Here is a 110,780-nt window from a genome sequence, read left to right as displayed (position 1 = left end):
ACTCCGACGGCCAGGTCATCACGTTCCTCGACGAGCTGCACACCGTGGTCGGCGCCGGCAAGGGCGAGGGCTCGATGGACGCCGGCAACATGCTCAAGCCGATGCTGGCGCGCGGTGAGCTGCGGATGGTCGGCGCGACGACGCTCGACGAGTACCGCGAGCACATCGAGAAGGACCCGGCGCTGGAGCGCCGCTTCCAGCCGGTGCTGGTCGGCGAGCCGACCATCGAGGACACCATCGGCATCCTGCGCGGGCTCAAGGAGCGCTACGAGGTGCACCACGGCGTACGCATCACCGACGCCGCGCTGGTCGCCGCCGCCGCGCTCTCCGACCGCTACATCACCGACCGGTTCCTGCCGGACAAGGCGATCGACCTGGTGGACGAGTCCGCGTCCCGGCTGCGCATGGAGATCGACTCGCGCCCGGTCGAGGTGGACGAGATCGAGCGGGCGGTACGCCGCCTGGAGATCGAGGAGATGGCGCTGGCCAAGGAGCCGGACGCCGCGTCCGCCGAGCGCCTGGAGCGACTGCGCAAGGAGCTGGCCGACAAGCGCGAGCAGCTCACCGCGCTGTCCGAGCGCTGGCAGACCGAGAAGAGCCACATCACCAAGCTCTCCACCGCCAAGGAGGAGCTGGAGCGCCTCGGCGGCGAGGCCGAGCGGGCCGAGCGCGACGGCGAGCTGGAACGCGCCGCCGAGCTGCGGTACGGCCGGATCCCGGCGCTGCGGACCGAGCTGAAGCAGGCCGAGGAGGAACTGGCCCGGCTCCAGGCCGACGGCGCGATGCTCAAGGAGGAGGTCGGCGCGGACGACATCGCCGCGGTGGTCGCCTCCTGGACCGGCATCCCCGCCGGCCGGCTGCTCGAAGGCGAGACCGCCAAGCTGCTCCGGATGGAGGAGTCGCTGCGGGCCCGCGTCGTCGGCCAGGCCGAGGCGGTGGGCGCGGTCTCCGACGCGGTACGCCGCGCCCGGGCCGGCGTCGCCGACCCGGACCGCCCGACCGGCAGCTTCCTGTTCCTCGGACCGACCGGCGTCGGCAAGACCGAGCTGGCAAAGGCGCTCGCCGAGTTCCTCTTCGACGACGAGCGGGCCATGGTCCGCATCGACATGAGCGAGTACGGCGAGAAGCACTCAGTGGCCCGCCTGGTCGGTGCCCCGCCCGGATACGTCGGCTACGAGGAGGGCGGCCAGCTCACCGAGGCGGTACGCCGCAGGCCGTACTCGGTGATCCTGCTGGACGAGGTGGAGAAGGCCCACCCGGACGTCTTCGACGTACTGCTGCAGGTGCTCGACGACGGCCGGCTCACCGACGGTCAGGGCCGTACCGTGGACTTCCGCAACGCGATCCTGATCCTCACCTCGAATCTGGGCTCGTCGGTGATCAGCGACCTGACGCTCACCGAGAACGAGCGCCGGGAGGGCGTGCTCGCGGTGGTCCGGTCGCACTTCAAGCCGGAGTTCCTCAACCGGCTCGACGACATCGTGGTGTTCGCCGCGCTCCAGGGCGAGGACCTGCGTTCGATCGTGGACATCCAGCTCGACCGGATGCGCCGCCGACTGGCCGACCGCCGGCTGGGCCTGGAGATCACCGAAGCGGCCCGGACCTGGCTGGCCGAGCATGGGTACGACCCGATCTACGGCGCCCGCCCGCTGCGCCGGCTGGTGCAGTCGGCGATCGGCGACCAGCTCGCGAAGGCGCTGCTGGCCGGCGACATCCGCGACGGCGACACGGTCCGCGTCGACCTGTCCGACACGAAGGAGTCCCTGGCGGTCACCGCCGCCTGACCCGCTCCTGCGAAGGCCCGGCCGTCCTGGCCGGGCCTTCGCCGTTCCCGGCCGCGCCCTGCTCGTGGAGGTTGTTAACAAGGGGCCCTTCCTCTACCGGAGGCGTTAAAAGGGGGCCCTTCCTTGCGGTTGGAGGGGGCGGCGGGGTGGGCACATAGTGGGGCATGAGTGTGTGGGAGCGGGAACTGGACGAGGCGGCGCGGGAACTCGACGGCGCGGACACCCTCGCCTTCGGCGGGGTGGGACTGGCGGGGCAGGTGCTGCCCGCGACCGAGGCGTACCGACGGCTGGAACAGGGGTTGCGGGAGCACCCGGAGGCGGCCCGCAAGCGGGTCGACAAGCTGCTCCGCAAGGGTTCCCCGGCCGGCCGGGCGTACGCGGCCACGTTGCTGGAGGCGGTCGACCCGGCCGCCGGGCGGGACGCCTGGGCGCGGCTGCGCGACGACGACGGCGAGTTCACCACGTTCTCCGGCTGCCTCATGGGCCGCGCCACGCTGGGTGAATACGCCGCCGACCGGCTCGCCGGCGGCGAGCAGTAGCTGACCGCACACTCAGCGAACGGGACTTCAGAAGGCGTGCATGCGGTTGTTACCGTTCCCGCCTAGCAGGTTGGGGGAGGCGGTCGTGAACGGTTCGTTGGCGTACGTGGTGACCACGCTGGGGTGCCTCGTCGGGGTCGCCGGTGTGGTGATCGCCGTGATCGCGGTACGGAAATCCCGGTCGGAGTCCCGCCCGAAGACGAAGGCGGCGCCGGGTGACCCGTTCCGGGACCGGGACGCGGACGCGCTGCGCGGCGACCCGCGCGCGCTCAAGCCCGGCGACATCGTCGAGATCCGTACGGTGCCGTACACCGTGCGAGGCTCGGTGCACCTGGTCGAGGGTGGCTGGAGCTGGGCGGAGCACCTGCTCGACGACGCGGGCGGGGTGAAGCGCTGGCTCTCCGTCGAGTCCGACCCGGACCTGGAGCTGGTGCTCTGGACCAGCGAGCCGGGGGCCACCGTCACGCCGGGCGCCCCGACGCTGGAGATCGCCGGCCGCCGCTACAACTGGGACGAGTCGGGCCAGGCCCGGTACACCGCGACCGAGGGCACCGGCCTCGATCCGCACGGCACCATGCGCTACTACGACTACCAGGCGCCCGGCGGCGCGCGGCTGTCGTTCGAGGCGTACGGGGAGGCCGGCTGGGAGGTCAACCTCGGTGAGGAGCTGCGCCGCGCCGAGGTGATGATCTACCCGCAGGGCGGCCCGGAAACGGTGCGCTGACGTGTTCGTCTGCCTGGACACGCCGTACGTCGACACCAGCGCCGCCGATCTGAGCCTGGCCCTGGGCGGCCCGGAGCTGCCGGCGCTCGCCGTACGCGACATCGACCTGCCCGGGCTGCCCCGGCTGCGGCTGCGCCTGCTCGGCGCCTCCCACCAGGTGGTGCTCGGCGGGCTCACCGAGACGGTCGCCTGCCTGCCCGGCCGCCCGCCGCACCTGCCGGACGCGCTGCACGACGAGACGACCGGCTACCGGTTCATGGCCACCGTGCTGCGGCCGGACGGCGACGGCCTGCGTACCCGGGTCGCGGCGCTGCGCGCCGAGCTGGCCGAGGACCCGTACGCGCTGATCGGGGTCTTCCCCGGCGACGAGGACGCGGTCACCGCGCTCTCCGTCCGGCCCCGGCCGCCGGACGGCGTGCTCGCCTGGCGTACCTGGCACGTCTACCCCCAGACGAACGAGCTGGTCCTGACCGAGACCGTGGTGGAGGAGCTGTGACGTACCGACGGTGGTTCGTGGTGGGCGTGGCGGTCGCCGTCATCGGCGCGCTCATCGCCACCTTCACGATCTTCTACGGCAACTTCTCGCCCCGGGGCTACGTGGAGGACAACTTCTCCCGCGCCTCCGGGCGGGACATCGGCTCGAACGCGATCGCGTACACCTCCCGGAAGACGCCGAGCGAGGTGTCCAAGCAGATCACCGACGCCTGGAAGCCGGCCGACCAGTACGTCGACGGCAGCGGGGTCTACCTGCGCTACGACGACGACTCGGTGGTGATCCTCCCGCTCGCCGTCGGCTCGGTGATCCTGCTGGAGAAGATGACCACCGCCTACCCCCGCTACCACACCGTCGTCGGCAACAGCTGGGGCTGGGGCCGAGGCAGCACGGTCCGGGGCGGCGGCCCCGGTTCCGGTAAGTAGCCCCCTTCGCCCCCTCACCCTGGAGTCTTCTGTGCAGCATCTCGTCACCGATCTGCTGGTCACCCTCGCGTACGGCGTGGTCGGCGTCGTACTGATGGCCATCGGTTACGTCCTGGTCGACGTGGCCACCCCGGGCAAGCTTCACGAGCTGATCTGGGTCGAGCGCAACCGCAACGCGGCGCTGTTGCTCTCGTCGAACCTGGTCGGGGTGGGCACCATCGTGGTGGCCGCGATCGTGGCCAGCGACAACGACTTCCGGCTGGGGCTGATCGGCGCGGGCGCGTACGGCATCCTCGGCCTGGTGATCATGGCGGTGGCGTTCATGCTGCTCGACGCCGCCACTCCGGGCAAGCTCGGTGAGCTGCTGGTCGACCCGGAGCCGCACCCGGCGGTGTGGGTCTCGGCCACCGTGCACCTCGCCACCGGCGCGATCATCGCAGCCGCAATCATCTGATGAGCGGAAAGCCCGCACAGCATTCGGCGGGGAAGGACAAACGCAGCCAGACGGTGATCTGGTCCGTGGTCGTGGGGGTCGTGGTCGTCGTCTGCGCCGTCGGCGCGTTCAGCGGCGACTCGGACACCTCCGTCCCCGCGCCGGCCGCCGATGAACGCTCCGGCACCGTGCCGATCCTCCGGGCCGCCGCCGACAGCCAAGGCATCTGCTACGGCTGGGAACTGCTCGACGTGTACGACGAGGTGAGCGTCGGCTCCAACCTCGGCGACGGCACCACAGTCGTCGACGCGCCCGGCTGCGCGCGCTGGATCGCGGTCTCCGCGAACGTCAGGTACACCTCGTCCAGCAGCGAGTCGGAGGACTCCGCCACGATCCGGATCAAGGGGTCGGACGACATCGAGTTCGCCGACCTCGCCGCGATCGAGACCCGGCTGGGTCGCTTCGGGCTGGACGAGGACGCGTTCCTCGACGACCCGGGCTGGGCCGTCACCCGGGCCGCCACGATCCTGCCGCTGCTCGCCGCCGAACGCGGGCTGGCCGGACCGGCCACGCCGCCCACCGCCGCGCCGTCCACCGCTGCCGCGCCGCTGCCGGACGCCGGCAACGACTTCTGGCGGGACCGCTGGATCTACCTCCTCAGCTCGGTCGGACTGTTCCTGCTCGCCGCGCTGCTCATCGCCGTGGGCGTGCGGCAGCGCCGCAGCCACCGGGGACGGGTGCCCGCGCAGCGCGCCGGGGCGGGAGCCGCCGGACGTACCCGGAGCAGACGGTGACCGCCGACGTGGCCGCACGGCCGCGGTGGCGCCTGGCCCGCGCGGCGGTCCTGCTCGCGGTCTTCGTCTGCGCGGCCTGCGGCCTGGTGTACGAGCTGGCGCTGGTCGCGCTCGGCAGCTACCTGATCGGCGACACGGTCGGTCAGGCGTCGATCGTGCTCGGCGTGATGGTCTTCGCGATGGGCGTCGGCGCGCTGGTGGCGAAGCCGTTGCAGTCCCGGGCGGTGGTCTCGTTCGCGGTGATCGAGCTGACGCTGGCGCTGCTCGGCGGCCTGTCCGTGCTCGGCCTCTACGCCGCGTTCGCCTGGCTCGACCTGTACGGCCCGGCGCTCGTCGGCACCGCGTTCGTGCTCGGCCTGCTGATCGGCGCGGAGATCCCGCTGCTCATGGTGATGCTGCAACGCATCCGGGAGCAGTCCGCGGGCAGCGCGGTGGCCGACCTGTTCGCCGCCGACTACGTGGGCGCGCTGCTCGGCGGGCTGGCCTTCCCGTTCCTGCTGATCCCGGTCTTCGGCCAGCTCAAGGGCGCGCTCGTGGTGGGCGCGGTGAACGCGGTCGCCGGGGTCGCGCTCGTCTTCACCGTGTTCCGCGCCGACCTCAGCCGCCGGGCGCGGGCCGCGCTGGGCGTGGCCACCGCCGTGGTCGGCCTGCTCCTCGGGTACGCCTGGGTGACCGCCCACGACTTCGAGGTGACCACCCGCCAGCAGCTCTACCGCGACCCGGTGGTGCACGCCGAGCGCAGCCGCTACCAGGAGATCGTGCTGACCCGCTCGGTGCCCGAGCCCGGCCGCTCCGACACCGACCTGCGGCTGTTCCTCAACGGCGACCTGCAGTTCAGCTCGATCGACGAGTACCGCTACCACGAGGCGCTCGTGCACCCGGCGATGCGCGGGGCGCACGGCGACGTGCTGGTGCTCGGCGCCGGGGACGGGCTGGCCGCGCGGGAGATCCTCAAGTACCCGGACGTGCGTTCGGTGACGCTCGTCGACCTCGACCCGGCAGTGGTCGAGCTGGCCCGCCGCGAGCCGCAACTGCGCGAGCTGAACGGCGGCTCGCTCACCGACCCCCGGGTACGGGTGCTCAACCTTGACGCGTTCGCCTGGCTGCGTACCGCCACGGACCGCTTCGACGTGGTGATCGCCGACCTGCCCGACCCGGACGAGACGGCCACCGCGAAGCTCTACACGATCGAGTTCTACACGCTGATCCGGCCGGTGCTGGCCCCCGGCGGGCGGCTCGTCGTGCAGTCCGGGTCGCCCTACTTCGCCCCCCGGTCGTACTGGTCGATCGAGCGGTCGATCCGCGAGGCCGGCTTCGCCACCGTGCCGTACCATGTCGACGTGCCGAGCTTCGGCGACTGGGGATTCGTGCTCGCCGCGCCGGGTGACGTGGCGCCGGAACTGGCGCTGCCGGACGACCGGCCGCCGCTGCGTTTCCTCACCCCGGAGGTGGTGGCCGCCGCCGCCACGTTCCCCGCCGACCGGGCCCGGCTGGACATGCCGGCCAACACGTTGTTGCGACCGAGGGTGCTGGACTACGCCCGCGAGGAGTGGCGCGGCTACTAGGTTTCGGGGCATGCCACCCGAATCGCCGCGCTACCGGCCGGGGATCGGCTGGCTGGTCCGCCGGCTGCCGACCCGGGCGATCCAGGCTGCGTCCTACCTCCAGGCGTTCGTGCTCTCCGGCGTGGTCACCGTGCTGGCCGTACGCGCGTACCTGAAGGCCGCCGACTATCCACAGCTCGGCGGCGGCGGGCTGCACATCGCGCACGTGCTCTGGGGCGGCCTGCTGCTCGCCGTGGGTCTGGGCATCCCGCTGGTCTTTCTCGGCGGTGGCGCCCGCAGCGGCGGAGCGGTGATCGGCGGCATCGGGTTCGGCCTGTTCATCGACGAGGTGGGCAAGTTCGTCACCACCGGCACCGACTACTTCTACGCCCCCGCCGCCGCCATCATCTACGTCGCGTTCGCGCTGCTGGTCCTGCTCACCCAGGCGGTACGCGGGCGCACCGGCCGCTCCCGGCTCACCCCCGCCGAACGCACCGCCAACGCGCTGGACGTGGTGCTCAGCGGCCTGCCCGGCGGATTGACCGACAGGCGTCGGATCGCCGTGCTGCGTCTCGTGCAGGGCACCGGACCGGCCACCGAGACGGCGGTGGCGCAACTGCTGGACGCCGTACCCCGCCGGGAGCCGCCGCCGGTGCGGTTCTGGCAGCGAGCGGCGGACCGGGCCCGGCGTCTCGCCGTCTGGGCGGCCGGACGCCGCTGGCTCATCTGGCCGGTGGTGGTCTATCTGGTGGTGGAGCCGGTGCTCACCGTGCTGGCCGTGTTCCTCGACGGCGTGACCGGGCACCTGGGCGAGGAACGGGAGTGGGGTGCGATCCTCGGTGTCAGCGCCAGCGCGCTGATCACGGCCGTGCTCGGCCTGTGCGCCGCCTGGCTGCTGCGCCGCGACCGGGCCGAGGCGTTCCGGCTGTTCAAGCTGGCGCTCCTGGTCGACCTGCTGTTCGGGCAGGTCTTCAACTTCACCGTCAACCAGTTCGGCGCGGTCTCCGCGGTCGCGCTCGACCTGGCGCTGCTCGGTGTGGTCACCGCCGAGCACCGCCGGCTGCGCCGCGCCGCGGACCGGTGAGCCGTTCCGACATGCTGACCTGGTGCGAGATCGCTACGGTGGTCACCTGATCCAGGAAAGGGAGAATCATGGCCGATGCTCCGGGCACCGCGCCCCGCGCGCGTCCCAGTGTGGTGACGCTTTCCAGCTGGCTGCTCATTCTCGTCGCCGCGATCCAGGTGGTGAACCTGATCGTGGCGCTGACCGTCGCGGGCACCGTCCGCGACGTCCTCACCGACGCGTACGCGGGCTCCTCGGCCGAGGGGGCCGCCGACATCGCGTACGTGTTCAGCATCGTCACGGCGATCGTGTCGCTGCTGATCGCGGCCGGGCTCGTCGTGCTCGCGCTGCTGAACAACAGGGGCAAGAACGCCTCCCGGATCACCACCTGGGTGCTGGGCGGCATCCTGCTCTGCTGCACCGGCGGCGGGCTGCTCACCGGCCTCACCGGTGGCATGACCGGCGGCACCGCCACGGGTGACATGCCCAGCCCGGACGAGATCCAGCGCCGGCTCGACGACGCTCTGCCGTCCTGGTACACCCCGGTCAACCTGCTGCTGGGCCTGGTGGCGCTGCTCGCCCTGCTGGCCGCGCTGATCCTGCTGGCGCTGCCGAAGGCGAACGAGTTCTTCCGCAAGCCCAAGGCCGGCTGGGAGCCGCCGGTACCGGGCGGCGCGTACCCGGCGGCCCCGGGGCACGCGGGTGACCCGTCGTACCCGTCGTACCCGTCGTACCCGGGCCCGACCGGCGACCCGGCGTACCCGCCGGCTCCCGGCACCCCGCCGCCGTCCACGCCGGGCGGTCCGCCGCCGGCGGCCGGTCAGCCGCCGGCCGGGCCGGCCGGTCAGCCGGGCGAGCGCCGCGACCCGGAGCCGCCACCCGGAAGTTGACGTCCGGATTGAGGCGACGCCGACGATCCCTCCGAGTAGGTTGCATCCGACGCCTACCGGAGGGATCAGTCGTGTCGTACCCCGATCGGGCCGCCCCCCGCCGGCCGGGCGCCGTCCTCGCCGCGGTGGCGGTGCTGCTGGCGATGGCGGTCGGCGCCGTGGCGTACGCGGTGGCGAACCTCGCCGTCACCGGCGGCACGGTGGACCGGTTCCGGGCCGCCGCGGCGGACGAGACCGGCGCGAGCGGCGGCGACATCGACCAGGTGGCCGGGCTGCTGCGCGCCTCGACCTACCTCGCCGCCGTGCTCGGCGTGCTGGCCGCGCTGCTGCTGGTCGGGCTGGCGCTCGGCCTGCTCGCCGGCCGGTCCGGGGCCCGCGTGGGAACCTGGGTCGTCGCCGGCACCGGCCTGCTCTGCGGCTGTTGCGGGCTGGCGTTGCTGGTCGGCCAGCGGGCCGCCCCGTTGCAACTCGGCCCCGAGGACCGGATCACCGCCGACCTGCTCTGGCTGGTCGGGGACGCCTACCCGGGGTGGTGGATCCCGGTGAACGCGGTGGTGTCGGTGGCGCAGATCCTCGGCTATCTGGTGGTCGCCGCGCTGCTCACGTTGCCGTCGGCCGGCGCGTTCCTGCGCAGCGGCACCGGACCGGCGCGGCCGTCCGGGTACGGCGCCACCGTGTCCGGCGCGCCCGTCTCCGGGCCGACGCCCTGGGGACCGCCGCCCGGCCTGCACCAGCCGTCCGCCCCGCCCTCGTCCGCCCCGCCCTCGTCCGCCCCGCCCGCGTCGCCGTGGGCCGCACCGCCGCCTCCCGAGGACCGCCCATGACCGGTGACACCCACCCCTCCCGGCGCCGTGCCCTGGTCACCGGCGCCAGCCTCGGCATCGGCGAGGCGTTCGCCCGGCGGCTCGCCGCCGGCGGCTGGGACCTCGTCCTGGTGGCCCGGGACGCCACCCGGCTCGACGCGCTCGCGACCGAGCTGACCGGCCGGCACGGCGGCGACGCGGAGACGATCGCGGCCGATCTGTCCACCGAGGACGGTTGTGCGGCGGTCGAGCGCCGGCTTGCCGACGGCCCACCGGTCGACCTGCTGGTGAACAACGCGGGGATCAGCTTGAACACCTCGTTCGTCCGGTCGCCGGTGGCCGACGAGGCGCGGCTGGTACGGCTCAACGTGCTCGCGGTGCTGCGTCTGACCCACGCCGCGCTCGGCCCGATGATCGAACGAGGGCAAGGGGCAGTGATAAATGTCTCTTCCGTTGCGGGCTTCGGTGTCCCCATGCCGGGATCCACGTACTCGGCCAGCAAGGCGTGGGTGACGAATTTCAGCGAGTCGATCGGCCAGTCCGTCGCGCCGCTCGGCGTACGGGTGATGGCGCTCTGCCCCGGCTACACCCGCACCGGCATCCACGAGCGGGTCGGCATCGACATGTCGCGCCTGCCCGCCTGGGCCTGGCTGCGTGCCGACGATGTGGTCGCCGAAGGGCTCCGTGACCTGCATAAAGGCAAGTTCGTGAGTGTCCCGGACTGGAAGTACAAGGTGGCGGTCGCCGGGCTGCGGTACGCCCCGAAGCGCCTGCTGCGGGGCTTCCGCCGGGACACCCGGGGCGCGGTCGACCGGCGACGCGGCTGAGCGGCGGCGGGGCCGGTCGGCGGCCGACCTCGATGGACGGTCGCGCAGCGTAGCCGCTCATCGCCACCCATCGGTCGCCCACTGGGTTGACCAGGGCGGACCCCGAGCACGGCTCTCAGACTTGCGAAGTACTCTCTTGGGCCATGGGCGACCGCGACGACCTGCGCAAATTCATCAGTGACCTGGCTGTGGTCCACGGCCGGGTGGTGCTCTCGTCGGGCCGCGAGGCGGACTGGTACGTGGATCTGCGCCGGGTCACGCTCCATCACGAAGCGGCTCCGTTGATCGGTCGGGTCATGCTCGATCTGACCGCCGACTGGGCGTACGACGCGGTTGGTGGGCTGACCCTGGGCGCCGATCCGGTGGCCGCCGCCATGTTGCACGCCTCGGCCGGCACCGACGGCGCGGTGGACGCGTTCGTGGTCCGTAAGGAGGGCAAGGCGCACGGCCTCCAGCGCCGGATCGAAGGTCCGGACGTGGCCGGTCGCCGGGTCCTGGCGGTTGAGGACACCTCCACCACTGGCGGAAGTGTTTTGACGGCGGTCGAGGCATTACGCGAGGCGGGGGCCGAAGTGGTGGGTGTGGCGGTTATTGTTGATCGAGGCGCCGGCGACGCGGTGCGAGCCGCCGGATTGCCCTATCGGGCGGCCTATACGTTGGCTGACCTCGGCCTTGTGGCGTAAAAGTCTGCCGATTCGGATCTGCTGATATGCAGGCGGATCGATGCTGCTGGTGGAAGGATGGAATACGTGGGAACTGCGTTGGCTGAAATGACCATGCCTCAGATCTCGCCGCTTGCCGGCGAGCCGATCGAACGCGCCGACGCCGAGCGGCTTGCGGGGGTCCTCAAGGCCCTCGCGGACCCCGCACGGCTGCGGCTGCTCAGCCTGATCCAGTCGGCTCCCGAGGGGGAGGCGTGCGTGTGTGACCTCACCGCGCCGCTCGGCCTCTCGCAGCCGACGGTCAGCCACCACCTGCGAATCCTCACCGAGGCCGGCTTGCTGGAGCGGGAGAAGCGCGGGGTCTGGGCGTACTACCGGCTGGTGCCGTCCGCGATCGCCACGATCGCGGATCTGCTCACCCCGCCGCGGAAGCGGGCCACCAAGAAGGCTCGCTGAAACCTTTCGGGCCGGCCCGTAGAGGGTCGTCCCGGCCGGGTGCCCGGTGGCGTGCGAGGGGTGGCGCCATCAGCGCACGATGACGGCTGCGGCCGTTCGTGTGACCCGGTTCGATCAGTCATGCCGAAGGCCGGTCCTCGCCCGAGGGCCGGCCTTCGGTGTCTGAACCGTGCTCAGCGGCGGTGCTGCCCGCCGTCTCCGTGGCCCGGCCGGTGCTCCTCGATGCCCTCGCGAGCCGCCTCCACGGTGCCGGCCACGGTCGCCGCGGTGATCACCGCGACCGCCTCGCCGCGCTTGCGCGCACGCCGGTCCCGCAGGAACTCGAAGAAGATCGGCAGCACCGAGATCACGATGATCAGCGCGACCACCGGCAGGATGTACCTGTCGATCTTGTCGCCGATGGCGTCGTAGATCTGCCGGGCCAGCAGGTAGCCGATCAGCAGGATGCCGTCGACCCAGAGGACCGCGCCCACCACGTTCCACACGAAGAACTGGCGGGCCGACATGCCGAGCACGCCGGCCACCGGGTTGAGGAACGTCCGCACGATCGGGATGAACCGGGCCAGCACCACCGCCTTCGCCGGCCCGAACTTCTGGAAGTAGTACTCGGCCTTCTCCACGTACTCCCGCTTGAACAGGCGGGAGTTGGGCTTGTCGAACATGCGGCGGCCGTACCGGGCGCCGAGCCAGTGCCCGAGCTGCGCGCCGACGATGGCGCAGAGCGGCCCGCCGATCATCAGCCCGGCCAGGGACAGGCGGGTGCCGTCGCCGAAGATGGCGTCGGCCACCGGGGAGGCGGCCACCCCGGCGAGGAACAGCAGCGAGTCGCCCGGGAAGAAGAAGCCGACCAGCAGCCCGGTCTCGGCGAAGAGGATGACCCAGACGCCGATCATGCCGAAGGTGTGGATGAGGTCCTTCGGATCGAGCGGGTTCAGCGCCACGCTCTCGGAGAACATCCGTGTCTTCTCTGCTGTGTCCACGGCCACACAGGGTACCCCGGCCCGGTCCGGCATTTCGGCCGGACCGGGCGTCCTCGTCAGAGGCGGGGATCGACGGGCTCGGACTCGCAGGCGAGGATCGCGAACACCAGCTCGTGGCGGCGCCAGAGCGGCGCGTCCTCGGACAGCGCGTCCAGCGCGGCCAGGCCCAGGCCGTGCTCGCGCAGCGCGAGCCCGCGCTTGCGACCCAGCGAGCGCCGGCGCAACGCGGCGAGCTGACGTGCGTCCGTGTAACCGGGACCGTAGATGATCCGCAGGTACTCGCGGCCCCGGCACTTGATCCCCGGCTGCAGCAGCGGGCCCTTCGGACCACGGGCGGCCAGGCCCGCGTACGGCTTGACCACCATGCCCTCGCCGCCGGCCGCGGTGAGCGCCAGCCACCACTGCGTCGCGTCCGCCACCGCCGACTCGTCGGACAGGTCCACCACCCGCCGCCGGGTCGGGGTGAAGAACTCCGGGTCGGCGGCGCAGAGCCGGTCGGCCAGCGCCAGGTGCCAGCCGTGGTCGCGGTCGGCGTAGCTCACCCCGGCCCCGGCCAGCACCGCGAACGGCGCCAGCGTCACCCCGCGCAACCCGTCGGTCGGCCGGACGTACGCCCGGTAGGCCGCCGAGTAGGCGGTCACCTCGGCGGCCCGCTCGGCCATCCGGTCACGCAGCCCGTCCACCGGCAGCCCGCGCGCGGCGGCCGAGTCCAGCGCGGCGAGCACCGGCGGCAGCGCCGCCCGCCCGGCCGCGCCCACCCCGGCGTACTGCTCGCGGATCAGCCCGCTCGCCTTCGCCGACCAGGGCAGCAGCTCGGCGTCGAGCAGCAGCCAGTCGGTGCCCAGCTCGGCCCAGAGACCGGCGGTGGTGACCGCGGCGCGCACGCGGGCCAGCAGCTCGCCGTCGAGCGGCGGGCCGAAGAACGGCCTACCGGTACGGGTGTGCACCACCCCACCGCCGAACCGGCCCGGCTCCCGCTCCACGAGCACCACCGCCCGCGAGCCCATGTGCTTCTCCTCGCAGACCACCCGGTCGACACCGGCCGCCCGGTAGTCGGCGAACGCCTCGGCCGGGTGCTCCAGGAACCCCTCGACAGCCGACGTGGAGCAGGGCGCCATGGTCGGCGGCAGCCACACCAGCCGGCCCGGGTCGACAGCGAAGCGGCTCATCACCTCCAGCGCGGCGGCGGCGTTCTCGGCCGGCACTGTGAGCGACCCGTACGCGTGGGTGACGTGGCGTCGCCCGGTCACGTCGGCCAGGTCCAGCACGGTGTCCGGCCGCACGGGCGCGACCGGGACCAGCGGCCGGGCCGGGGCGTACCACTCCTTCACCGCCGGTACGGCGACCAGCTCCTTCTCCGGGTAGCGCAGCGCGGTGAGCTGCCCGCCGAACACGCAACCGGTGTCCAGGCAGATGGTGTTGTTCACCCACTCCGGCTCGGGCGTCGGCGTGTGCCCGTACACGACCATCGCCGAGCCCCGGTAGTCGCGCGCCCACGGGTAGCGCACCGGCAGGCCGTACTCGTCGGTCTCGCCGGTGGTCTCGCCGTAGAGCGCGAACGACCGCACCCGGCCGGACGCCCGCCCGTGGTACGCCTCCTTCAGCCCGGCGTGCGCCACCACCAGCCGGCCGCCGTCGAGCACGAAGTGGCTCACCAGGCCGTCGATGAACGTCTCCACCTCGGCGACGAACTCCGGCGGCTCCGCAGCGAGCTGCTCCATCGTCTCGGCCAGACCGTGGGTCAGCCGGACGTCCCGGCCGCGCAGCTTGCGCTGCAGCTTCTGCTCGTGGTTGCCCGGCACGCAGATCGCGTGGCCGGCCGCCACCATGCCCATCACCAGGCGGAGCACGCCGGGCGAGTCCGGGCCGCGGTCCACCAGGTCACCGACGAACACCGCGGTACGCCCCGACGGGTGCTCCGCGTCCACCGGCCGGCCCGCGTCGTCGCGTCGCAGCACGTAGCCGAGCCGGGACAGCAGCGCCTCCAGCTCGGTACGGCAGCCGTGCACGTCCCCGATCACGTCGAACGGGCCGGTCAGCTCGCGCCGGTCGTTGAACAGCTTCTCGTAGCGGATCTCCGCGGCGTCGATCTCCTCCACGCCGCGCAGCACGTGCACCTTGCGGAAGCCCTCGCGGGCCAGCCGCCCGTACGACTGCCGCAGGTCGCGGCGCATCCGGTTGAGCACCTGCCGGCCGTGCGTGCGGTCGGCGCGCGCCTCGGTACGCTCCCAGGCCACCGCCTCCGGCACGTCCAGCACGATCGCCACCGGCAGCACGTCGTGCTCCCGGGCGACCCGGATCAGCCCGGCGCGGGCGTGCGGCTGGAGGTTCGTCGCGTCGACCACTGTCAGCAGGCCGCGCCGCAGCCGGATGGCGGCGACGTGGTGCAGCGCGTCGAACGCGTCGGCGGACGCGGACTGGTCGTTCTCGTCGTCGGCGACCAGGCCGCGGAACGTGTCCGAGGAGAGCACCTGGCTGGGCGCGAAGTGCCGCCGTGCGAACGTGGACTTGCCGGAGCCGGAGACGCCGACGAGCGCCACCAGTGCCAGCTCGGGGATGTCCAGGACGGTCATCGGTTCGTCGCCTCCTTCCGGTCGTCGCTGGTGTTCTCGTTGCGGTCGGCGCGGGTGAGCACCGCCATCTGGGTCGGCGCGCCCACCTCCGGGTCGTCGTCGCCGACACCGCCGACGACAGCCGTGTAGCCGTGCGCCGCCGCCACCTGATCCACCCAGGCCGCGAACTCGGCCCGGGTCCACTCGAACCGGTGGTCCGCGTGCCGGAACCGGCCCGGCCCGAGCCCCTCGTAGCGGACGTTGTACTCGACGTTCGGGGTGGTCACCACCACCGTGCCCGGCCGGGCGTGACCGAACACCGCGTCCTCCAGCGCGGGCAGGCGCGGCGGATCGAGGTGCTCCACGACCTCCATCAGCACCGCCGCGTCGTACCCCCGGAGCCGGTCGTCGCGGTAGGTCAGCGCCGACTGCCACAGCCGGATCCGGTCCCGCTGCCGCTCCGGCAGCCGGTCCAGGCGCAGCCGCCGGGCCGCCAGGCCGAGCGACCGGTCGGACACGTCGACGCCCACCACCTCGGTGAAGCGCCGGTCGGCGACGAGCGCGGTCAGCAGCGCGCCGCCACCGCAGCCCAGATCCAGCACCCGGCTCGCACCGCTGTCCCGCAGCGCGGCGAGCACCGCCTCGCGCCGCCGTACCGCCAGCGAGGCGCGGCGGACGTCCTCCACCACCGGCGCTTCTCCGGGCGCGGGGTCGATGCTGTCGTCGGCGGGCGGCTCGTCGGCCAGGCGCAGCTCGGTCAGGCGGGCCATCGCCACGCCCGCGAGCGCCCGGCGGTGCGCCAGGTAGCGCCGCGTGATCAGGGCCCGCTCCAGATGACCGGCCAGCCAGCCGGCGCCCGCGCGCAGCAGCTTGTCCACCTCGTCCGGCGCCACCCAGTAGTGCTTCGCGTCGTCGAGCACCGGCAGCAGCACGTACAGGTGGTTGAGCGCGTCCGCGAGCCGCAGCGTGCCGGTCAGCGTCAGGTCGACGTAGCGGCTGTCACCCCACTCCGGGTACGTCTCGTCGAGCGGGATCGGGGTGGCCGTCACGGTCCAGCCCAGCGGGGCGAAGATCCGTACCGCCAGCTCCGCGCCGCCCCGGCAGCGCAGCACCGGCACCCGTACGGTCAGCGGGATCGCGGTCGCGGCCAGTTCGGGACGGTCACGCGACTCGCCCCGCAGCGCGGAGCGGAACACCTTCGACAGCGCCGACGAGAGCAGGCTGGAGGCCGCGTACGGGCGGTCGTTGACGTACTGCCCGAGCGCGAAGCCCTCCGGCGCGCGGTTCTTCCGGCCCCCGCCCAGCTTGAGTGGATCGACCTCGACCAGCAGCGCCGCCGTGCAGCGCGCCTCGTCCGCCTCCGGGTAGAACACATGCGCGGCGCCGGCGGGCAGATCGAAGGTCTGCACGCGGTCCGGATGCTTCACCAGGAGGTGGCCGAGGTCGGTCGCGGGGCGGTGGGTCGTGGTCAGGGTCAGTAGCACTTGTCGATGATCTCTTGGGTTTGTGTCTTCTGTCGTGGGGGTTTCCGGGGGAGCCCGACCCGCTCCGGGCGGTCAGGCTTGATCCCTGCGCGGGTCGGGCTCCCCCGGAAACCTGACGTGGTACCCGTCGCGTCGACCTGTGCTGCTTGGTGGTTCTGCTTCTATGTGGAGGTGCCCCGCCGACCGTTGGGTCGGCGGGGCACCTTTGTGCTTCTCGTCAGGCTACGAAGCGGGTCTTGCGGCGGCGGGTCAGCACGTAGCCGACCGCGCCGGCGGCGAGCAGCAGCGCGCCGAGGCCGGCGATCAGGCCGGTGGAGGAACCGGTGATCGGCAGCGTGCCGCCGTCACCGCCGCCCTGGCCACCGTCGCCGCCACCCGGCGCCGCGTTGACGACGACCTTGGCGGTGTCGTTGGCCGGCTTCAGGTCACGGTAGAAGCCGCCGTCGCACTCGCACGGCACGTTGATCTTCACGAGGCCGGTGTCGTTGGCGATCACCTTGTCGATCTTCAGGCCGAACTCCAGCTTCACGGTGTCCCCGGCCTTCAGGAACGAGTCGAAGTAGCAGCGGTAGTGACGCGCGCCCGGCTTGCCCGGCTCACCCCACTCGTCGCCCTTCACCGGGAAGCAGTTCTCCGGCACGGCGGTCGTGGTGGTGCCCTTCGGCACGTCGAAGGTCAGGTACGTGACCGAGCTGCCGGAGCGGCTGTAGTCGAGCGTGGCCGGGCCGTTGTTGCGCAGCCCCACCGTCGCCTTGACGGTCGCGCCCGCCTTGCCGGTGACCGACGCGCCGAGCGCCTCCAGGTCGGTGCTGTTGTTGCCGGTGACCTTCACCTGCAGGTACGAGGCGTTGTTCTCCGGCCGCGGGTCGGCCTGGAAACCCCGCGCGGCGGCGCGGCCGGCGGCCTCGGCCAGCGTCAGCTTGCCGTCGGTGCCCGGCTTGCCGATGGTCACGTCGTAGTTGCCGAGGTAGTTCTCGAAGTCCTCGAACTCGTCCGGCGTCATCCAGATGATCTCGCCGTACCGGTTGCCGGGCGCCATGGTGTCCGCGCCGAGCGCGTACGGCAGCGTCGCGCCGAACGTGCTGCCGCCGGGGAGCTCCTCGTCGAACCGGCAGGTGCGCAGCTCGTCACCGACGTACGTGCAGTTGCTGTAGTGCTTGGCGGCGTTCATGCCGTAGTCGTTGTAGAAGACGACGGCGGCGCCCTTGGCGGTGGTCTCGCCGACGTTCGTCACCTTCAGCGGCGCGGTGAAGCCCTTGCCCGGAGCGGCCGACACCGTGGTCTCCGGGCCGGCGGCCAGGTCGACGCCCTCACCGACGCGCACCTTGGCCTCGTGCGAGACGCTGTCGACGCCGTTCGCCGACAGCGTCACCTTGAGCGTGCCGGTGTCGCCGTCCTGGGCCTTGCCGGTGGGCTTGATCTGCACCGGGAAGACGCCGGACAGACCCCACTCGTCGAGCTCCACCTCCCAGGGCGTCGTGCACACGAGCACGTTCGCCGACGGCGAGGTGCAGTCCGTACCGGTGTTCTCCTCCTCGCCGACGGTCACCTTGCCGGCGAGGCCGGTGAGGTCGTAGCGGACGGTGAGGTCGTGCAGCACGACCGAGGTCGAACTGCGGATGATGCTGTAGTCGATCTTGCCGTCCGAGTCGGCGGCGATCGTCGTGTCGCTGAAGTAGACGCCGAGCTTGACCTTGGGGTCAGCCGCGAAGCCGGGTGTGGCGGAGGCGGCGACGAACGCGCCTGCGACGCCCAACCCGGCGAGCAGACGCCGGCTGGAGTTGCTGAGCATGTGGAGGGTCCTCCCGTGGGGGTGATCAGGTGGAGCCCACGGAGCTTAAAGATTCCTTAAGGGATCGCGTTGTCCCAGATGATGAATATTGACCGAACGGATGATCGTCGCCGCCGCAATGTTCCAGCCGCCCGGGACCGTCCTTCAAACGGACACCGGGAGGTGCAGTGACGTACGAGGAGTTCGCCGACGCGCGGTTGGGCGCCCTGCTGCGGTACGCGGTCATGCTGACCGGAGACCCGCACCAGGCCCAGGACCTGGTGCAGGACACCATGGTCCGGGTGCAGCTGCACTGGCGGCGGGTGGCTCGCAGCGACGCCCCGGAGCGATACGTGCGACGCATGCTCACCAACCAGTTCATCGACTGGCGGCGCGGCTCGTGGGCCCGGCGCGTGCTGCTGCGCGGCGACGTCGACGACTCGGTGCCCGCGTCCGCCGACCACGCCCAGTCCGCAGTCGACCGGGACCAGGTCCGCTCCTGGCTGTCCCGACTGCCCCGGCGGCAGCGCGCCGCGCTGGTGCTGCGCTACTACGAGGACCTGCCGGACGGGGAGATAGCCGAGATCCTCGGCTGCGCCGTGGGCACCGTCCGGTCCAGCATCTCGCGCGCGCTGGCCACCCTCCGAGCCGAACTCGTGGAGGTCTCCTGATGATCGAGGACGAGCTGCGGGCCGCGTTCGCCCGCCTCGAGGAGTCGACCCCGCCCGTCGGCCCGGTCCGGGCCGCAGTCGACCGGGCGGTGATCACCCGCCGTCGGCGCCGTCGGCGCGTACGCCTGGCCGGCACGGCGCTGGCGGTCGCCGCCGTCGCGTTGGTCGGCTTCACCGCCATGGCGCCCCGGCCACCGGCGCCCACGGCGGCGCCCCTGCTCGCCACGCCGGAGCCGGAACCCGGCGGCGCGCTGAACCTGCTGCTGCTCGGCGTCGACCAGTCGGCCGGCAGCCGCCGTGCCGACTCGGTGCTCCTGGTGCACGTGCCGGCCGACCGGAGCCGGCTCTACCTGGTGTCGCTCCCGCGTGACCTGCTGGTGCCGGCGCCGGGCGGAACGGAGAAACTCAACGCGACCTTCTCCCGCGCCACCGGTTCGGGCACCGACCTGGCGGCCGGCTACCGGGCGACCCGCCAGGCGGTCGCCCGGCTGACCGGGGTACGCGTCGACGCGGGCGCGGTGCTCACGTACCCGGGGGCCCGTGACCTGACCGACGCGGTCGGCGGCGTGCCGGTCTGCCTGCCGGAGCCGGTTCGCTCGGTGCACACCGAGCGGCGCTTTCCCGCCGGATGCCAGCGGCTCGACGGCGCGGCGGCGGTGGACCTGCTGCGGCAGCGGTACGGCCTGCGCGACGGAGGACTGGACCGCGACCGCAACGCGGCGCGCTACGCCGCCGGCCTGCTCCGCCAGATGCGTGAGCGGGGAACGGCGACCGATCCGGCGCAACTCAACCGGCTGCTCATCCGGATCGGCCCGGCCGTCACTGTCGACGCCGGTGACCTGTCGTTGCCGGCGCTGGTGGGCGCGACCGCCCGGGCCGGCGCCGCCGAGCCGGTCGCGGTCGCCTTCCCGGTGCTCGCCGAGTGGAACGGTCGCGGGTACGAGGCGGACCCCGAACTCACCCCGGGGTTCCTGGACGCGCTGCGGGCCGACCGGCTGGGGGAATGGGCCGCCGCCCATCCGGCCCGGGTCACCGGCCTGCGGTGACCCGGGCGCCGGATCAGCGGTAGTCGTCCTCGTCGGCGGTGACGACGCGGGCCTGCTCCATGGCGTCCCAGTCGTCGACCTCCAGGCCGCGGTGCGGCTCGCCGTCGCTGTCGTCGGTCACCGTGGTGGCCTGCTCGACCGCGTCGGCCGGCTCGGCCTCCAGATCCCGCTCCTCCGGGGCGAGGTGGTCACTGGGCGCGAAGTCCTCGTCGGGCTGACCCATCGTCCCTCCCTGATCTCCGTGCGGGCATCGTCCCCACCACCGTACGGGCTGGTCCGGGTCGCCGCCCGGCGGCGGGCGGAACGCGGAGTCGGCGATTGTCCCGCTCCCGGCGCGCGGCCGGTGCCAGGATGGTTGCCATGGGCTTTCTGATCCGACTGGCGATCACGGCGGTCGCGTTGTGGATCGCGACGCTGATCGTGCCCGGGGTGGAGGTGAGCGGCCGTAACACCGGCAACAACGTGCTCACCCTGATCGTGGTGGCGCTGGTCTTCGGTGTCGTGAACGCGGTGCTCAAGCCGCTCATCAAGGTGTTCGGCTGTGTGTTATACCTGCTCACGCTCGGCCTGTTCGCGCTGGTGGTGAACGCGCTGCTGTTCATGCTGACCGACTGGATCGCCGGTCTGCTGAAGCTCCCGTTCCACGTGGACGGGTTCTGGGCCGCCTTCTGGGGCGCCATCGTGGTGGCGGTGGTGAGCTGGCTGATCAGCGTCGTCGTGCCGGACCGGCTGGAGAATCGGTGAGCAGCGCCCGGGCCGGTTGTGCCCCGTGCGCGCTCCTACGGGATACTGCCCGCGGTGGACAGCGCGGTCCGGCGCACCCGTGGACGTGAGCGACCGGAACGGTCGCGCCCATGGAAGACAGCGGCCTGCACGGCCGAGAGCGGTAAGTAAGGAGCGTTCGACATGCCCATCGCTTCCCCTGAGGCTTACGCGGAGATGCTGGACAGGGCCAAGGCCGGCCGGTACGCGTACCCCGCGATCAACGTGACCTCCTCGCAGACGCTGAACGCGGCGCTCAAGGGCTTCGCCGACGCGGAGAGCGACGGCATCATCCAGGTCTCCACCGGCGGCGCGGAGTACCTGTCCGGCCCGTCCGTGAAGGACATGGTGACCGGCGCGGTGGCGTTCGCCGCGTACGCCCACGAGGTCGCCAAGAAGTACCCGGTGAACATCGCGCTGCACACCGACCACTGCCCGAAGGACAAGCTGGACAAGTTCGTCCGGCCGCTGATGGCCATCTCGCAGGAGCGCGTCAAGGCCGGCCAGGAGCCGCTGTTCCAGTCGCACATGTGGGACGGCTCGGCCGTGCCGGTGGCGGAGAACCTGGAGATCGCCGAGCAGCTCCTCACCGAGGCCGCCAAGGGCAAGATCGTCCTGGAGATCGAGGTCGGCGTCGTCGGCGGCGAGGAGGACGGCGTCGAGAACGCCATCAACGACAAGCTCTACACCACCGTCGAGGACGGCCTGGCCATGGTCGACGCGCTCGGCCTGGGCGAGAAGGGCCGTTACATGGCGGCGCTGACCTTCGGTAACGTGCACGGCGTCTACAAGCCGGGCAACGTCAAGCTGCGCCCCGAGGTGCTCAAGCAGATCCAGGACGCGGTCGGCGCCAAGTACGGCAAGGACAAGCCGCTCAGCCTGGTCTTCCACGGCGGCTCCGGCTCGCTGCTCTCGGAGATCCGGGAGGCGCTGGACTACGGCGTGGTGAAGATGAACATCGACACCGACACCCAGTACACCTTCACCCGCCCGGTCGCGGACCACATGTTCCGCAACTACGACGGCGTGCTGAAGGTCGACGGCGAGGTCGGCAACAAGAAGATGTACGACCCGCGCGTCTGGGGCAAGGCCGCCGAGGCCGGCATGGCCGCCCGCGTGGTCGAGGCCTGCGAGCACCTGCGCTCCACCGGCACCACCATGAAGTGACCCTCCGCGTGTAAGGAAGGGCCCCTTGTTAACGCCGTGCGTTAACAAGGGGCCCTTCCTCTACCGGAGGCGTTAAAAAGGGGCCCTTCCTTTCACTGCACCAGCAGGCGGACGGCGTCGCGTACGTCGTCGGTCAGGTGGATCGTGTGCGACAGGTCGCCGAACGGGGACGCGGCGAACAGCGGCCGCAGCAGCGACTCCACCGGCAGCTCCGTGGTCCAGTACGCGCGGTCCAGGAACACGTACGCCCCGCTCGCCCCGTCGGTGCCGTAGAACGTCTTCGTGGCCGCCTGGAACACCTCCTGCACGGTGCCGGCCTTGCCTGGTGCGAACACGATCCCGCCCCGGGCCAGCCGCAGGATCGTGTCCTCCCGGATGGCGTTGGAGAAGTACTTCGCGATCCGGCCCGCGAACAGGTTCGCCGGCTCGTGGCCGTACAGCCAGGTGGGGATGGCCAGCCCGCCGGACCGGGCCCACTCGGTGCCGGGCGCCGACGGACGGGGCGACGGCAGCGACGGGCCGTCCGCGTACCGCTTGCGCACCGCCAGCGCCGCCGCCGTGTACCGCTCGTGGTCGGTGAAGTCCGGCGCGACGGCGAGCGTGTCGATCGCGGCGGACAGCTCCTCGGCCGGCCACGCAGCGAGGAACGCGCCGAGGTTCGCCGCCTCCATCACGCCCGGACCGCCGCCGGTCACCACCAGGCGGTCGGCCCGCGCCAGTTCCCAGCCCAGCACCGCCGCCATCCGGTACGCGACGCTGCCGCGCGGCACCGCGTGCCCGCCCATCACGCCCACCACGGACTGCGGGCCGTGCGCGGCCAGCCACGACCGGGTGGCGTCGGCCAGCGCGTTGTCCACACCGTGGTCGTGCAGTCGCTGCCCGAGCGCCTCGCGTACGTCCGGCAGCGCGCCGCCGTGCGCCCGGAAGTGCGCGTACACCCGGGTGTCGTACATCCCGGCGAACCCGCTCTCGGCGAACCCGGCGGCCAGCTCGTCGGCCCTGTAGAGGTGCGACGGCTGGGTCGGGTAGGGCAGCCCGGAGAACGGCGGGACCACGTTGGCGCCCCGCCGGACCAGGTCCGCGCCCACCTCGCGGCCGGCGAACCGGCAGCCCACGAAGAGCGTGCCGGTGACGTCGACGTGGCGCAGGTCGGGGACCGGGTCGAGGTCGAGGCGCAGGCCCTGCACGGTCAGCCCGGCCAGGGTCCCCCCGGCCAGCCGCTGCTCGAACGCGGTGCGGGTCTCGATCTCGTTGACGTGGGGCGCGTGCGGCTCGATGACGTCCGCGGGTGGTGGGGTCGGCACCCCGTCATCCTGCCTCCGCACGGCAAGTGCCGAAACCGGGGGCGGGAACGACAGGAGCCCGGCGGGCACGCCGCCGGGCTCCTGCGTAACCGGGTCCTGGGGAGGCTCCGGATCTGTATTTGTAGTGCAAGAACGACGTCGGCGGCATGGGCCGCGGGTACGTGTGCTCCCGCCGCAGGCGTGACGAAACCCTCAGCCGTTCAGCCAACCGTACGGGCGAGGCCCCTCGCGTACCCGATGGCGAAGCGGGTTGAATGGGGCGATGCAGAACCTGTTGCCTGAGCCACCGGCCACCCTGCTCCCGGCCCACGAGGAGGCCGACGCCGCGCTGGCGGCGGCGGCCGAGCAGGGCACCGACGAGGCGTACGCCGAGGTCGCGGCCCGCTTCCCGACCTACAGTGCGGCCTGGGCCGCGCTGGCCGGCCGCGCGCTCGCCGCGGGCCAGGTCGTCACGGCGTACGCGTACGCCCGCACCGGCTACCACCGGGGCCTCGACCAGCTGCGCCGCAGCGGCTGGAAGGGCCACGGCCCGGTGCCCTGGTCGCACGCGCCCAACCAGGGCTTCCTGCGCTGCCTCTACGTGCTGTCCCGCGCGGCGGGCGAGATCGGCGAGGCGGACGAGGCGGCCCGGTGCGCCCAGTTCCTCCGTGACTGCGACCCGGCCGCCGGAGACGCGCTCTCCGGCGACTGACCACTGCCGCGACGGCCGGTCCCCACCCGGGTACCGGCCGTCGCGCCCGTCCTACAGCCCTTCCGCCACCGACGCGGCGATCTTCAGCCAGGCGTCCCGGGTGGCGGAGGAGAGCTGCCCGTACCGCAGCGGCTCGCCGGTGTCGATGAGCCGCTCGTACGGCGCCAGCAGCACCGCCCGGGTCCGCGCCGCGAAGTGGGCCTGGATCGCGGGCAGGTCGATCTCCTTGCGCGACGGCGGCATCGACACCACTGTCACCGCCTGCCGGACCAGCCGCTGCCGGCCGCTCTGCTCCAGGTGGTCGAGCATCCGGGCGGCGGTCTCGGCCGAGTCGTTCCGGGCCGACATGGTCACCACGAGCTGGTCGGTGGCGTCCATCGCGGCCTGCCAGTTCTGCGCCCGGACGTTGTTCCCGGTGTCCACGAAGATCAGCTTGTAGAAGCGGCTGACCACCTCGCGGATCTCCGCGAACGCGGCGGCGGTGAGCATCTCGCCGCCGGTCGCCGACTCGTCCGAGGCGAGCACGTCGAACATGCCCTCGCCCTGCGAGCGGACGTACTGCGAGAGGTCACCCACCCGGCCGTGCGGCCCCTGGAACTGCGCCAAGTCACGCAGCATGTCGCGCACCGTACGGGCGTGGAAGTCCTGCTGCGCCCGCATGCCGAGGGTGCCCTGGGTCTCGTTGTTGTCCCAGGCCAGCACGTATCCGCCGCGCTTCTGGCCGAACGTCATGGCGAGCAGCAGGATCGCCACCGTCTTGCCGGCGCCGCCCTTCGGGTTGACCACAGTCACCTGGCGCAGCCCGCCGAAGTTGCGGCGGACCATCTCGATGTCGCGCTTCACCTCCTGCTCGTGCCGCCCGGGCGCGAGCCGGACCAGCCCGATCTTGTTGACCACCGCGCGTACGCCCATGGTGGCCACCGGGTCGACCGGCCGGGCCTGGCGGCGGCGGGCGAAGTCCTCGGCGGTCGGGGGTACCGCCTGCTGCGGCGTCCAGCCCTGCTCCGGGTACGCCGGCTGCTGTGGTGGCTGGGGCGCGGCCGGGCCGGACACCGGCGGCGCGGGCACGTGCGGTGGCACCGGGGCGCCGGTCTGCGCCGGCCCGGTCTGCGCTGGGCCGTTGTGCGCCGGTCCGTTGGGCGCCGCGACTGCCTGCGTCGGACCGGCCTGCGTCGGACCGGCCTGCGCCGGACTGGCTTGCGCCGGACTGGCCTGCGCCGGGCCGGTCTGGGCCGGGCCGGGCTGTGGCGTCCAGCCGGGCGGCGGGTACCAGCCGGGCTGGCCGGGTTGCGGCTGGTAGCCGGCCTGTGGGTAGCCGGCCTGGGGATAGCCGGCCTGCGGGTAGCCGTTGCCGTAGGGCGACGGCGGCGCCGGCACGCCCGGCGACGGTGGGAACGGCCCGAGACGCGGCGGCTCCGGCGCCGGCTCACCCGTGCCCGGCGACGACGCTCCGGTGACCTGCGCCCGGCCGGTCACCGGGGCGGTGTCGGGCGGCGGGAGCGCAGTGCCGGCGACCGAGGCCCGGCCGGAGACGGCGCCGTCGGCGTGGACGGCCCGCGCCGGGTCGGTGCCGGACCCCGGCGTGTCGCCGTCAGCGGGAACGAGGTCCGGTGCGGAGTCGGCAGTGGCCCGCTGCGGCGGCTGGGCCCACGGAGACACGGCCCGGCCGTTCCCGGCGGCCTCGCCGTCCGCGTCGGCCGATGCCCGCGCGTCGGCCGAGCGCGCCGTTGTCCGCGTGTCCTCCGGGTCGGCTGCCGTCTGCGTGTCAGCCGGGTCCGGCAGTGTCCGCGTGGCGGCCGGGTCGGGAGCGGGCGCGCCCTGCAACGAGGGATATGCGGCGGCCGGATCCGGGCCGGGCGCTGCCTGCGACGCGGGAGGCGTGGCGGCCGTGACCGGTGAGCCCGGCTGGGCCGGCGTCGCGCCGGGAGGCGGCTGGTCGAGCGTGAACGGCAGGTCCAGGTCGACCGCGGGCGCCGGTGGCCCCGGGACGTCCGACGCCGACGGCGTGGGGGCGTCGGCCGGCGGAAGCGGCCAGGGCACGGCCGCCCAGGGCGGGGCGGTGACCACGCCGTCGGTCTCCTCCGGCGGCCAGAGCGGCTCGACGTCCCGCTCCGGCACCTGCCCTCGACCCGGCACGTGGGCCCGGTCGTCGTTGTCGTGCACCACGGTTCCTCCCCATTCCTTCCGCCGAGGATAGGCGGTACGGCCAGCGGCGCGAGCCGGACGGGGATCGACCGAGGTCAGCCCGTCCAGACCGCCCAGGCGCCCGGCTCGGTCCACCAGGAGCGCTTGCGGCTCAGCTCGCCCTCGACGCCGTCGTCGAGGAAGGGCACCTTCTCGTCGCGGGGCACCACCGCCACCGCACGTCCCCGCGCCCGCCGTACCTCCAGGCGGACCTTCTTCCGGCCCAACGCCGACCGGGTCACCACTGGTACGGCGACGCCGACCGTCACCCGTCCGTCGGCCGGGTCCGGCCCGCCCAGCAGGTCCACCTCGCCGAGGCGCGCGTACCCGCCCGCGTTGCCGATCGCGCACGCGGTGATCGGCTCGGCGCCGTCGCTGAGCACCGTGCCGTCGACCTCGACCCGGGCCCGCCAGTGCAGCGGCCGGCCGGCGTCGTCGGCGGCGCCGAGCAGCGCGCCGTCGAGCGTCACCGAGCCGCCGTCGTTGCGCAGCAGGTCCAGCCGCCGGGCCGTGCCGTCCAGCACCGCCGCGGCCACCCCGGCCGGATCCCGGGGCAGCCCGAGCTGCGCGGCCAGGTCACGCGCCGTCCCGGACCGGGCCGGATCGAGCGGGAGTACGCCGACCGGGGGCAGGTCGGGCACCGTCCGGTTGTCGGCCAGGTCCGCGGGGCGGCGGCTCGGCGGCGGAGCGTACCGGCGCACCAGCCGGCGCAGGACGGCGCGCAACTGACCGTCACTGGCCGTGGCGACGATCAGCCGGGTCTTGCCGTCGGGGTCCGGCCAGGTGAGGCCGTCGGGGCGCGGTGGGCCGTCGAGCCGGGCCAGCACCTCGTCGATCTCGGCGTCCGACCGGGCGGTCACCGTGGTCACCCGGGCACCTCGGGCGGTCAGCTCGTCCGCGCAGGCCAGCACCGGTACGCGCGGCGTCTCGCAGCGCTCCTCGCCGCTCTCGGCGGCGGTGTCGCCCGCGCCGCCGCAGCAGGCGCCGCCGCTGCCGCAGCCACCACCGGGAGCGTCCCGCTCCGAGCCGAGGGTGAGCAGCACCACGTCGTACACGAAGGAGCCTCCTGCTTCTCGACCAACCCCTGCTGGTCCCGCCGTCACTACTTGTTAGCCTGACACCCCGGGCTCGCAGACCGGTCGCCACCTGGCACCCGAGCCTTCTGGAGGCGGAAGAGATGCCAGCGATCGTGCTGCTCGGCGCCCAGTGGGGCGACGAGGGCAAGGGCAAGGTTACCGACCTGCTGGGTGAGCGGGTCGACTACGTCGTGCGCTACTCCGGCGGCAACAACGCAGGCCACACGGTGATCACGCCGGACGGCCAGAAGTACGCGCTGCACCTGATGCCGTCCGGTGCGCTGTCACCGAGCGCGATGATCGTGATCGGCAACGGCGTGGTGGTCGACCCGAAGGTGCTGCTGCAGGAGATCGACGGGCTCGCCGAGCGCGGCGTGGACGTGTCCCGCCTGCGCATCTCCGGCGACGCGCACCTGATCATGCCGCATCACCGGGCGCTGGACCGGGTGGTCGAGCGCTACCTCGGCAGCGCCCGCATCGGCACCACCGGCCGGGGCATCGGCCCCGCGTACGGCGACAAGGTCGCCCGGATGGGCATCCGCCTGCAGGACCTGCTCGACCCGGGCATCCTGCGCAAGAAGCTGGAGCTGGCGCTCCGCGAGAAGAACCAGCTGCTGTTCAAGGTCTACAACCGCAAGGCGATCGACGTCGAGGAGACGGTCGAGGAGTACCTCCAGTACGCCGAGCGGCTGCGCCCGTACATCGCCGAGACCCGGGTGATGCTCTGGGACGCGCTCGACCGCGGCGAGACCGTGCTGCTGGAGGGCGCCCAGGCCACCATGCTCGACATGGACCACGGCACCTACCCGTTCGTCACCTCGTCGAACCCGACGGCCGGCGGGGCGTGCGTGGGCGCGGGCATCCCGCCGACCGCGATCACCAAGGTCATCGCGGTGAGCAAGGCGTACACGACGCGGGTGGGCTCCGGCCCGTTCCCGACCGAGCTGTTCGACGACAACGGGCAGCACCTGCGCAAGGTCGGCCACGAGTACGGCACCACCACCGGCCGGGAGCGCCGCTGCGGCTGGTTCGACGCGGTGGTGGCCCGGTACGCGTGCCGCCTCAACGGCGTCACCGACCTCGTGGTCACGAAGCTGGACGTGCTGACCGGCCTGGCAAAGGTGCCGATCTGCGTCGGGTACGAGATCAACGGCGAGCGCTTCGACGACATGCCGATGACGCAGACCGACTTCCACCACGCCACGCCGATCTACGAAGAGCACGACGGCTGGTGGGAGGACATCACCAAGGCGCGCACCGAGGACGAGCTCCCGGAGAACGCGAGGCGCTACATCGACCGCATCGAGGAGCTGACCGGCACCCGCGTGAGCGTGGTGGGTGTGGGCCCGGGCCGAGAGGAAAACGTCCTCCGCCACCCCCTCCTCCCCTAAACCCGCCCTTTGTCGTTGATCAAGGAGTTTGTGTCCAGTCCGGCGTCGGATCCGTACACAAACTCCTTGATCAACGGGGCGGTCGTGGAGTGGCCACCGGGAGAGTAGGTCTGTTTATCCACAGGGTTGTCCACAGGGGTTTCGGCTGTGGAGTGGCGCGGGGGAGCCTGCGCGTGTGGGTGAATTCGACGAGCTGACGCGGCTGGCTGCCGGGCAGGGCGGGTTCGTGACGGCGGGGCAGGCGTTGCGCCTGGGCCTCGGCCGGGAGCAGATCCGGTACCTCGTCCGGGCCGGACGATGGACGCGCGTCTCGCGCGGCTGCTACCTCCCGTCCGCAGGGCCGACGGCGGTGGCGCTGCGACGTGTCCGCATCCGCGCCGCGATCGCGAGCCTGGGGCCGGGCGCGGTCGCCGTACTCGACACCGCCGCCGAACTGCACGGCATCGCCGGCCTTCCGCCGGCGGCGGCGATCCACGCCTCGGTGCCGCCGGACCGGCCGCACGTGCAACGCCGGGCGGAGCCGGGACTGACGGTGCACCAGTTGACGCTCGCCGACGCGGACGTGTGCCAGGTCGAGGGCGTGCCGGTCACCACACCGGCGCGGACCGTTGCCGACGTGTTGCTGCGGGCTCGGCGCTACCCGGCGGTGTGCGTTCTCGACTCCGCGCTCAACCAGGGGATCCTGGCCGAGGACGACCTGTCCCTGGTGCTCGCGCATTTCGCCGGACGCCGCGGGGCGGTCGCCGCCCGGGGGTACCTGGCCGAGGCGGACGGCCGGGCACAGTCACCCCTGGAGACCCGCACCCGGCTCCGCTGCGTCGACGGCGGCGTGCCGCCGGACACCCTCCAACTGCCGGTCCGGGACGAGGACGGTTACCTGCTCGGCATCGGGGATCTGGCATGGCGGGGCGCGCGCCTGATTGCGGAGGCGGACGGCCGGGCCCCGCACCTGACCCCGGAGGCCGTCTACGCCGACCGCTTCCGGCAGAACCGCCTGGTCAACGCCGGCTGGCGGATCCTCCGCTTCACCTGGTCCGACACCCTCCGCCCCGACTACATCCCCCAGACGGTCAGACGAGCCCTGCGCCAGAGCCGTCACCCACCCCGTTGATCAAGGAGTTTGCGGCCGGAAAACCCCAAATCTGGGACGCGAACTCCTTGATCAACGGGGTGGGGTGGGGTGGTCAGTAGGATGCGGGGTCGTGCGCGTACTTCTTGTGGGTGGTGGTGGGCGGGAGCACGCTCTCGCGCTCGGACTCGCCGGGGATCCGGCTGTCGAGGCGCTCGTCGCAGCGCCGGGGAATCCGGGGATCGGCGAGGTCGCCTCGCTTCGGGAGGTGACACCCACCGACCCGGCGGCCGTGGCGGCACTCGCCGTCGAGGTCGCGGCCGACCTGGTGGTCATCGGCCCGGAGGCGCCGCTGGTGGCGGGCGTCGCCGACGCGGTACGCGCCAAGGGCATCGCGGTGTTCGGCCCGAGCGCCGAGGCGGCCCGGCTGGAGGGCTCGAAGACGTTCGCGAAGGACGTGATGACGGCGGCCGGTGTGCCGACCGCCCGCGCGTACAGCTGCGAGGACGCGGCTGCGGTGGCGCGGGCGCTGGACGAGTTCGGCGCGCCGTACGTGGTGAAGGACGACGGGCTGGCCGCCGGCAAGGGCGTCGTGGTCACCGACGACCGGGCCGCCGCCGAGCGGCACGCCGCGGAGTGCGGACGGGTGGTGATCGAGGAGTACCTGTCCGGTCCCGAGGTCTCCCTGTTCGTGGTGACCGACGGTGAAGCGGCGGTGCCGCTGCTGCCCGCGCAGGACTTCAAGCGCGTCGGCGACGGCGACACCGGCCCGAACACGGGCGGGATGGGCGCGTACGCGCCGCTGCCCTGGGCCCCGCCGAACCTGGTGGACGACGTGATGCGCGACGTGGTGCACCCGACGCTCGCGGAGCTGCGCGCCCGGGGCACCCCGTTCGCCGGCCTGCTCTACGTGGGCCTGGCGATCACCCCGTCCGGCCCGCGTGTGATCGAGTTCAACGCGCGCTTCGGCGACCCGGAGACCCAGGTGGTGCTCGCCCTGCTGGAGACGCCGCTGGGTGGGCTGCTGCACGCCGCCGCCACCGGCACGCTCGGCGCGCACCCGCCGCTTCGCTGGCGCGACGGCGCGGCGGTGACAGTCGTGGTGGCGGCCGAGGGCTACCCGGCGGGCCCGCGTACCGGTGACGTGATCACCGGCGCGGACCGCGCCGGGATCATCCACGCCGGGACCCGCCGCGACGCCGACGGCACGTTGCGCTCCGCGGGCGGCCGGGTCCTCTGCGGTACGGCGACCGGCCCGGACCTGGCCGCCGCGCGCGACGCCGCCTACGAGTTGGTACGCGAGGTCGAGCTGGCCGGCTCCCACCACCGCACCGACATCGCGGCGGGTGCGGTGGAGGGCCGGATCACGATTCCCGACTGACGGGCGACGCCCCCGCGGCGGGACCGGTTCGCGGGGCGCCGTCCGTCAGTCGAAGTAGCGGCGCAACTCCCGGCTCAGCACCTTGCCGGTGGCGTTGCGCGGCAGGTACTTGACGAACACCACGTCGCGGGGCACGGAGAAGCGGGCCAGGTAGCGCCGGACGTACTCGCGGACCGCGTCCGGGTCGAGCGTCTCGCCCGGCCGCAGCGCCAGGAACGCGGCCAGCCGCTGGCCGTAGTCGGGGTCCGGTACGCCGATCACCGCGACCTCGCGGACCTGCGGCAGCCGGGCGATCAGGTCCTCCACCTCGGACGGGAACACGTTCTCGCCGCCGGAGACGATCATGTCGTCCGCCCGGCCGTCCACGAAGAGCAGGCCGTCGGTGTCGAGCCGGCCGAGGTCGCCGGTGTCCAGCAGGCCGTCGCGGCTCTCCCGCCCGACGCCCGAGGTGTAGCCCTCGAAGAGCATCTCGTTGCCCACGAAGATCCGCCCGACCTCGCCGTCCCGGACGGGGCGGCCGTTCTCGTCCAGGATCGCCAGCCGGGTGCCGTGCGGCGGCCGGCCCGCGGTGGTGGGCGCGGCGCGCAGTTCGCGTGGGCCGGCGATGGAGGCCCAGGAGACCTCGGTCGAGCCGTAGAGGTTGTACAGCACGTCGCCGTAGCGGTCCATGAAGGCGGTGGCCAGGTTGCCGGGCAGGGCGGATCCGCTGACCGCGACCACCTTGAGCGGGGGCCGGGGCAGCGGCGGCTCGACCTCCATGAGTCGTTGCAGCATCACCGGTACGGCGAACATCGCGTCGCACCGCTGGGCGACGAGCGCGGTCAGCGTGGCGGCGGGGTCGAATCGGCGGTGCAGCACGACTGTGGCGCGCAGCGCGAACGAGACCTGGAGGGCGGCGTACCCCCAGGTGTGGAAGATCGGCGCGGCGATCATGGTGGTGTTCCGCGCGTGCAGCGGGATGCGGTCGATGATGGACACCAGCGGGCCGAAGCCGTGCGGGGTGGGGCGGCGGGCGCCCTTGGGCGCGCCGGTGGTGCCGGAGGTCAGCACTATGGTGCGGCCGTCCCGCTCGGGCGGCTGGAGTTGTTCGCCGGGGACCGCGGCGGCGATCAGCTCCTCGTGCCGCCGCTCGTCGACCCGGTGCACCTCGGCGGGGAGGCCGAGGACGCGCTCGGTGAACTCGCCGTCGTGGACCAGGACGCGCAGGCCCTGTTCCTCGGCCACGGTGCCCAGCTGAGCCGCGGACAGTCCGGTGTTTACCAGGACGGCGTCCGCGCCGAGCAGCATCGCGGCGACTATCGCCTCGATCAGGCCGTGGTGGTTGCGGCAGAGCACGCCGACCCGGTCACCGGCCTGGACGCCGAGGTGGGACCGGAGGGAGCGGGCCAGCCGTTCGGAGCGCTCCAGCAGTTCCTGGTACGTCATGGTGGCGCCGCGCTCGTCGACCACCGCGACGCGGCCGGGGTCGCGGGCGGCGGCCTGGCGCAGCTCCCCGGCGAGGCTCCAGCCCCACCGGCGCAGCGCGTTGAGCTGCGAGACGACCCGGATCGGACGGCCCGGGGTGAGTAGTCCACGGCGGGTCAGCGTGGCGGCGATGAACGGCAGGTCCAAGGCGCAACTCCTTCGCGTTCGTGGTTCGTCGACCAGGCTCCGGACGGATCGGCCGTCCGGTTTCGCGTGATCTTGCGCCCGATCGCGGGTCGGGTCGGCCAGGCGGGGGCGCCCGGCCCGCGACGGCGCTGCCTGTCGTCACGGGCCGGGCGGCGTGCCGCCGGCGGTCAGCGGATCTGCATCCCGGAGATGGCCCGGGAGATGACCAGCCGCTGGATTTCGGAGGTGCCCTCGAAGATGGTGTAGATCTTGGCGTCGCGGTACCACCGCTCGACCGGGTGGTCGCGCAGGAAGCCCGCGCCGCCGAGGAGCTGGACCGCCTTGTCGGTCACCGAGACGGCCACCTCGCCGGCCTTGAGCTTGGACATCGAGCCTTCGCCGGCGGCGAACGGCCGGTTGTTGCGGCCCATCCAGGAGGCGCGCCAGACCAGGAGCCGGGCGGCGTCGATCTCCATCTTCATGTCGGCGAGCGCGAACGCGACCGCCTGGTTGGTGATGATCGGCCGTCCGAACTGGACCCGTTCCTTGGCGTAGTCCAGGGCGTACTCGTAGGCGGCGCGGGCCACGCCGAGCGCCTGCGCGCCGACTGTCGGACGGGACAGCTCGAACGTGCGCATCGCCGCCTGGCCGGAGGCGCGCTGCCCGGACCGGGCGCGGGCCAGACGCTCGTCGAGCGCGTCCTTGCCGCCGAGCAGGCAGCGGCCCGGCACCCGGACGTCGTCGAGGAAGACGTCCGCGGTGTGCGAGGCGCGCAGCCCGAGCTTGCGCAGCTTGCGGGTGGCGGTCAGACCGGAGGTGCCCGGGGGTACGACGAACGCGGCCTGCCCGCGCGAGCCCAGCTCGGGGTCGATCGAGGCGGTGACCACGTGCACGCCGGCGATGCCGCCGTTCGTGGCGTACGCCTTCTGCCCGTTGAGCACCCACTCGTCGGTGGCCTCGTCGTAGACGGCGCGGGTACGCATCGATCCGACGTCGGAGCCGGCTTCCGGCTCGCTCGTGCAGAACGCGGCGACGGCCGGGGAGTCGACGTCGCCGAAGCACTGCGGCACCCATTCGACGAGCTGGTCGGGGGTGCCGGCGCCGTAGATCGCGGCGACCGCGAGCGAGGTGCCGAAGATGCTCAGGCCGATGCCGGCGTCACCCCAGAAGAGTTCCTCGCTGGCGATCGGCAGGGAGAGGCCGGTGGGGTCGGCCCAGCAGGTGGCGAGGAACTCGAAGCCGTACAGGCCGACCTTCGCCGCCTCCTGGATGATCGGCCACGGGGTCTCCTCCCGGGCGTCCCACTCGGCCGCGGCCGGGCGCACGACCTCGGCTGCGAAGCCGTGCACCCAGTCGCGTAGATCCCGCTGTTCCTCGTTCAGGTCGAGCGAGAACTCGGCCATGTCAGGCCTTGGGGATGTCGAACAGGTTGGCGATGTTGGCAGCCAGGCCCAGGTCGCCCTTGGCCTTCAGCTTGCCGGTCATGAACATCATCACCGGGTTGGCGCCACCGGAGACGATCTTCAGGAACTCGACCGGGCCCATGGTGAGGCTCAGCTTCGGGTCGCGGGTGGCGGTCTCCGAGACGGTGCAGGCGCCGTTCTCGATGACGATCTCGTACGTGTCGGTGCCACCGTCCGGGCGGCCGGTGATGTTCCAGTGGATGACCGCGTTGGTGGCACCGGCGCGGTCGGCGCGGAACAGCGTGGGCATCCGGTTGAAGACCTCGCTGAGGATCTTGCCGCGCGACTCGCCGGACATGATCTCGGCGATCTTGGCGTCCGGCGTGGACTTGACCAGCTGCGCGAACTCCTTGGGGCCGACGTTCGCGAAGTTGGCCGGGTCGAAGTCAGTCATCAGGAAATGCACCTCTCGGGCGGGGCCAGCTTGGTTACTCTGGCGTAACCCTACGCACGGGTAGGTATGCTCGCAAGAGTGTCCAGCACGCCGACCTTCAAGCGCCTCCCCCGAGCCGTACGCGAGCAGCAGATGCTCGACGCGGCGGTGAAGGTGTTCTCCCGCCGCGGCTTCCACGCCGCCAGCATGGACGAGATCGCCGACGACGCCGGCATCTCCAAACCGATGGTCTACGCCTACCTCGGCACCAAGGAAGAACTCTTCATCGCCTGCCTGCACCGCGAGAGCACCCGGATGATGGAGGCCATCGCCGGCGCCGCCGCCCCCGACCTGCCCGCCGACGAGCGGCTCTGGCGCGGGCTGCGCGCGTTCTTCGGCTTCGTCGGCGCGCACCGGGACGGCTGGGCCGTGCTCTACCGGCAGGCCCGCGGCTCGCAGCCGTTCGCCGCCGAACTCGCCGCCATGCGGGGACGGCTGGTCGAGGTGGTGGCCGGGATGCTCGACCACGCGCTGCGCGCCGCCGGACGGGAGGTCGGCGCCACCGACCTGGAGGTGGTCTCGTACGCGCTCGTCGGCGCCTCCGAGTCGCTCGCCGACTGGCTGGCCGACCACCCGGAGGCCGATGCCGGCAAGACAGCGACCCGGATGATGAACGTGGCCTGGCTCGGCGCCGACCAGCTGTTGCGCGGCGCCACCTGGCACCCCGGCGCTGTGTAAGGAAGGGCCCCTTCTTAACGCCTCCGGTAGTGGAAGGGCCCCTTTTTAACAGTCGCGGCGCGCGGCGGCTCGCCGGTGCGCCCGCCGCCGGCCCCAGCGGGCGGCCTCGAACAGCCCGGTGACCGCGAGCGAGATGGCGACCCCGGCGAGGAGCCCGGAGACGGGGTTGTGCTCGAACGCCAGGCCGCCGAAGTAGCCGAGCAGCGTGCAGTAGATCCCCCAGGTCGCGCAGGCCAGCGCGTCGTACAGCAGGAACATCCGCACCGGATAGCGGACCGCGCCCATGGTCAGCGTGACGGCGGTGCGGCCGCCGGGAACGTACCGGGCGGTGGTCAGGATCATCCCGCCGCGCCTGTCGACGGCCCGGCGGGCCCACTCGGAGCCGGCCCGCCGCCGGCTGTCCGCCGGGAAGCGGGCCAGCCGGTGCGCGCCGCCGCCGCGCCCGATCGCGTAGGAGACGTGATCGCCGACGAGCGCGCCGAACGCGGCGGTCACGATCACCAGCGCCAGGTCCGGCTCGCCGCCCGCCGCGAAGACCCCGGCCGTGATCACCACGGTCTCGCCGGGCACCGCCGGGAAGAACGCGTCGACGGCGGTGACCGCGATGATCACCAGGTACGCCCACGGTGAGGTCACCGTGTGGTGCAGCAGGTCGAGCGCGTCCCCCATGCACCCATGCTCGGTGGTGCGGTGTTAAGCAGGGGCCCTTCCCATACAAAAGGCGTTAACAAGGGGCCCTTCCTTCTCCTCGGCCGTGGGCCCGCGCGACGTGAGCACCACCGGCGCGCCCAGCGCCTCCGAGACCGCCCCCGCCCAGTCGGCGGGCGCCGAGTCCAGCACCGGCCGGGCCCGCATCAGCCGCTCGGTGAGCGCCGCCTGCCGGTCCAGGTCACCGGCCGGGCCGGGGACGAGCCGGTCCAGGCCCTCGTACCGGCGGCAGATCCGCAGCTCGGACCCGGCCAGGTCGAGGTGGGTCAGCGCCAGCCCGTCCACCCCACCGGCGACCTCCAGCGCGTACCGGTGGGCGACCGCGTCGAAGTGCCCGAACCGGAACCGGCCCTGCCAGGGGTTCGTCCCGTTGTGCCGGTCGCGGAACGGCAGCGCCGCGTCCTCGGTGACCAGCGGCCCGGGACCGTGCCGCGTGGTGGTCGTGCGCAGCACGCCGAGCCGCTGCGCGGTCCCGGCCAGGCCCGCCTCGGCGAGCAGCGTCTCGGCGTTGGCGAACGTCGTGGTGCTCCACGTCGTGTACGGGTGGAAGCCGTGCCACTCGTCCAGCAGCACCCCCTGCGCGCCCTCGAACACGCAGGTGCCCTCGCGCAGCGCGGATGCCAGCCAGGTCCGGTCGACGATCGCCACCCGGCGCGCGAAGGCCGCGTACGCGGGCAGGCAGTCCTGGACCGGCGGCGCGTCCAGCGGGCCCAGCTCGGCGGTGAGCCGGTCCCGCAGCGCGGTCAGCCGCCGGCGCAGCACCGCCGGGCGGCGGCAGTCCGCCACCCGGGGTGCCTCGTCGGGGTGGGCGAGGCCGTACGCGACCGCCTCGCCCACCCCGAGCCCGCAGGAGCCGTGCCGGTCGGCTCCCCGGGCGATCTCCCGGGCGCGGTTGGCGGCCCGGTGGTACGGGGTGGCGAGCAGCGCCTCCCCGTCCACAGTCAGACGGTCGAGCGCGTCTGGAACGCCGACCGACGCGAGGTGGTCGGCCTCGGCGGCGAGCGCCAGCGGGTCCACCACCACGTGCCGCGCCAGGTGCGTCCGTACGCCCGGACGGAACGTCCCGGCGCCGAACTGCGCGAACGTGTGGTGCCGCCCGTCGCGCAGGACTACGTTGTGCGCCGCCTGCGCGCCCCCGTTGAACCGGACCACCGTGTGCACCTGCCGGGTGGCGCAGAGCAGGTCCACCACTGTGCCCTTGCCGGCGTCGCCGTAGCCGAGGTCGACCACCATCACGTGGTTCACAGCCGGGTGACCCCGCTTCCGCCGTCGGCCGGGCTGAACGGCAGCGTCGCCACCGCGCGGCGGCCGGAGCCGAGCCGGGCGAGCGCCTTCGAGACGGTCCGGGTGGCGGTGGAGCCGGCCCGGTCCAGGTCGCGCAGCCCGGCGTCCAGGTCGATGGCCTGCTCGCCGAGCCCGACGGTGAGCGCGATCGTCTCGCAGACCGCGTCCAGGTCGTCCAGCTCGACCGCGTTCTGCCCGAGCAGGCCGCGCCAGAAGTCCAGCACCTTGCGGTTGCCCGCGTAGTGGCTGCCGGCGGGCAGCAGGTAGTAGGTGTCCCAGCGCGCGGTCACCTCGTCCACGATCTGCCGGACCGGCACGTCCTCGCTCAGGTCGTCGCCGATCAGCCGGGCCACCTCCGCGCGCTTCACCCCCGCGTACGCCAGCTCGTCGCCGATGATGAACAGGTAGCCGCGCCGGCCGCGCTTGTCCCAGCTGTCGGTGGCCGTGTGCCGGGCCATGAAGTACAGCGCCAGCTCGTACGACTCCATCATCTGGCCGCCTCCGCCGCCCTCCAGCACGATCCGGCCGAGGTCGTCGTCCATCCGGTTGTCGGACTCGAACTGCCCGATCTGCAACGGCACCCGGTCGCAGGTGGCGTCGCCGATCGCGCCGAACATGACCTGCGGGTCGCTCGCGTACCCCTGGCGCAGCAGCAGGCCGAGCAGCTGCGGCAGCTTGCTCTGCAGCACCCGGGGCACGTGCCCCATCGAGCCGGTGACGTCGAACAGTACGGCGATCGGCGTCGACTGCGGGTGCTCGGCGGAGTCGCGGCTCTCCCGCAGCGCGTCGCGCGGGTCGAGCGCCGGGTGCACCTTGCGCGCGCCGCTGTCGCTGTACGAGAACGCGCTCTTGCCGGTGCGGCGCCGGTAGCGGTCGGCGGCGTCGTACACGTCGGTGGACCAGATTCCACTGCCCATGGCAGCCTCCCTACGGGTTGAGGGTGAAGGGTCGGAAGGTGCGCGGCCCGTACAGCCGGTGCAGCACCTCGTCCAGTTCGCGCAGCAGCCGCCAGGCGTCGTCGGGCCGGGTGGCGAGCGCGGCGCCCTGGCAGCCGTCGGCGAAGGCGCGCAGCTCGCGGGGCGCGCGGTCGCCCATCAGCCAGGTCATGCAGCGGGCGGCCAGCGCGATGTCGGTGCCGGGGCCGCACTGCCGCTTCGCGGCGACCTCCGGCGGATACCAGTCCTCGTGGCCGGGCACCAGCGCCGGCACGAGCCCGCCCGGCTCGGCCGAGAAGCACCAGTCGACGAGCACCAGGCCGTGCGCGTCCGGCTCGATCAGCACGTGCCGGGGCAGCACCGCGCCGTGCACCACGCCCGCGCGGTGGGCCAGGCCGAGCGCCACGAGCAGCCGCCGCCACATCCAGGCCGCGTCGCGCGGGTCCAGCCCGTCCGGGTACGCGCGGCGCACGTCGTCCAGGCTGCGCAGCCCGGGTACGGTCACCAGCTCGTTGACCTGCCGCTGCACGCCGGTCGACGGGTCACGCGCCGGGTAGGAGTCGACCAGCTTCGGCACGTACGCGAGGTGTCTGGCGTCGCCGCGCTCGGCGATGCGACGCAACGCGCGCGCCTCGCGGGCCATCAGGTCGTTGTCGCCGGGGTGCCGGGCCACCTTGGCCAGGTGATAAGAAGGGGCCCCTCCTCTACCGGAGGCGTTAACAGGGGGCCCTTCCTTGCGTTCGTGCAGGGTGGCGACATCGCCGGTGTACGCGGGGGCCGGGGTGCGCCACCGGGTGGTGACGGTGAGCAGCGCTTCGGCGGCGGCGGCGCGTACGCCGGGGTCGGCCGCGCCCAGCCGGTCGGGGTGCAGCGCGCCGACCAGCTCGCGGTAGCGGCGGGCCGGCTCGTCGGCGCCGAACAGGTCGGCGTCGGTACGCGCGGCAGTGACCAGCCGGATCGCCTCTTCGGTCCTCACCGCACCGTCTCCTCCCGGGCGGGGCGCAGCAGCGCCGGGTGCAGCAGCCGGGCGTCTCCGGCGCGGTAGAGCTTGGCCCGGGGGCCGCCGCGCGCGCCGCCGCGCTCGGTGCTGGCGCCGGTGCTCTCCACGAAGCCGGGCACCGAGAGCACCTTGCGGTGGAAGTTGCCGGCGTGCAGCGGGTGCCCCCAGACCGTCTCGTAGACCTCCCGCAGCTCGGTGATCGTGAACTCGGGGGCGAGGAAGCGGGTGGCCAGCGGCGTGTACTCCAGCTTGGAACGGGCGCGCTCCAATCCGTCGTCGATGATCCGGCCGTGGTCGAAGGCGAGCTGCCGGCTGGTCAGCGCGGTGACCGGCAGCCAGATCGCCTCGTCGGCGTCGGTGTCGGCGACCGGGTCGGGCAGGTCGGGGGCGAACGCCAGGTGCGCGACCGAGACCACCCGCATGCGCGGGTCGCGGTCCGGCGCGCCGTAGCTGCCGAGCTGTTCCAGGTGCACCCGGCGCAGCCGCTCGCCGCCGAGGCCGGTCTCCTCGGCCAGTTCGCGCCGGGCGCCGGCGGTCAGGTCCTCGTCCGGCTGGACGAAGCCGCCGGGCAGCGCCCAGTGCCCCGCGAAGGGCGGCGCGCCGCGGCGGATCAGCAGCAGGTGCAGCGCGCCCTCGCGGATGGTCAGCGCGACCACGTCGACGGTGACCGCGACCGCCGGGTAGTCCCGCGGGTCGTACCCGGCGAGGAAGTCCTGCTCGTTCACGGTCACTCACTCTCTCAGGTTGAGAACAACTCACTCTGAGAACAACTTAGCGCCGAAAAGAGGGGACGGCAAGTCCCCTCTTTCACTCAGCGCACCGAACCGGTCAGGTGCGGCCTCCCGTCCCGGGCGCTGTGCAGCGCGAAGTCCCAGCCCGCGCCGTTCGGCGAGGCGCTGAACGCCACAGTCGACGGCAGCGGCACCGGCAGCTTGAACGCCACGTCCACCGTGTACGCCTCTGGTAGCCGGGGTTCCAGCGCGGCCAGGCATCGGGCCTTGCTCCACATGCCGTGCGCGATCGGGCGCGGGAAACCGAACAGCCGCGCGCCCAGCTTCGAGGTGTGGATCGGGTTGTGGTCGCCGGAGACGCGCGCGTAGTCAGTACCCACGCGGGGCATCACCCGCCACTGCGCGGAGAAGGCCGGCGGTTCCGGGCGGTCAGCCCGGTCGCGCCGCGGGCCGCCGCCGGACGCGCGCTCCTTCCCGAGGTACGTGGACACGCCGCGCCACACCTCCTCGCCGCCGATCGAGCCGACAAGCACCACGTCGAGCTGGCGGCCCCGCTCGTGTGGGCGCAGGTTCTCCGCGTACGTGTGGAAGTCGACGCGCTCGCCGACCTCGACCGGCCGGCGCACGGTGATCCGGTTGGCCACGTGCACCACACCGGTGAGCGGGATCGGGAAGCCGGGGCTGGTCATCAGCCGCAGCGACAGCGGGAACCCGAGCACGTGCAGGTACGTCGCCGGCAGCCGGTCGGTCAGCCGGAACCCGCACACCCGGTCGTAGTCCGCCAGGTGCCGCTGATCCACAGAGACCCCGCCAACGGCGAGTTCCAGCCCCGGCACGTCAGCCCCGCGCCGCCCCCCAACCCCCGGAACGACCCCGAGTAGCGCCCGCCGATAAAGCGCCCCACTGGCAGGCAGCCCGTCCAACTCCACCCGCCGCCGCCCCACCGCTCCTTCACCCCGTCGATCATGAGGTTGGCTGCCTTGTGGATCTCCAGAAGTGCCGTCAACTTCATGATCGTCGGAGGTGGGGCGGGCGGCGGCGTTGGTGCGGGCCAGGGCGGCGGCTCGGGCGGCCGTGAGGTCGCGGGTGGGGCCCTCGATCAGGTCGTGCAGGGTCAGGTCGTCGTCCTCGTGGTCACGGGGTGCCATCACGCCCCCAGGAGGCTCTGGCCGCAGACCCGGACCACGTTGCCGCTGACCGCGCCGCTCGCCGGCCAGGAGAGCCAGCCGATCGTCTCGGCCACGTCCACCGGCAGGCCACCCTGCGCCATGCTGTTCATCCGCCGTCCCGCCTCGCGGATCGTCAACGGGATACGCGCGGTCAGCCGCGTCTCGATGAAGCCCGGCGCCACCGCGTTCAGGCTGATCCCGCGCTCGCGCAGCACCGGGGAGAGCGAGTCGACCAGGCCGATCACGCCGGCCTTGCTGGTCGCGTAGTTGGTCTGCCCCCGGTTGCCGGCGATCCCGGCGATCGACGAGACCGAGACGATCCGGCCGCCGGCCGGGATCAGGTCGCGTTCCAGCAGTACGTCGTTGATCCGCTCCTGGCTGGACAGGTTCACGTCGATCACCGAGTCCCACCGGTCGGCGTCCATCCGGCCCAGCGTCTTGTCCCGGGTGATGCCCGCGTTGTGCACCACCACGTCGACCCGCCCGTGCCGGGACGCCAGGTGCTCCGCCAGCCGGGTCGGCGCATCCGGCGCGGTCAGGTCGAGCTGCACCGCGCTGCCGCCGATGTCGTTGGCGACGGCGGCCAGCTCGTCCCCGGCCGCGGGGATGTCCAGCGCCACCACCTGGGCGCCGTCGCGGGCCAGCACCTTCGCCAGCGCCGCGCCGATGCCCCGGGCCGCGCCGGTCACCAGCACCACCTGCCCGTCCAGCGGCCGGTCCCAGTCGGCCGGCGCGACGGCGGTGCCGGCGCCGACCCGGATCACCTGGCCCGAGACGTACGCGGACCGGCCGGAGAGCAGGAACCGGAGCGTGGACTCCAGGCTCACCGGGGTGCCGGCGTCACCCTCGCGTGTCACGTAGACCAGTTGAGCGGTGACGCCCCGGCCGAACTCCTTGCCGATGCTGCGGGTCAGGCCCTCCAGCGCGCGCTGGGCGGTAGCCTCCCGAGGGGAGCCGCACTCGGCCGGCGGCGTGCCCAGCACGATCACCCGGCCGCTCGGCACCAGCGAGCGGGCCTGCGGGTGGAAGAAGTCGTAGAGCTGGCGCAGCCCGGTGGAGTCGGTGACGCCGCTGGCGTCGTACACCAGGGCCGCGAAGCGGCGGTCGGCGTCGTGGGCGGCGACCGGATCGGCCAGCTCGACCCCGGCGGCGGTCAGGATCTTCCCGGCCTGGTCGGCGATCCGGCCGCCGGCCGAGGAGCCGAGCAGGACCGGCCCGGGAACGAGCGGGTCGCCCGGCGTGTGCCGGCGCAGTCGAGGCGGATCGGGCAGCCCGAGGCGCTTGACCAGCGCACGACCGGCCCCCGTCTGGACGAAGCTCGCGTACCTGTCGGTCATAGGCGTAGCCTACTGGCGAGTAGGGTTCGGGCAACAGTTTCGAGGGAGGCCGATCGTGCAGAGTGTCCGGCGGGTCGCGGTCATCGGGGGCAACCGCATCCCCTTCGCCCGGTCCAACTCGCGCTACGCGCACGCGTCGAACGCCGACATGCTCGGCGCGGCGCTCGACGGGCTGGTCGCCCGGTTCGGGCTGGCCGGCGAGCGGGTCGGCGAAGTGGTGGCCGGCGCGGTGCTCAAGCACTCCCGCGACTTCAACCTCACCCGTGAGGTGGTGCTCGGCTCCCGGCTCGACCCGCACACCCCCGCGTACGACATCCAGCAGGCCTGCGGCACCGGACTGGAGGCCGCCATCCTGGTCGCCAACAAGATCGCCCTCGGGCAGATCGAGGTCGGCATCGCCGGTGGCGTCGACACCACCTCGGACGCGCCACTCGCCGTCAACGAGGACATGCGGCGCACCCTGCTCCAGCTCAACTCCGCCCGTACGCTCGGCGAACGGCTCAAGATCGCGGCGAAGTTGCGCCCGCACCAGCCGTTCAAGCCGGAGATCCCGCGCAACGCCGAGCCGCGTACCGGACTGTCCATGGGTGAGCACGCGGCCCGGACGGCGCTGCGCTGGAACGTCGACCGGACCGCGCAGGACGAACTCGCGCTGCGCTCGCACCAGCGGCTCGCCGCCGCGTACGACAAGGGGTTCTTCGACGACCTGATGACCCCCTACCTGGGGCTGACCCGCGACCAGAACCTGCGGCCGGACACCAGCCTGGAGAAGCTCGGCTCGCTCAAGCCGGTCTTCGGCGCCTCCGGCGCGGACGCCGAGCGGGCCACCATGACCGCCGGCAACTCCTCGCCGCTCACCGACGGCGCGTCGACCGTCCTGCTCGCGTCCGAGGAGTGGGCCAAGGCGCACAACCTGCCGGTGCTCGCCTGGTTCTCCTGGTCCGAGACCGCCGCCGTCGACTTCGTGCACGGCGACGAGGGGCTGCTGATGGCCCCCACGTACGCGGTGCCCCGGATGCTGGCCCGGGCCGGGCTCAGCCTCCAGGACTTCGACTTCTACGAGATCCACGAGGCGTTCGCCTCCCAGGTGCTGGCCACCCTCGCCGCCTGGGAGTCGCCGGAGTTCTGCAAGGAGCGCCTCGGCCTGGACGCGCCGCTCGGCTCGATCGACCGGGAGAAGCTGAACGTCAACGGCTCCTCGCTGGCGGCCGGCCACCCGTTCGCCGCCACCGGCGGCCGGATCGTCGCCACGCTCGCCAAGCTGCTTGATCAGAAGGGGAGCGGGCGCGGCCTGATCTCCATCTGCGCGGCCGGTGGGCAGGGCGTGACAGCCATCCTGGAGCGCTGACGGCTTCCGGCAGGGCTGCGGTCCCGGCCGCAGCCCTGCTCCACGTTCCCGTCGGCGCCCGGAGCAACCCGAGGGCGGCTCAGCCGCGTCACCTGGGCATGAGGCGTACGAGAGGCTCCGGGACGTGAACCGGGCCGAGGAAGACGAGTACCGGCAGTTCGTCACCGCCCGGCTGGAGTCGTTGCGCCGCACCGCATACCTCCTCTGCCGCGAGTGGCACACCGCCGACGACCTGGTCTCCATCACGATCGGCAAGCTCTACCGGCACTGGCGCCGGGTCCGCGCGGCGGAGAACATCGACGCGTACGTGCGCGGAATGCTCACAAACGCCTGGCTGGACGAGCGGCGGCGGCCCTGGCGGCGCGAGCACAGCACCGACACGGTGCCGGAGACCGCCGACATGATCCTGCCGGAGCCCACGCTCGCCGAACGCGACATGCTGCTCGCCCTGCTCGGCCAGCTGCCGCCCCGGCGACGCGCCGTGCTGGTGCTGCGCTACTACTGCGACCTGTCGGTGGAGGAGACCGCCGACGTCATGGGTATCAGTACCGGCACTGTGAAGAGCCAGTCCGCACGCGGCCTGGAGGCGTTGCGCCTGCTGCTGGGCGGCATCCCGTCGACCCGAGGGGAGCTGTCATGACGTACCGACAGTTGTTCGACGACCTGATCGGCGAGCCGCCGGTCTCCACGGTGGATGTCGACCGGGTGATCAGCGGACAGCGCCGGGCCCGGCGGCTGCGAATCGGGGGCGGCATGACGGCTGTTGCCGCTGTGGTGGCGGCAGTGCTGGTCGGCACCACCACGCTCATCGGCAAGCCGCATGCCCAGCCGGCCAAACCGGCACCGGCCGTCACGACGATTCCCGGCAGCGATCAGGACCTGGACCGGATCGACGCCGCGGTGATCGCGGCCCTGACCCGCGCGGTGCCGCGCCTGGCCTGGGCGGTCAAGGACGGGCCGGTGATCGACACCCCCGCATGGGCCTCCGACGTCATGGGCCGGCCCGGCTCCCTCGGCTACCGAGGAAACGGCAGCTTCCGGGCGGACGGGGTGGACCTGACCGCGAGCTTGCAGATCACTCCTGACGGCGCGAAGAGCTGGCAGGCCGAGGCGGCTCGCGGATGTTCCAAGAATGCCGTCGAGTGCGGCGAGCAGACGGGTCCGGACGGCGAGAAGATCAGGTACCACCGGTCGGTCTGGGAGCAGGAGGTGCCACCGCAGCTCCGGGATCAGATGTCGAGCCGGACAGAGAGCGCTGGCGTGACAGCACTGCGTCGGGACGGCACGTTTCTGAACCTGAGCCTCAGGACCGTCACCGCCGAGGACAAGCTTCCGGTCGCCGTCGGGCAGCTGATCCCGGTCGTGGTCGACCGGGCCGTCGCCCTCGCGCCGGAGCCGTCCCCCACACCGACGGCCATTTCCACCGTGACCACTGTCGCGGGCACCGCCGCGGACGCGGCGCGTCTCGACGCTGCTCTGACCAGCGCCCTGCGCCGGCAGGCATCCGACTTCACGTGGCTGACCAGATGGGGCGGGGAGAGCAGCCCGACCCCGGTCGGATTCGAGCCCAAGGGCCGGCTGAACGTCGACGCACCGGTGCTGTATGCCGCCACGTTTCGGGTCGGAAAGCGGGCCGCGCAGGTCACCCTTCAGTTGGTGCGCGACGGCGAGCTCGCCTGGTCGCTCGCGCCGCCCTGCCCGACCGCCGCGCTCGCCGCCCGCTACTGCACGGTGACCGAGTTCCCTGGTGGCGAGCGCCTGCGAGCCCGGCGGATGCTCACCGGTTTCGGCTCGCGCCCCGACTCGGCACGGCCGACGGGAAGCAACAGCTACCTGATCGAGTCGCTTCGCCCGGACGGCACGCTGGTCCGCCTCTATCTCACGCAGGACAAGCCGGCGCTCTCGATGGAACAGACGATCGAGATTGCACGGGAGCCGTCGCTCGTCCTGGCCCCCCGGCCACCGGCGGGAACCGCCACTGCGCAGACCTTCGATTCCCGCGGGTGGGAGAATCACGGCGCTACGTCGGATGCGCCCATGGCCGCGCTCGACGCCATCTCACCGGACGGGATGATTTACCTGCTGCCCTTCCAGCAAGGGGGCCTCGGGCTAAACGGCCCAACTTCGCTGTCGTACAACTTCATGGTGCAGCGAGGCGGGCTGGCCGGCGACGGGGAGATCATCGTGGAGCGCCGCGCGGCGCTGGTGCTGAGCTGCGCCACGGTCGGGGCGCTCCCGCCCGCGACGCACCGGGCGCACGCGCATGACGGCGAGTGCACCGAGTCGACCCGCCCGGACGGGAACCGGGTCGTCACGATCGTCTCCCGTCCGGCCGGGTCGGTGGTCTACAGCGTGTTCGTCCAGCGACCCGACCGCGGCACGGTCGAGGTGGTGATCGACAACCGGCCCAACACCGGAGGCGCCTCGGACATGCCGACGGACGGAGACTTCGGGCGTCGCTGGCCGAAGGGCGTCAAGGGTGGCGCGACCCCGCCGCTCACTCTGGAGCAGGTCACGGCGCTAGCCGCGCATCCGGATCTGATCAACTTGTTGCCCTGATCCGGAGAAGGTCGACGCCCGGGTCCGGACCGGCCCCGGGCGTCCGCCACCAGCGGGCCGACCGGTGGCGGCGCGAGCCCGTACGCGAGAATGAGGGCCGTGACGACGATCCCGAACGTGCTCGCCAACCGGTACGCCTCGCCCGAACTGGTCGCCCTCTGGTCGCCGGAGGAGAAGGTCCGGATGGAGCGCCGGCTCTGGCTGGCGGTGCTCAAGGCCCAGCGTGATCTCGGCGTGCCGGTGCCGGACGGCGTGGTCGAGGCGTACGAGCGGGTGGTCGACGACGTCGACCTGGCCTCGATCGCGGCGCGGGAGCGGGTCACCCGGCACGACGTGAAGGCCCGGATCGAGGAGTTCAGCGCGCTCGCCGGGCACGAGCACGTGCACAAGGGGATGACCTCCCGGGACCTCACCGAGAACGTCGAGCAGCTCCAGATCCGTGCCTCGCTGGAGCTGATCCGGGACCGGGTGGTCGCCACGCTGGCCCGGCTGGGCTGGCACGCGGGCGAGTACTCGGCGCTGGTGATGACCGGCCGGTCGCACAACGTCGCCGCGCAGGCCACCACGCTCGGCAAGCGCTTCGCGTCCGCCGCGGAGGAGCTGCTGATCGCGTACGAGCGGCTGGAGGACCTGATCGGCCGCTACCCGCTGCGCGGGATCAAGGGGCCGGTGGGCACCGCCGCCGACCAGCTCGACCTCTTCGACGGCGACGCCGGGAAGGTGGCCGAGCTGGAGCGCCGGGTGGCCGGGCACCTGGGCTTCAGCCGGGTGCTGGACAGCGTCGGCCAGGTCTACCCGCGTTCGCTGGACTTCGACGTGCTCTCCGCGCTGGCCCAGGTGGCCGCCGCGCCGTCGTCGCTGGCCACCACGATCCGGCTGATGGTGGGCCAGGAGCTGGTCACCGAGGGCTTCAAGCCGGGCCAGGTCGGGTCCAGCGCCATGCCGCACAAGATGAACACGCGCTCGTCGGAGCGGGTGAACGGCTTCGCGGTGATCATCAGGGGTTACCTGTCGATGGTCGGTGAGCTGGCCGGTGACCAGTGGAACGAGGGCGACGTCTCCTGCTCGGTGGTACGCCGGGTGGCGCTGCCTGATGCGTTCTTCGCTGCCGACGGGCTGTTCCAGACGTTCCTCACCGTGCTGGACGAGTTCGGTCCGTACCCAGCGGTGATCAACCGGGAGCTGGAGCGCTTCCTGCCGTTCCTCGCCACCACGAAGATCCTGGTGGCAGCCGTACGCCGGGGTGTCGGCCGGGAGGTCGCGCACGAGGTGATCAAGGAGCACGCGGTCGCCGTGGCGCTGGCCATGCGGGAGAAGGGCGCGGCGGAGAACGACCTGTTCGACCGCCTGGCCGCCGACGGCCGGCTGGGCCTGACCCGGGCCGAGATCGACACCCTGGTGGCCGACCGCAACGCCTTCGTTGGCGCCGCCGCCGACCAGGTCAACCGCGTGACCGCACGAATCACCGGTGTGGTCGAGTCCCACCCCCAGGCCGCGACCTACTCCCCACCCCCCATCCTCTGACCGGCCCGGCCCTCTTCTCGGTGATCAAGGAGTTTGTGTCCTGCGCAGAGCGTCGCAGTGACACAAACTCCTTGATCAACGGGGTGGTGGGAGGGGTCAGGGGCCGGTGGGGGTTTCGGCTGCGGAACTCAGGTTGGGGGCGCTGGCCGGTTCGGCGATGCCGCCCGGGGCGGAGGCGATCTCCGGGTCGTGGGCGGTCTCGGCCGCGATCGCCGGCTGGTCCGGCGGCATGACGTCCGGCATCTTGGGCGCGACGATCACCGCCGTGCCGTACGCGCAGATCTCCATCCACATCTCGCCGCAGTCGCGGCTGTCGAAGCGCATGCCGATCACCGCGTTCGCGCCGAGGCGGCGGGCCTCTTCGCCGAGCCGGGCCACCGAGTCGGTACGCCACCGGGTCAGGTTGTCCGGCGCCAGCGGGTCGTATGCGCCACCGCGCAGGTTCTTGACCCCCTCGCGGTACGGGTTGCGGGTCCTCGCCATCGACGAGACCACTTCGCCGAGGATCTGGCGGATCTCGTAGCCAGGCAGTTGATCCGTCGTCACGACCAGCACGTTTCCGATGCTGTCAGCCCTCGGCCGGGTGGTTCGGGAGCCGTGTTCAGCTGATCGCATGCTGAAAAACGACGCGGCGCGGACGGCCGGGCTGCTCCCGGCCGATCCGCGCCGCATCGGCATCAACCGTCAGACACCGGCCGTCGAGGCGATCCAGGACCGGTTGTACGCGACACTGCCGTAGTTCTGGATGCTCTGGCCGTCGGCGGTGGAGGCCACGCCGACCTGCTGGCCGTTGTAGAACTGCGGGCCACCCGAGTCGCCCCGCCAGGCGTTGCCGTTGACCCGGGTGCTCCGGATCGCCTGGCCGCCGTACGCGTCGGTGACGCTGGTGCTGGTCACCCGTACGCTCGCGGTCTTGAGCTGGGGCGACGCGCCGCAACCGCTGTAGCAGGTCATGCCCCAGCCGTAGATGGTGTTCGTGGAGCCGACCGGCGGGTTGCTGCTGGCGAGCGAGACGGCGGAGGTGCTCACCGTGCTGGACAGGCGCAGCAGGGCCAGGTCGTAGCGGGTGTAGGAGGCGCTCACGGTGCGGGTGACGCCACCCGAGGCGTAGTAGACGCTGCCGACCCGCACGGACATGGTGCCGCTGACGCAGTGCCGGGCGGTGAGCACCCACTGGGGCGCGATCACGCTGCCGGAGCAGGTGAACGAGCCGTTGCTGAAGACGGCGGCGGCCCAGGGCGCGGACGAGACGGTGCCGCCACCGATGATCGGCTGCGGGCCGGCCGGCGCGGCGGCGGCGCCGGAGGCGGTGGCCAGGACACCGGCCAGCGCGGTGGTCAGCACGGCGAGCAGGGGACGGAGGCGCATGTCGGGGCTCCTTCTGCGCGACGCCCGGGGTTGCCGGGCAGAATGACACCCGCCGGACGGGGGAGCCGGCGAGAGACGTCGATCGGGCGCATCGACATCTGACGATGCATGCTACGGGCGTGCCTCGCGGTGTCACAAGAGATGAATCGAAAAACGCCGATGGCGTGACGTCCGCCGCGTGTCGCGTCGACGTGCTGTCGGATACCTGTCCAAGCTGGGGCGTTTCGCAGCAGAATGCCTGGTAGAAGGGGGTGCGGAGGGTCACCCACAGGCACCGAGCGCAACGAATTCGCATCGACGCAGCAACGAACGGGCAACGGTGCCCGGCCGGCGTCGCCGGTCCCGCCCGGCACTGCCGGAACTGCCCCCGGCCGGTTCGGGCCGGGCGGTATCTGCCAGGTAGGCTGGCTGCGCTCGCCCGATAGTGGGCCGGCACCCAACTGCGTACACAGTCAGGAGTGCCCCGTGCCTCGCGTCGTAGTCGACGTCATGCTCAAGCCCGAGATCCTCGATCCGCAGGGCCAGGCCGTCGCGAACGCGCTGCCCCGGCTCGGCGTCAGCGACGTCGCCTCGGTTCGGATCGGCAGGCGGATCGAGATCGAGTTCACCGGCGAACCGGACCTGGACCGGGCCCGCGAGATCGCCGACAAGTTGCTGGCCAACCCGGTCATCGAGGACTTCACCGTCCGCGTGGTAAACACCGACGAGACCGCGGGCGCGCAGTCGTGACCGCCCGGGTCGGTGTGGTGACCTTCCCCGGCTCGCTCGACGACGGGGACGCGGCCCGCGCCGTGCGGATCGCCGGCGCCGAGGCGGTCCGGCTCTGGCACGGCGACCCGGACCTGCACGGGGTGGACGCCGTCGTCCTGCCCGGCGGCTTCTCCTACGGTGACTACCTGCGCTGCGGCGCCATCGCCCGGTTCGCCCCGGTGATGGAGACGATCGTCCAGGCCGCGCGAGGTGGCCTGCCGGTCCTCGGCATCTGCAACGGCTTCCAGATCCTCTGCGAGGCGCACCTGCTGCCCGGCGCGCTCACCCGCAACCAGCACCTGCACTTCCGCAACCGGGACCAGGTCCTGCGGATCGAGGCCACCGGCACCGCCTGGACCAACGCGTTCCAGCCGGGCCAGGAGGTGCTCGTCCCGGTCAAGAACGGCGAGGGCTGCTACGTCGCGGACGCCGCGACGCTCGACCGGCTGGAGGGCGAGGGCCGCGTCGTCGCCCGCTACGTCGGCGGCAACCCCAACGGATCGCTGCGCGACATCGCCGCGATCACCAACGAGGCCGGCAACGTGGTCGGCATCATGCCGCACCCCGAGCACGCGGTGGAGGCGCTCACCGGCCCGTCCCTGGACGGCCTCGGCTTCTTCACCTCGGTGCTCAAGCACCTGGTGGGAGCGCCGGCGTGATGGTGGCCGTGATCATCGGTCGGCTCACCCGCCGCACGGGCGGCGAGCGCAACAAGGAGACGTCATGACCACCCATCCGGACCCGGCCCTGCGGGAGCCGCAGGGCGGCCCGACCGACGAGTGGGCGCCGGGCGTGGACACCGTCCCCCGGGCCGCCGAGACGCCGGAAGAGCTTCAGCCGTACGCCGAGCTGGGCCTCCGCGACGACGAGTACGACCGGATCCGGCACATCCTCGGCCGCCGGCCCACCCAGGCCGAGCTGGCCATGTACTCGATCATGTGGAGCGAGCACTGCTCCTACAAGTCGAGCAAGGTGCACCTGCGCCAGTTCGGGGAGAAGGCCCCGCCGAGCGACCGGCTGCTCGCCGGCATCGGGGAGAACGCCGGCGTGGTCCAGGTCTCCGACGAGCTGGCGGTGACCTTCAAGGTCGAGTCGCACAACCACCCGAGCTTCGTCGAGCCGTACCAGGGCGCGGCGACCGGCGTCGGCGGCATCGTCCGCGACATCCTCGCCATGGGCGCGCGCCCGGTCGCCGTGATGGACCCGCTGCGCTTCGGCGCGGCCGACCACCCGGACACCGCCCGGGTGCTGCCCGGCGTGGTCGCCGGCGTCGGCGGCTACGGCAACTGCCTCGGCCTGCCCAACATCGGCGGCGAGGTCGTCTTCGACCCCTGCTACCAGGGCAACCCGCTGGTCAACGCGCTCTGCCTGGGCGTGCTGCCGGTCGACCGGCTGCAGAAGAAGGACGCCACCGGCCCCGGCAACATCGTGGTCCTGATGGGCGCCAAGACCGGCCGCGACGGCATCGGCGGCGTGTCGGTGCTGGCCAGCGCCACCTTCGACGAGGGCAGCGAGCAGCGCCGCCCGTCCGTGCAGGTCGGCGACCCGTTCATGGAGAAGCTACTGATCGAGGCGTGCCTGGAGCTGTACGACGCCGAACTGGTCGTCGGCATCCAGGACCTCGGCGGCGCCGGCCTGACCTGCGCGCTCACCGAGACCGCCGCCTCCGCCGGCACCGGCATGCGGGTGTGGCTGGAGCGGGTGCCGCTGCGCGAGCCGTCGATGGAGCCGCACGAGATCCTGGCCAGCGAGTCCCAGGAGCGGATGCTGCTCGTCGTCTCGCCGGACAAGCTCGACGCGGTCCTCAAGACCGCCGAGAAGTGGGGCGTCTGGGCCACCGCCATCGGCGAGGTCACCGCGCCGTCCCCGGACGGCCAGCCGGGCCGCCTGGTCGTCACCTGGCGTGACCAGCTCGTGGTGGACGTGCCGCCGGGCTCGCTCGTCGACGACGGCCCGGTCTACGCCCGGCCGATGCGCGAGCCGGCCGACCTGATCCTGCTCCAGGCCGACCGCGCCGAGACGCTGCCCCGGCCGAACACCCCGGAGGCGCTCCGGGAGACCGTGCTGCGCATGATCGCGTCGCCCAACCTGGCCGACAAGACCTGGGTCACCGAGCAGTACGACCGCTACGTGCTCGGCAACACCGTGCTCGCCCAGCCGGAGGACTCCGGCGTGATCCGGATCGACGAGCGCAGCGGCCTCGGCGTCGCGCTCTCCGTCGACGGCAACGGCCGGTACGCCCGCCTCGACCCGTACCACGGGACGAAGCTGGCGCTGGCCGAGGCGTACCGGAACGTGGCGGTGACCGGCGCGAAGCCGATCGCGGTCACCAACTGCCTGAACTTCGGCTCGCCGGAGGACCCGGGCGTGATGTGGCAGTTCGCCGAGGCCGTACGCGGCCTGGCGGACGGCTGCCTGGAGCTGGGCATCCCGGTGACCGGCGGCAACGTCAGCTTCTACAACCAGACCGGCGCGGCGGCCATCCACCCGACCCCGGTGGTCGGCGTGCTCGGCGTGCTCGACGACGTGGCGAACCGGGTGCCGATGGGCTTCGTGCCCCGCGCGGCCGGCGACCACGACCAGCTTTTCCTGCTGGGCGAGACGCACGTCGAGCTGTCCGGATCGGAGTGGGCCTGGGTGACCCATGAGCACCTGGGCGGCATCCCGCCGCAGGTCGACCTGGCCCGTGAGCGGCAGCTCGCCGAGCTGCTGGCCGAGGCGGCCCGCGTCGGTCACCTCAGCTCGGCGCACGACCTCTCCGACGGCGGCCTGGCGCAGAGCCTGGTCGAGTCGGCCCTGCGCCGCGGTGTCGGTGCCCGGGTCGTGGTGCCGGAGCACTTCGCCGGTGGCTCGATGCCGTTCGTGTTCCTGTTCAGCGAGTCCGCCGGCCGGGCGCTGGTGTCGGTGCCGCGCGGGCACGAGAAGGCGTTCACCGCGCTCTGCGCCGAGCGCGGCGTGCCGTGGGAGTTCATCGGCGTCACCGACCCGGCCTCCGGCGCGCTGGAGGTGCACGGCCAGTTCCGGATCGGCCTGGACGAGCTGCGCGAGGCGCACAGCGGCACGCTGCCGCGCCTGTTCGGCGCGGCCGAGGCGGCGCGGGTGGAGGTGGCGGCGACCCGTACCGGGACCACCACCGTGCTTCCGGCCACCGCCGAGCAGCCGGTCGGCGTGGACCCGGCCGAGGTCGCCTCCGAGCCGATCGCCGAGACGGGCACGGACGCCTCGCCGGCCGAGGCGCCCGCGCCGGCCGCCACCGACTCCGCTCCGGCCGCGTCCGACGCGGATTCCGACGAGACCGCGCCGGCCGCCGACGCGACCCCGGCGCAGGACGCTTCGGCGCCTGCCGACGGGCCCGACGGCCCGGCTCCCGGTGAGCCGGCGCCGGACCGGCGCTGAGGCCCCGGCCTTGGCCGTTTTCGCCCAGCCCGGCGCCGGTGCCCGCTTCGACTGGGGACTGACCGGGGCGGCGGAGCTCGGCCGGGTCTGCGCCGCCCTGGTGGTGGTGGACGTGCTGTCGTTCACCACCGCCGTGGAGGTGGCGGTGAGCCGCGGCATGCGGGTACACCCGTTCCCGTGGGGCGAGCAGGCCGCCGACTACGCCCGCCGGGTCGGTGCCGTAGCCGCGGTGGGCCGCCGGAGGACGACAGCGGAGCACCCGTGGTCGCTCTCCCCGGCGGCGCTGCGGGCCGCGCCCGTCGTCGCCGACCTGGTGCTGCCGTCGCCGAACGGCTCGGCGATCAGCGCCGCCGCGAGCGCCACCGGAGTGCCGGTGGTCGCGGCCAGCCTGCGCAACGCGCGCGCCGTCGGGCGCTGGCTCCGCACCCAGGGGTACGGCTCGACCGACGCTCCCGTGGGTGTGGTGGCGGCCGGGGAGCGCTGGCCCGACGGGTCACTGCGGCCCTGCGTGGAGGACCAGCTCGGCGCGGCCTGCGTGCTCGACGCGCTCGCCGGGGTGCCCGGCGGACTTTCGGTGGAGGCAGCGATGGCGCTGGCCGCGCTCGCCAGCACCCCTGATGTGCCGGCGGCGGTGCGGGGGTGCGTGTCCGGCCGGGAACTCGCCGAGGGTGGCTTCGCCGAGGACGTCGACGTCGCGACCGAGGTCGGCGTCTCCGACGTGGTGCCGGTGCTGCGCCAGGACTACTTCGCCGCCGCCTGAGTCACCGGCTCCACCACCCGCTCGACGGGGTATCAACCAACGACTGTGGCCGCCCGCGAACGCGGGCGGCCACAGTCATGCGTGCTGGTGGCTGTCAGTCGTCCAGCCAGTCGAGACGCCGGCCGCCGCGGTCCCCCTGCGCGTCCGGGCGGGCGCGACCGGCCTGCGCCGGGTCGTTGGGGTAGGCGTTGTCGTAGCCGCCACCGCGCTGCTGCGGCGGCTCCTGGCCGTAACCACCCTGCTGGCCGTAGCCGCCCTGCGGGGACTGGCCGTAGCCGTCGCCGTATCCGCCGCCCTGCTGGCCGTATCCGCCCGCCTGGTGCCCGCCGTCGTATCCGCCGGTGCTGCCGTAGCCGCCACCGGCCGGGGCGTTGTCGTAGCCGCCCTGCTGGCGACCCGCGTCGTAGCCACCGGCCGGGCTGTCGTATCCACCGGCCGGAGCGTCGCCGTAGCCGCCCTGCTGGCGGCCGGCGTCGTAGCCACCGGCCGGGGCGTCGTACCCGCCTGCGGGCGCGCTGTCGTAGCCACCAGCCGGGGCGTCGCCGTATCCACCGGTGGCCCGGCCACCGCCGTAGCCCGCGTCGCCGTACCCGCCGGCCGGGGCGTCGCCGTAGCCACCGGCGCCGCCGTAGCCGCCCGCCGGGGCGTCGCCGTAACCGCCCTGCTGGCGGCCGCTGTCGTAGCCGCCGGTGGGCGCGTTGTCGTAGCCACCCGAGGCGGCGCCGTACCCGCCGCCGGAGCGGTAGCCGTCACCCTGCTCCGCGCCGCGGCCGTACCCGGCCGGGCCGGACTGGTCGTACCCGCGATCCTGCTCCGGCTGGTAGGTGCTGGTCGGGTACGGGTCGGCCGCCGGCGCGTACTGCGTGCTGTCGCCGGTGTAACGGCCGGTCGGCTCGTCGAAGCGCTCGTTGCCGTACCCGCCGCCCTGGGCCGCGTATCCGGCCGCCCCGGCCGCAGCGCCGGCGGCGTAGTCCGGGCTGCCGTAGCCGGCCCCGGAGGACGGACCGTTGCCGTAGCCGCCGCCCGAGGAGGGCGCGGTGCCGTATCCGCCGCCGGAGGCGGGCGCGTCGCCGTAGCCGTTGCCGGCGCCGTAGCCGCCCTGACCAGGCGCGTCGTCGCCGTAGCCGTACCCGGCCTGTCCCGCGCCGACGCCGTACGCCGGTCCGGGCGGTGCGCCGTACGGGTCCGGCGGGACGTCGTCCACGACCGGCCGCTGGAGCATGGTGGGGGCGTCGCTGATCGACGGGCCGCCGACCATCGTCGCCGCCGGTCCGGCGCCCATGCCGTTCACGACGCGGGTCTGGTCGTCGGTGCCGTGGTAGGCGCCCCGGGCCGCGGGGATCGCGCCGGCCGCGGCGGCGCCGCCGGGGCCACCCGGACCGACCGGTCCACCCGGGCCGTCGCCGTCACCGTCGTCGCCCTCGTTCTTGCGCCGCATGTAGAGCAGCACGATGGTGCCCACACCGACGGCGACGAACAGGCCGCCGAGCAGGATCAGCAGCCAGGAGCCCATGCCCCCGGAGTCCTCGTTCGCGGTCGGCTCCTGGGCGGCCGGCGCGTCGGTGGCCGGGGTGTCGGCCGGGTCCTCCTCGAGCGGCTCGTCCGACGGCGGGGCGGACTCACTCGCCGACGGGGTGGCGCTCGGGCTCGCCGACGCCCGCAGCTGAATGCTGAGCCGGACGCCGGTCACGGACTGGCCGGCGCTGGCGTTTATCGACCTGGCGACCGGGGTGGCGCCGTCGGTCGAGGCACCCACCTCGATCCGGCCGGGCGCGATCGGGTTGGAGTCGGAGCCGCTGAAGCTGAAGTTGCCGTTGCCGCTGGTGTTGGTACGGCGCTCCTTGCCCGCGCTGTCGCGCAGCATCACGAGGGCGCCTTCGATCGGGTCGCCGTCGGCGTTTACCACCTTGCCGGACACCGTCTTGACGGTCTGCGGCTGCTGCGGCGCGTCCGGACCGCTCACCCTCATGTCGCGCGAGTCGCCGCCCTGGTCGCCGCCGCCGGCACGAGCGGAAACCCGGACCTGCCCGGACTTGTTGTCGCCCGGCGCGAGATTGTCGGCGGTGAGGGTCACGTTGAAGGTCGCCGACTCGCCGCCGCCGATGGAGCGAGCTGGTACTCGACAATCGCCCTGGCACTTCAGACCGTCGAAGGTGTCGACGCTGACGCTGAAAACGCTGGGCGAGTCATTGTTGTTCTTGACGGTGAAGCTCATGGGCGTCGACTGACCGCTCGACAGCGAGTCCCTCGACAGGCTGGTGATCTGCACGTCCGGGTTCGCCGCGAGGGCGGGGGTGGCGGGGACGGTGAGCAGGGCGCCGAAGACCAGCGCTACGACCACACCGGCCCGCTGCTTCCAGGCACGTCGGTGTGTTGACACGTCCACCGCCTTCCGGGTCTGATCTCTCCGCCGGCCGCTCGGCCGAGGTTGATCACTCACGGTACGAATAACGCCGTCGGCAACTATGCCTTGTCTGACCGGATCATCTCTACCCAGGGCCGCCGCAGGGCGGCGTTCTGCCGGGTCGTATCGTCCCGTCGTGTCCTCTCCGCACGCTTATTCCGAAGCGGTACTCGCCGCCCTGGCGGCGCTGGACGAGGGGCGTACGCCCGAACGGCCGGTCCTCCGGGAGGCGGTCCGGACCCTCTTGGCTGCCCTCACGGATCGCGCCCCCGGCCGATCGGTGGAGGTGCGCGTCCCACCCTACGGTGCGGTGCAGTGCGTGAGTGGTCCACGACACACCCGCGGCACGCCGCCGAACGTGGTGGAGATGGACCCGCCGACGTGGCTGGCGCTCGCCACCGGACGCCTCGACTGGGCGCGGGCGGTCACCGACGGTCGCGTACGGGTGTCGGGGAACCGGGCCGACCTTTCCGCGTACCTCCCGATTTAGCCGGCGGACGGCCGCAACCTGCACTCACCCTGAGCGGGGACTCCGTGACTGTCGGTATCGACTGCTGTTCGCGTACACTGAGAGCCGACGACGGTCCCGGCCCATAGCGTGCGGAGCTGACCCCCGACTCCGCCAGGCCAGTCCAGACCCCACCAAGAGGGAGCGGCAGGTGCCCCGAGGCGATGGCCGGCTGAGCCACGACCTTGACCCCGAGCGACCCGGCCCCCAGGACGCGTGCGGCGTCTTCGGCGTCTGGGCCCCCGGGGAAGAGGTCGCCAACCTCACCTACTTCGGGCTCTACGCCCTCCAGCACCGGGGCCAGGAGGCCGCGGGCATCGCAGTGAGCGACGGTTCCGGCGTCGTGGTCTACAAGGATCTCGGCCTGGTCGCCCAGGTGTTCGACGAGCCGACGCTGGCGAGCCTGCGCGGGCACGTCGCGATCGGGCACGCGCGCTACTCCACCACCGGCGGCTCGACCTGGGAGAACGCCCAGCCGACGATCCGCGCCACCAGCGCCGGCACCACCATCGCGCTGGCGCACAACGGCAACCTGGTCAACACCGCCGAGCTGCAGCGCGAGGCCGCAGTGCGCGGGCTCGACCCGGACGGCTCGACGAACGACACCTCGCTGGTGACGATGCTGCTGGCCAGCCGGCCCGACCTGTCGGTCGAGGCGGCGGCGCTGGAGGTGCTGCCGCAACTGCGCGGCGCGTTCAGCTTCGTGTTCATGGACGAGTCGACGCTCTACGCGGCGCGCGACGCGCACGGCGTACGCCCGCTGGTGCTCGGCCGGCTCGAACGCGGCTGGGTGGTGGCCAGCGAGACCGCCGCGCTGGACATCGTCGGCGCGAGCGTGGTCCGCGAGGTCGAGCCGGGCGAGCTGATCGCCATCGACGAGAACGGGCTGCGCTCCAGCCGGTTCGCCGCGCCCGAGCCCAAGGGCTGCCTCTTCGAGTACGTGTACATCGCCCGGCCGGACGCCACCATCGCCGGCCGTAACGTGCACGCCGCGCGGGTGCAGATCGGCCGTCAGCTCGCCAAGGAGCACCCGGTCGAGGCCGACCTGGTGATCCCGGTGCCGGAGTCCGGCACGCCGGCCGCGATCGGCTACGCCGAGGAATCAGGCATCACCTACGGCCAGGGCCTGATGAAGAATCCGTACGTCGGGCGCACCTTCATCCAGCCCTCGCAGACGCTGCGCGCGCTCGGCGTCCGGCTGAAGCTGAACCCGCTGCGGCAGAACGTACGCGGCAAGCGCCTGGTGGTGGTGGACGACTCGATCGTCCGGGGCACCACCCAGCGGGCGATCGTCCGGTTGCTGCGCGAGGCGGGCGCCCTGGAGGTCCATGTCCGGATCTCCTCGCCGCCGGTGAGCTGGCCCTGCTTCTACGGCATCGACTTCGCCACCCGGGCCGAACTGCTGGCCAACGGGCTGGACAACGAGGGCATCCGGCGCTCGATCGGCGCCGACACGCTCGGGTACGTATCGCTGCCCGGTCTCATCGCCGCGACCGAGCAGCCGAAGAGCCGGCTCTGCCGGGCGTGCTTCGATGGGGAGTATCCGATCGAACTGCCGGCCGGGAACCTGATCGGCAAGCACGTGCTCGAAGGAGTGGGACGCCGGGTCGCCGCCGAGGCGGCCGGGCCGACCGGTCCGCTCGTCGCCACACCGACCCACCACCCGTAGCACCACCGACGCGGGTCCGGCCGCTCCGGGCTCGCGGGAACCACAAAGGGGAGAACCGTGACGCACGTGTCCGAGCGCAGCGGCGCAGGATCCAGCCCGACGGGCGCCGGCGGCGACCGCCAGCCCTGGTCGGCGGGGTCCGGCCGGACGCAGCGCAAACGCTCGGTCTCGTACGCCGACGCCGGGGTGTCGATCGAGGCGGGCGACCGCGCGGTCGAGCTGCTCAAGTCCAAGGTCAAGGAGACCCGGCGCCCGGAGGTCCTGGGTGACCTGGGCGGCTTCGCCGGCCTGTTCCGGCTGGACACGAAGAAGTACAAGAATCCGATCCTGGCCTCCTCGACCGACGGCGTCGGCACCAAGCTGGTGATCGCGCAGCAGCTCGACATCCACGACACGGTCGGCATCGACCTGGTCGCCATGGTCGTCGACGACCTGGTCGCCTGCGGCGCCGAGCCGCTGTTCCTGCTCGACTACATCGCCACCGGCGAGGTCGTGCCGGACAAGGTCGCCGAGATCGGCGCGGGCATCGCGGACGGCTGCCGGTACGCCGGCTGCGCGCTGCTGGGTGGCGAGACCGCCGAGCACCCGGGCGTGCTGCGCCCCGACGAGTACGACATCTCCGCCACCGGCGTCGGCGTGGTGGAGGAGAGCGAGATCCTCACCCCGGAGCGGGTGGAGGTGGGTGACGTGGTGATCGCCATGCGCTCCTCCGGCCTGCACTCCAACGGCTACTCCCTGGTCCGGCACGTGCTGCTGGGCGCCGGCCGGATGCGGCTGGACGTGGTGATCGACGACTTCGGCCGCCAGCGGACGCTCGGCGAGGAACTGCTCACCCCGACCAAGATCTACGCGCAGGACTGCCTCAAGCTGATCGCCGAGGCCGAGGTGCGGGCGCTGGCCCACGTCACCGGCGGCGGCATCCCCGGCAACCTGGTCCGGGTGCTACCCGAGCACGTCGACGCCGTGGTCAACCGCTCCACCTGGAAGCCGCAGCCGATCTTCGATCTGATCCAGACCAAGGGCCGGATCGAGGACCCGGAGATGGAGGCGACGTTCAACATGGGCGTCGGCATGTTCGCGATCGTCTCCGCCGAGGACGCCGACCGCGCGCTGGCCACCCTGACCGGCCGGGGCGTGGACGCCTGGCAGGCGGGCGAGATCATCGAGGGGTCCGGCAACGTGCAGATGGTCGGGCAGCACACCCGGGGCTGATCACCCTGCGCCGATCGGCCGGGCACCTGATCGGGGGTTCACCCGAGCGGTCGCCGCGGCCTAGCCTGGAGGTTCGGTTTTCAGGCAGGCGGGGGAGGTGCTGATGGCCGCACGTGCGCCCGAAGGGATGCGGGGTATCGCCGCCGTCCCGTCGTACGTGGTGATGCAGCCGACCACCCTGTGCAACCTCGACTGCGCCTACTGCTACCTGCCGCTTCGGGCGGCCGATCGGCGGATGCCGGTGGCCGTCGCCGAGGCGGTGGCGGCGTCGGTGAACCCGTGGGCGACGGGTGGTCGCTTCTCCATGGTCTGGCACGGCGGCGAGCCGCTCGCGGCCGGCCGGGAGCATCTGGCCGCGCTGCTGGCGCCGTTCGGGCCGGACGTCGAGCACCACGTGCAGACGAACGCCACGCTGATCGACGACGCCTGGTGCGCGTTCTTCGCCGAGCACCGGGTGCGGGTCAGCGTCAGCGTGGACGGGCCACGGGCCCGCAACGCCGAGCGGGTCACCCGGGGCGGGCGGCCCGCGTACGACCGGATCGTGGCCGGGGTGGCGGCGCTGCGCCGCCACGGCGTGCCGTTCTCGGCGCTGGCTGTGGTGTCCCGGCCGGAGCCGGGCCTGGCGACCGAGCTGTACGACTACTTCCTCGACCTGGGCTGCGACGTGCTCGGCGTCAACATCGAGGAGACCGAGGGCGTCAACACCCGGACCAACGCCCGGGACGCGGGCGCGGTCACCGGGTTCTGGGCGGAGCTGGTCGCGGCGTGGCGGCGTGATCCCCGGATCCACCTGCGCGAGGTGGAGTGGTCGCTGCGGTACGCGGGCGCGGTGCTGGCCGGCACCGCCGACGCCCTGCTGCCCCGCCGCCTCGACCCGATCCCGACGGTCGGGCACGACGGTTCGGTGGTGGTGCTCTCGCCGGAGCTGGCCGGCTTCACGGACCCGCACTACGGCGACTTCACCAGCGGGAACGTGCTCACCACCCCGCTGGGTGACATCCTCGCCGACGCGGCCGGCACGCCCTGGGTGGGCGAGTTCCTCACCGGCGTGGAGGCGTGCCGGACGTCCTGCGCGTACTTCGGCTTCTGTGGGGGTGGGCACGCCGCCAACCGCTACTTCGAGCTGGGGCGTTTCGACGGTACGGAGACCGAGCACTGCCGGAACAGCAAGATCCGCCTACTGGAGGGAGTGTTGGAGCATGCCCGAGACCATCAGTGACACCGACCGGGGGGCAGTGGCCGACCGGGTGCGGGACGCCGCTGCGGGGCTTACCGCTCTGCTCCGTGAGGCGGAGGCGGCGCGGCTGCTGCGGGCGGAGGTGTCGGGCGGCGACGGCGCCAACGCGGTCTGCGCCTGGAACCACTTCGAGAACATCCCGACGTTCTACAACTGGAACAACCGGCCGCGCTGAGGGCTCGGTTCCGCGATCAGGGACCTGCCGGCGAGTCGGGGCGGCACCCCGGCACGGCAGGTCCCTGATCGTCGGTCGTACGCCGGCTCAGCAGAGCACATGCGTGAGCACGCGGGGGTTACCGCGTGCTCAGATGTGACCGGAGGTCAGCGGGTCGGACGAGCCCAGGTGTCCGGGTCGTCGTCCGCGTGGTCCTCGTCATCGTCGTCGACATACTCTTTGTAGTCGTCGTCGAAGTTGTGCTCAGACTTCCCACTACCCGCCAGTTCGCGCTGCAAGGCGGTTAGGTCGGTGTTCGGGGAGTGATACTTCAACTCCCGCGCCACCTTCGTCTGCTTGGCCTTAGCACGGCCGCGCCCCATGGCTCGACCCCCTCGCACAGAATGCGGGGCAGCCCGAAGGCGGGCCCCGATGACGTCAGGCATCTCTCGTGGCTCTTACGGTACATGGGGATGCCATCGTTCGGCACCTCGGGTCACCGTCGACCGGACCTGCGCGTCGCAGTGGTCCAGCCGTCACCAAGTGTACCGGGTAAGGGGTAAGGTCCGGGGCTGGCCGTGACAGCGGACAAATGGGTACGAACGGGCCCGAGGCTCAGCTTAACGCGCACGGCCTCCGGGGGTGGAGTCGCCGCTCCGCCCCCGGAGGTGAGCTTCACCGCAGATGGATCGCGCGCAGCCGGCCGACCTCGGCCATCCGCCGCTCGGCGAGCCGGTCCGCGGCCACCGCCGGGGGTACGCCCTCGTCGTCGGCGAGCTGGAGGATCTGCCGGGTGGTGTCGAAGATCCGGGTGGCGCGCAGCTTGGCGCGCTCGAAGTTGAAGCCCTCGATCTCGTCGGCCACCTGGATCACGCCGCCCGCGTTCACCACGTAGTCCGGGGTGTAGAGGATGCCCCGGTCGGCGAGCACCTTCTCGATGCCCGAGTGGGCGAGCTGGTTGTTCGCCGCTCCGGTGACGACCTTCGCTCGCAGCACCGGCACGGTCTCGTCGTTCAGCGCGCCGCCGAGCGCGCACGGGGCGTACACGTCGATGTCGGAGGCGACCAGCGCCGCGGTGTCGTCGACCAGGGTGACCTGCGGGTGGGTGGTGCGCGCCCACTCCAGGGCGCGCGGGTTCACGTCGGTCGCCACGACCTCGGCGCCGTCGTCGAGCAGGTGGGCGGTCAGGTACTTGCCGACCTTGCCCAGCCCGGCCACGCCGACCCGGCGGCCGGCCAGCGTCGGGCTGCCCCAGACGTGCTCGGCGGCGGCCCGCATGCCCTGGAACACGCCCCACGCGGTGAGGATCGAGGAGTCGCCCGCGCCGCCGTGCTCCACGCTGCGGCCGGTGACGTACCGGGTCTCGCGCGCGATCACGTCCATGTCCGCGACGTACGTGCCGACGTCACAGGCGGTGTAGTAGCGGCCGTTGAGCGACTCGACGAAGCGGCCGTACGCGCGCAGCAGCGCCTCGCTCTTGATCTGCTCGGGGTCGCCCCAGATGACCGCCTTGCCGCCACCGAGGTCGAGGTTCGCCAGCGCGTTCTTGTAGGCCATGCCGCGGGAGAGGTCGAGCACGTCGGCGAGGGCGTCGGCCTCCGTGGCGTACGGGTAGAACCGGGTCCCGCCGAGCGCGGGGCCCAGCGCGGTGGAGTAGATCCCGATGATCGCCTTCAGGCCGGACTGCTTGTCCTGGCAGAACACGACCTGCTCATGCCCCGTGGAAACGGGGTCGTCGGTGCTGGCGAATACGCCCATGGCTGACTCCTGTGTCGGTGAGCGCCCTTGTGGGGAGCGGAACCTGGTGGCACGCCGGCGGGATGCTGCCGGTGTCTCTGAGCCTAATATCGGCCCGAACCGTACTGTCGCGCACGTCACGCCACGGGCTCACGGGCGGCGACGGGCGGTCCCGTCTCGTGGGAGGATCGCGCCGTGCCGTCGCTCTTCGCTTCATACCTGCGCGTGTACGAGCCGCTGACCGCCTTCGACCGGGACCGGCAGTCCTACTGGCGCCGGTACGTCAGCGAGGGCCGGGCGATCGCCCCGCTGGAAGGGCCGGTACGACAACGGACCGCCGTGATCGAGGCGCTGGGCGCGGGCTGGACCCGGCTGCCCGACCTGCCCGACGAGGCGTACGTCCTGGAGTCGGACGACTCGTTGCTGGTCTGCCCCTGGAACCTGCGCATCCGGGTCGCCGAGGCGGCGCTGAGCGCCCGCGACGGCGTGCCCTCGGTGCTGGCCGACGCGTTCGTGCCGCCGGTGCTCGCCGGGCAGGCCAAGGCCGTGGTGGAGGACTGGCGCAGCGGCGCCCGGGTGCTGGAGCACGGCGTGCCCCGGGTGCACGAGCAGATCGCCACCTGGGGCGTGCCGCTGCGCTGGTTCGTGCTGTTCGAGGCGGGTGAGCGGCACCTGGTCACCGAGCCGGAGCGGCGCGCGCTGCGCTACCGCACCGAGATCTCCAAGGCGCGCCGCCGCGCGTCGCGGGCGCTGTCGGTGCTGCGCAAGTCGATCGGCGAGGCGCCGATCACCGAGGCGGTCGAGGAGGCGGCCCGGTGGCTGGAGGAGTTCCACCCGCGCTCGGTGGTCGAGCTGGACTACGGCGGCCTGGTGCAACTGCTGCCGGACGAGACGCTCGAGGCCGACGACTCGACCGATCTGGTGGCCACCGGACTGTCCGGACTGGGCCGGGGCGAGGCCGAGGAGGCGTCCGCCGCGTACGACAAGCTGGTCGCCCGCTGGCGCGCGGTGCAGCTGTTGGAGCGCTGCAACTGACGCCCGGTTTACCCCGATAAGTGGTCTTGGACACGAGAGTGTCTCGTAGTTGATGCGTCACGAACCGTGATCATGAGTCCTAATAAGGTAGTTTCTGCGGCATAAAAGTCGTAAAAATCGGGCATGCTTCATCCGTCCGTCTAGGGACCTTCAGCCGTTCGGCCCATGTCGGACATCGGGGACTAGCCGGACCATGGGAGACGCGTCGGCCGGCGGGACCCCGGCCGATGTCTATACATGTGGAGGAGTGACCCCGATGGCATCGCGAACGCACGAACCTGAGCCGCTACTCACACCGGCCGAGGTGGCGTCGATGTTCCGTGTCGACCCGAAGACGGTGACCCGGTGGGCCAAGGCTGGCAAGCTCAGCGCCATCCGGACCCTTGGCGGCCACCGCCGCTACCGTGAGTCAGAGGTTCGGGCGCTACTGCAGGGGCAGATCCCCCAGCAGCGCCAGGGAGACTGACGAACCGGCGTTCTCCGGCGTTCCGATCAGGGGCGGTGCCGTCGCGGCGCCGCCCTTAATCGTGCCCGGGCTCAGTCGTGTCCGGGGGACGTTCCGTCCAGCACGATCCGCAGCCCCACCGTGCCCCCCTCGCCCCGGCGCAGCCGGCTGCCGAGCAGGCTCAGCCGCCCGATCAGCCGGTACTTCTGCTTGAGCAGGCCCCGCACCCGCCGGGTGCTCTCCGGATCGGCGATCGTCGCGTGTGCCGGCACCGCCTCGCCGTGCGGTCGCCCGCGCACGTCGCACGGCGCCACAGTGACCCGGCCGTCGCGGCGGATCCGCTTCACCTTGCCGGAGTCGGACACCGTCCACACCGCCAGCGAGTCACCGTCGCGTACCGCCCACACCGGTGTCGCCACCGCCCGGCCGTCCTTGCGGAACGTGGTGAGCAGGACGTACTTCTCCGCCGCCAGGCGGTCCAGGTCGGTCACGCCGCCCAGGATACGGCGGCCACGGCGCCGCCGACCCCCGGATAGCGTTGCGGGCATGACCGGGGAACCCGAGATCGGCGACGTGTTCGGCGAGATGATCCGCGACGCGTACGCGGTCGCCACCGGGATCGGACCCCGGCCGATGGCCGGTGGACGCCTGCCCCGGCCGGTCATCGAGATCATCGAGCGGGACGACGGGCTGATCAACGGCGCGCCCGCCGGGCACTACTTGGACCCGCCGCAGCTGTGGCAGCCGCACGACCACCGGGCGGTGGACCGGGTACGCGGGCACGTGCTCGACGTCGGCGTCGGCGCCGGACGGATCGCGCTGGAACTCCAGGAGCGCGGCGTGCCCGTCACCGGCCTGGACACCTCGCTGGGCGCGCTGCGGGTCAGCCGGCACCGGGGCGTACGCGACCTCGTCCACGGCACCGTCGACGAGCACACCGCCGACGGGCCGCGCTACGACACGTTCCTGCTGCTCGGCAACAACCTCGGGCTGTTCGAGGGGCGGGAACGGGCGCCGACGATGCTGGCCGCGCTCGCCGCCCTGGCCCGCCCCGGCGCCCGGGTGATCGCCCACGGCACCGACCCGTACGGCACCACCGACCCGGTGCACACCGCCTATCACGAGCGCAACCGGCAGCGGGGCCGGATCGGCGGGCAACTGCGGCTGCGGCTGCGCTACCGGCTGCTCGGCACCGGGTGGTTCGACTACCTGGTCTGCTCGCCCGAGGAGTTCGCCGAGCTGGTCCACGGCTCGCCGTGGCGACTGGCCGACGTGGACGACACCGACCACCCGTACTACCTCGCCACGCTGGAGCTGCGGCGTTAGGAAGGGCCCCTTTCAAGCGCCCAGGCGTTAACAAGGGGCCCTTCCTTACATGCTCAGACCTGGACGGTGGGGGTGGTCTGCTCCGGGGGCAGTCCGCCGTCGCCGTCGACCACCTCGTCCGGCGTGCCGTCCTCGTCGATGTCCACCATGGTGATGTCCACCTTGCCGTCACCGTCGGTGTCGAACTGGAACAGGTCGGCCTTGCCGTCGCCGTCGGTGTCCACCACCCACACGTCGGTCTTGCCGTCGTTGTTGGTGTCCGCGCGGAGCAGGTCCACCCGCTCGTCGCCGCGGGTCTCGACCGTCTCGGTGTTCTCCGCGCTCTCCGGTGCCTGGCTCATCTCGTTCCTTCCTTCGACGTTGACGGCCGTCCTTACCCCGTCCGCTCCGCCCCCACTCATCCCGGCGGCCCGGCCCTGCATAGGGTCGCATGCAGGAACGAGCGAGCGGACGGGCCCGGCGGCGGAGACCCCGCGCGCCCCCGCCGCGGCGAGGGGACACCGATGAGTGGTCGTTTTGTGGTCGTCGGGGCCGGCACCATGGGCCTCGGCATCGCGTACGTGGCGGCCGGCGCCGGGTACGCGGTCGAACTGGTCGAGGTCGACCCCGCGCGGGGCGCCGAGGCCGTCCGCCGGCTCGGCGAGCTGTGGGACCGGGGCGTGCAGCGCGGCAAGCTGACCGAGGAGGCCGCCACCGCCAACCGCGGGCGCGTCACGTTGCGGGCCGGGCTCACCGAGGTGCCCGAGGGCGCCGACGTGATCGTGGAGGCGGTGCCCGAGCGGCTCGACCTGAAGCGCGCCGTGCTGCGCGAGGCGGAGAGCCGCCGCCCCACGCTGCTGGGCAGCAACACGTCCAGCATCCCGATCGCCGAACTGGCCGCCGGGCTGGAACGTCCCGCCGGCTTCGTCGGGTTGCACTTCTTCAATCCGGTGTGGGCGATGGCGCTGCTCGAGGTCGTGGTCGGCCCGGCCACCGCGCCGCCGACCACCGAGGCGGCCGTCGCGCTCGCCGCCCGGCTGGGCAAGGACCCCGTCGTCGTACGCGACATGCCCGGCTTCGCCACCTCCCGCCTCGGCGTCACGCTCGGCCTGGAGGCGATCCGGATGGTGGCCGACGAGGTGGCGAGCCCGGCCGACATCGACAAGGCGATGGTGCTCGGCTACCGGCACCCGATCGGACCGCTGGAGCTGACCGACCTGGTCGGACTGGACGTGCGGCTCGACATCGCGCGTACGCTCCAGGCCGCGTACGGGGACCGCTTCGCGCCGCCGCCGCTGCTGGTCGAGATGGTGGCCGCCGGGAAGCTGGGCAAGAAGTCCGGGCAGGGCTTCTACACCTGGAAGGACGGCCAGAAGAAATGAGCGGGCTGCGGATCGAGGAGCTGCCGGACCGGCTGGTCGTCACGCTGGACCGGCCGGAGAAACGCAACGCAATCGACGCCGACCTGGTGGCCGAGCTGCACGCGGTCTGCGCCGACCTGGAGGCACGCCCCCGGCTGCTGCTGCTCACCGGCGGGACGGCGGGCATCTTCGCCGGCGGCGCCGACATCGCCCAGCTGCGCGAGCGCGGCCGGCTGGACGCGCTGGCCGCCATCAACCAGGGCGTCTTCGCCCGCATCCGGGCGCTCCCGATGCCCACCGTGGCCGCGGTCGACGGGCCGGCGCTGGGCGGCGGCGCCGAACTCGCGTACGCCTGCGATCTGCGGGTGTGCACGGACCGCGCGGTGTTCGGTCAGCCCGAGGTGCGGCTGGGCATCCTGGCCGGCGCGGGCGCGACCTACCGGCTGCCGGCGTTGATCGGTGAGGCCCGCGCCAAGGAGCTGCTCTTCACCGGCCGGCGGGTGGACGCCGCGGAGGCGCTGCGGATCGGGCTGGTGAACCGGGTGGTGGCCGAACCGGACGAGCTGCTGCCCACCGCGCACGGTCTGCTCGACGAGATGGCGAAGGGCTCCGCGCTGGCCCTGCGGCTGACCAAGCTGGCGGTGGACGCCCCGGCGGCCGCGCACCCGCAACTCGACCTGCTCAGCCAGGCGGTGCTCTTCGAGGACGAGGAGAAACACCGGCGGATGACCGAGTTCCTGGACCGGCGCAAGGCGCGCTGAGCCGGAACACGACGAGGGCCGCGCCGGTGTTCCCGGTGCGGCCCTCGTCGTCGGCGCTTCTCAGCGTCTGATCTGGACTCCGGCGTCCGCCAGAGCCGGGATCGCCGGCGCGGACTCGGCGAAGCCGATGAGCAGCAGCGCCTCCGGCCCGTACGCCTTGATCTCCTGGGCGATGCCGGAGAAGTCGACGGGGGTCTTCGGGTCCTCCGGCGGCTCGTAGGTCAGCAGCTTGACCCGGTCCGCGCCGATGCCGGCCTTCTCCAGCTCCGAACGGACGTTCTCCTGGAGGCCCTCGCCGTAGGAGTCCTTACGGGCCAGGATCGCGATCTTGCGCGGTCCGTCCCGGAGCATCACGTCGGCCAGCGCGCGACCCTGGAGGCTGTCCGGCGGGGCGGTGCGGAAGTAGAGGCCGTTGTCGTCCACCGCGCTCAGCCCCGCGTCGGTGTTCGACGGCGAGAACAGGATCCGCCCGGCGGCCACCACGTCCGGCAGCACCGCCCGGGAGATGCCGGAACCACCGGCGCCGATGATGACGTGGACGCCCTCCCGGACGTGCGAGGCGACAGTGGCCTTCGCGACCGCCGGGTTGGTGCCGTCGTCGCCCTCGACCCACCTCACCGGCTCACCGAGCACACCACCGGCGGCGTTGACCTCGCGGAGCGCGAGCGCGGCGCCGGCGGCCAACGGCGGGTACGCCAGCGCCAGGTCGCCGGTCTTCGGCAGGAGGCCGCCGAGGACCAGCGGCGCGTCCTTCGCCTTCCCGTCGCGCAGCTTGCGACCGCGCGGCGGCGTCTTGCTGCTCGCCCCGGACTCCTCACCGGCGCCGACGAACTCGGTCTTGCTGTCGTCGATCTTCTGGTTGTCGAAGTGCATGGTGCCGTAGCTGGCGGTGGCCGGCTCGCCGTTGTCGGTGAACCCGGCCCGGGTGAGCGACACGCCCCGGTACTGGATGTCCTGACCGGCGCGGGCGAGCTGGAGGCAGGTCGCCACCTCGTCGCAGCGTTCGCCGCCGGTGGTGACCCCGACGATCTGCTTGGCGATCTCGCCCGGCGCGGTGGTGCCGGCGAGCTGGGCGGCCAGCGCGCTGATCACGACCGCGTCGTAGGACTCGGCGGAGTAGAGGAAGTCACCCAGCTTCGCGTCTACGGCGAGTAGTCGTTCCTTGAAGCTCTCGGGCAGCGGAGTGAGGGGCGTGGTGCCCTTCATCCCGTTCACCAGATCCGCCCGATCCTTCAGCTCGGCTGGGTATGAATTGAGCATGTTGCCGTCGGTGCCGTAGAGGCGCACCTGGGTGGCGGGCGCTTCTTCCGGCTCGTCGCTCCCGCAGGCGCTCGTGGCGAGCAGGAGCGCCGCGCAGGCCATGGACAGGGCCGCGCGCGACGTGCGTGTTCTCAGCATGGTCGTCCTTCCTCCGGCGAAGGTCCGCTGCGCACCTTAGCGTGCCCACGCGGTAGGCGGGACTGTGGAGTCGGCTCCGTCGGCACCCCGACTGCGGGAATCACGCTGCGTGTTCATCGAGCGATTTCCGGGTCACGGCTTGACCCCCGGGGCTACTGTTCCGCGGGTGAACGACGAAGCACAGCAGACGCTGGACGACGCGACCGCCGTGCTCCGTTCCGCCCTCGCCGGCGACGGCGCCGGGGTGGTGGGCACGTTCGACGCGGTGGTGGACCGCTCCGGCCTGGCCGGGGCGTACGGGGTGGCGTGGTGCCTGGCCGCCACCATGCTCGGCGACGACGCGCCGGCCGGCGGGGCCGCCCTCGACTTCCCCGGCATCGACCAGGCCGACTACGACACCCGCTGGGTGGCCCGCTTCGTCAGCGCGTGCGCCAACGACGACGCCGACACCGGTGAGGCGCTGTTCGGCGCGGCCGCCGCCGACGGGCTGCTGCCCGACTGCCTGCTCACCCTCGCCGGCTCGACCATCGCCACGCTGCGCAGCCGGTCCGACTGAGCCCGCCGCGCCGCGACGCGCGCCGGCTGTGATAGCTCTGGGTCATGTCCGAGGCGATGCTCAGCAAGGTGCGCAAGCTGCTCGCCCAGGCCGAGGACCCGGCCTGCACGCCCGCCGAGTCGGCCGCGTTCATGGCCAAGGCCACCGAGCTGATCGCCCGTTACGGCGTCGACCGGGCGCTGCTCGCGGCACGCGACCCGGCCGTCGACCCGGTGGGCGACCGGACGGTCGAGGTGGTCGCGCCGTACGCCCGGGACAAGGCCGGACTGCTGGCCGCGGTCGCCGAACCGTTGCGCTGCCGCTGCGTACGCCGACGGCAGGGCAACGGTTTCGCCATGCACCTGTTCGGCTTCGCCAGCGACCTGGAACGCGTCGAGTTGCTGTTCACCTCGCTGCTGGTGCAGGCCGCGCACGGACTGGCGGGAGCCGCCGTGCCGGACGGGGAGCACCCGGCCGCGTTCCGGCGTACCTGGCTGGCCGGCTTCGCGTACGTCGTCGCGCAGCGGCTGCGCGCAGCCGAGGAGAACGCGGTGGCCGAGGCGGGCGGTCCCTCGACGGCCCTGGTACTCGCCGACCGTTCCGACCGCGTCCAGCGCCGGGTCGCCGAGGCGTACCCCAGGTTGCGCACCGCGCCGCGACGGCGCCTCGCGGGCGGTGGTTTCGCGCCGGGCGCGGACGCCGGCCGCCGCGCCGACCTCGGCGGCACCGGCGTGCCCGGCGCCGCGGCGACGCCGGGCATCACCGGCTGACCGGGCCCATCGGGTACGGGTCAGGCGGTGCGGGCGACCGTCGCCAGGTAGCGGCAGAGCAACTCGTGCCAGCCGGCCGTGAGCGCCTCGCGGTAGCCCTCGGCCGCGGCGCCGTGCCGGTCGAAGTAGCGGTGCTCGACCTCGACCCGGGTCAGTTCCGGGCCCTCGGGGTGGAACAGGACCTCCACCTCGCTGGCGCCGGCCGGGTCCGGCACCGGCACCCGGTCCGGGCCGATCTGCCAGGTGAAGACCAGACGCCGGGGCGGATCCCAGGTCAGCACGCGGCCCCAGTCGTTGCGGAAGCCGTACGGGCCGATCTCGTAGAGCATGCCGCCGGCCCGGGGTTCGATGCCGAGCGCGGCGAGCGCCTGCGGGCCGGACCAGGTGTACTCGCGTACCCACCAGTCGGCGAGCGATCCGGTGAACACGGCGTACGCCCGCTCGGCCGACGCCGGGGCGAACAGGTTGCTGCGGAGGGAGAAGCGGTCGGATTCCTGCCGGACCTCATCCGGATCGGCCATCTCCTGTCCCATAGGTCCGGACCATACCGGCTCATGTCTCGGTGCGCAGCTTCCGTTGCGCCCGCTTCCGGACACCGGGAACGCCGCTCCACGACAGCGCTGTGTGGTGGGACAGGCGCGCCGAGTTGGCGGAACGCCTCGGGGCGTACCCGGTACCAGGCCCAGGTGCCGCGCCGCTCGGAGTCGGACGCAGATCTCCGACGCCGAGGCGCCGGCAGCGCTTGTTTCGACATTTCTCTAGGTTGACAGACTTCAAAGCAGAGGGCAGGGTGGAGTCTGCTTCGATAAACATCTAGACAGGGAGTTCACATGTCCCGCGTCCAGCTCGCCCTGCGCGTGTCCGACCTCGAAGGCTCCGTCGCCTTCTACAGCAAGCTGTTCGGCGTCGAGCCGGCCAAGCGCCGCCCCGGCTACGCCAACTTCGCGGTGGAGAACCCGCCGCTGAAGCTCGTACTCCTCGAAGGTGAGCCCGGCCTGCCGACGGTGATGGACCACCTCGGGGTCGAGGTGGCCACCACCGGCGAGGTGAACGCCGCGACCAGCCGGCTCACCGAGTCCGGCCTGATCACGCTGGAGGAGAACGACACCGAGTGCTGCTACGCGCTCCAGGACAAGGTCTGGGTGCGCGGCCCCGGCGACGAGCCGTGGGAGGTCTACACGGTCAAGGCCGACTCGCCGCAGCTGGAGAAGGTGACCGAGAGCGCCTGCTGCGCCTCGGACACCGCGGAGCAGCCCGCCGGCGTCTGAACGGCGGATCCCCACCGGCGTCTCCGCCGGTGGGGATCTCTGTCGTACGGTCAGGTGCGGCGATTCCGCATGACCCAGGTGGGCAGCGGCTCCGCGAAGGCGTGCACCACCTCCCAGCCGGCGCGCCGGTACACCTCGACGTTGTCCGGGTTGCTGGTCTCCAGAATCGCCGGCAGGCCGTCCGCGGCGGCCCGGTCCAGCCCCACCCGCATCACGGCGTGGCCGCACCTGCGGCCGGCGTGGTCCGGGTGCGTACCCAGCACCCCCAGGTACCAGAACGGCGCCGACGGCAGCGCGGCGTGCACCGCCTCGTCGTAGGCGCGGACGCGGTGCAACACGTCGGCGGGAAGCCGGGCGGCGAGATCGTCGTCCGGCTGTGCGCTCCCGGATGCCGGCGGCTCCCAGATCGCCACCGACGCGCCGTGCCCGATCGTCCAGATCGTCTCCTTGTGCACCCGCTTGTCGAACAGGTGCCCGAAGAAGACGGCCGCATAACGCGCATAGGTCGCCTCGTCGGGGAACAGGTGCCGCAGGACCGGATCCTTGGTGAACGCCGCGACCAGCGAGGTGACGACCTGGGCGCGGTCTTCCGGCGTCGCAACGGTGATCTCAGGCCCTGTCACAGCGTGCAACATATCGCGCGGCCGAGGCGCGGGGCGTCCCTCGCGGCGTGAGCCGGCCGGCGACTACCGTGCCTCGGCGAACCTCAGCCGCCTGAAGGCCTCGACGTAGACGAACCGCTTGCCGTCCGGAGAGAAGCTCGGGTGGTACGCGCGCTTACCGTCGGCGATCCGCGTCTTCTTCCCGGTGTCGACGTCGACCGACCACACGCCGCCCACGTGATCCGACGCGACGGCGGCGATCACCGACCTGCCGTCCGGCGACACCGCCAGGTCGGCGAGCCCGGGAAGCTCCGCGAGGAACCTGGCCGTGGCCGATCCGACGTCCCACTCGGTCAGGTGCCAGGTGAAGTCAGACGGATACACCTCGACAGGCAGCGGCAACCTGCCGAGGGTGTCGGGTGCGGTGATGAAGAACAGCCGCTCACCCATGGTTGCCGGCGACCGCACCAGCACCATGGACTCGCAACCCGTATCACTGCCACTGAGGTTGAAGGTTGTCCCGTCGACCGTCACCGGAGAGGGGAACTCAGACGCCTTCCCGTCAGCGAGCAGCTGGATTCCCCCCGGCCCGCACTTCCGGCGCGCCTGCACATATCCCCTGCCGTCACCGTTCACGAGTGCGGCACCGGCGAGGAAGCGCGTCGACGCCAGAGGCTCGAACGTCTTGTCGGCCGGCGAGTAGGTGAGCAGCTCCGTTCCGTCCCAGCCGCATTCGAGGGCCACCCCGAGGTCGCCGTCGGGGTCGGCGAACAAGAAGCTGAACAAGCCCGCTTCGCAGGCGGGCACCGCCGGGGCGCGCGTGAGAACGGCTTCCTCGCCGCTCCCGTCGGGCCGCTGCCGCCACACCTCGGCTACTCCCGAGCCCGAGGTCGAGGTCACCTCCCGCAGGTAGTAGACCCAGCCGTCGGCGCCCCACACCGGATGGAACAGGGAGACGGAATCCAGGAGCCCCGAGATCCGGCCGCACCCGCCCACCAGGAGCACGGCCAGTACGAGGACCGACGTCAGAGCCGTACGCAGCGTCCGCACATGCGACCTTCTGGTGCTCACCTGCCTCATTCCGTCCGTCACTCAGCGGGCTCACCGTAGGCGCCGCCGCCGTTGCCGGGGACCGTACACCCGTTAGGTACTCAGGGTGGCGACCTGTGCCGGCCGTGGATACGGCCCGTCGGCCGGGAAGCGCAATCGTCGCGACACCTAGCGGGACCGGACCACGGCCGTGACCTCGACCTCGAGCACGGCACCGGGCAGGAAGAGCCTGCTGACCTCGACAGTCGTGCTCGCCGGCGGCGGTGTGCCAGTGAAGAGCCGTCGCCGGACGGCCGCGTACGCCGGCAGGTCAGCCAGGTCCGTCATGAACGTGCGGATGTGCAGCACGTCGTCGAAGCTCGCGCCGTGCGCCGCGAGCACGCCGCCCACGATCTCGAAGATCCGTTCGGCCTGGGCGCCGGCGTCGCCGGGGGCCACCACCTCGCCGTCGTCGTCGACGGCGACCTGTCCGGCGAGCATCAGCAGCGCGCCGCCGCCGACATCGATCCGGGCGACGTGCGCGAAGCGGTCGCCGAACGGGGCCGCGACGGATTCGGGGTTGTCCAGGGTGAGGCGCATCAGCGTCCCTTCGCAGAAGTCGGGGGAGACGAGGGAGGAGAGATCGGCGTCCTGGTCCGGCGCGGCCCGCATCAGGTCGAGGGCGGCCTCCAGCACGGGGGCCGGCACCGGGCGGCGCAGCGCCAGCCGGGCATCCTTCGCCGCCATCGTGACTGCGAACGAGGCGCCCGAGGCCGTGGCCCGTCCGACCGCGCCGCCGAGGGCCCCACGGTCGAGCACGTCGAGGGCGGTCTGCCTGTCGACACCGAGCGCTGCGGCGACAGCCAGCGCGTCGTGCAGCGCGGCGACAGCCGTCACCAGGCCCGTGTTCGCGACGAGTTTGACGGCGGCACCTGCGCCGATCGGACCGCAGTGACGGACCGTCCCGAGCTGCCCCAGCACCGGAGCCGCCCTCTCCACGGCATCGGCAGGGCCGCCCGCGAAGATCACCAGCGTGCCGGCCCGGGCGGCGTTGACGCTGCCGCCGACGGGGGCGTCGAGGAGGTAGACGCCCGCCGGAAGCCGGCCGGCCACCGCTCGGACTTCGTCCGGCCCGATCGTCGACATCTGCACCACGACCGTCCCGGGTCGGAGCGCGGTGGCGGCGCCGTCCGGCCCGAACAGCACCGTCTCGACCGCGCCGGCGTCGGCGAGCATGACGACGACGACCTCGGCTCCGTCGACCGCGGCGGACGGGCTCGCGGCCACCGTCGCGCCGACCGCCGCGAGCGGCTCCGAACGCTCCGGGCTGCGGTTCCACACTCTGACCCGGTTGCCGCCGGCCAGGAGGCGGCGCGCGATCGGCGTACCCATGTGCCCGGTCCCGAGGACCGCGATGATCTTCACGCGGTAACGCTAGGCCGGTGAAAGCAATGCGACCAACGAATGTCTTGCATGCCTGCCATGCGTGATTACCATGCCTGCCCATGGAGACTCAGCTGCTGGAGGTGTTCCGCGCCGTCGCGCGGCACGGCTCGATCACCACCGCCGCCCGCGCACTCCGCTTCACCCAGTCGGCTGTCTCCCGGCAGATAGCCGCGCTCGAGGCCGACATCGGCGCCCGGCTCTTCGACCGGCTGCCCCGCGGCGTCGCCCTCACCGAGGAGGGACGAGAGCTGCTCCCGCACGCCGAGGCGGTCCTCGACCGGCTCGCCGCGGCCCGGCGTGACCTCGACGACCTGCGCGGGCTCGGCCGTGGGCGGCTGCGTGTGGGTGCCTTCCCGACCGCTGTCGCGGCTCTCGTACCCCGGGCGATGGCGTCGTTCCGCTCGGCCTACCCGGAGGTCTCGCTGTCGCTGGTCGAGGGCGTGACGCCGCGGCTGCTGGAGCGCCTGCTCGCCGAGGAGGCGGATGTGGCAGTGGTCAGCACCTCGCCCACGGGCGAGCTGGACCGCGAACGATTCGACCTGCGACACCTGCTCGACGAGCGGCTCCTGGTCGCGGTCGCGCGTGACCACCGGCTGGCGCGCCGCCGCTCGGTGCGCCTGGCGGACCTCGCCCCGGAAGCGTTCGTCGTGGGCTCGGCCACCGCGGAGAACAGCCTGCTCCGCGCAAGCCTGCCCAGCGGTTTCTCGCCGCGCATCGACATCGTCGCGGCCGAGTGGACCGGCAAGCTGGGATGCGTCGCCGCCGGGTTGGGGGTGGCCCTGGTTCCGGCCCTGGCGGTACGCGGAACCCCGCCGGACATCGCCCTGCTCCGCCTGCACCCGGACGACGAGTCGGTGCGGCAGATATTCGCGGCGACCGTGCGGGGCAGGACGCCGCCGCCGGCGGTCACGCACTTTCTCGAGCATCTGCGGGCGGAGGCGGCCCACCTGGGCTGAAAGCAGAACGCCGACCTGCGTATCCGCTGGTCGGCGTTCCTGTAGCCCGGCGAAAGGCTATGTGGCCAGGGGCGGGGTCGAACCGCCGACCTTCCGATTTTCAGTCGGACGCTCGTACCAACTGAGCTACCTGGCCGTGGTGCTCGGCACATGCTACCGCATGAGCCGATACGCAGAACGCCGCGCATTGAGCTGCGCGGCGTCAGCGCTTGCGGTCCTGACGGGACTTGAACCCGCGACCTCCGCCTTGACAGGGCGGCGAGCACTCCAACTGCTCCACAGGACCTGGCTGGTGTTGCATCCGGCGCGAGCCGGACCGTGCCCCCAACGGGATTCGAACCCGTGCTACCGCCTTGAAAGGGCGGCGTCCTGGGCCGCTAGACGATGAGGGCGGCCCCGCCATCATTGCACACTCGCAACTTCAAGCGGACTTGCTCCCATCCGGCCCCGCCGGAGGCAGGAGAAGCATATGTCATGTCTGCACGGACGGCCAAACCGGTATGGGCATGGCCGCGACGCCGGGCAAAACCGCAGGTCAGGGTAGCCGCGCGATCCCGTATCGCCGCTTCAGGTCCGGGATCAGGTGCCGGCACGCGGCCATCGTCTGGGCCCGGTCACCGCCCGCATCGTGCATCAGCACGATCGAGCCGTTCCGGGTGGCGCCCTTCACCCGCTTGATGATCGTCTTCGCTGGCGGGTGGTCCCAGTCCTGCGGGTCCACGCTCCAGTGCAGCGGGCGCAGGCCCATCTGCCGGGCCACCACGATCTCCTCGGCGGTCCACCGGCCGCCGGGCTGGCGGAACCAGGTGATCGGCGCCTTGGGCGCGGCGGCGCGGATGGCGTCGTTCGTCCGTTCCAGGTCGGCCCGGATCTCGGTGGCCGACCGCCGGCCGAGGTTCACGTCGTGGTGCCAGCTGTGGTTGCAGAGCTGGTGACCCTCGCGGACGATCCGGGCCACCAGCTCCGGGTAGCGCTTGGCCTGCTGGCCGACCACGCAGAACGTCGCGGTGACCCGGGCCGCCCGGAGCTGGGCCAGGATCTGCGGGGTGTAGCGGGGATCCGGTCCGTCGTCGAAGGTGAGCGCCACCCCGCTGCTCCCGCTGGCCCGGTGCAGGCCCGCCGGGAGCTTCTTGGGCACCGGGCGCAGCTTCGGCTTCCTGGGGGTGGCGGTCGGGGTCGGTGAGGGCTTCGTCACGGGCGACGGCGACGCCGAGACCGACGGCGAGGCCGCCGCCTGATCGGGTGACTTGCCGGCTTCGCCGCAGGCGGTGACGAGGAGCACCAGGCCCAGGGCGAGCGCCGGCAGGGCGCGTGGACGCATTCGTCGCTCCCGGAGGGGTCGGGGTCAGACGGACTTTCCGACCGTAGTGGACGCGCCCCGGAGCGAAAAGGGCCGTCAGCCCTTCGTCGACTGGTCCAGCGAGTCCCGTACCGCCAGGGCGAGGGAGAGCGCCTCGGCCAGATCCACCGGCCGGACCACCCCGGCCGGCAGCGAGTCGGCCCGCCAGCCGGGCCCGGCGGCGAGCACCAGCAGCGGCCGGCGGGGGACGGTCAGCAGCGCGGTGAGCTGGCACGGGTCGGCGGTCGCGCGGGTGTGCGACCAGAGGACCACGGCCGCCGGCCCGGTCCGGTTGACCGCCTCAACCAGGGCGGGCAACGGCACCCGGGCGCCGAGCATGCGAGAGCTCACACCGGCCTCCGCGAGCGCGGCGGCGAGCGCCTCCAGCGGCAACGAGTGCTGTTCCTCGTCGGCGCAGGAGAGCAGGATCCGGGGCGGTCCGCCGTTCGGGTGGGCCCGGATCACCGTGGCGAACGCCACCGAGACGCACCGGGACATCAGGTGTTCCACCTCGATCAGGCCGGCGGTGGCGGCGTGCCGTTCCCCGATCCCGGTGAGCACCGGCCGGAGCAGCCCCTCCCAGGTCGCCACCACCCCGTCGGCGGCGAGCGCCTCGGCGATGGTCCGCGCGATGGTCACCGAGTCCAGGCGCATCGCGGCACGGGCCAGCCCCCGTGCGGCGGGGCCGGCCCGGCCGACCGGGATGGTCGTGCCGCCGCCGTCGCGTACCGCCGAGGTCCGTGCCTTGAGCGCGAGCCGGTCCGGCGGCGGCACGGCCGGGGCCTGCCGGGCCCAGCGGGCCGCCTCGGCGGGCGCCACCCCCTCGGTGGTCAGCCGGCGCATGATCTCCAGGCGGGCGAGGTCGGCGGGCGTGTAGCGCCGGTGGTGGCCCGGCACGTGCTCGCTGGGACCGAGGCCGTACCGCTGGTGCCAGGTGCGCAGCGTGGTGACCGCCACACCCAACCGGCGTGCCACGGCCCCCGCGCTCAGCGCCTCATCGGCCACCCGACCGCTCCGGTGCCTCGGAGGCCGCGACGCCCGGCCGGGCCGGGCCCGCCGGATGCAGCAGCCGGTTGACCACGCCGCCCAGCCACGGGGCGTACGCGCGGGGGTCGGCGTCCAGGTCGGCCACCACCGCGCCGGGGTCGGCCCAGCGCAGCTCGGCCACCTCGTCCGGATCGGGCCGCGTCACCAGGTCGGCGGGTACGTCGGCGCGCAGCACGTGGTCGTACTCGAACTCGACGCGGCCGGTCGCCGGGTCCTCGGCGTAGTAGATGTAGACGCCCACCTCGGTGAGCTCGACCGGGCCGACGCCGAGTTCCTCGCCGAGCCGCCGGTTGGCGGCCTCGGTCAGCGACTGGCCCGGCAGCGGGTGCCCGCAGCAGGAGTTCGCCCAGCGCAGCGGGAACCGCGTCTTCACCGCGGCCCGCTGCTGCAGCAGCACCCGCCCCTGCGGGTCGACCAGGAGCACCGAGAAGGCCCGGTGCAGCCGGCCGGGTGGCTGGTGGGCGGTCGCCACGGTGGTCTCGCCGAGCACCTGCCCGTCGTCGCCGACCAGCTCGACCAGGTGTTCCTCCCGCTCGCTCATGCCGTCGCCCCGGTGATCCGGGCCGCCGCGAGCTTGCCGCTGATCAGCACCATCGGTACCCCCACGCCCGGCTGCGTGCCGGAGCCGACGAAGACCACGTTGTCCAGCTTCCGGTGCAGGTTGGAGGGGCGGAACGGCCCGGTCTGGAAGAGGCTGTGCGCGGCGGCGAACGGCGTGCCGGCGGCCATGCCCTGTGCCGCCCAGTCGGCCGGGGTGACGGCCCGCATCACCTCGATGCCGTCGCCGAAGCCGACGTATCCGCGTTCCTCCAGCGTGCCTACGAGCTGGTCGGCGTACCGCTGGGTGAGGTCGCCCGTCCAGTCGAACGGCGCCCGCTCCAGGTTCGGCACCGGCGCCAGCACGTAGTAGGTGTGCTTCCCGGCCGGCGCCACCGACGGGTCGGTGCGGCTCGGGTTCGTCACCAGCAGCGACGGGTCGGTCATCAGCTCGCCTCGGCGGATCACCTCGTCGAACGTCCCCTTCCAGGAGCGCCCGAAGTGGATGTTGTGGTGGGCGATCTTGCCATAGCCCTGCGTCGAACCGATGTGCAGCACCACGCAGGACGGCGAGTAGGTGAGCTTGCGTTGCCGGCTGGGCGGCAGCAGGTCCTCGTAGGCGACCGGCAGGTCGGGGTTGAGCACCACCGTGTCGGCGGGGACGAAGTCGCCGTCGGAGGTGATCACGCCGGTGGCGCGGCCGTTGGCGGTCTCCACCCGGGTCACCGTGGTGCCGTACCGGAACTGCACGCCGTGCTTCTCGGCCGCGCCGGCCATCCCGCGGGAGACCGCGTGGATGCCGCCGCGCGGGAAGCAGACACCGGCCACCGAGTCGAGGTACGCGATGACCGCGTAGATCGCCAGCGCGTCGTGCGGCGACAGGCCCGCGTACATGGCCTGGAAGGAGAAGATCCGCTGGGTCCGCGGGTCGCGGAAGAACTGGTTGATCTTCGTCTGGAGCCGCCGGAACGCGCCGTTGGCGAACAACTTCAGCAGGTTGCCGGTGAGCAGGTCGGTCGGCGCGTCGAGATTGCGCTCGATGAAGTCGGCCCGTTCCCACTGCCACAGGTTGCGGGCGTAGTCGACGAAACGCAGGTAGCCGTCCGCCTCCCGGGGACCGCAGACACGCGCGATCTCGGCCGCCATCCGGGTGGTGTCGGTGATGACGTCGAGCGTCGACCCGTCCGGGTAGTAGGCGCGGTACGCCGGGTCGAGCGGGCTCAGGTCGAGCCAGTCGGTCAGCTCCTCGCCGACCGCGCCGAGCGCCTCGGCGATCAGGTCGGGCATGGTGAGGACGGTCGGGCCGGTGTCGAACTCGTACCCGTCGACGCTGAGCCGCCCGGCGCGCCCGCCGGGCACCGGCTCGCGCTCCAGCACCGTCACCTGCCGGCCGCTGCCGGCCAGGTGCAGCGCGCACGCCAGTCCACCCAGCCCGGCGCCGACCACCACCACCCGGTCGGTCCGTCCCTTGACGGTACGCATTCCGGCCCCCTTGCTCGCGAAGTTGCTCATCATGCCCGCCGCGCCGTGGCGGCGGTGGCGAGACCCGTCAGCGCGGTGCGCGCGGTCTCGTCGATCGGTGCGGTGCCGAGCGCGGCGAGCGCCTCGGTGACCCGGTCGGCGATCATCCGTTCCACCCGGGCGGTGGCGCCGGTGTCGCGGACCACGTCGGCAAGCCGGTCCACGTCGCGTGCCGTGGTGACCGAGCCGGCCCGGTCCAGCGCCCGGCGCTGCGCCGGGTCGGCGAGCTGCCGGGCCAGCATCAGCAGGGCGGTCGGCTTGCCGGTACGCAGGTCGTCCCCGGCCGGCTTGCCGGTGGTCTCCGGGTCGCCGTAGACGCCGAGCAGGTCGTCGCGGAGCTGGAACGCCTCGCCGACGGCCAGCCCGTACCGGGTGTACGCGGCGATGAGCGGGTCGTCCGGGTCGGTGCCGGCCAGGCAGGCGCCGAAGAGCAGCGGCCGCTGGACGGTGTAGCTGGCGGTCTTGTACCGGGCCACCCGTAGCGCCCGGTCGACGGTCCAGTTCCCCGCGTCGTTCTCGCCGAGCACGTCCAGGAACTGCCCGGCGACCGTCTCCACCCGCATCTGGTCGTAGCAGCGGCGCACGTCGAGCAGCCGCTCGGCGGGGACCGCCGCGTGGCCCATGAGCCGGTCGGCCCACACCATGCAGAGGTCGCCGATGAGGACGGCGACCGCTTCGCCGTACCGGTCGGGGTCGCCCGCGTGCCCGGCGGCGCGGTGCCGGGCGGCGGCGGCCCGGTGCGCGGTCGGCAGCCCGCGTCGGGTGTCGGAAGCGTCCATCACGTCGTCGTGCACGAGCGCGAACGTGTGTAGCAGTTCGAGGGCGGACAGGGCCGGGAGCACCGAACACATCGGTTCCTCCCCGCCGACAGCGCCCCGCCATCCCCAGTACGCGAACGTGGGCCGGACCCGTTTGCCGCCGGCCAGCACGCAGTCGCGCGCGGTTGCGGCGAATGCACCCATCGCTGCGTCGATCTCGGTCAGCGAATCGACTTCCGCGGCCAGGAACGCCACCAGCGTCTCATCGACCCCTTTGATCAGGTCTTTCGTGAACGCGGCCAGTACGCCGCGGACCGGATCGTCCGTCGCCCCGGCCTGAGCCGGCGCGACGCGGAGCGCATTACCCGCAACTGCGTCGTTGGCCATGTGGGCGAGCGTACCCTAGGGTTACGAGTTGCGTCGATTGCTGCGTCGAAACTGAGGAGGGCCGATGGACGTGGATCTGGCCGCCGCCTATGACCGCTGCCGCGAGCTGCACCGGCGTCACGGCCGTACCTACTATCTCGCCACCCGGCTGCTCCCCGCCTGGAAACGGCGACATGTGCACGCCTTGTACGGATTCACCCGCTACGCGGACGAGATCGTCGACCGCACCGAGGACCTGCCGCCCGCCGAGCGCGCGGCCCGGCTGCGCGAGTGGTCGGATCGATTCGTGGCCGGGCTGCACGGCGCGTCGGTCGACGACCCGCTGCTCCCCGCCGTGCTGCACACCATCGCCGTGTTCGACCTGGACCGCGACGACTTCGCGTCGTTCCTGCGCAGCATGGCGATGGACCTGACGGTGATGTCGTACCCGACCTACGACGACCTGCTCGACTACATGGAGGGCTCGGCCGCCGTCATCGGCACCATGATGCTGCCGATCCTGGGCAGCTCCGACCCGGCCGCCGCCCGGGAGCCCGCCCGCCAGCTCGGCTTCGCCTTCCAGCTCACCAACTTCATCCGGGACGTCGCCGAGGACCTCGACCGGGGCCGGACCTACCTGCCCGACGAGGATCTGGCCAAGTTCGACGTCACCCGCGCCGACCTCGTCGCGGCCAAGGCCGCCGGTCGCACCACGCCGCGTATCCGCGAGCTGATCGAGTACGAGGTGACCCGCGCGCAGGCCCACTACCTCGCCGCCGCGCCGGGCATCCCGCTGCTCAACCCCGCCTCGCAGGCGTGCATGCGCACCGCGTACGCGCTCTACGGCGGCATCCTGGACGAGGTCGCCGCGCAGGACTACGACGTCTTCGTCCGCCGGGCCCTGGTGCCGCAGCGGCGCCGGATGGCGGTGGCCGCGCGGGCGCTGCTCACCCCGCCCGGCACGCCGGTTCAGGTGCCCGGCCCGGCGCTGGAACCGGCCCTGGCCGGATGACCGGCCGGACGGCGGTCGTGCTGTTCACCCGCGACCTGCGGGTGCACGACCACCCGGCGCTGGCGGCCGCCTGTTCCGCGTTCGAGCGGGTGGTGCCGCTCTACGTGCTCGACCCGGAGTTGCAGCAGCTCTCGCCGAACCGCACCCGGTTCCTGCACCAGAGCCTGGCCGACCTGCGCGAGGCGCTGCGCAAGCGCGGCGGCGACCTGGTGATCAGGCGCGGCGACCCGGTGGCCGAGACGGTGAAGCTGGCCCGGAAGGTGGGCGCCGAGGGCGTCGGGCTCTCCGCCGACGTCAGCCACTACGCCCGCAGCCGGGAACGCCGCCTGCGCGCCGAGTGCGACCGGCACCGCATGTTCCTGCGGTTGTTCCCCGGCCTGACGATCGTCGAGCCGGGCGCGCTGCGCCCGAGCGGCGGCGACCACTACCGCGTGTTCAGCCCCTACTTCCGCGCCTGGCAGGGCGTGCGCCTGCGGGACGAACTGGCCGCGCCGAAGCGGGTCCGGCTGCCCGACGGCGTCGACCCGGGCCGCCTGCCCGACCCGCCGAAGGGCGACAGCCCGGCCGCCGCCGTGGGCGGGGAGAACGCCGCCCGCCGCCGGCTCACCGCCTGGCTGCCCACCCTCGACCGGTACGACGACATCCACGACGACATGGTCGGCGACGAGACCTCCCGGCTCAGCCCGTACCTGCGCTTCGGCTGCGTCTCCCCGCTGGCGGTGGCGACCCGGGCCGGCGACCGCGACGGCCCGTTCGTCCGGCAGCTCTGCTGGCGCGACTTCTACCACCAGGTCGTCGCCGGATTCCCGGACCTGTCCACGGCCGCCTACCGGCGGGGCGCCCGGGAGGACTGGCGGTACGACGAGCACGCGCTCGACGCCTGGGCCGAGGGTCGGACCGGCATGCCGATCGTGGACGCCGGCATGCGTCAGATGCGCGCCGAGGGCTGGATGCACAACCGGGCCCGCCTGATCACCGCCGGCTACCTGACCAAGCACCTCGGGCTGGACTGGCGGCCCGGCCTGGAAGTCTTCTTCCGGTGGTTGCTCGACGGCGACCGGGTCAACAACTCCGGCAACTGGCAGTGGGTGGCCGGCACCGGCAACGACACCCGGCCGTACCGCGGCTTCAACCCGGTACGGCAGGCCGAGCGCTACGACCCCGACGGCGCGTACGTGCGGCGGTGGGTGCCGGAGCTGGAATCGGTGGCGGGCAAGGCGGTGCACCAGCCGTGGCGGCTGCCCGACGCTGTGCGTCGCACGCTCGACTACCCGCCGCCGCTGGAGGTGCCCGGCGCCGACCCGGTCTGGCTCCGCTGACGCCCTCGCCCCTCGCCCCTCGCCGCCCGCCGCCCGCGCACGAGCGCGAACGTCACACGAGCCCAACGTCGCTGACGCACAGCCCGAGCGGGCCCCAGCACGGCGCCCACGATTACTGCGGGTGACTGCACCTCTAGCCCGCGCCATCCACCTCCGCCGACTTTGCTCTGCAGCCATATCCGCACCCGTTGCGGAACGTGACCGGTGCGGGCCTCTCGCGGATTTCGGACCTAGCGGAAATCCGCTGCTCAACTCGGTGCTGCGCCAATGGGTGCAGAGCAAAGTCGGAAAAGGGGAAGCCAGGCGCGACTGCCGGCCGAATGCGCTGCGTGACGACGCGCCGGAATTACAGAACGTGACTGACCGTCAGAGGCAGGAGTGCAGCGCCTCGACCAGCTCCTCCACCCGATCGTGGTCGGCCAGCCGGGCGGTCGCGTACGCGAAGGTGTAGCCCCGCTCCGGTTCGGCCCAGGCGCTGCTGCCGCCGATCCCGCCCATACCCCAGCTGCCGTCCGGCTCCCACTGCATGCCGAGCGTCCAGTACACCGGCCGGTCCAGCAGCAGGTCCGGCCCGGAATACTGCACCCGCGTCGCCTCGGCGACCAGCTCCGGGCTGAACAGGCGTACCCCGTCCAGGGTGCCGCCGGCGAGCAGGCCCGCGTACAGCCGGGCGAGCCCGGGGCGGTGGCGTGCAGGTTCACCGCCGGGATCTCGGCGGCCCGCCAGAGGTCGCTGTTCACCATCGCGACGTCGCGCCCGCCGGGCGGGTTGTCCAGCGCCCGCGCCCGCAACGAACCCGGCTCGCCGCGCATCGCGTCCGGCCAGGCCGGATCGGCGTACGACAGGTCGGCGCACCGCCGCCGGTCGGCCTCACCCAGCCCGAAGGCCAGGTCCAGGCGCCACGGACCGGCGATCTCCTCGGCCAGGAACCGGCCCACCGGCCGCCCGTCCACCCGGCGGACCAACTCGCCCACCAGGTGCCCGTACGTCCAGGCGTGCTCGCCCGCGACGGCGCCCGGGTCCCACTCCGGCTCGGCCGCCGCCAGGTCGGCGCAGAGCAGGCCCCAGTCGGCGATGGCCGCGGCGGGCCGGGGCACCGGGAAGGCGGGCAGCCCGGCGGTGTGGGCGAGGACCTGCCGGACGGTCGCCGGGGTGCGGAACTCCGGCCAGTACGCCGACACCGGCGCGTCCAGGTCGACCCGGCCCCGGTCGACGAGCAGCAGCAGACAGAGCGCCACCACCGGCTTGCCGGTCGAGTAGACGTCCACGAGCGTGTCCGGACGCCACGCCCGGTCCGCCCCTGCCATCGGCACGACCGCACTGGGCGGGACCGCCGCCGCCGTGCCGCCCATCAGCTCGATCACCGGTACGCCGTCGTGCCGCACCGCGAGCGACGCGCCGGTCTCCCGGCCGGTGACGAACAGGTCGTGGAAGCAGTCCCGGACCGGGGTGAAGCGCGTGTGCATGCGGCCACGGTAGGCGGTCGCGTTCGTGACGAGCGCGGGAATTCGGGGCCGGTGCGGTGGCCGGTGTCCCGAAGGTACGGAATGCTTGCGGAATGGCGGAGCCGGAACAGGTTGACGTAGTAGTGGTCGGGCTCGGCGTCGGCGGCGAGGAGGTGGCCGGACGGCTCGCCGAGGCCGGCCTCACAGTGGTCGGCATCGAACGGGACCTGGTCGGCGGCGAGTGCCCCTACTGGGGGTGCGTGCCGAGCAAGATGATGATCCGGGCGGCGAACGCGCTGGCCGAGGCGCACCGGGTCAACGAGCTGGCCGGGTCCGCCCAGGTGCGGCCGGACTGGGCGCCGGTGGCGAAGCGGATCCGGGCCGAGGCCACCGACACCTGGGACGACAAGGTGGCGGTGGACCGCTTCACCGGCAAGGGCGGCCGGTTCGTCCGGGGCAGCGGGCGGCTCGACGGCCCGAACCGGGTACGCGTCGGCGACCAGGTGTTCCAGGCCCGGTACGGCGTGGTCCTCGGCACCGGCACCCGGCCCTCGGTCCCGCCGATCGACGGGCTGGCCGACACGCCGTACTGGACGAATCACCAGGCCATCGAGGTGGAGGAGCTGCCCGCGTCGCTGCTGGTGCTCGGCGGCGGCGCGATCGGGCTGGAACTCGCGCAGGTCTTCGCCCGGTTCGGCGTGCGGGTGACGGTCATCGAGGCGGCCGACCGGGTGCTCGCCGTCGAGGAGCCGGAGGCGTCAGCGCTCGCCGCCGACGCGCTGCGCGCCGACGGGGTGGAGATCCACACCGGGGTCAAGGCCGGCCGGGTCGGCCACGACGGCGGCGCGTTCACCGTGTACGCCGACGGCGCCGAGTTCACCGGCGAGAAGCTGCTCGTGGTGACCGGCCGCAAGGCGCACCTGGAGGAGTTGGGCCTGGACACGGTCGGGGTGGACGCCGGGCAGCGCTACCTGCCGGTGAACGACCGGATGCACGTCACCGAGGGGATCTGGGCGGTCGGTGACCTCACCGGCGAGGGCGCGTTCACCCACATCGCCATGTACCAGGCCGGCATCGTGGTGGCCGACGTCCTCGACCACATGCGGCGTACCAAGGGCGGCCCGGACGCCAGCGGCACCGCGAGCGTGGTCGGCGGCGCGGCCGGTGTGGTCAGCTCGGTCGGCGGCGCGATGAGCGCGGGCGGATCGAGCGTCGCGCCGGGCAGCGTCCCGGTCGCCGACTACCGGGCGCTGCCCCGGGTCACGTTCACCGACCCCGAGGTCGGCGCGGTCGGCCTCACCGAGCAGCAGGCCCGCGAGCGCGGCGTCAACGTCCAGGTCGGATACGCCGATCTCACCTCGTCGGCCCGGGGCTGGATCCACAAGACCGGCAACGCCGGGTTCATCAAGCTGGTCGCCGACGCCGACCAGGGCGTGCTCATCGGGGCCACCTCGGCCGGACCGGCCGGCGGCGAGGTGCTCTCCGCGCTCGTCGTGGCGGTGCACGCGGCGGTGCCGATCAGCCAGCTCCGGCACATGATCTACGCGTACCCGACGTTCCACCGGGCCATCGAGGACGCGTTGCGCGCCCTGAAGTGACGCCTCAGCCGGCCGGCGCACCGTGGCGGCCGGCCCCGGCGGCGAACCGGCCGGCCCCGCGTACCCCGTCCACCGCCAGCGACTCCATGCCGTAGGCCAGCTCGGTGGCCATCGCCTCCGGCTCCGGCCGCCCCGCGCCGTCCAGCACCGCCGCCCGGTCGTTGCGCAGGCACGTCTGCGGAGACCGGGCGATCGCGGCGGCCAGTTCCTCGGCCGCCGCGCGGGCCTCACCCGGCGCGACCAGCCGGTTGACCAGACCCATCGCGTACGCCTCGTCGGCGCCGACCGGGCGTCCGGTGAGGATCAGGTCCATCGCCCGGCTCTCGCCGATCAGCCGGGGCAGCCGGACCGTCCCGCCGTCGATCAACGGTACGCCCCACCGGCGGCAGAACACGCCGAGCGTCGCGTCCGACTCGGCGATACGCAGGTCACACCAGAGCGCCAGCTCCAGCCCGCCCGCCACCGCGTACCCGGAGATCGCCGCGATCACCGGCTTGGACAGCCGCATCCGGGTGGGGCCCATCGGTCCGTCCCCCTCGGGCTCGACGCGGTTGCCGCGCGGCGTGCCGACGGCCTTCAGATCGGCGCCGGAGCAGAACGTGCCGCCCGCGCCCCAGAGCACCGCGACCGCCGCGTCCGGGTCGGCGTCGAACGCGCGGAACGCGTCGGCGAGCGCTCGTGCGGTCGGCCCGTCCACGGCGTTACGGGCCTCGGGCCGGTCCAGGATCACAGTGGTCACGGCACCGGCGTGCTCGACGCGTACCCCCATGGGCTCAGCATGCCCGCGACGGCGCTGCCGTGGCTACGCCCTATTTGATCGAGCCGGATCGGGTCAGCCAGCGCATCGGCTGGCCGGTGACGGCGCCGACCTGGTCGAAGTCCCGGTCGTAGTGCAGCAGCGAGAGGCCGTGGTACTCGGCGGTGGCGGCGATGAGCAGGTCGACCGCGCCCGCCGAGCGGTGCGTGCCCCGCGCGGTCAGCTCGCCCTGGATCTCGGCGGCGCGTTCGTAGATCCGGTCCGGCATGACCACCCAGCCGAAGGCGGCCCGGAGCTGCTCCGTCAGGCGCGTCCGGTCGGCGACCGACCGGGCGGTGTAGAGGAATTCCAGCTCGACCAGCGGGCACACGGCGAGCAGACCCGCTGTCACCTGCTGTTCCCAGCGCGCCAGCACGTCGGGATCACGCAGGAGCCGGACGAGGGCGCTGGTGTCGATCAGGTAGTCGGCCAGCTTCACGAGCGGTAGGCACCCTTGTCGAGCAGTTCGTCGAAGTCACCGGCCTGCCCGCGTTCGGCCAGCTCCGCCAGTGCCCGGGCGCGGCGCAGTCTCGCCGCGCCCTCGCGGAGAGCGACGTTCACCGTGTCCTTCTTGGTCTTCGTGCCGAACGCCTCGGCGGCATCCGCCAGCGCCTCGTCGTCGACGTCCACCAGGATCTTGGTCATCGCGGCTCCCTATATACGACCAGCCGCCCGAGTATATCCAGCGCGGAGGCTGTGCGAGGGAATTCCGGGGCGTCCGGTTTGGGGGCTCTCCTGCCGGGAAGTCGGAACGGGTGCGCGAACTACTGACGAAGATCGAACAGGCCACCGGTCTCGACCGGGTGGGTGACCGGTTGCAGCGCGCCGTCCAGGGCACGTTGCGTTCCCAGCGGGTACGCGACGCGCTGCACGGCGTGTGGCTCGGCCATCCGCTGCACCCCGCGATGGTGCAGGTGCCGGTCGGCGCCTGGATCTCCGCCGCCGTGGTGGACCTGCTGCCCGGCCAGCGCCGAGCCGCCACCGCGCTGGTGGGCCTCGGTACGGTCAGCGCGCTGCCCGCAGCCGTCGCCGGGCTCAACGACTGGGCCACGCTCACCCGCGACCAGCGCCGGATCGGCCTGGTGCACGCCGCCGCCAACACGGTCGGCCTGGCGCTGTACGCCGGCTCGCTGGCGGCCCGCCTCAACGGGCGGCACGGCCTCGGCCGGGCGCTGTCCTACCTCGGTCTGTCCGCCGCCAGCGGTGGCGCGTACCTGGGTGGGCACCTCGCGTACAAGCAGGGCGCCCAGGCCAGCCAGAGCGTCTCCGAGCTGCACCTGATCAGCGACGGCTGGCACCGGGTCGGCGACCTGAGCAGCCTGCCCCGGCACGAACTGGTCACCAAGAAGATCGACGACGTCTCGGTGATCCTCTACCGGGACGGCGACGACGTCACGGTGATGCTGGAGCGCTGCCCGCACCAGAGCGGCCCGCTCGGCGAGGGCACTGTGGAGCGGATCGACGGTCACGCCTGCGTGGTCTGCCCCTGGCACGGCAGCGCGTTCCGGCTCAACGGCGGCGAGGTGGTGCACGGCCCGGCCGCGAACGACCAGATCGTGCTCCCCACCCGCGTGGTGTCCGGCCGGGTCGAGGCCCGGCTGCCCTGACTCAGTCCCGCCGGTGCCGCCCGCTGGAACCCGCGCGGGCGGGCACCGGCCGCTTGCGCAACCCCAGCAGCGCGCCGATCTGCGCGCCCACGATGCTCGCGACCGCCAGCACCGCCGAGATGGCGAGCGGACGGTTGATGCCCTCCTCGGCGGTGGGCCGGGACGCGCCCGCCGACATGGCCGGCGGCTGACCGACCGGCGCCTCCACTGTGGGCGTCGCGTCCCGCGGGGTGGGCTTCGGCTTCGCCTGCGGCGCGCTCGACGACGCGCCGCCGCCACCCGGCTTGACCGGTGCGGTCTGGGCCGGCTTGGTCACCACCAGCCGCCCGGTGGCGTGCCGCCGGGCGCCGGAGTCCGTCGCGCCGTCCGGCAGCGTGATGAGCTGGCCGGGGCGGATCCGGTCCGGGTCGGCGAGCCGGTTCAGCCGGGCCAGCTCCTTGTACCTGTCGAAGTCGTCCAGGTAGCGGTCGGCCACCTCACCCAGGTAGTCGCCCTTCGCCACCCGGTACACGGCCGGGTCGTCCGCCTCCGACGCGACCGGGGCCGGCGGCGCGACCCGGCTCGGCGCGGTGACGGCAGAAGCGGCGACCGCCGGCTGCGGGGCGGTCAGCGCGGCGGCGCTCGCCGCGGCCGGGCTCGCGGCCAGGATCAGCGCGACCGAACCGACGAGCGCGGCTGCGGCCTTCTGCTGGCGGTGCATGCCGGGCAGCTTCGGCGCCGGCCGGCGTACCGCAGCCGCGAGCAACTCCACCACGACGGAGATCGCGAACGTGGCCCAGCCGAACCAGCCCACCACCGCCAGCGCGCGCAGGAACAGTTGACCGTCGTCGCGGCTGGTCAACGTCGTACCGATCTCGGCGAACGTGGGCAGGTGATCCGGCAGCGGGTTGCCGGCGAACGCCAGCAGCGCGACCGGCCCGCCGGCCAGCACGCCGACGAGCACGACGAGGGCGCCGAGGCCGGTGAGAACCTGGCCGGCGCGGCGGACGGGGGAGCGTCGGGGTGCGCCCATGGCGGCCTTCCCTTCCTACGGTGGGCCGGTGAGCGCCCGAGCGGTGGCCTCACCGGTGACGGTGGCGGATTTCTGCACGCCGAACAGACTCAGCAGGTCCCGGCTGTAGGTGATCTGCACGCTCACCCGGATCTGGGTCTCGGCGCCGACCACGGGGAAGTCGACCTCGTGGTCCTGGACGCCGCCCGCCGCGTCGAGGTAGGCGGCGACCGCGGCGCGGGCGGCGACCTGGTCGATCTGCTTCGGGCCGCCCTCGATGGCCCGCGCGCGGTCGATCATCTGGCCGCCGGCGCGGGCCGCCTCGGCGGCCAGGTTGTCCGCGCGTTGGAGCGTGCGCAGCTGGCCGGCGCCGTCGTAGGCGAGGCTGATGATCGCCAGTACGCCGGTCATCGCCACGGCCAGGAAGAGACTCACCCGGCCGTTCTCCGCCGCGCGCCGCCCGGTCATCCGCGACTCCGGTAGGTGTCCAGCGGCGAGGTGAACCTCGCCGAGACGGTCTTGCCGCCGGGCACGCCGGGCAGGCCGGGCGCGCTCAGGTCGTCGAAGGAGACGGTGCAGGTCACAGTGACCGTCACGGTCGCCGGCACGCCTGCGGCGCTCGCGTACGCGGCGGCGAAGCTCGTCGTCGTACCGGCCACCGAGCCCGCGAGGTCGAGCTGGGGTGGACCGGAGCAGTTCAGCCCCGCCCAGCCGAGCTGGTTCCGGGCCGCCTCCTCGGCGGCCTCCGCGCCGTCGTCGGCGTTGCGGGCGAGCGAGGCGGCCCGGGCGGCGTCGTGCGCGGCCGACTCCACCGCCTCGTCCGCGATCGCGGTCCGCCCGGCGACCCCGGCCAGCACCATCAGCCCGATGAAGGCGGGCGCGAGCACCGCCACCTCGATCGAGACGGAACCCCGGTCCCGCCGCGGCCCGGCGCTCATCCGGTGGTCCAGCGTTCGGCCGGGCCGTGCGCGGTCTGCGTGACCGCGAACGAGACACCCGGGATGACCGACAGGGAGCGCCCCTGCACCGTGCAGGTGACGGCGGTGGCGCTCTCGACGCACGTCGGGCCGGTCTGCTCCCAGTCGACCAGCCAGTCCCCGGACTGCTGCAGGAAGCTGATCGCCCGCTCCCGGCCGGCGTCCGGCCCGGCGTCGATCGTGCGCTGGGCGTTCACACCGGTCTGCGCGGCGTTGAGCGCCGTGGACCGGGCCACGAACCAGACGGCGACCTGGATCGAGCCGAACAGCATCACCAGGATCACCGGCATCACCACGGCCAGCTCGACCGGATTGGCGCCCCGCTCGCCCTCGGCCAGACGGGCGCGCAGAGCAGCGGCGATCCGCCCCGGACCGGGCGGACCGGCGGGCCGGCCGGCGGGCGCCGGCCGGCTCCGGACCGTACGGGCGGGGCGGGGCATCACGGGGCCTGCGGCGCCGTGTTGTTCGGGATGGCGTTCATCCAGTTGTTCGCCTTGGCCAGCGCGAGCCCGGTGACCGCCATGGCCACCGCGACCAGGCCGAAGATGATCACCGCGGTCGGCACCGGGCTGTCGCCGCGCTCGGAGTCCCGGCGCAGCTCGGCGAGGCGGGTGCTCACCGCCACGTACAGGTAGGCGTAGAGGTGCATGGTCGTCTCCTTCTCGATGGGGTTCACAGACGGGCGAGGAACGGATAGACGGCGAAGCCGAGCAGGACGAACACCAGCAGCGAGCCGGGGATGTCCAACTTGCTGGTGACCCCCTCGGCCCGGGCCAGGTTGTCGGTACGGATCTGGTCGCGCAGCGAGTCGGCACGGGACCGCAACGTCTCGTGCACCTGGGCGCCCTCGCTGCCGGAGGAGCGCATGATCGCGCCCACGTCGCCCAGTTCCGGGATGCCGATCCGGTCGGCCAGCTCCTGCAACTCGTCCCAGGGCGAGTGCATCTGGAGCTGGGCGAGCCGCAGCGCCTCCCGGATCCGGTCGAAGACCCAGCCGTCGCAGACCGCCGCCGCGCGTTCCAGCGACTGCACCGGGCCGTGCGCGGCGGACAGCTGCAGCGCCACCAGGTCGAGGTAGGTGCAGACCGCCTGCCGGAACTCGTCCCGGGCGGCGTCGGCCTTGGCGAGGACCGAGCGGTGCGCGAGCAGTCCGGCGCCGAGCGCCAGACCCAGGCTGGCCACCACCGGCACGGCCAGCGGCAGCGCCACCCCGCCGACGAAGAGCACCGCCGAGGCGACCGCCGGGGTGGCGAACCCGACGAGCGCGGAGAGCAGCACCGACAGCGCGTACTGCTCGGGGGTGCGGTCGAGCAGCGCGAGCTGCCGGTGCGGCGGGCGCAGCCAGCGGGCGAACCCGCCGATCCAGTCCGGTCCGGCGCCGGCGGCCGGGGCCTGGCCGGGCGGCTGGTGCAGCCGGCGCAGCGCCGGGCCGAGCGCCGGGGTGGCCGGCAGCGCCTCGCGTACCACCAGGAACAGCCCGAGCCCGACCGCGCACCCGCCGAGGACCGCGATCGCCATCTGCCAGTTGAGGATCACGCGATTGCCTCCTCCGGATCGGGCGCCGGGAGGAAGCGCGCGGGCCGGGGCGGCTGGCTCATCGAGCGCACCCAGACCAGCAGGCCGACGAACGCCGCGCCGAGCACCGCCATCACGAGCTGACCGGTGAGCGTCCCGTAGGGACGGATGTAGTCGCTGTTCACCAGCCCGTACGCCAGGGTCGCCAGCGTCATGCCGGTGAGGAAGCGGACCGCGAACCGCGGCTGGGTGCGTTTGGCCTCGACCTCGCGCCGCGTCGCCACCTCGGCCGAGGCGGCGGTGGCGATCGAGCCGAGCACGTCGCCGAGGCGCTCACCCCGGTCGGTGAGGTGCAGGATCAGCGCGGCCACCACCTGGTCGGCGACCGGGTCGGCGATCTCGTCGGCGAAGGCGAGCAGCGCGGAGCGGGCCAGCCAGCCGGCCTGCAGGCGGGCGGCGAGCGTGCGTACCTCCTCCTGGATCTCCTCCGGCGCGGTGGCGATGGTGCCGATGATCGCCTGCTGGAGCCCCTGGCCGGTGGCCGAGATGTCCTTGAGCCGGCGGGTCCACTCGCCTACGGCTTCGACCCGGGCGATGGCCCGCTGCTCGGCCCGGCCCACCGCGAACAGCCACGGCACGCCCGGCACCGCGAGCGCCACCAGCAGGCCGACCACCGGCAGCCCGGTGAGCAGGAACGCCGCCGCCCCGGCGACCACAGCGGCGCCGAGCAGGAGCTGGTAGCGGCGCTGGTCGGCGCGCCTCGCGCCGGAACCGGTCCAGAGTCGGCTCAGGCCGGGCCCGGTGCCCGGGGCCGGGCCCGGTGGGCGGCGGGTGCCGACGAGCGCGACCACCGCCAGCACCAGCCCGGCCACGCAGGCCGCGCCGGAGACCAGGGCGATCAGTTCGATCTGCGTCACGCCGGGCCTCCGTTCGGCCGTGCCCCGAGGCGGGTGTGCCGGGGCCGCCGCCACGCGCCCACGCCGGCCTCGACGAACCGGGTGAGCAGCCGGGCGTCGTAGCCGACGCGCAGCAACTGCTCGCGGATGCGTTCGGGCAGGTGGCGGGGGACCGCGCGGCCGTCCGGCCCGGGGCCGAAGACGGTCGTGGTGGTGATCCGGTTGCCTTCGCCGACGCCGATGACCTCCTCGACGTGCGAGACGAAGCGGTGCTTGCGCCCGCCGATCGCGGTCTCGTCCTCGACCGTCACGTAGACGATCAGGTCGAGCGCGTTGCCGGCCATCCGGCGGGCCTGGTCGACTGTCATCTCCCGGCCGTGCGACAGCGCCAGCTCGATGATGCGTTCGCTCACCCCCGAGGGGGTACGCGCGTGGATGGTGCACATCGACCCGCGGCTGGTGGTCATCGCCTGGAGCATCGGCACGATCTCCCGGGACCGCACCTCGCCGACGATGATCCGCAGCACGCCCATCCGCAGCGACACCGGGATCAGGTCGGCGATGCTGACCTCACCCGCCGGCCGTCCGTCCGCGCCGCGCTCGCCGTGCCCCTCCCGGGACTCGAAGCTCATCACCGCACGGTGCTTGTGCCCACGCCGGGCCGGCAGCAGTTCCCGGCTCTCCTCCAGCAGCACGTACGGCTCGTCGGCCGGGATCTCGTCCATCAGCGCCCGGATGACAGTGGTCTTCCCGGCCCCGGCGAGCCCGGCGACCATGATGTTCAGCCCGGCCCGCATGGACGCGCGCAGGAAGTCGCGCAGCAGCGGGTCGATCATCTCGTCCAGGTCGGGCCGGCCGCCCGCGATGTCCTCCAGGCTCACCGCGAGCGTGTTGTGCTTGCGGATCACCGCGTACGGGCGGTGGCTGACCAGGAACACGGCGGCCAGGCGGCTGCCGTCGGGCAGTTGCAGGTCGAGCGTGGGCTTCGAGGTGGACAGCGACCGTTCGGTGGCACCCGCCCGGCGGGCCGCCGCCTGGAGGATCTCCACCAGCTCGTCGTCGGTCTCGGCGATCGGCTCGGCCCAGTCGACGCCGCCGCCGTGCCGGGTGATGCGTACCTGGTCGCAGCCGAGGATGTGCACCTCCTCGATGCTGTCGTCGACGAGCAGCGTCTGGAGCCGGCCCAGCCCGACGAGTTCGGCTGTCACCTGGTCGAGCAGCAGCCGTTCCTCGTCCGCCGCCATCGGCGTGCCGGACCGGCGTACCGAGTCGGCGTACGCGGAGACCACGGTGACCGCCAGCCGGGCGCGCTCGACCTCCTCGGCGTCGGCGTCGAACTCGCGGCCGCGCTGCCAGTGGGTGAGCCGTTCGCTCAGTTCCCGGCGCAGCTCGCGGACCACAGCGAAGTCGATCCGGGGGCGCGGCGGTGGCGGGGGCGCGGCGGGGAGCGGGCCGGGCACGTGGTGCCGCCCGTTCGGCGGCGCCAGCGGCGGAACCGTGGAGACGACACCGGGCTGCTGCCCGCGCGGGTCGTGGGAGACCGGCTCAAACCGCACCGGACACCCCCGGCACGCTCGGGGCGGTCACCGCGCGCGGTGTGGTCGCGCCCGGCCAGGCGAGCCGGGCCCGCCGCCGGTCCAGCAGCGCCCGGACCGGCACCTCCAGGGCGCCGGCCGCGCGCATCAGCGGCCGGTTCGCGCGTACGGTGCCGCCGTGTGCGAGCACCTCGGCGGTACGCGGGTCGTGCGGCAGGCGGGCGATCACCGGCAGCCGCAGCGCCTTGCTGATCTCGCTGGTGCCGTGCCCGTCCCCGACCACGAGCAGCCGCAGCGTGCCCGGCGGTACGCGGTGCTCGGTGAGGTCCCGTTCGATCGCCCGGGCGGTGGCCCGGGTGGCGGAGAGGTCGGGCAGGGTCGCCCGGGTGACCAGCAGCACCACGGTGGCGGCCCGCAGCAGCGGCCACGGTGGACCGCCGACGGCGAGCCGGCCACAGTCGACGAGCACGTCGTACGGCGGTTCGCCGCGCTCCAGCCCGGTGAAGTAGTCGGCGAAGCGCTGCCACAGCGGGATCACGCTGCCGGCCTGGGCCGGGTCCACCACGCCGGGCAGCAGCAGCCGCTCGCGCCGGGGCGCGTCCAGGTCGACCAGCTGGGACCAGAACGTGTGCTCCAGGCTGCCGTCGCGCAGCTCGCCCACCGCCAGCTCACCGATGCCGCGCGGGCCGTCCAGGGCCCCGCCGAGGTAGCCGGCGAGGATCGAGCCGCCCGCCGGGTCGCACTCGGCCAGCACGAGCCGCCGGTGCCAGCTCAGCGCGGCGGCGAGCGCCGCGGTGGTGACGCCCGGCGATCCCTTCGCCGAGACCAGGGCGATGATCGCCATCAGGCCGCCTCGGTGAGCACGAGCGCGATCCGGTCGGCGGCGGCGAGCGCCACGACCGCCGGCACGTCCCGCACGGTCAGCGCCAGGTAGACCACCACGTCGCCGTTCTGCGGTGTGGCGGTGTCGATCACGGTGCCCTCGAACCGGGTTCCGCCGGCACGGGACGCGTCGGAGCCGTTCGTGGCGCTGCTCGGTGTGCTGACCAGCAGCACCTTGTCGCCGGGGTTCAGCTTGCGGGCCGGCACCTGCTCGGGTTCCAGCCCGAGAGCGATCTGCTGCTGGCCGGCGCCGAGCAGCGGGGCCTCGGTGAGCTGCGCCTCGGTGAGCAGCGTGCCCGGGGTGAGCCGGACGGCCGCCCGCAGTCCCAGCACCTCGTCCATCCGGTCGGCCGGCACCGGCTGGAGTTCCCGCCCGCCGGAGACGCGCACCGGCACCAGGTCGTCGGCTGTGAGTTGCCGGCCCACGTCGACCGGCCGGGCCACGGCCAGGTACGTGCCGGTGGAGCGCACCGAGGTGACCGCGAACGCCGCGCCGAGCCCGCCGAGGGCGATCAGCAGGATCGCCAGGCCGAGCAGGCCGGGCCGGACACGTCGCTGCCGGACCACCTTCGGCGGCGCGACCGGCGCCTCCATCGGGGTTCCGTTGCGGGCTGCCACCACACTCATCGGGTCACCACCTGAAGCTCGTTGATCTGTACCGGGATGACGCCGCTGGACCGGCTCTGGGCGATCACGCCGCTCTCCCCGCCGCCGGACCACTCGACGGTCCAGAACGTGGTGGCGCTGACCTGGTAGGTGTCGGCCTTCGGATAGCCGGCGTCGAGACCGCAGTCGGGCGAGGTCAAGCCGGCCCGTGGCCCGTCGGCCCGGTACGGCGTGCCCGGTCCGTGGCAGGTGACGTCGATGTCGTCGGACATGTGCCAGACGATCCGGTCCACCTTCGCCGTGATCCTCACGGTCAGCCCGCGGTCGGAGGCGGAGGCGCTCAGCGGCCCGAAGTACGCCTCGCCCGGGCTGGCCCACATCCAGACCGGCAGCCCGACCAGGCCGGGTCCCTGACTGCGCCGGGGCGCGACCGAGGCCCGGGGCGGGAGCAGCGAGATCGAGGCCAGCGCGCGCCGGGCCAGCTCCTCCGGGTCCGGCGGGGCGCCGTAGCCGGGCGGCGGGGCGTCCAGGAGCTCCTGGCGCATGCTGCCCGTGTCGCCGCCGTTGCAGGTGAGCTGGTACCACTGCTTGCCGGGGGGCGCCTCGTCCTGCGGCTCGGCGAGCTTGTAGTAGCAGCCGTCGGCGTTGTTGAACCAGCCGAGCGTCTCGTTGTAGCAGGGGATGACGCGGCCGTTCCACTGGCACTTCGGCGCGCCGCCGCCGTTGCCGCCGCCGCCGTTGTCCCCGCCGCCCGGCCCGCCCGGGCCGCCCGGGGTGCCGGGGTCGTCGTCCCACACGTCGCAGTCGGTCTGTTCCGGCGGGCACGAGCCACCGGGGTCGGCGGCACGCGCGGGCGCGCCGGTGAGCGTCAGCAGCGCGGCGAGGCCGGCGGCGAGCAGCACCCGGCGGAGCGTCCCGGCCCGGGGCGGGCGGGCCGGGACACCCCTTCCTCCCCAGGTCAGCACGGCTGGTCCTGATGTGCGGCGCCGCCGTTGATCAGCCACCGGCCGTCCGGGAAGCGGGCCGCTGTGGCGGTGGCGAGGTAGCGCCCCCCGCGGGTGCCCGGCACGGCCTTGCGGTCCTTGGCGTAGACGAGCCGGTAGCCGCTCGCGTCCAGGCAGTCCTGGATCTCGACGGTGGGTGGGCGGGCGGTCAGGTCGACTGAGACCACTGTGGGGTCGGAGACCAGTTTCCCGGTACGCATCGCGCCGTGCTCCTTCGCGTCGAGAATTGCCATTCGCACCCGGGTCAGCAGCGGATCAGCCAGAAAACGGGCCAGAGCGGGATGGGACGGATCGCTTCGGGCGCTCGCCGCCCGGGACGCGTCGAGATAGCCGGAATACGCGGCAAGCGCCGCCTTTTCGGCTTCCTTCTCCGCCTCGGCGGAATGGGTGGCGGGGGCGGCGGCGCGGCCGGTGAGCGGTCGGTTGGCCGCCTCCGGCTCGGTGCCGCAGCCGGCCGCGCCGACCGCCAGCGCGAGGCTGAGCAGGTAGATTTCCCATCGGCGGGATTGCCGTGTGCGCAACGCCGATCCCTCCTCGGTGCCGGCCCGGGGCGATCACGCCGACCCGCTCCGGGCATGCGGAAGCGCACCCGGAACTGTCGCTCCGGGTCCCCGTCGCCGCCACTCGTATTGACCTGTACTGATAGCTGCGGGTTCTGTGCCCTGACTCCTCCGACGCCAATTGATCGGGGGTTGCGTCGTACCCAAGGGGCGAGCATAAGCTCACGTCCGCCGATGCAACAGAGGCAATTCACGTGAACACGGTGAGTGAAGACGGGAGGTGGTGGCCGGTGTGTGTCGTCACGATGACGAGCGGGCTTCCGGTGGGCTCCGGGCCGGCGGGCGTGTGCTCACCCGTACCCGCCGTGGCGGTGGCGACGAGCCGCCGGTATGGGTGGGGAGCGTGCCGCTCGTCCGATCCGTCCCGCCGGTTCGATAGGGCTCACGCCGCGGTCGGTCCCGGCCGGTCGCGCGTCGCGCCGCACGCCGCTGCGGGCTCCCCCGTCACATCAGCGCGAGCGAGAAATCACTCTGCGTGCTTCACGATGGAACATACGGCGACCGGACGGGGGAGCCGGCGTGACCGCTGAACGGGTACGGCGTACCGGACCGGTGGCCGAGGCCAGCCGTCCGGTCGTCCGGCTGCTGGCCGCCCTCGCGGTCGTACCGCTGCTCCGGCTGGCGGTGGCGCGTTACGCCGTACCCCCGGATTGTCCGGACCGGACGGCGTGTGACGGCTGCGCCGCCCCGATCGGGCTGGACCGGCCACTGCCGGCGCTCGGCCCCGCAGCCCGGTGCCCGGCCTGCCGGGCCCGGGTCGGCGTGGCCCCGGCGGTGGTCGAGGTGGCGCTGCTCGTGGCGGTCGCCGTGCCGGTGCTTGCCGGCGGCGTGCCCGCCGCGCGCCTGGCGCTCGCCTGGTGGCTGCTCTGGGCGGTGCCGATGACGGTCGTGGACGCGATGGCGCACCGGCTGCCCGACCGGCTCACCTGGCCGGCTGCGGCCGGCGCGTGGGCGCTGCTCGGGGTGGCCGCGCTGACCGGCACGGGCGCGGACCCGTGGATCCGCGCCACAGCCGCCGCTCTGGCGCTCGGCGGCGGCTTCGCCGCGACCACGCTGCTGCTCGGGCGGCGTGGTTTCGGCCTCGGCGACGCCAAGCTGGCGCTCGGCGCGGGCGCGCTGCTCGGCTGGTGCGGCTGGCCGGTGCTGGTGGCCGGGCTGGTGCTCGCGCTCCTCCTCGCCGGGGCGACCGGAGTGGCGCTGCTCGCCGCCCGGCGGGTCCGCTGGTCCGGGCACCTGCCGTTCGGGCCGTTCCTGGTGCTCGGCACCGCCGCCACGCTGGTGCTCGTCACCGTGTGATCGGCCACCCGCAGGTGCGGGCGGGGTCGCCACGGGTATCGGGGTCCCAGCCGCCTCCCAGCCGGGTCTGGTTCGGTGGCGGTCCAGGCTTCGGACTCGGGAGGGCACGTGTCGCACGGCGACGACGGTTGGCGGATCCGGCGTACCAGCGCGGACCTGGACCGGCTGGGCGAGACCGAGTCGGTCTTCGCGCTCGCCAACGGCTGGGTGGGCTGGCGCGGGACGCTCGACGAGGGCGAGCCGTGCGGCATGCCGGGCAGTTACCTCAACGGATTCCACGAGCAGCACGAGCTGAGCTACCCGGAGAGCGGATACGCCTTCCCGGAGCGCAGCGACACCGTGATCAGCGCGCCGAACGCCGCCCTGATCCGGCTCTGGGTGGGCGACGAGCCGCTGGACCTGGGCGCCGGCACGATCCGGCGGCACCACCAGGAGCTGGACCTGCGCGCCGGGGTGGTCCGGCGGGAGACCGAATGGGTCTCGCCGGGTGGCCGGGGTGTCCGGATCCGCAGCACCCGCCTGGTCTCGCTGACCCGCCGTCCGGTCGCCGCCGTCGACTGGGCCGTCGAACCGCTGGACGAGCCGGTACGGCTGCGGATCGGCGCCGACCTGCTCGCCAACCAGCGTGTGCCGGAACGTGCCGACGACCCCCGGGCCGCCTCGGTGATCCACGACCCGCTCACCGGCGAGATCCGCCGCGACGACGGCCTGGACGGGGTGCTCGTGCACCGGACCGGGCGCAGCGGCCAGCGGGTCGCCGTCGCCGTCGCGCACCGGGTCGAGGCACCCGACGAGATCGCCACCGGCACCGAGCTGACCGCCGACCGGTTCCGGCTGGCGCTGTCCGGTCCGGTACGCCAGGGCGAGCGGATCCGGGTCACCCGGTTCGCCGCGTACGAGTGGGCGGAGGTCGACGGCACCCCGCCCGGTGAGCTGGCCGACCTGGTCGTCGCGGAGGCGGACGCGGCCCGGGCCGACGGGTTCGACGCCCTGCTCGCCGAGCAGCGCGCCGCGTTGGATGCCGCGTGGGCCACCGCCGACGTCGAGCTGGACGGTGACCCGGAGCTGCAGCTCGCGGTGCGGTTCTCGGTGTTCCACCTGCTCCAGTCGGGGCGCGCCGACGGGGCCCGGACCATCCCGGCGAAGGGGCTGACCGGCAACGGCTACGACGGGCACGTGCTCTGGGACACCGAGGGCTACGTGCTGCCGGTGCTGACGTACCTGGCGCCGGAACTGGCCCGCTCGGCGCTGCGCTGGCGGCACGCCCACCTGCCCGAGGCCCGCGAGCGTGCGGCCGAGCTGCGCCTGGCCGGCGCCACCTATCCGTGGCGGACGCTCAGCGGCCGGGAGTGCTCCGGCTACTGGCCGGCCGGCAGCGCGGGCCTGCACGTCAACGCGGACATCGCGGACGCGATCCTGCGGTACGTCGCGGCCACCGGCGACACCGCGTTCCTCGCCGAGTGCGGTGCCGAGGTGCTGATCGAGACTGCCCGGCTGTGGCACGGCTACGGCCACTTCGACGACGCCGGCGCGTTCCACCTGACCGGCGTCACCGGGCCGGACGAATATTCCGCGCTGGTCGACGACAACGTCTTCACGAACCTGATGGCCCGGCGCAACCTGCGCGGCGCCGCCGACGCCGCCGAGGACTGGCCCGAGGTGGCCGCCCGGCTCGGTGTCGACGCCGCCGAGGTGGCCGGCTGGCGGGCCGCCGCCGACGCCATGTTCGTCCCGTACGACGGCAAGCGCGGCGTGCACGAGCAGTCGGCCGGGTTCACCGCGCAGCCGGAGTGGGACTTCGCCGGCACCGGCGAGGACGACTATCCGCTGCTGCTGCACTTCCCCTACCAGGAGCTGTACCGCAAGCAGGTGGTCAAGCAGGCCGATCTGGTGCTGGCCATGCTGCGCTGCCCGGGGGAGTTCACCGCCGAGGAGAAGACGCGCAACGTCGCCTACTACGAGGCGCGGACCGTCCGGGACTCGTCGCTGTCGGCGTCCGCGCAGGCGATCCTCGCCGCCGAGGTCGGGCACCTCGACCTGGCGTACGACCTGTTCGCCGAGACCGCGTTGCAGGACCTCGCCGACCTGGGCGACAAGACCGCGGACGGGCTGCACCTGGCGTCCCTGGCCGGCGCCTGGCTGGTGGTGGCGCAGGGCTTCGGCGGGCTGCGCGACGACCGGGGCGTGCTCGCGTTCGAGCCGCGGCTACCGGGGCGGATCACCCGGCTGGTGTTCCACCTGCGCCGGCACGGGCACCGGCTGCGGGTCAAGCTCACCGGGCGGGAGGCCCGCTACGAGCTGCCGGACGCCGGTCCGGGCGACGCGGTCGAGCTGTGGCACCACGGCGAACAGCTCCGCGTCACCGGCGACGGGCCGGTCACCCGGCCGATGCCGCCGGTGCCCGACCCCGGCCCGGAGCCGCAGGCCCCGCCCGGCCGCCGTCCGGAACGGCGCGCTCAGGAGGCGGCGGGCGGCGACGACTGAGCCGGCAGGCCGGACATCCGGGCGACGACCTCCTCCAGCGCCTCGAACGCGTACGCCCAGTTGTGGCACTTGAAGCTGCGCAACCCGGTGATCGGGGTGCGGCAGTCGGCACAGTGGACGCCCGGGATCGCGTCCGGGACCTCGGTGTTCACGTACTTGCGTTCGCCGAGGATCACCCGGGCGATCATCGTGCGGTCGTGCACGCCGTGCAGCGCGGACGCGACGATGTCGTACCAGGTCGGCCGCCGCCCGCACTTCGGGCAGTCCGGCTCGTCGCCGCTGACCCACAGCGGGGCGCCGATGCTGCGCGCCGGCATGTTCAGCAGCTTCTCCAGCCGGCGTACGTCCGCCTCCGGGGTGGTCCAGCGGTGCCGCCCGGGCAGCGACGCGGGCGAGTCGTAGACGGCGCGGAACACCGCCGGCTCGACCTCCACTGTCTCCCGTCCACCTGTCATCGGTACCTCCTCGCGACGGCGTGTCCCACCGTCGTACCAGGTGGACGGCGGGATCGGCCGGATCGTCGACACGACGGGTCAGCGGTGTGTCGCGCAGAGTGCTAGACATCGAGGCGTGACGGAGGCTGAGAACCGACCCAATGTCGCCCGGATGTACGACTACTACCTGGGCGGCTGCCACAACTTCGCCGCCGACCGGGCCGCCGCCGAGGAGGTCCTGAGGATCTTCCCGGACACCGGCGTCGCCGCGCAGAGCAACCGCGCGTTCCTGCGCCGGGTCGTGCGCTGGGCCGCCGAGCAGGGGATTCGCCAGTTCCTCGACATCGGCGCCGGCCTGCCCACGCAGGGCAACGTGCACGAGGTGGTGCGCGCGATCCGCCCCGACGCCCGGGTGGTCTACGTCGACCACGACGAGGTGGCGGTCGCGTACGCCCGGCGGTTGCTGCCCACCGACGGCCGCACCGTGGTGCTCCGGGGTGACCTGCGGCGGCCCGGCGAGTTGCTGGCCGACCCGACGCTGCGGGCCACCATCGACCTGAGCGAGCCGGTGGCGGTGCTGCTGTTGGCGGTGCTGCACTTCGTGCCGGACGCCGACGACCCGTACGCGGCGGTGGCGACGCTGCGCGACGCCACAGTGCCGGGCAGCGTGCTCGCGCTGTCCCACCTCACGCTGGACGGCCTGCCGACGCTGCCCACCGAGCAGGGCACCGCGATCTACCGCCGCAGCAGCTCCCCGCTGGTGCCCCGCACCCGCGACGAGGTGGCCCGCTTCCTCGACGGGTACGAGTTCGTCGATCCGGGCCTGGTCAAGGTGGCGGACTGGCGGCCCGACGGCGAGCCGCAGGCCGCGGTGTCGCACGGCTACGGCGGGGTGGGCGTGCGCCGCTGAGGCGTGCTCAGTCGCCGTGCGACGGCGGATTCCCGCTCACCGGCGCAGTGTGGTTTCCCGGGTCATGCGGGACAGCTTTTCCGGGTTGCGCACCGCGTAGAGGCCGCTGATCCGGCCGTCGTCGAGGCGTACCGCGACGACGGTGTCCAGCTCGCCGTCGAGGCGTACCAGCAGCGCCGGGTAGCCGTTCACCTGCGCCGGTTCCATCGACGCCACGGCGGCGATCCGGGACCAGCCGCCGGTCAGCAGCCGGGCCACCTTGTCGCCGCCGGTGACCGGGCGGGCGAGCGCCTGCTTGATCCCGCCGCCGTCGCCGACCAGCACCGCGTCCGGGGCCAGGACGCGGAGCAGCCCGTCCAGGTCGCCGGTCTCGACCGCCCGCCGGAACGCGTCGAGGGCGTCGCGGGCCTCGGCCGCCGGGACGGTACGCCGGGGGCGGCGCGCCGCGACGTGGGCGCGCGCCCGGTGCGCGATCTGCCGCACGGCGACGGGCGTCCGCTCGACCGTCTCGGCGATCTCGTCGTAGCCGACGTCGAACACCTCACGCAGCACGAACACGGCCCGCTCGGTCGGCGTCAGCGTCTCCAGCACCAGCAGCATCGCCATCGACACGCTCTCGGCCAACGCCACGTCGTCCGCCACGTCGGGCGCGGTGAGCAGCGGCTCGGGCAGCCACGACCCGACGTACGACTCCTTGCGCCGCCCGAGCGTGCGCAGCCGGGTCAGCGCCTGGCGGGTGGTGATCCGCACCAGGTAGGCGCGCCGGTCCCGCACCTCGCCGAGGTCGACGCCGGCCCAGCGCAGCCAGGTCTCCTGCACCACGTCCTCCGCGTCGGCGGCCGAGCCGAGCATCTCGTACGCGACGGTGAAGAGCAGGTTGCGGTGCGCGAGGAAGTCCTCGGTGGCCTGGTCCGCCATGACTGGCTCCTCCGCTGTCCGGCTGCGCTCCCCACCAGACGCCGCCCGCGACCGCCGTGTGACATCGGGTCGCTGTGGTGGTCCTCACCCGCCGGCGCCGTCACGCCGGAGCGGTCCCCGGCATCTCGTGTTCGTCCGACACCACCGAAGCAGAGAGGGCGCAACCCATGCAGACCCGATTCAACCTGTTCGAGAACCCGGTCTCGGCGGCGTTCATGAAGCGTTTCGCCGGCGCGGGCCTGGCGATCCACCAGTCGACGTTGCCGCGCACCGTCCAGGAGCTGGTGTCGCTGCGGGCCAGCCAGATCAACGGCTGCGGCTGGTGCATCGACATGCACACCAAGGAGGCGGTGGCCGGGGGTGAGAGCGCGGTCCGGCTGAACCTGGTCGCCGCCTGGCGCGAGTCGACAGTGTTCACCGAGGCCGAGCGCGCGGCGCTGGCGTTCGCCGAGGAGGGCACCCGGTTGGCCGACGCGCATCAGGGCGTGTCCGACGAGACGTGGGCGCGGGTACGCGAGCACTACGACGACGACCAGATCGCCGCGCTGGTGTGCCTGCTCGGGCTGATCAACGCGGCGAACCGGTTCGCGGTGCTCGTGCACCAGCGCGGCGGCTCGTACGAGCCGGGGATGTTCGCGGCGGCGATGAGCTGAACGCCGCGGCGGCGGTCCGGCCCGGTCGTCCCGGGCCGGACCGCCCCCGGAAAACGCGGCGACACCCGTGATCCCCTGTGGCCATACTGCTCGCCATGAAGATTGCGGAGGCCCTTGCGCTGCGGGCGGATGCGGCGCGACGCGCCGAACAGCTCCGTGCCCGCATCACCGCGAGCGCCCGCTACCAGGAGGGCGAGACGCCCGCCGAGGACGCCTCGGCGCTGCTCGTCGAGGCGGCCGGGGTGCTCGGTGAGCTGGAGACGCTGATCCGGCGGATCAACCGGACGAACGCCGCGACTGTCGTGGACGGTGGCACCCTGACCGACGCGCTCGCGCGTCGCGACGTGCTGCGCCTGCGGCACGGCGTGGTCACAGCGGCAGCGGACGCCGCCGCGGGCGAGGGCCAGCGCGGCTACCGTCAGCTCCGGTCGGAGCTGAAGATGGTTCCGGCGTTGCCGGTGGCGGAGCTGCGCCGGCAGGCCGACGAGCTGGCCCGGCAGATCCGCGAGGTGGACACCACGATCCAGCGGACGAACTGGGAGGTCGACCTGCTGGACTGACGAGTCGCGGAGCAGGTAGCCGACGTGGAGGCGTGCACGCCCCCGAGAGCCGGCGGGCAATCCGGCTCACTCCTGGCGCGCCGAGGGCAGGCGCAGGGGTTCGACTCCCCGGCACACAACGCATGCCCAGCACAGGACACAGGTGACGGCGCACAGGGCACGGCACACCACCAGGTGCAGATCCACGACGGTGAGGGTGGGACAGGGGACTTCCGCGACTCGTCCCAGGCGTCATCGCAGGTTCCAGAAGAACGACCGGACGTCGTCGACGAACAGGTCCGGCACCTCGAGCGCGGCGAAGTGACCGCCCCGGTCGAATTCGCTCCAGTGCCGGATCGTGTACGTCAGCTCGGCGATCGGGCGTACGGACCGGGTGATGTCGTGCGCGAACACGGCGACTCCGAGCGGGGGCGGGCAGGGCGCGGGCGGGCCACCGAACGCGCTCTCCCGCACCAGCCGCGCGGACGAGGCGGCGGTGCCGGTGAACCAGTAGACCGAGACGTCGGTGAGGATGCGGTCCACGCTGACGGCCGATCCCGGGTCGGTCCACTCGGTGAACTTCTCCGCGATCCACGCGAGCTGCCCGACGGGTGAGTCGTTGAGCGCGTACGACACGGTCTGCGGGCGGCTGGCGTAGAGCACCTGGTGCGGGTGCCGCTGCGTCTTGAGCCGCATGATCCGGGTGAGCCGGTCCCGGTCCTCGCCGGACAGTCCGGCCTCGCCGGTCCAGCCGGGTGGCGGGGGCGTGGGCAGGTAGTTGAGGTGCACGCCGACGACGTGTTCCGGGTCGATGCCGCCGAGCCGGGTGGAGATCACCGAGCCCCAGTCGCCGCCCTGGGCGCCGTACCGCCGGTAGCCGAGCCGGCGCATCAGCTCGGCCCAGGCGCGGGCGACGCGGTCGACGTCCCAGCCGCGTTCCCGGGTCGGGCCGGAGAAGCCGAAACCGGGGATCGACGGTACGACCAGGTGGAACTGTTCGGACAGCGGGCCGATCACGTCGAGGAACTCCACGACCGAGCCGGGCCAGCCGTGCGTGAGGATCAGCGGCAGCGCGTCCGGGTCGGCGGCCCGTACGTGCAGGAAATGGATGTTCTGTCCGTCGATGGTGGTGGTGAACTGCGGATACCGGTTCAGCTCGGCCTCGGCCCGCCGCCAGTCGTACGCGGTGCGCCAGCGCTCGGCCAGCTCGCGTACGCGGGCCAGCGGGATGCCGTAGTCCCACCCGGCGCCTGGTAGCTCGTCGGGCCAGCGGGTGCGGGCCAGGCGGTCGGCCAGGTCGTCGAGGTCGGCCTGGGGGACGTGGATACGGAACGGCGCGATCACGGTAGCTCCGATCATTGGTGTCACTAACGTTTGTGCGACGAACGATAGCGCAGATCGTTGGGGACGCCAACGTTTTTGGATAGGCTGGGCATGTGGAGAACCCGGAGCCGGACGTCGTACCCACCCGCCTGGCCGGCCTGCCGAGCTGGCTGATCACCCAGACCGCCGTACGCGCCGGCCGGCTGGTGAGCGACGGGCTGGCGGCGGTCGACGCGCGTGGCTACCACTTCCGGCTGCTCGCCACGCTCGACGAGTTCGGCCCGGCCAGTCAGGCGGCGCTCGGCCGGCGCAGCGGCATCCACGTCAGCGACGTGGTGGCGGCCCTCAACGAGCTCGCCGAGCGGGAGTTCGTGGTCCGCGCTCCGGACCCGTCCGACCGGCGGCGCAACGTCGTCACCATCACCGCGGCGGGGCGGCGGCAGTTGCGGCGGCTGGAGAAGCGACTCGCCGAGGTGCAGGACGACCTGCTCGCGCCGCTGACGTCGGACGAGCGGGCGGACCTGACCCGGCTCCTTGCTCGGGTGCTGGCCCACCGCACCCGTCCGCCCGTCTGATCGTCCGGCTTTCGCGCCCGGTCGCCCCACTCCCTACCTATATCACTATCGATAGTGATACGGTTCAGCCATGGCGATGTCGATGGAGCGGTGGGCGGAGGTGGCGCTGCACCCGGTGCGGCTCCGCGTCCTGCGTGCCGTGGCGGGCACCCGGGTGACCACTCACGACCTGGCCGAGCTGCTGCCCGACGTCCCGCACGCCACGCTCTACCGGCACCTGGCGACGCTCGTGAAGGCCGGGATGCTCGACGTGGTGCAGGAGCGCAAGGTGCGCGGCGCCGTCGAGCGGGTGTACGCGCTGCCCGCGCACGGCGCGGCGCTGGACCCGGCGGCCCTGGCCACGGCCACGCCGGAGGACCACGCGCGCTACTTCACCGCGTTCGTGTCGAGCCTGCTGTCCGAGTTCTCCCGCTACCTCGCCCGCGACCGCGTCGACTTCGTCGCCGACGGGGTCGGATACCAGCAGCTCGTACTGCACCTGACCGACGCCGAGCTGCACGAGTTCGCCGCCGGGCTCAACGCGCTGGTCGGCCCGTTGCTCGCCAGAGGGCCCGGCGACGGCCGGATCCCCCGGCTGCTGGCGACCGTCCTGATGCCCGCCGATCGCCCGGCGACCCCCGGCGATACGCACACGTCAGCGCACGACTCCGACACGACGAAGGGCGACGACTGATGGCCTCCGTAATGCTCAACGGCGATGTGATCGACATCCGGTTCACCGGATGGGAGCGGATGTGGGTCGGGCGGGAGCGGTTCGCGCTGCGCCTGGCCGCCGTGCGGCACGCCGCCCCGGTGGACGAGCCGATCCGGCTGGCCCGGGGCGCCCGGCGCGGGTACGCCGTGTCCGGCTTCGCCAAGATCGGCGTCTGGGGTCTGTTCGGCGGTCCCCGGCAGCTCGTGGCGGCCCGGCGCGGTCAGCCCGGCCTGCACCTGGTGCTGGACCGCGCGGCGGCCGGCGGCGAGTTCGACGAGGTGGTGGTCTCCGACCCGGCCGCGCCGGGCCTCGCCGAGACGATCGGGCGTGCGACGCGGGGCCGGCCATGACCGGCGACCACCTGGCGATCGAGGCGTCGGGCCTGACCAAACGCTACGGCGACGTCACCGCCGTACGCGACCTGACCTTCACCGTACGACCCGGCGCGGTCACCGGCTTCCTCGGCCCGAACGGCGCCGGCAAGACCACCACGATGCGCATGCTGACCGGGCTGGTCACGCCGACCAGCGGCACCGCCACCATCGGCGGGCAGCCGTACGGCCGGCTGGCCCAGCCGGCACGGACCGTCGGCGCGGTGTTCGACGGCAACGCGTTCCACCCCGGCCACACCGCCCGTGACCACCTGGGCGTCTACGCCGCGATGGCCGGCTGCCCGGACAGCCGGGTCGCGGAACTGCTGGATCTGCTCGGCCTCGCGCAGGCCGCCGACCGTCGTACCCGGGGGTTCTCCACCGGCATGCGGCAACGGCTCAGCCTCGCCACGGCGCTCCTCGGCGACCCGCGCGTCCTGCTGCTCGACGAACCGTCGAACGGCCTGGACCCGGAAGGCATGTCGTGGCTGCGCGGGCTGCTGCGCCGCCTCGCCGACGAGGGCCGCACCGTGCTGGTCTCCAGCCACGTCCTGCACGAGGTCCAGCAGGTGGTCGACGACGTGGTGGTGATCCGGCGCGGCGAACTCGTCGCCGCCGGGCCGTGGTCGCGGCTCACCGGCCCGCCGACGGTGCTCGTCACCTCGCCGGACGCGACAGCCCTGGCCGCCGCGCTGGCGGCCGCCGCCGGGTCCGTCGAGGCCGCCGGGCCCGGCCGCCTGCGGGTACGCGGACTGGACGCGCCGCGCGTCGCCGACCTGGCCGCCGACCACCGGCTGCGGGTCCACGAACTGGTCACCGAGACCACAAGCCTCGAACAGCTCTTCCTCGACCTGACCACCGAAAAGGCGGAGGCCCGATGAACCTGCTCAGAGCGGAACTACGCCGGGTCCTGGCCACCCGGATGTGGGGTGCGCTGCTGCTCGCGGCCGTCGCGCTCGGCGGCGGCCTGGTCGGGCTCATGGCGCTCGTCGGGCCGGAGAACTTCGACCCGCCGATGCCCGGCCTGCACACCGAGGAGGGCCTGCGGTCCATCCTCGGCATCCTCGGCTTCACCGCCTTCGTGCCCGCCGCCGCCGGCGCCCTCGCGGCCACCTCCGAGCATCGGCACGGCACCGCCGCCGTCACGTTCATGTTCGCGCCGCGCCGAGGGCGGGTGCTGGCCGCCAAACTCGCCACCCACGCGATCGTCGGCCTCGCCTACGGCCTCGTGCTCGCCGTCGCCGCCGCGGCGGCCCTGTTCACAGTCGCCGCCGCGCGTGGCGTGTCGCTGGGCCTGCCCGCCCCCACGGTGCTGGCGTTGCTCGCCCGCATCGGCGTCGCGATGGCGGTGTACCTGCTCGTCGGCACCGGCGTGGGCGCGCTGCTCCGCAACCAGGTCGCGGCCGTGTGCGTCGTGGTCGGCTACCTGTACCTGGCCGAGCCCGTACTGATGATGATCCCCGGCGTCAACGCGCTCTACCCGCTCCTGCCCGGCGGCGCCACCGCCGCGCTCACCGACTTCACGTACGTCGCCGACGCGATGTCCGCGCAGCTCGGCAACGACGCCGTCGCGCTCCTGCCGCCGGCGGCCGGCGCACTGCTGCTGACCGGGTACGCGCTCGCCGCAGCCGCGATCGCCGTGGTCGTCCCGATGCGCCGCGACATCACCTGAGGGTCGCGAGCCGGACGATCTCCTCAGCGGTCAGCGGGCTGCGGGGATGGTGGGTCAGGCACATGGGAGCTTGCATCTTGACGAACCGGGCCCCCTCGACCGCGGCGTAGAACTGGCCGGTACGCAGCTTGCCGATGTCCGGGACGTCGGTGCCCTTCGCCCTGGCCACATCCCGGGCCGCCTCGATCTGCACCGGCACGGTGAGCAGGCCGAAGAACTGCGTGGCGGCGTTGCCGGGGATCTGGTTGTGCAACGCCTTCGGTGCCTGGGTGGCGAAGACCAGCCCCAGCCCGTACTTGCGGGCCTGCGAGGTCAGCGCGAGCGTGCTCTGGGTGCAGGCGGTCACGGCGCCGGACGGGGCCAGCGTCTGCGCCTCGTCCATGACGAAGAGTCCACCGAGTGGACGGTCCCCGGCCGGATGACGCTTGATCCAGGTGAACAGGGCGAGCTGCAACTGGTTGACGAAGCTCTGCCGCTGATTGTCCTCGGGCAACCCGGCGAGGTTGATCACCGAGACCCGGGCGCGGCGACCGGGGGGCGGGGTGAGCAGCTCGCCCGGGTCGACAGGCGTTCCGACGCCGCCCAGGAGCGGATCGTTGATCAGGGCGGCCTTGAGCAGCTGGGCCATGCCGGCGGCCAGCTTGGGTGCGCTGTCGAGCTGACTCACCCCGTCCGGTAAATCGTTGAGGACGTCGGTGAACTCACGCAGGTCACTCGCGCCGCTGCGGGCGTAGCCGATCAGCGCCTCGCGCAGCACGGCCCGGCCGAG

Annotated in this window: 114 protein-coding genes and 3 tRNA genes (2 of these 117 only partly in view); 59 read left to right on the top strand and 58 right to left on the bottom strand. The window is 73.1% G+C overall.

The window, feature by feature from the left end; all coding sequences use genetic code 11:
- The 14 genes from clpB to DQE82_RS07430 all read left to right on the top strand — a co-directional run.
- A protein-coding gene (gene clpB, locus DQE82_RS07495; protein WP_064447961.1) for an ATP-dependent chaperone ClpB crosses the window boundary here: on the top strand, window positions 1-1,784 show its 3' portion. It extends 808 nt beyond the left edge of the window; the window shows 1,784 of its 2,592 coding nt (coding positions 809-2,592); the start codon falls outside the window, past its left edge; its stop codon occupies window positions 1,782-1,784.
- A gap of 164 nt (window positions 1,785-1,948) precedes the next feature.
- On the top strand, window positions 1,949-2,323 hold the full coding sequence (locus DQE82_RS07490) for a hypothetical protein (RefSeq protein ID WP_113972281.1): 375 nt from the start codon (window positions 1,949-1,951) through the stop codon (window positions 2,321-2,323).
- A gap of 85 nt (window positions 2,324-2,408) precedes the next feature.
- Complete coding sequence (locus tag DQE82_RS07485; RefSeq protein ID WP_043330769.1) at window positions 2,409-3,047, top strand: DUF4178 domain-containing protein; 639 nt, start codon at window positions 2,409-2,411, stop codon at window positions 3,045-3,047.
- Between the two features lies 1 nt (window position 3,048).
- Entirely contained in the window at window positions 3,049-3,543 is a 495-nt protein-coding gene (locus tag DQE82_RS07480; RefSeq protein ID WP_113972280.1) for a DUF2617 family protein, read from the top strand.
- Entirely contained in the window at window positions 3,540-3,965 is a 426-nt protein-coding gene (locus DQE82_RS07475; protein WP_043327572.1) for a DUF4247 domain-containing protein, read from the top strand. Before DQE82_RS07480 ends, DQE82_RS07475 begins: the two co-directional genes overlap by 4 nt.
- Window positions 3,966-3,996: 31 nt before the next feature.
- Window positions 3,997-4,419, top strand: coding sequence for a DUF350 domain-containing protein (locus tag DQE82_RS07470; protein WP_043327571.1), 423 nt, complete (start codon window positions 3,997-3,999; stop codon window positions 4,417-4,419).
- A complete protein-coding gene (locus tag DQE82_RS07465; RefSeq protein ID WP_113972279.1) occupies window positions 4,419-5,192 on the top strand; it encodes a hypothetical protein in 774 nt (257 codons plus the stop codon). Before DQE82_RS07470 ends, DQE82_RS07465 begins: the two co-directional genes overlap by 1 nt.
- Window positions 5,189-6,757: a polyamine aminopropyltransferase gene (locus DQE82_RS07460; protein ID WP_069088112.1), complete on the top strand. Its 1,569-nt coding sequence runs from the start codon at window positions 5,189-5,191 to the stop codon at window positions 6,755-6,757. The genes DQE82_RS07465 and DQE82_RS07460 overlap by 4 nt, the downstream gene beginning before the upstream one ends.
- A gap of 64 nt (window positions 6,758-6,821) precedes the next feature.
- The gene (locus tag DQE82_RS07455; protein WP_199495971.1) at window positions 6,822-7,820 is read left to right on the top strand and encodes a hypothetical protein; all 999 of its coding nucleotides are present in this window, start codon (window positions 6,822-6,824) and stop codon (window positions 7,818-7,820) included.
- A gap of 68 nt (window positions 7,821-7,888) precedes the next feature.
- Entirely contained in the window at window positions 7,889-8,689 is an 801-nt protein-coding gene (locus DQE82_RS07450; RefSeq protein ID WP_113972277.1) for a hypothetical protein, read from the top strand.
- A 71-nt stretch (window positions 8,690-8,760) separates the two neighbouring features.
- The gene (locus DQE82_RS07445) at window positions 8,761-9,513 is read left to right on the top strand and encodes a hypothetical protein (protein WP_113972276.1); all 753 of its coding nucleotides are present in this window, start codon (window positions 8,761-8,763) and stop codon (window positions 9,511-9,513) included.
- A complete protein-coding gene (locus DQE82_RS07440; RefSeq protein WP_113972275.1) occupies window positions 9,510-10,319 on the top strand; it encodes an SDR family oxidoreductase in 810 nt (269 codons plus the stop codon). The genes DQE82_RS07445 and DQE82_RS07440 overlap by 4 nt, the downstream gene beginning before the upstream one ends.
- A gap of 143 nt (window positions 10,320-10,462) precedes the next feature.
- Complete coding sequence (gene pyrE, locus DQE82_RS07435) at window positions 10,463-11,002, top strand: orotate phosphoribosyltransferase (protein ID WP_043327566.1); 540 nt, start codon at window positions 10,463-10,465, stop codon at window positions 11,000-11,002.
- 57 nt (window positions 11,003-11,059) lie between these two features.
- Window positions 11,060-11,437: a helix-turn-helix transcriptional regulator gene (locus tag DQE82_RS07430; protein WP_007454255.1), complete on the top strand. Its 378-nt coding sequence runs from the start codon at window positions 11,060-11,062 to the stop codon at window positions 11,435-11,437.
- A gap of 173 nt (window positions 11,438-11,610) precedes the next feature.
- Here the strand turns inward: DQE82_RS07430 and DQE82_RS07425 are convergent, their stop codons facing one another.
- The 4 genes from DQE82_RS07425 to DQE82_RS07410 form a co-directional block, all read right to left on the bottom strand.
- Window positions 11,611-12,450 (bottom strand): DedA family protein, encoded by an 840-nt coding sequence (locus DQE82_RS07425; RefSeq protein WP_104113383.1) that lies wholly within the window; start codon window positions 12,448-12,450, stop codon window positions 11,611-11,613.
- A 23-nt stretch (window positions 12,451-12,473) separates the two neighbouring features.
- Window positions 12,474-14,990 (bottom strand): polynucleotide kinase-phosphatase, encoded by a 2,517-nt coding sequence (locus tag DQE82_RS07420; protein ID WP_113972274.1) that lies wholly within the window; start codon window positions 14,988-14,990, stop codon window positions 12,474-12,476.
- Window positions 14,987-16,453, bottom strand: coding sequence for a 3' terminal RNA ribose 2'-O-methyltransferase Hen1 (locus tag DQE82_RS07415; RefSeq protein WP_113972273.1), 1,467 nt, complete (start codon window positions 16,451-16,453; stop codon window positions 14,987-14,989). Before DQE82_RS07415 ends, DQE82_RS07420 begins: the two co-directional genes overlap by 4 nt.
- A gap of 217 nt (window positions 16,454-16,670) precedes the next feature.
- Window positions 16,671-18,245 (bottom strand): LPXTG cell wall anchor domain-containing protein, encoded by a 1,575-nt coding sequence (locus DQE82_RS07410; protein ID WP_069088118.1) that lies wholly within the window; start codon window positions 18,243-18,245, stop codon window positions 16,671-16,673.
- Window positions 18,246-18,412: 167 nt separating this feature from the next.
- Between DQE82_RS07410 and DQE82_RS07405 the strand changes: the two genes are divergently transcribed.
- Both DQE82_RS07405 and DQE82_RS07400 read left to right on the top strand, forming a co-directional pair.
- Window positions 18,413-18,895 carry a SigE family RNA polymerase sigma factor gene (locus DQE82_RS07405; protein ID WP_043327561.1) on the top strand — a complete coding sequence of 161 codons (483 nt, stop codon included), beginning with the start codon at window positions 18,413-18,415 and terminating at the stop codon, window positions 18,893-18,895.
- Complete coding sequence (locus DQE82_RS07400) at window positions 18,895-19,941, top strand: LCP family protein (RefSeq protein ID WP_064447949.1); 1,047 nt, start codon at window positions 18,895-18,897, stop codon at window positions 19,939-19,941. The genes DQE82_RS07405 and DQE82_RS07400 overlap by 1 nt, the downstream gene beginning before the upstream one ends.
- Window positions 19,942-19,954: 13 nt before the next feature.
- Here the strand turns inward: DQE82_RS07400 and DQE82_RS07395 are convergent, their stop codons facing one another.
- Window positions 19,955-20,164: a hypothetical protein gene (locus DQE82_RS07395; protein ID WP_030500565.1), complete on the bottom strand. Its 210-nt coding sequence runs from the start codon at window positions 20,162-20,164 to the stop codon at window positions 19,955-19,957.
- 137 nt (window positions 20,165-20,301) lie between these two features.
- Between DQE82_RS07395 and DQE82_RS07390 the strand changes: the two genes are divergently transcribed.
- Entirely contained in the window at window positions 20,302-20,685 is a 384-nt protein-coding gene (locus DQE82_RS07390) for a phage holin family protein (protein ID WP_113972272.1), read from the top strand.
- Window positions 20,686-20,847: 162 nt separating this feature from the next.
- Window positions 20,848-21,870, top strand: coding sequence for a class II fructose-bisphosphate aldolase (gene fbaA, locus DQE82_RS07385; RefSeq protein ID WP_043327558.1), 1,023 nt, complete (start codon window positions 20,848-20,850; stop codon window positions 21,868-21,870).
- A gap of 92 nt (window positions 21,871-21,962) precedes the next feature.
- Here fbaA and DQE82_RS07380 read toward each other — a convergent pair whose 3' ends face one another.
- Window positions 21,963-23,174 carry an LOG family protein gene (locus tag DQE82_RS07380; protein WP_233514603.1) on the bottom strand — a complete coding sequence of 404 codons (1,212 nt, stop codon included), beginning with the start codon at window positions 23,172-23,174 and terminating at the stop codon, window positions 21,963-21,965.
- 262 nt (window positions 23,175-23,436) lie between these two features.
- On the opposite strand from DQE82_RS07380, the gene DQE82_RS07375 reads away from it, so the two are divergent.
- Window positions 23,437-23,865, top strand: a complete 429-nt coding sequence (locus tag DQE82_RS07375; RefSeq protein ID WP_043327556.1) for a DUF3151 domain-containing protein — start codon at window positions 23,437-23,439, stop codon at window positions 23,863-23,865.
- A 51-nt stretch (window positions 23,866-23,916) separates the two neighbouring features.
- Here DQE82_RS07375 and DQE82_RS07370 read toward each other — a convergent pair whose 3' ends face one another.
- Window positions 23,917-26,031, bottom strand: coding sequence for a chromosome partitioning protein (locus tag DQE82_RS07370; RefSeq protein ID WP_113972270.1), 2,115 nt, complete (start codon window positions 26,029-26,031; stop codon window positions 23,917-23,919).
- Window positions 26,032-26,105: 74 nt separating this feature from the next.
- Window positions 26,106-27,104, bottom strand: a complete 999-nt coding sequence (locus DQE82_RS07365) for a diacylglycerol kinase family protein (protein ID WP_113972269.1) — start codon at window positions 27,102-27,104, stop codon at window positions 26,106-26,108.
- A gap of 122 nt (window positions 27,105-27,226) precedes the next feature.
- Here DQE82_RS07365 and DQE82_RS07360 point away from each other — a divergent pair, with 122 nt between their 5' ends.
- From DQE82_RS07360 to purD, 3 genes are all read left to right on the top strand, one after another.
- Window positions 27,227-28,516 (top strand): adenylosuccinate synthase, encoded by a 1,290-nt coding sequence (locus tag DQE82_RS07360; RefSeq protein ID WP_113972268.1) that lies wholly within the window; start codon window positions 27,227-27,229, stop codon window positions 28,514-28,516.
- 175 nt (window positions 28,517-28,691) lie between these two features.
- The gene (locus DQE82_RS07355; RefSeq protein ID WP_113972267.1) at window positions 28,692-29,627 is read left to right on the top strand and encodes a type IV toxin-antitoxin system AbiEi family antitoxin domain-containing protein; all 936 of its coding nucleotides are present in this window, start codon (window positions 28,692-28,694) and stop codon (window positions 29,625-29,627) included.
- A 91-nt stretch (window positions 29,628-29,718) separates the two neighbouring features.
- Window positions 29,719-30,966, top strand: coding sequence for a phosphoribosylamine--glycine ligase (purD, locus tag DQE82_RS07350; RefSeq protein WP_113972266.1), 1,248 nt, complete (start codon window positions 29,719-29,721; stop codon window positions 30,964-30,966).
- A gap of 45 nt (window positions 30,967-31,011) precedes the next feature.
- Here purD and DQE82_RS07345 read toward each other — a convergent pair whose 3' ends face one another.
- From DQE82_RS07345 to DQE82_RS07335, 3 genes are all read right to left on the bottom strand, one after another.
- Entirely contained in the window at window positions 31,012-32,577 is a 1,566-nt protein-coding gene (locus DQE82_RS07345) for an AMP-binding protein (RefSeq protein WP_113972265.1), read from the bottom strand.
- A gap of 167 nt (window positions 32,578-32,744) precedes the next feature.
- On the bottom strand, window positions 32,745-33,959 hold the full coding sequence (locus DQE82_RS07340) for an acyl-CoA dehydrogenase family protein (protein WP_064447943.1): 1,215 nt from the start codon (window positions 33,957-33,959) through the stop codon (window positions 32,745-32,747).
- Window position 33,960: 1 nt separating this feature from the next.
- A complete protein-coding gene (locus tag DQE82_RS07335; protein ID WP_043327552.1) occupies window positions 33,961-34,413 on the bottom strand; it encodes an SCP2 sterol-binding domain-containing protein in 453 nt (150 codons plus the stop codon).
- A 78-nt stretch (window positions 34,414-34,491) separates the two neighbouring features.
- Between DQE82_RS07335 and DQE82_RS07330 the strand changes: the two genes are divergently transcribed.
- Window positions 34,492-35,130: a TetR/AcrR family transcriptional regulator gene (locus DQE82_RS07330; RefSeq protein ID WP_030500578.1), complete on the top strand. Its 639-nt coding sequence runs from the start codon at window positions 34,492-34,494 to the stop codon at window positions 35,128-35,130.
- Between the two features lie 45 nt (window positions 35,131-35,175).
- Here the strand turns inward: DQE82_RS07330 and DQE82_RS07325 are convergent, their stop codons facing one another.
- The 7 genes from DQE82_RS07325 to DQE82_RS07295 all read right to left on the bottom strand — a co-directional run bounded on the left by DQE82_RS07325 (window position 35,176) and on the right by DQE82_RS07295 (window position 42,294).
- On the bottom strand, window positions 35,176-35,799 hold the full coding sequence (locus tag DQE82_RS07325; RefSeq protein ID WP_113972264.1) for a DedA family protein: 624 nt from the start codon (window positions 35,797-35,799) through the stop codon (window positions 35,176-35,178).
- Between the two features lie 24 nt (window positions 35,800-35,823).
- Window positions 35,824-37,083: an adenylosuccinate synthetase gene (locus DQE82_RS07320; RefSeq protein ID WP_113972263.1), complete on the bottom strand. Its 1,260-nt coding sequence runs from the start codon at window positions 37,081-37,083 to the stop codon at window positions 35,824-35,826.
- Window positions 37,080-38,039: a hypothetical protein gene (locus DQE82_RS07315; protein ID WP_113972262.1), complete on the bottom strand. Its 960-nt coding sequence runs from the start codon at window positions 38,037-38,039 to the stop codon at window positions 37,080-37,082. Before DQE82_RS07315 ends, DQE82_RS07320 begins: the two co-directional genes overlap by 4 nt.
- Window positions 38,040-38,049: 10 nt before the next feature.
- Window positions 38,050-39,033: a serine/threonine protein kinase gene (locus DQE82_RS07310; RefSeq protein ID WP_113972261.1), complete on the bottom strand. Its 984-nt coding sequence runs from the start codon at window positions 39,031-39,033 to the stop codon at window positions 38,050-38,052.
- Window positions 39,030-39,788: an NUDIX domain-containing protein gene (locus DQE82_RS07305; RefSeq protein WP_176722790.1), complete on the bottom strand. Its 759-nt coding sequence runs from the start codon at window positions 39,786-39,788 to the stop codon at window positions 39,030-39,032. The genes DQE82_RS07310 and DQE82_RS07305 overlap by 4 nt, the downstream gene beginning before the upstream one ends.
- An 80-nt stretch (window positions 39,789-39,868) precedes the next feature.
- Window positions 39,869-40,936 carry a MaoC/PaaZ C-terminal domain-containing protein gene (locus DQE82_RS07300; protein WP_043327548.1) on the bottom strand — a complete coding sequence of 356 codons (1,068 nt, stop codon included), beginning with the start codon at window positions 40,934-40,936 and terminating at the stop codon, window positions 39,869-39,871.
- A complete protein-coding gene (locus tag DQE82_RS07295; RefSeq protein ID WP_069088130.1) occupies window positions 40,936-42,294 on the bottom strand; it encodes a 3-oxoacyl-ACP reductase in 1,359 nt (452 codons plus the stop codon). The genes DQE82_RS07300 and DQE82_RS07295 overlap by 1 nt, the downstream gene beginning before the upstream one ends.
- Window positions 42,295-42,349: 55 nt before the next feature.
- On the opposite strand from DQE82_RS07295, the gene DQE82_RS07290 reads away from it, so the two are divergent.
- The 4 genes from DQE82_RS07290 (at window position 42,350) to purB (ending at window position 47,725) form a co-directional block, all read left to right on the top strand.
- The gene (locus DQE82_RS07290; protein ID WP_069088131.1) at window positions 42,350-43,642 is read left to right on the top strand and encodes an acetyl-CoA C-acetyltransferase; all 1,293 of its coding nucleotides are present in this window, start codon (window positions 42,350-42,352) and stop codon (window positions 43,640-43,642) included.
- Window positions 43,643-43,766: 124 nt separating this feature from the next.
- Window positions 43,767-44,282: a SigE family RNA polymerase sigma factor gene (locus DQE82_RS07285; protein ID WP_043327545.1), complete on the top strand. Its 516-nt coding sequence runs from the start codon at window positions 43,767-43,769 to the stop codon at window positions 44,280-44,282.
- Window positions 44,279-46,201: a hypothetical protein gene (locus DQE82_RS07280; RefSeq protein WP_113972260.1), complete on the top strand. Its 1,923-nt coding sequence runs from the start codon at window positions 44,279-44,281 to the stop codon at window positions 46,199-46,201. The genes DQE82_RS07285 and DQE82_RS07280 overlap by 4 nt, the downstream gene beginning before the upstream one ends.
- Window positions 46,202-46,291: 90 nt before the next feature.
- Complete coding sequence (purB, locus tag DQE82_RS07275) at window positions 46,292-47,725, top strand: adenylosuccinate lyase (protein ID WP_370446779.1); 1,434 nt, start codon at window positions 46,292-46,294, stop codon at window positions 47,723-47,725.
- A 96-nt stretch (window positions 47,726-47,821) separates the two neighbouring features.
- Here the strand turns inward: purB and DQE82_RS07270 are convergent, their stop codons facing one another.
- Together DQE82_RS07270 and DQE82_RS07265 are read right to left on the bottom strand one after the other, a co-directional pair.
- Window positions 47,822-48,397, bottom strand: coding sequence for a YbjQ family protein (locus DQE82_RS07270; protein WP_181373706.1), 576 nt, complete (start codon window positions 48,395-48,397; stop codon window positions 47,822-47,824).
- A gap of 12 nt (window positions 48,398-48,409) precedes the next feature.
- Window positions 48,410-49,093 (bottom strand): trypsin-like serine protease, encoded by a 684-nt coding sequence (locus DQE82_RS07265; RefSeq protein ID WP_043327542.1) that lies wholly within the window; start codon window positions 49,091-49,093, stop codon window positions 48,410-48,412.
- Between the two features lie 465 nt (window positions 49,094-49,558).
- Here DQE82_RS07265 and purS point away from each other — a divergent pair, with 465 nt between their 5' ends.
- The 4 genes from purS to DQE82_RS07245 all read left to right on the top strand — a co-directional run bounded on the left by purS (window position 49,559) and on the right by DQE82_RS07245 (window position 53,999).
- Window positions 49,559-49,822: a phosphoribosylformylglycinamidine synthase subunit PurS gene (purS, locus tag DQE82_RS07260; protein ID WP_043327541.1), complete on the top strand. Its 264-nt coding sequence runs from the start codon at window positions 49,559-49,561 to the stop codon at window positions 49,820-49,822.
- Complete coding sequence (purQ, locus tag DQE82_RS07255; RefSeq protein WP_043327540.1) at window positions 49,819-50,502, top strand: phosphoribosylformylglycinamidine synthase subunit PurQ; 684 nt, start codon at window positions 49,819-49,821, stop codon at window positions 50,500-50,502. Before purS ends, purQ begins: the two co-directional genes overlap by 4 nt.
- 64 nt (window positions 50,503-50,566) lie before the next feature.
- On the top strand, window positions 50,567-53,239 hold the full coding sequence (purL, locus tag DQE82_RS07250) for a phosphoribosylformylglycinamidine synthase subunit PurL (RefSeq protein ID WP_113972259.1): 2,673 nt from the start codon (window positions 50,567-50,569) through the stop codon (window positions 53,237-53,239).
- A gap of 10 nt (window positions 53,240-53,249) precedes the next feature.
- A complete protein-coding gene (locus DQE82_RS07245) occupies window positions 53,250-53,999 on the top strand; it encodes a 2-phosphosulfolactate phosphatase (RefSeq protein WP_113972387.1) in 750 nt (249 codons plus the stop codon).
- Window positions 54,000-54,093: 94 nt separating this feature from the next.
- On the opposite strand, the gene DQE82_RS07240 is transcribed toward DQE82_RS07245, so the two are convergent.
- Window positions 54,094-56,379: a carboxypeptidase-like regulatory domain-containing protein gene (locus tag DQE82_RS07240; RefSeq protein WP_113972386.1), complete on the bottom strand. Its 2,286-nt coding sequence runs from the start codon at window positions 56,377-56,379 to the stop codon at window positions 54,094-54,096.
- A gap of 160 nt (window positions 56,380-56,539) precedes the next feature.
- On the opposite strand from DQE82_RS07240, the gene DQE82_RS07235 reads away from it, so the two are divergent.
- The 5 genes from DQE82_RS07235 to amcA all read left to right on the top strand — a co-directional run bounded on the left by DQE82_RS07235 (window position 56,540) and on the right by amcA (window position 61,204).
- A complete protein-coding gene (locus tag DQE82_RS07235; RefSeq protein ID WP_043327538.1) occupies window positions 56,540-56,893 on the top strand; it encodes a sterol carrier family protein in 354 nt (117 codons plus the stop codon).
- A gap of 169 nt (window positions 56,894-57,062) precedes the next feature.
- On the top strand, window positions 57,063-58,580 hold the full coding sequence (purF, locus tag DQE82_RS07230; RefSeq protein WP_043330756.1) for an amidophosphoribosyltransferase: 1,518 nt from the start codon (window positions 57,063-57,065) through the stop codon (window positions 58,578-58,580).
- A gap of 57 nt (window positions 58,581-58,637) precedes the next feature.
- On the top strand, window positions 58,638-59,792 hold the full coding sequence (gene purM / locus DQE82_RS07225; RefSeq protein WP_043327537.1) for a phosphoribosylformylglycinamidine cyclo-ligase: 1,155 nt from the start codon (window positions 58,638-58,640) through the stop codon (window positions 59,790-59,792).
- 127 nt (window positions 59,793-59,919) lie between these two features.
- The gene (amcB, locus tag DQE82_RS07220; RefSeq protein ID WP_199495970.1) at window positions 59,920-61,011 is read left to right on the top strand and encodes a cyclophane-forming radical SAM peptide maturase AmcB; all 1,092 of its coding nucleotides are present in this window, start codon (window positions 59,920-59,922) and stop codon (window positions 61,009-61,011) included.
- Window positions 60,992-61,204: a multiple cyclophane-containing RiPP AmcA gene (amcA, locus tag DQE82_RS07215; protein ID WP_030500600.1), complete on the top strand. Its 213-nt coding sequence runs from the start codon at window positions 60,992-60,994 to the stop codon at window positions 61,202-61,204. The genes amcB and amcA overlap by 20 nt, the downstream gene beginning before the upstream one ends.
- A 146-nt stretch (window positions 61,205-61,350) precedes the next feature.
- On the opposite strand, the gene DQE82_RS07210 is transcribed toward amcA, so the two are convergent.
- Window positions 61,351-61,566, bottom strand: a complete 216-nt coding sequence (locus tag DQE82_RS07210; protein ID WP_013283429.1) for a DUF3073 domain-containing protein — start codon at window positions 61,564-61,566, stop codon at window positions 61,351-61,353.
- A 292-nt stretch (window positions 61,567-61,858) separates the two neighbouring features.
- Window positions 61,859-62,941 carry a Glu/Leu/Phe/Val dehydrogenase gene (locus DQE82_RS07205; RefSeq protein ID WP_069088136.1) on the bottom strand — a complete coding sequence of 361 codons (1,083 nt, stop codon included), beginning with the start codon at window positions 62,939-62,941 and terminating at the stop codon, window positions 61,859-61,861.
- A 174-nt stretch (window positions 62,942-63,115) separates the two neighbouring features.
- Here DQE82_RS07205 and DQE82_RS07200 point away from each other — a divergent pair, with 174 nt between their 5' ends.
- Both DQE82_RS07200 and DQE82_RS07195 read left to right on the top strand, forming a co-directional pair.
- A complete protein-coding gene (locus DQE82_RS07200) occupies window positions 63,116-63,955 on the top strand; it encodes a hypothetical protein (RefSeq protein ID WP_030500602.1) in 840 nt (279 codons plus the stop codon).
- A 256-nt stretch (window positions 63,956-64,211) separates the two neighbouring features.
- Window positions 64,212-64,421, top strand: coding sequence for a BldC family transcriptional regulator (locus DQE82_RS07195; RefSeq protein ID WP_007073996.1), 210 nt, complete (start codon window positions 64,212-64,214; stop codon window positions 64,419-64,421).
- A 71-nt stretch (window positions 64,422-64,492) separates the two neighbouring features.
- On the opposite strand, the gene DQE82_RS07190 is transcribed toward DQE82_RS07195, so the two are convergent.
- Complete coding sequence (locus DQE82_RS07190) at window positions 64,493-64,891, bottom strand: PPOX class F420-dependent oxidoreductase (protein WP_113972258.1); 399 nt, start codon at window positions 64,889-64,891, stop codon at window positions 64,493-64,495.
- 55 nt (window positions 64,892-64,946) lie between these two features.
- Here DQE82_RS07190 and DQE82_RS07185 point away from each other — a divergent pair, with 55 nt between their 5' ends.
- Window positions 64,947-65,726, top strand: a complete 780-nt coding sequence (locus DQE82_RS07185) for a bifunctional 2-polyprenyl-6-hydroxyphenol methylase/3-demethylubiquinol 3-O-methyltransferase UbiG (protein WP_113972257.1) — start codon at window positions 64,947-64,949, stop codon at window positions 65,724-65,726.
- Window positions 65,727-65,779: 53 nt separating this feature from the next.
- Here DQE82_RS07185 and DQE82_RS07180 read toward each other — a convergent pair whose 3' ends face one another.
- Window positions 65,780-66,067: a hypothetical protein gene (locus tag DQE82_RS07180; protein WP_043327533.1), complete on the bottom strand. Its 288-nt coding sequence runs from the start codon at window positions 66,065-66,067 to the stop codon at window positions 65,780-65,782.
- A 162-nt stretch (window positions 66,068-66,229) separates the two neighbouring features.
- On the opposite strand from DQE82_RS07180, the gene DQE82_RS07175 reads away from it, so the two are divergent.
- A complete protein-coding gene (locus DQE82_RS07175; protein WP_113972256.1) occupies window positions 66,230-67,087 on the top strand; it encodes a 3-hydroxyacyl-CoA dehydrogenase family protein in 858 nt (285 codons plus the stop codon).
- Window positions 67,084-67,827 (top strand): enoyl-CoA hydratase/isomerase family protein, encoded by a 744-nt coding sequence (locus tag DQE82_RS07170; protein ID WP_064448341.1) that lies wholly within the window; start codon window positions 67,084-67,086, stop codon window positions 67,825-67,827. The genes DQE82_RS07175 and DQE82_RS07170 overlap by 4 nt, the downstream gene beginning before the upstream one ends.
- Window positions 67,828-67,887: 60 nt before the next feature.
- On the opposite strand, the gene DQE82_RS07165 is transcribed toward DQE82_RS07170, so the two are convergent.
- Window positions 67,888-69,225 (bottom strand): ABC transporter substrate-binding protein, encoded by a 1,338-nt coding sequence (locus DQE82_RS07165; protein WP_043327530.1) that lies wholly within the window; start codon window positions 69,223-69,225, stop codon window positions 67,888-67,890.
- A 166-nt stretch (window positions 69,226-69,391) separates the two neighbouring features.
- On the opposite strand from DQE82_RS07165, the gene DQE82_RS07160 reads away from it, so the two are divergent.
- Both DQE82_RS07160 and DQE82_RS07155 read left to right on the top strand, forming a co-directional pair.
- Window positions 69,392-69,781, top strand: a complete 390-nt coding sequence (locus tag DQE82_RS07160) for a hypothetical protein (RefSeq protein ID WP_043327529.1) — start codon at window positions 69,392-69,394, stop codon at window positions 69,779-69,781.
- Window positions 69,782-69,825: 44 nt separating this feature from the next.
- Window positions 69,826-70,530 (top strand): DUF2786 domain-containing protein, encoded by a 705-nt coding sequence (locus tag DQE82_RS07155; RefSeq protein WP_043327528.1) that lies wholly within the window; start codon window positions 69,826-69,828, stop codon window positions 70,528-70,530.
- Between the two features lie 20 nt (window positions 70,531-70,550).
- Here DQE82_RS07155 and DQE82_RS07150 read toward each other — a convergent pair whose 3' ends face one another.
- Window positions 70,551-71,063, bottom strand: a complete 513-nt coding sequence (locus tag DQE82_RS07150) for an SRPBCC family protein (RefSeq protein WP_064448343.1) — start codon at window positions 71,061-71,063, stop codon at window positions 70,551-70,553.
- Window positions 71,064-71,360: 297 nt separating this feature from the next.
- Here DQE82_RS07150 and DQE82_RS07145 point away from each other — a divergent pair, with 297 nt between their 5' ends.
- Window positions 71,361-71,798, top strand: coding sequence for an ArsI/CadI family heavy metal resistance metalloenzyme (locus tag DQE82_RS07145; protein WP_043327526.1), 438 nt, complete (start codon window positions 71,361-71,363; stop codon window positions 71,796-71,798).
- Between the two features lie 50 nt (window positions 71,799-71,848).
- On the opposite strand, the gene DQE82_RS07140 is transcribed toward DQE82_RS07145, so the two are convergent.
- From DQE82_RS07140 to DQE82_RS07130, 3 genes are all read right to left on the bottom strand, one after another.
- Window positions 71,849-72,433 (bottom strand): N-acetyltransferase, encoded by a 585-nt coding sequence (locus DQE82_RS07140; RefSeq protein ID WP_113972255.1) that lies wholly within the window; start codon window positions 72,431-72,433, stop codon window positions 71,849-71,851.
- Window positions 72,434-72,484: 51 nt separating this feature from the next.
- Complete coding sequence (locus DQE82_RS07135) at window positions 72,485-73,471, bottom strand: hypothetical protein (protein ID WP_233514602.1); 987 nt, start codon at window positions 73,469-73,471, stop codon at window positions 72,485-72,487.
- A gap of 147 nt (window positions 73,472-73,618) precedes the next feature.
- Window positions 73,619-74,854 (bottom strand): NAD(P)-binding domain-containing protein, encoded by a 1,236-nt coding sequence (locus DQE82_RS07130; protein ID WP_199495946.1) that lies wholly within the window; start codon window positions 74,852-74,854, stop codon window positions 73,619-73,621.
- Window positions 74,855-74,934: 80 nt separating this feature from the next.
- On the opposite strand from DQE82_RS07130, the gene DQE82_RS07125 reads away from it, so the two are divergent.
- Window positions 74,935-75,831: a LysR family transcriptional regulator gene (locus tag DQE82_RS07125; protein WP_113972254.1), complete on the top strand. Its 897-nt coding sequence runs from the start codon at window positions 74,935-74,937 to the stop codon at window positions 75,829-75,831.
- 62 nt (window positions 75,832-75,893) lie between these two features.
- On the opposite strand, the gene DQE82_RS07120 is transcribed toward DQE82_RS07125, so the two are convergent.
- The 8 genes from DQE82_RS07120 to DQE82_RS07085 all read right to left on the bottom strand — a co-directional run bounded on the left by DQE82_RS07120 (window position 75,894) and on the right by DQE82_RS07085 (window position 81,420).
- A tRNA-Phe gene (locus tag DQE82_RS07120) sits at window positions 75,894-75,967 on the bottom strand.
- 76 nt (window positions 75,968-76,043) lie between these two features.
- Window positions 76,044-76,117, bottom strand: a tRNA-Asp gene (locus DQE82_RS07115).
- 33 nt (window positions 76,118-76,150) lie between these two features.
- Window positions 76,151-76,223 (bottom strand) — tRNA-Glu (locus DQE82_RS07110).
- Window positions 76,224-76,366: 143 nt separating this feature from the next.
- The gene (locus DQE82_RS07105; RefSeq protein WP_043327523.1) at window positions 76,367-77,152 is read right to left on the bottom strand and encodes a polysaccharide deacetylase family protein; all 786 of its coding nucleotides are present in this window, start codon (window positions 77,150-77,152) and stop codon (window positions 76,367-76,369) included.
- A gap of 75 nt (window positions 77,153-77,227) precedes the next feature.
- Window positions 77,228-78,175, bottom strand: a complete 948-nt coding sequence (locus DQE82_RS07100; protein ID WP_043327522.1) for a MerR family transcriptional regulator — start codon at window positions 78,173-78,175, stop codon at window positions 77,228-77,230.
- Window positions 78,165-78,758 carry an isopentenyl-diphosphate Delta-isomerase gene (gene idi, locus DQE82_RS07095; RefSeq protein WP_043327521.1) on the bottom strand — a complete coding sequence of 198 codons (594 nt, stop codon included), beginning with the start codon at window positions 78,756-78,758 and terminating at the stop codon, window positions 78,165-78,167. The genes DQE82_RS07100 and idi overlap by 11 nt, the downstream gene beginning before the upstream one ends.
- Window positions 78,755-80,236, bottom strand: a complete 1,482-nt coding sequence (gene crtI, locus DQE82_RS07090; protein ID WP_181373707.1) for a phytoene desaturase family protein — start codon at window positions 80,234-80,236, stop codon at window positions 78,755-78,757. Before crtI ends, idi begins: the two co-directional genes overlap by 4 nt.
- Before the next feature lie 29 nt (window positions 80,237-80,265).
- Entirely contained in the window at window positions 80,266-81,420 is a 1,155-nt protein-coding gene (locus DQE82_RS07085) for a polyprenyl synthetase family protein (RefSeq protein WP_069088148.1), read from the bottom strand.
- A gap of 64 nt (window positions 81,421-81,484) precedes the next feature.
- Here DQE82_RS07085 and DQE82_RS07080 point away from each other — a divergent pair, with 64 nt between their 5' ends.
- Window positions 81,485-82,411 carry a phytoene/squalene synthase family protein gene (locus DQE82_RS07080; protein ID WP_043327518.1) on the top strand — a complete coding sequence of 309 codons (927 nt, stop codon included), beginning with the start codon at window positions 81,485-81,487 and terminating at the stop codon, window positions 82,409-82,411.
- Complete coding sequence (locus DQE82_RS07075; RefSeq protein WP_113972253.1) at window positions 82,408-83,730, top strand: deoxyribodipyrimidine photo-lyase; 1,323 nt, start codon at window positions 82,408-82,410, stop codon at window positions 83,728-83,730. Before DQE82_RS07080 ends, DQE82_RS07075 begins: the two co-directional genes overlap by 4 nt.
- Window positions 83,731-83,978: 248 nt before the next feature.
- On the opposite strand, the gene DQE82_RS07070 is transcribed toward DQE82_RS07075, so the two are convergent.
- Window positions 83,979-85,196: a serine hydrolase domain-containing protein gene (locus DQE82_RS07070; protein WP_233514601.1), complete on the bottom strand. Its 1,218-nt coding sequence runs from the start codon at window positions 85,194-85,196 to the stop codon at window positions 83,979-83,981.
- Between the two features lie 92 nt (window positions 85,197-85,288).
- Between DQE82_RS07070 and DQE82_RS07065 the strand changes: the two genes are divergently transcribed.
- On the top strand, window positions 85,289-86,773 hold the full coding sequence (locus DQE82_RS07065) for an NAD(P)/FAD-dependent oxidoreductase (RefSeq protein WP_113972252.1): 1,485 nt from the start codon (window positions 85,289-85,291) through the stop codon (window positions 86,771-86,773).
- Window positions 86,774-86,777: 4 nt separating this feature from the next.
- Here DQE82_RS07065 and DQE82_RS07060 read toward each other — a convergent pair whose 3' ends face one another.
- Genes DQE82_RS07060 through DQE82_RS07050 form a run of 3 tightly spaced genes read right to left on the bottom strand, consistent with a single transcriptional unit; the run spans window position 86,778 to window position 88,214 of the window.
- Window positions 86,778-87,542 (bottom strand): crotonase/enoyl-CoA hydratase family protein, encoded by a 765-nt coding sequence (locus DQE82_RS07060; RefSeq protein WP_113972251.1) that lies wholly within the window; start codon window positions 87,540-87,542, stop codon window positions 86,778-86,780.
- 40 nt (window positions 87,543-87,582) lie between these two features.
- On the bottom strand, window positions 87,583-88,008 hold the full coding sequence (locus tag DQE82_RS07055; protein WP_113972250.1) for a PIN domain nuclease: 426 nt from the start codon (window positions 88,006-88,008) through the stop codon (window positions 87,583-87,585).
- Window positions 88,005-88,214, bottom strand: a complete 210-nt coding sequence (locus DQE82_RS07050) for a type II toxin-antitoxin system VapB family antitoxin (RefSeq protein ID WP_030500628.1) — start codon at window positions 88,212-88,214, stop codon at window positions 88,005-88,007. Before DQE82_RS07050 ends, DQE82_RS07055 begins: the two co-directional genes overlap by 4 nt.
- 110 nt (window positions 88,215-88,324) lie before the next feature.
- Between DQE82_RS07050 and DQE82_RS07045 the strand changes: the two genes are divergently transcribed.
- Window positions 88,325-89,176 (top strand): Rieske 2Fe-2S domain-containing protein, encoded by an 852-nt coding sequence (locus DQE82_RS07045; RefSeq protein ID WP_113972249.1) that lies wholly within the window; start codon window positions 88,325-88,327, stop codon window positions 89,174-89,176.
- A 1-nt stretch (window position 89,177) separates the two neighbouring features.
- Here DQE82_RS07045 and DQE82_RS07040 read toward each other — a convergent pair whose 3' ends face one another.
- From DQE82_RS07040 to DQE82_RS06985, 12 genes are read right to left on the bottom strand one after another with little or no spacing between them, the layout of a single operon-like run.
- Complete coding sequence (locus DQE82_RS07040; protein WP_113972248.1) at window positions 89,178-90,188, bottom strand: LysM peptidoglycan-binding domain-containing protein; 1,011 nt, start codon at window positions 90,186-90,188, stop codon at window positions 89,178-89,180.
- 15 nt (window positions 90,189-90,203) lie between these two features.
- Window positions 90,204-90,635: a hypothetical protein gene (locus tag DQE82_RS07035; protein ID WP_043327511.1), complete on the bottom strand. Its 432-nt coding sequence runs from the start codon at window positions 90,633-90,635 to the stop codon at window positions 90,204-90,206.
- Window positions 90,632-91,105 (bottom strand): TadE/TadG family type IV pilus assembly protein, encoded by a 474-nt coding sequence (locus tag DQE82_RS07030; protein WP_043327510.1) that lies wholly within the window; start codon window positions 91,103-91,105, stop codon window positions 90,632-90,634. The genes DQE82_RS07035 and DQE82_RS07030 overlap by 4 nt, the downstream gene beginning before the upstream one ends.
- On the bottom strand, window positions 91,102-91,584 hold the full coding sequence (locus DQE82_RS07025; RefSeq protein WP_104113534.1) for a TadE family protein: 483 nt from the start codon (window positions 91,582-91,584) through the stop codon (window positions 91,102-91,104). Before DQE82_RS07025 ends, DQE82_RS07030 begins: the two co-directional genes overlap by 4 nt.
- On the bottom strand, window positions 91,584-91,793 hold the full coding sequence (locus DQE82_RS07020; RefSeq protein ID WP_013283462.1) for a hypothetical protein: 210 nt from the start codon (window positions 91,791-91,793) through the stop codon (window positions 91,584-91,586). The genes DQE82_RS07025 and DQE82_RS07020 overlap by 1 nt, the downstream gene beginning before the upstream one ends.
- 23 nt (window positions 91,794-91,816) lie before the next feature.
- Window positions 91,817-92,662, bottom strand: coding sequence for a type II secretion system F family protein (locus DQE82_RS07015; protein ID WP_113972382.1), 846 nt, complete (start codon window positions 92,660-92,662; stop codon window positions 91,817-91,819).
- A gap of 14 nt (window positions 92,663-92,676) precedes the next feature.
- Window positions 92,677-93,630, bottom strand: a complete 954-nt coding sequence (locus DQE82_RS07010; RefSeq protein WP_370446778.1) for a type II secretion system F family protein — start codon at window positions 93,628-93,630, stop codon at window positions 92,677-92,679.
- The gene (locus DQE82_RS07005; protein WP_030500636.1) at window positions 93,573-95,111 is read right to left on the bottom strand and encodes a CpaF family protein; all 1,539 of its coding nucleotides are present in this window, start codon (window positions 95,109-95,111) and stop codon (window positions 93,573-93,575) included. The genes DQE82_RS07010 and DQE82_RS07005 overlap by 58 nt, the downstream gene beginning before the upstream one ends.
- The gene (locus DQE82_RS07000; RefSeq protein ID WP_043327507.1) at window positions 95,101-95,934 is read right to left on the bottom strand and encodes a hypothetical protein; all 834 of its coding nucleotides are present in this window, start codon (window positions 95,932-95,934) and stop codon (window positions 95,101-95,103) included. Before DQE82_RS07000 ends, DQE82_RS07005 begins: the two co-directional genes overlap by 11 nt.
- On the bottom strand, window positions 95,934-96,599 hold the full coding sequence (locus tag DQE82_RS06995; protein ID WP_113972246.1) for an SAF domain-containing protein: 666 nt from the start codon (window positions 96,597-96,599) through the stop codon (window positions 95,934-95,936). The genes DQE82_RS07000 and DQE82_RS06995 overlap by 1 nt, the downstream gene beginning before the upstream one ends.
- Window positions 96,596-97,543 carry a hypothetical protein gene (locus DQE82_RS06990; protein WP_113972245.1) on the bottom strand — a complete coding sequence of 316 codons (948 nt, stop codon included), beginning with the start codon at window positions 97,541-97,543 and terminating at the stop codon, window positions 96,596-96,598. The genes DQE82_RS06995 and DQE82_RS06990 overlap by 4 nt, the downstream gene beginning before the upstream one ends.
- A complete protein-coding gene (locus tag DQE82_RS06985; protein WP_043327504.1) occupies window positions 97,537-98,103 on the bottom strand; it encodes a hypothetical protein in 567 nt (188 codons plus the stop codon). Before DQE82_RS06985 ends, DQE82_RS06990 begins: the two co-directional genes overlap by 7 nt.
- Window positions 98,104-98,661: 558 nt before the next feature.
- On the opposite strand from DQE82_RS06985, the gene DQE82_RS06980 reads away from it, so the two are divergent.
- Both DQE82_RS06980 and DQE82_RS06975 read left to right on the top strand, forming a co-directional pair.
- Window positions 98,662-99,438 carry a prepilin peptidase gene (locus DQE82_RS06980; RefSeq protein ID WP_113972244.1) on the top strand — a complete coding sequence of 259 codons (777 nt, stop codon included), beginning with the start codon at window positions 98,662-98,664 and terminating at the stop codon, window positions 99,436-99,438.
- A gap of 108 nt (window positions 99,439-99,546) precedes the next feature.
- Entirely contained in the window at window positions 99,547-101,922 is a 2,376-nt protein-coding gene (locus DQE82_RS06975; RefSeq protein ID WP_113972243.1) for a glycoside hydrolase family 65 protein, read from the top strand.
- On the opposite strand, the gene DQE82_RS06970 is transcribed toward DQE82_RS06975, so the two are convergent.
- On the bottom strand, window positions 101,895-102,377 hold the full coding sequence (locus DQE82_RS06970; protein ID WP_043330744.1) for a hypothetical protein: 483 nt from the start codon (window positions 102,375-102,377) through the stop codon (window positions 101,895-101,897). The two genes, DQE82_RS06975 and DQE82_RS06970, sit on opposite strands and share 28 nt — an antisense overlap.
- Before the next feature lie 115 nt (window positions 102,378-102,492).
- On the opposite strand from DQE82_RS06970, the gene DQE82_RS06965 reads away from it, so the two are divergent.
- The gene (locus DQE82_RS06965) at window positions 102,493-103,266 is read left to right on the top strand and encodes an SAM-dependent methyltransferase (protein ID WP_043327501.1); all 774 of its coding nucleotides are present in this window, start codon (window positions 102,493-102,495) and stop codon (window positions 103,264-103,266) included.
- Window positions 103,267-103,302: 36 nt separating this feature from the next.
- Here the strand turns inward: DQE82_RS06965 and DQE82_RS06960 are convergent, their stop codons facing one another.
- Entirely contained in the window at window positions 103,303-104,184 is an 882-nt protein-coding gene (locus tag DQE82_RS06960; RefSeq protein WP_043327497.1) for an RNA polymerase sigma-70 factor, read from the bottom strand.
- A gap of 167 nt (window positions 104,185-104,351) precedes the next feature.
- On the opposite strand from DQE82_RS06960, the gene DQE82_RS06955 reads away from it, so the two are divergent.
- Together DQE82_RS06955 and DQE82_RS06950 are read left to right on the top strand one after the other, a co-directional pair.
- Complete coding sequence (locus DQE82_RS06955; protein WP_043327495.1) at window positions 104,352-104,837, top strand: carboxymuconolactone decarboxylase family protein; 486 nt, start codon at window positions 104,352-104,354, stop codon at window positions 104,835-104,837.
- Window positions 104,838-104,932: 95 nt separating this feature from the next.
- Complete coding sequence (locus tag DQE82_RS06950) at window positions 104,933-105,397, top strand: DIP1984 family protein (RefSeq protein WP_064448468.1); 465 nt, start codon at window positions 104,933-104,935, stop codon at window positions 105,395-105,397.
- 231 nt (window positions 105,398-105,628) lie between these two features.
- Here DQE82_RS06950 and DQE82_RS06945 read toward each other — a convergent pair whose 3' ends face one another.
- Window positions 105,629-106,720, bottom strand: coding sequence for an epoxide hydrolase family protein (locus tag DQE82_RS06945; RefSeq protein WP_113972381.1), 1,092 nt, complete (start codon window positions 106,718-106,720; stop codon window positions 105,629-105,631).
- Between the two features lie 92 nt (window positions 106,721-106,812).
- On the opposite strand from DQE82_RS06945, the gene DQE82_RS06940 reads away from it, so the two are divergent.
- From DQE82_RS06940 to DQE82_RS06920, 5 genes are all read left to right on the top strand, one after another.
- Window positions 106,813-107,274: a MarR family winged helix-turn-helix transcriptional regulator gene (locus tag DQE82_RS06940; RefSeq protein ID WP_113972242.1), complete on the top strand. Its 462-nt coding sequence runs from the start codon at window positions 106,813-106,815 to the stop codon at window positions 107,272-107,274.
- A 70-nt stretch (window positions 107,275-107,344) separates the two neighbouring features.
- On the top strand, window positions 107,345-107,947 hold the full coding sequence (locus tag DQE82_RS06935; protein WP_167435554.1) for a helix-turn-helix domain-containing protein: 603 nt from the start codon (window positions 107,345-107,347) through the stop codon (window positions 107,945-107,947).
- Window positions 107,947-108,318 (top strand): hypothetical protein, encoded by a 372-nt coding sequence (locus tag DQE82_RS06930; RefSeq protein WP_064448368.1) that lies wholly within the window; start codon window positions 107,947-107,949, stop codon window positions 108,316-108,318. Before DQE82_RS06935 ends, DQE82_RS06930 begins: the two co-directional genes overlap by 1 nt.
- Window positions 108,315-109,220, top strand: coding sequence for an ABC transporter ATP-binding protein (locus tag DQE82_RS06925; protein ID WP_113972241.1), 906 nt, complete (start codon window positions 108,315-108,317; stop codon window positions 109,218-109,220). Before DQE82_RS06930 ends, DQE82_RS06925 begins: the two co-directional genes overlap by 4 nt.
- A complete protein-coding gene (locus tag DQE82_RS06920) occupies window positions 109,217-110,011 on the top strand; it encodes an ABC transporter permease (RefSeq protein ID WP_113972240.1) in 795 nt (264 codons plus the stop codon). The genes DQE82_RS06925 and DQE82_RS06920 overlap by 4 nt, the downstream gene beginning before the upstream one ends.
- Here DQE82_RS06920 and DQE82_RS06915 read toward each other — a convergent pair.
- Window positions 110,004-110,780: the final stretch of a helicase HerA domain-containing protein gene (locus tag DQE82_RS06915; protein WP_113972239.1), read on the bottom strand. 2,490 nt of this gene lie beyond the right edge of the window; only the last 777 of its 3,267 coding nucleotides appear in the window; its start codon lies off the right edge, out of view; the stop codon is at window positions 110,004-110,006. The genes DQE82_RS06920 and DQE82_RS06915 overlap by 8 nt on opposite strands.

The organism is Micromonospora sp. LHW51205, assembly GCF_003315815.1.
GTDB lineage: Bacteria > Actinomycetota > Actinomycetes > Mycobacteriales > Micromonosporaceae > Micromonospora > Micromonospora chalcea.
The sequence above is the reverse complement of the archived record's forward strand: the minus strand, read 5'-3'. Positions and strand labels throughout refer to the sequence as shown.

Coding starts and splice junctions, on each gene's coding strand:
- DQE82_RS07490 (WP_113972281.1), top strand. CDS start 1,949: ATGAGTGTGTGGGAGCGGGAACTGGACGAGGCGGCGCGGGAACTCGAC.
- DQE82_RS07465 (WP_113972279.1), top strand. CDS start 4,419: ATGAGCGGAAAGCCCGCACAGCATTCGGCGGGGAAGGACAAACGCAGC.
- DQE82_RS07450 (WP_113972277.1), top strand. CDS start 7,889: ATGGCCGATGCTCCGGGCACCGCGCCCCGCGCGCGTCCCAGTGTGGTG.
- DQE82_RS07440 (WP_113972275.1), top strand. CDS start 9,510: ATGACCGGTGACACCCACCCCTCCCGGCGCCGTGCCCTGGTCACCGGC.
- pyrE (WP_043327566.1), top strand. CDS start 10,463: ATGGGCGACCGCGACGACCTGCGCAAATTCATCAGTGACCTGGCTGTG.
- DQE82_RS07430 (WP_007454255.1), top strand. CDS start 11,060: ATGGAATACGTGGGAACTGCGTTGGCTGAAATGACCATGCCTCAGATC.
- DQE82_RS07425 (WP_104113383.1), bottom strand. CDS start 12,450: ATGCCGGACCGGGCCGGGGTACCCTGTGTGGCCGTGGACACAGCAGAG.
- DQE82_RS07420 (WP_113972274.1), bottom strand. CDS start 14,990: ATGACCGTCCTGGACATCCCCGAGCTGGCACTGGTGGCGCTCGTCGGC.
- DQE82_RS07410 (WP_069088118.1), bottom strand. CDS start 18,245: ATGCTCAGCAACTCCAGCCGGCGTCTGCTCGCCGGGTTGGGCGTCGCA.
- DQE82_RS07400 (WP_064447949.1), top strand. CDS start 18,895: ATGATCGAGGACGAGCTGCGGGCCGCGTTCGCCCGCCTCGAGGAGTCG.
- DQE82_RS07395 (WP_030500565.1), bottom strand. CDS start 20,164: ATGGGTCAGCCCGACGAGGACTTCGCGCCCAGTGACCACCTCGCCCCG.
- DQE82_RS07390 (WP_113972272.1), top strand. CDS start 20,302: ATGGGCTTTCTGATCCGACTGGCGATCACGGCGGTCGCGTTGTGGATC.
- fbaA (WP_043327558.1), top strand. CDS start 20,848: ATGCCCATCGCTTCCCCTGAGGCTTACGCGGAGATGCTGGACAGGGCC.
- DQE82_RS07375 (WP_043327556.1), top strand. CDS start 23,437: ATGCAGAACCTGTTGCCTGAGCCACCGGCCACCCTGCTCCCGGCCCAC.
- DQE82_RS07360 (WP_113972268.1), top strand. CDS start 27,227: ATGCCAGCGATCGTGCTGCTCGGCGCCCAGTGGGGCGACGAGGGCAAG.
- DQE82_RS07340 (WP_064447943.1), bottom strand. CDS start 33,959: ATGGCCGAGTTCTCGCTCGACCTGAACGAGGAACAGCGGGATCTACGC.
- DQE82_RS07335 (WP_043327552.1), bottom strand. CDS start 34,413: ATGACTGACTTCGACCCGGCCAACTTCGCGAACGTCGGCCCCAAGGAG.
- DQE82_RS07325 (WP_113972264.1), bottom strand. CDS start 35,799: ATGGGGGACGCGCTCGACCTGCTGCACCACACGGTGACCTCACCGTGG.
- DQE82_RS07315 (WP_113972262.1), bottom strand. CDS start 38,039: ATGGGCAGTGGAATCTGGTCCACCGACGTGTACGACGCCGCCGACCGC.
- DQE82_RS07300 (WP_043327548.1), bottom strand. CDS start 40,936: ATGGCACCCCGTGACCACGAGGACGACGACCTGACCCTGCACGACCTG.
- DQE82_RS07295 (WP_069088130.1), bottom strand. CDS start 42,294: ATGACCGACAGGTACGCGAGCTTCGTCCAGACGGGGGCCGGTCGTGCG.
- DQE82_RS07280 (WP_113972260.1), top strand. CDS start 44,279: ATGACGTACCGACAGTTGTTCGACGACCTGATCGGCGAGCCGCCGGTC.
- purB (WP_370446779.1), top strand. CDS start 46,292: ATGAGGGCCGTGACGACGATCCCGAACGTGCTCGCCAACCGGTACGCC.
- DQE82_RS07270 (WP_181373706.1), bottom strand. CDS start 48,397: ATGCGGCGCGGATCGGCCGGGAGCAGCCCGGCCGTCCGCGCCGCGTCG.
- DQE82_RS07265 (WP_043327542.1), bottom strand. CDS start 49,093: ATGCGCCTCCGTCCCCTGCTCGCCGTGCTGACCACCGCGCTGGCCGGT.
- purL (WP_113972259.1), top strand. CDS start 50,567: ATGACCACCCATCCGGACCCGGCCCTGCGGGAGCCGCAGGGCGGCCCG.
- amcB (WP_199495970.1), top strand. CDS start 59,920: ATGCGGGGTATCGCCGCCGTCCCGTCGTACGTGGTGATGCAGCCGACC.
- amcA (WP_030500600.1), top strand. CDS start 60,992: ATGCCCGAGACCATCAGTGACACCGACCGGGGGGCAGTGGCCGACCGG.
- DQE82_RS07210 (WP_013283429.1), bottom strand. CDS start 61,566: ATGGGGCGCGGCCGTGCTAAGGCCAAGCAGACGAAGGTGGCGCGGGAG.
- DQE82_RS07205 (WP_069088136.1), bottom strand. CDS start 62,941: ATGGGCGTATTCGCCAGCACCGACGACCCCGTTTCCACGGGGCATGAG.
- DQE82_RS07195 (WP_007073996.1), top strand. CDS start 64,212: ATGGCATCGCGAACGCACGAACCTGAGCCGCTACTCACACCGGCCGAG.
- DQE82_RS07185 (WP_113972257.1), top strand. CDS start 64,947: ATGACCGGGGAACCCGAGATCGGCGACGTGTTCGGCGAGATGATCCGC.
- DQE82_RS07180 (WP_043327533.1), bottom strand. CDS start 66,067: ATGAGCCAGGCACCGGAGAGCGCGGAGAACACCGAGACGGTCGAGACC.
- DQE82_RS07175 (WP_113972256.1), top strand. CDS start 66,230: ATGAGTGGTCGTTTTGTGGTCGTCGGGGCCGGCACCATGGGCCTCGGC.
- DQE82_RS07170 (WP_064448341.1), top strand. CDS start 67,084: ATGAGCGGGCTGCGGATCGAGGAGCTGCCGGACCGGCTGGTCGTCACG.
- DQE82_RS07165 (WP_043327530.1), bottom strand. CDS start 69,225: ATGCTGAGAACACGCACGTCGCGCGCGGCCCTGTCCATGGCCTGCGCG.
- DQE82_RS07155 (WP_043327528.1), top strand. CDS start 69,826: ATGTCCGAGGCGATGCTCAGCAAGGTGCGCAAGCTGCTCGCCCAGGCC.
- DQE82_RS07150 (WP_064448343.1), bottom strand. CDS start 71,063: ATGGGACAGGAGATGGCCGATCCGGATGAGGTCCGGCAGGAATCCGAC.
- DQE82_RS07145 (WP_043327526.1), top strand. CDS start 71,361: ATGTCCCGCGTCCAGCTCGCCCTGCGCGTGTCCGACCTCGAAGGCTCC.
- DQE82_RS07140 (WP_113972255.1), bottom strand. CDS start 72,433: ATGTTGCACGCTGTGACAGGGCCTGAGATCACCGTTGCGACGCCGGAA.
- DQE82_RS07125 (WP_113972254.1), top strand. CDS start 74,935: ATGGAGACTCAGCTGCTGGAGGTGTTCCGCGCCGTCGCGCGGCACGGC.
- DQE82_RS07105 (WP_043327523.1), bottom strand. CDS start 77,152: ATGCGTCCACGCGCCCTGCCGGCGCTCGCCCTGGGCCTGGTGCTCCTC.
- idi (WP_043327521.1), bottom strand. CDS start 78,758: ATGAGCGAGCGGGAGGAACACCTGGTCGAGCTGGTCGGCGACGACGGG.
- crtI (WP_181373707.1), bottom strand. CDS start 80,236: ATGCGTACCGTCAAGGGACGGACCGACCGGGTGGTGGTGGTCGGCGCC.
- DQE82_RS07085 (WP_069088148.1), bottom strand. CDS start 81,420: ATGGCCAACGACGCAGTTGCGGGTAATGCGCTCCGCGTCGCGCCGGCT.
- DQE82_RS07080 (WP_043327518.1), top strand. CDS start 81,485: ATGGACGTGGATCTGGCCGCCGCCTATGACCGCTGCCGCGAGCTGCAC.
- DQE82_RS07075 (WP_113972253.1), top strand. CDS start 82,408: ATGACCGGCCGGACGGCGGTCGTGCTGTTCACCCGCGACCTGCGGGTG.
- DQE82_RS07070 (WP_233514601.1), bottom strand. CDS start 85,196: ATGCACACGCGCTTCACCCCGGTCCGGGACTGCTTCCACGACCTGTTC.
- DQE82_RS07065 (WP_113972252.1), top strand. CDS start 85,289: ATGGCGGAGCCGGAACAGGTTGACGTAGTAGTGGTCGGGCTCGGCGTC.
- DQE82_RS07060 (WP_113972251.1), bottom strand. CDS start 87,542: ATGGGGGTACGCGTCGAGCACGCCGGTGCCGTGACCACTGTGATCCTG.
- DQE82_RS07050 (WP_030500628.1), bottom strand. CDS start 88,214: ATGACCAAGATCCTGGTGGACGTCGACGACGAGGCGCTGGCGGATGCC.
- DQE82_RS07040 (WP_113972248.1), bottom strand. CDS start 90,188: ATGGGCGCACCCCGACGCTCCCCCGTCCGCCGCGCCGGCCAGGTTCTC.
- DQE82_RS07035 (WP_043327511.1), bottom strand. CDS start 90,635: ATGACCGGGCGGCGCGCGGCGGAGAACGGCCGGGTGAGTCTCTTCCTG.
- DQE82_RS07030 (WP_043327510.1), bottom strand. CDS start 91,105: ATGAGCGCCGGGCCGCGGCGGGACCGGGGTTCCGTCTCGATCGAGGTG.
- DQE82_RS07025 (WP_104113534.1), bottom strand. CDS start 91,584: ATGCCCCGCCCCGCCCGTACGGTCCGGAGCCGGCCGGCGCCCGCCGGC.
- DQE82_RS07020 (WP_013283462.1), bottom strand. CDS start 91,793: ATGCACCTCTACGCCTACCTGTACGTGGCGGTGAGCACCCGCCTCGCC.
- DQE82_RS07015 (WP_113972382.1), bottom strand. CDS start 92,662: ATGGCGATCGCGGTCCTCGGCGGGTGCGCGGTCGGGCTCGGGCTGTTC.
- DQE82_RS07000 (WP_043327507.1), bottom strand. CDS start 95,934: ATGGCGATCATCGCCCTGGTCTCGGCGAAGGGATCGCCGGGCGTCACC.
- DQE82_RS06995 (WP_113972246.1), bottom strand. CDS start 96,599: ATGAGTGTGGTGGCAGCCCGCAACGGAACCCCGATGGAGGCGCCGGTC.
- DQE82_RS06970 (WP_043330744.1), bottom strand. CDS start 102,377: ATGACAGGTGGACGGGAGACAGTGGAGGTCGAGCCGGCGGTGTTCCGC.
- DQE82_RS06960 (WP_043327497.1), bottom strand. CDS start 104,184: ATGGCGGACCAGGCCACCGAGGACTTCCTCGCGCACCGCAACCTGCTC.
- DQE82_RS06955 (WP_043327495.1), top strand. CDS start 104,352: ATGCAGACCCGATTCAACCTGTTCGAGAACCCGGTCTCGGCGGCGTTC.
- DQE82_RS06950 (WP_064448468.1), top strand. CDS start 104,933: ATGAAGATTGCGGAGGCCCTTGCGCTGCGGGCGGATGCGGCGCGACGC.
- DQE82_RS06935 (WP_167435554.1), top strand. CDS start 107,345: ATGGCGATGTCGATGGAGCGGTGGGCGGAGGTGGCGCTGCACCCGGTG.
- DQE82_RS06930 (WP_064448368.1), top strand. CDS start 107,947: ATGGCCTCCGTAATGCTCAACGGCGATGTGATCGACATCCGGTTCACC.
- DQE82_RS06925 (WP_113972241.1), top strand. CDS start 108,315: ATGACCGGCGACCACCTGGCGATCGAGGCGTCGGGCCTGACCAAACGC.
- DQE82_RS06920 (WP_113972240.1), top strand. CDS start 109,217: ATGAACCTGCTCAGAGCGGAACTACGCCGGGTCCTGGCCACCCGGATG.